The sequence below is a fragment of the Arenibacter arenosicollis genome, from assembly GCF_014397245.1.
In the GTDB taxonomy this organism is placed as follows: Bacteria; Bacteroidota; Bacteroidia; order Flavobacteriales; family Flavobacteriaceae; genus Arenibacter; species Arenibacter arenosicollis.
Genome location: NZ_JACLHY010000013.1, coordinates 1 through 115,343 on the forward strand (window position 1 = coordinate 1; position 115,343 = coordinate 115,343).

The 115,343-nt window shown below is 38.9% G+C and carries 98 protein-coding genes (1 of these 98 running past the window's edge); 55 read left to right on the forward strand and 43 right to left on the reverse strand.

Annotated elements, in window-relative coordinates; translation table 11 throughout:
- The 4 genes from H4O18_RS13145 to H4O18_RS13160 all read right to left on the reverse strand — a co-directional run.
- The coding region (locus H4O18_RS13145) for a GIY-YIG nuclease family protein (protein WP_187585327.1) at positions 1 to 288 on the reverse strand (288 nt) is incomplete at its 3' end.
- A 21-nt stretch (positions 289 to 309) separates the two neighbouring features.
- Positions 310 to 648, reverse strand: coding sequence for a GIY-YIG nuclease family protein (locus tag H4O18_RS13150; protein WP_187585329.1), 339 nt, complete (start codon positions 646 to 648; stop codon positions 310 to 312).
- A gap of 195 nt (positions 649 to 843) precedes the next feature.
- On the reverse strand, positions 844 to 1,026 hold the full coding sequence (locus tag H4O18_RS22595; RefSeq protein WP_222942412.1) for a GIY-YIG nuclease family protein: 183 nt from the start codon (positions 1,024 to 1,026) through the stop codon (positions 844 to 846).
- A 137-nt stretch (positions 1,027 to 1,163) separates the two neighbouring features.
- On the reverse strand, positions 1,164 to 9,602 hold the full coding sequence (locus H4O18_RS13160) for a T9SS type B sorting domain-containing protein (RefSeq protein WP_187585331.1): 8,439 nt from the start codon (positions 9,600 to 9,602) through the stop codon (positions 1,164 to 1,166).
- 135 nt (positions 9,603 to 9,737) lie between these two features.
- On the opposite strand from H4O18_RS13160, the gene H4O18_RS13165 reads away from it, so the two are divergent.
- Positions 9,738 to 10,859, forward strand: coding sequence for a PQQ-dependent sugar dehydrogenase (locus H4O18_RS13165; protein ID WP_187585333.1), 1,122 nt, complete (start codon positions 9,738 to 9,740; stop codon positions 10,857 to 10,859).
- Positions 10,860 to 10,901: 42 nt separating this feature from the next.
- Positions 10,902 to 11,306, forward strand: coding sequence for a c-type cytochrome (locus tag H4O18_RS13170; protein WP_187585335.1), 405 nt, complete (start codon positions 10,902 to 10,904; stop codon positions 11,304 to 11,306).
- Between the two features lie 2 nt (positions 11,307 to 11,308).
- On the opposite strand, the gene H4O18_RS13175 is transcribed toward H4O18_RS13170, so the two are convergent.
- Both H4O18_RS13175 and H4O18_RS13180 read right to left on the reverse strand, forming a co-directional pair.
- Positions 11,309 to 12,124 (reverse strand): N-acetylmuramic acid 6-phosphate etherase, encoded by an 816-nt coding sequence (locus tag H4O18_RS13175; protein ID WP_187585337.1) that lies wholly within the window; start codon positions 12,122 to 12,124, stop codon positions 11,309 to 11,311.
- 284 nt (positions 12,125 to 12,408) lie between these two features.
- Entirely contained in the window at positions 12,409 to 13,158 is a 750-nt protein-coding gene (locus H4O18_RS13180; protein ID WP_187585339.1) for a DeoR/GlpR family DNA-binding transcription regulator, read from the reverse strand.
- 189 nt (positions 13,159 to 13,347) lie between these two features.
- Here H4O18_RS13180 and H4O18_RS13185 point away from each other — a divergent pair, with 189 nt between their 5' ends.
- The 10 genes from H4O18_RS13185 (at position 13,348) to acs (ending at position 28,232) form a co-directional block, all read left to right on the forward strand.
- Entirely contained in the window at positions 13,348 to 16,323 is a 2,976-nt protein-coding gene (locus H4O18_RS13185; protein ID WP_187585341.1) for a SusC/RagA family TonB-linked outer membrane protein, read from the forward strand.
- A 16-nt stretch (positions 16,324 to 16,339) separates the two neighbouring features.
- Entirely contained in the window at positions 16,340 to 17,683 is a 1,344-nt protein-coding gene (locus H4O18_RS13190; RefSeq protein ID WP_187585343.1) for a RagB/SusD family nutrient uptake outer membrane protein, read from the forward strand.
- Positions 17,684 to 17,762: 79 nt separating this feature from the next.
- Positions 17,763 to 19,274, forward strand: a complete 1,512-nt coding sequence (locus H4O18_RS13195) for a glycoside hydrolase family 10-like protein (protein ID WP_187585345.1) — start codon at positions 17,763 to 17,765, stop codon at positions 19,272 to 19,274.
- A 73-nt stretch (positions 19,275 to 19,347) separates the two neighbouring features.
- Positions 19,348 to 20,622, forward strand: a complete 1,275-nt coding sequence (locus H4O18_RS13200) for an MFS transporter (RefSeq protein WP_187585347.1) — start codon at positions 19,348 to 19,350, stop codon at positions 20,620 to 20,622.
- On the forward strand, positions 20,612 to 22,177 hold the full coding sequence (locus tag H4O18_RS13205) for a glycoside hydrolase family 3 protein (RefSeq protein WP_187585349.1): 1,566 nt from the start codon (positions 20,612 to 20,614) through the stop codon (positions 22,175 to 22,177). Before H4O18_RS13200 ends, H4O18_RS13205 begins: the two co-directional genes overlap by 11 nt.
- Positions 22,178 to 22,182: 5 nt before the next feature.
- Complete coding sequence (locus tag H4O18_RS13210) at positions 22,183 to 22,845, forward strand: class I SAM-dependent methyltransferase (RefSeq protein ID WP_246474264.1); 663 nt, start codon at positions 22,183 to 22,185, stop codon at positions 22,843 to 22,845.
- 41 nt (positions 22,846 to 22,886) lie between these two features.
- Positions 22,887 to 23,963: an anhydro-N-acetylmuramic acid kinase gene (locus H4O18_RS13215; RefSeq protein WP_187585353.1), complete on the forward strand. Its 1,077-nt coding sequence runs from the start codon at positions 22,887 to 22,889 to the stop codon at positions 23,961 to 23,963.
- A gap of 81 nt (positions 23,964 to 24,044) precedes the next feature.
- Positions 24,045 to 24,305: a DUF4212 domain-containing protein gene (locus tag H4O18_RS13220; protein WP_187585355.1), complete on the forward strand. Its 261-nt coding sequence runs from the start codon at positions 24,045 to 24,047 to the stop codon at positions 24,303 to 24,305.
- A 106-nt stretch (positions 24,306 to 24,411) separates the two neighbouring features.
- On the forward strand, positions 24,412 to 26,109 hold the full coding sequence (locus H4O18_RS13225; protein WP_187585357.1) for a sodium:solute symporter family protein: 1,698 nt from the start codon (positions 24,412 to 24,414) through the stop codon (positions 26,107 to 26,109).
- 215 nt (positions 26,110 to 26,324) lie between these two features.
- Positions 26,325 to 28,232 carry an acetate--CoA ligase gene (acs, locus tag H4O18_RS13230; RefSeq protein ID WP_187585359.1) on the forward strand — a complete coding sequence of 636 codons (1,908 nt, stop codon included), beginning with the start codon at positions 26,325 to 26,327 and terminating at the stop codon, positions 28,230 to 28,232.
- A gap of 257 nt (positions 28,233 to 28,489) precedes the next feature.
- Here acs and H4O18_RS13235 read toward each other — a convergent pair whose 3' ends face one another.
- Both H4O18_RS13235 and H4O18_RS13240 read right to left on the reverse strand, forming a co-directional pair.
- Entirely contained in the window at positions 28,490 to 28,906 is a 417-nt protein-coding gene (locus tag H4O18_RS13235; RefSeq protein WP_187585361.1) for a response regulator, read from the reverse strand.
- 5 nt (positions 28,907 to 28,911) lie between these two features.
- Complete coding sequence (locus H4O18_RS13240; protein ID WP_187585363.1) at positions 28,912 to 31,572, reverse strand: PAS domain S-box protein; 2,661 nt, start codon at positions 31,570 to 31,572, stop codon at positions 28,912 to 28,914.
- Between the two features lie 555 nt (positions 31,573 to 32,127).
- Here H4O18_RS13240 and H4O18_RS13245 point away from each other — a divergent pair.
- Positions 32,128 to 33,429, forward strand: a complete 1,302-nt coding sequence (locus tag H4O18_RS13245) for an APC family permease (protein WP_187585365.1) — start codon at positions 32,128 to 32,130, stop codon at positions 33,427 to 33,429.
- 59 nt (positions 33,430 to 33,488) lie between these two features.
- On the opposite strand, the gene H4O18_RS13250 is transcribed toward H4O18_RS13245, so the two are convergent.
- Together H4O18_RS13250 and H4O18_RS13255 are read right to left on the reverse strand one after the other, a co-directional pair.
- Entirely contained in the window at positions 33,489 to 33,725 is a 237-nt protein-coding gene (locus H4O18_RS13250) for a hypothetical protein (RefSeq protein WP_187585366.1), read from the reverse strand.
- Positions 33,726 to 34,289: 564 nt separating this feature from the next.
- On the reverse strand, positions 34,290 to 34,526 hold the full coding sequence (locus H4O18_RS13255; RefSeq protein ID WP_187585366.1) for a hypothetical protein: 237 nt from the start codon (positions 34,524 to 34,526) through the stop codon (positions 34,290 to 34,292).
- 740 nt (positions 34,527 to 35,266) lie between these two features.
- Between H4O18_RS13255 and msrA the strand changes: the two genes are divergently transcribed.
- The 3 genes from msrA to H4O18_RS13270 all read left to right on the forward strand — a co-directional run bounded on the left by msrA (position 35,267) and on the right by H4O18_RS13270 (position 38,893).
- Positions 35,267 to 35,932, forward strand: a complete 666-nt coding sequence (msrA, locus tag H4O18_RS13260) for a peptide-methionine (S)-S-oxide reductase MsrA (RefSeq protein WP_187585367.1) — start codon at positions 35,267 to 35,269, stop codon at positions 35,930 to 35,932.
- Between the two features lie 240 nt (positions 35,933 to 36,172).
- Positions 36,173 to 37,564 carry a 3-keto-disaccharide hydrolase gene (locus tag H4O18_RS13265; protein ID WP_187585368.1) on the forward strand — a complete coding sequence of 464 codons (1,392 nt, stop codon included), beginning with the start codon at positions 36,173 to 36,175 and terminating at the stop codon, positions 37,562 to 37,564.
- Entirely contained in the window at positions 37,565 to 38,893 is a 1,329-nt protein-coding gene (locus H4O18_RS13270) for a Gfo/Idh/MocA family oxidoreductase (RefSeq protein ID WP_187585369.1), read from the forward strand.
- 78 nt (positions 38,894 to 38,971) lie between these two features.
- Here the strand turns inward: H4O18_RS13270 and H4O18_RS13275 are convergent, their stop codons facing one another.
- Genes H4O18_RS13275 through H4O18_RS13285 form a run of 3 tightly spaced genes read right to left on the reverse strand, consistent with a single transcriptional unit; the run spans position 38,972 to position 41,649 of the window.
- Positions 38,972 to 40,486, reverse strand: coding sequence for a hypothetical protein (locus H4O18_RS13275; protein WP_187585370.1), 1,515 nt, complete (start codon positions 40,484 to 40,486; stop codon positions 38,972 to 38,974).
- Positions 40,487 to 40,526: 40 nt separating this feature from the next.
- Complete coding sequence (locus H4O18_RS13280; RefSeq protein WP_187585371.1) at positions 40,527 to 41,123, reverse strand: hypothetical protein; 597 nt, start codon at positions 41,121 to 41,123, stop codon at positions 40,527 to 40,529.
- Positions 41,107 to 41,649 carry an RNA polymerase sigma factor gene (locus tag H4O18_RS13285; RefSeq protein ID WP_187585372.1) on the reverse strand — a complete coding sequence of 181 codons (543 nt, stop codon included), beginning with the start codon at positions 41,647 to 41,649 and terminating at the stop codon, positions 41,107 to 41,109. Before H4O18_RS13285 ends, H4O18_RS13280 begins: the two co-directional genes overlap by 17 nt.
- A gap of 143 nt (positions 41,650 to 41,792) precedes the next feature.
- Between H4O18_RS13285 and H4O18_RS13290 the strand changes: the two genes are divergently transcribed.
- The 7 genes from H4O18_RS13290 to H4O18_RS13320 all read left to right on the forward strand — a co-directional run bounded on the left by H4O18_RS13290 (position 41,793) and on the right by H4O18_RS13320 (position 48,183).
- Positions 41,793 to 42,701, forward strand: a complete 909-nt coding sequence (locus H4O18_RS13290) for an aldose epimerase family protein (RefSeq protein ID WP_187585373.1) — start codon at positions 41,793 to 41,795, stop codon at positions 42,699 to 42,701.
- A 29-nt stretch (positions 42,702 to 42,730) separates the two neighbouring features.
- Positions 42,731 to 43,291 carry a DUF2911 domain-containing protein gene (locus tag H4O18_RS13295; RefSeq protein WP_187585374.1) on the forward strand — a complete coding sequence of 187 codons (561 nt, stop codon included), beginning with the start codon at positions 42,731 to 42,733 and terminating at the stop codon, positions 43,289 to 43,291.
- Positions 43,292 to 43,353: 62 nt separating this feature from the next.
- Entirely contained in the window at positions 43,354 to 44,334 is a 981-nt protein-coding gene (meaB, locus tag H4O18_RS13300; RefSeq protein WP_187585375.1) for a methylmalonyl Co-A mutase-associated GTPase MeaB, read from the forward strand.
- 195 nt (positions 44,335 to 44,529) lie between these two features.
- On the forward strand, positions 44,530 to 45,243 hold the full coding sequence (locus H4O18_RS13305; protein WP_187585376.1) for a glycosyltransferase: 714 nt from the start codon (positions 44,530 to 44,532) through the stop codon (positions 45,241 to 45,243).
- Positions 45,244 to 45,882: a lipid-A-disaccharide synthase N-terminal domain-containing protein gene (locus H4O18_RS13310; protein ID WP_187585377.1), complete on the forward strand. Its 639-nt coding sequence runs from the start codon at positions 45,244 to 45,246 to the stop codon at positions 45,880 to 45,882.
- On the forward strand, positions 45,863 to 47,506 hold the full coding sequence (locus tag H4O18_RS13315; protein ID WP_187585378.1) for an ArnT family glycosyltransferase: 1,644 nt from the start codon (positions 45,863 to 45,865) through the stop codon (positions 47,504 to 47,506). The genes H4O18_RS13310 and H4O18_RS13315 overlap by 20 nt, the downstream gene beginning before the upstream one ends.
- Positions 47,503 to 48,183: a hypothetical protein gene (locus tag H4O18_RS13320; RefSeq protein ID WP_246474266.1), complete on the forward strand. Its 681-nt coding sequence runs from the start codon at positions 47,503 to 47,505 to the stop codon at positions 48,181 to 48,183. Before H4O18_RS13315 ends, H4O18_RS13320 begins: the two co-directional genes overlap by 4 nt.
- Positions 48,184 to 48,242: 59 nt before the next feature.
- Here the strand turns inward: H4O18_RS13320 and H4O18_RS13325 are convergent, their stop codons facing one another.
- The 3 genes from H4O18_RS13325 to H4O18_RS13335 form a co-directional block, all read right to left on the reverse strand.
- Complete coding sequence (locus tag H4O18_RS13325; protein WP_187585379.1) at positions 48,243 to 48,812, reverse strand: phosphatase PAP2 family protein; 570 nt, start codon at positions 48,810 to 48,812, stop codon at positions 48,243 to 48,245.
- 3 nt (positions 48,813 to 48,815) lie between these two features.
- Entirely contained in the window at positions 48,816 to 49,043 is a 228-nt protein-coding gene (locus tag H4O18_RS13330; protein WP_187585380.1) for a hypothetical protein, read from the reverse strand.
- Between the two features lie 96 nt (positions 49,044 to 49,139).
- Positions 49,140 to 50,504, reverse strand: coding sequence for an MATE family efflux transporter (locus H4O18_RS13335; protein ID WP_187585381.1), 1,365 nt, complete (start codon positions 50,502 to 50,504; stop codon positions 49,140 to 49,142).
- A 394-nt stretch (positions 50,505 to 50,898) separates the two neighbouring features.
- Between H4O18_RS13335 and H4O18_RS13340 the strand changes: the two genes are divergently transcribed.
- The gene (locus H4O18_RS13340; protein WP_187585383.1) at positions 50,899 to 53,505 is read left to right on the forward strand and encodes a PAS domain S-box protein; all 2,607 of its coding nucleotides are present in this window, start codon (positions 50,899 to 50,901) and stop codon (positions 53,503 to 53,505) included.
- Between the two features lie 94 nt (positions 53,506 to 53,599).
- On the opposite strand, the gene mazG is transcribed toward H4O18_RS13340, so the two are convergent.
- Positions 53,600 to 54,373: a nucleoside triphosphate pyrophosphohydrolase gene (gene mazG, locus H4O18_RS13345; RefSeq protein ID WP_187585385.1), complete on the reverse strand. Its 774-nt coding sequence runs from the start codon at positions 54,371 to 54,373 to the stop codon at positions 53,600 to 53,602.
- A 104-nt stretch (positions 54,374 to 54,477) separates the two neighbouring features.
- On the opposite strand from mazG, the gene H4O18_RS13350 reads away from it, so the two are divergent.
- The 3 genes from H4O18_RS13350 to H4O18_RS13360 are packed head-to-tail and all read left to right on the forward strand — an operon-like array spanning position 54,478 to position 57,986.
- The gene (locus H4O18_RS13350) at positions 54,478 to 55,968 is read left to right on the forward strand and encodes a TolB family protein (protein WP_187585387.1); all 1,491 of its coding nucleotides are present in this window, start codon (positions 54,478 to 54,480) and stop codon (positions 55,966 to 55,968) included.
- A gap of 37 nt (positions 55,969 to 56,005) precedes the next feature.
- Positions 56,006 to 57,046 (forward strand): DUF3500 domain-containing protein, encoded by a 1,041-nt coding sequence (locus H4O18_RS13355; RefSeq protein WP_222942413.1) that lies wholly within the window; start codon positions 56,006 to 56,008, stop codon positions 57,044 to 57,046.
- 43 nt (positions 57,047 to 57,089) lie between these two features.
- Positions 57,090 to 57,986, forward strand: a complete 897-nt coding sequence (locus H4O18_RS13360) for an SMP-30/gluconolactonase/LRE family protein (protein ID WP_187585389.1) — start codon at positions 57,090 to 57,092, stop codon at positions 57,984 to 57,986.
- A gap of 55 nt (positions 57,987 to 58,041) precedes the next feature.
- On the opposite strand, the gene H4O18_RS13365 is transcribed toward H4O18_RS13360, so the two are convergent.
- Positions 58,042 to 60,252, reverse strand: a complete 2,211-nt coding sequence (locus H4O18_RS13365) for a DUF5916 domain-containing protein (protein ID WP_187585391.1) — start codon at positions 60,250 to 60,252, stop codon at positions 58,042 to 58,044.
- A gap of 113 nt (positions 60,253 to 60,365) precedes the next feature.
- On the opposite strand from H4O18_RS13365, the gene H4O18_RS13370 reads away from it, so the two are divergent.
- From H4O18_RS13370 to H4O18_RS13390, 5 genes are all read left to right on the forward strand, one after another.
- On the forward strand, positions 60,366 to 61,616 hold the full coding sequence (locus H4O18_RS13370) for a serine hydrolase domain-containing protein (RefSeq protein ID WP_187585393.1): 1,251 nt from the start codon (positions 60,366 to 60,368) through the stop codon (positions 61,614 to 61,616).
- Positions 61,617 to 61,627: 11 nt separating this feature from the next.
- Entirely contained in the window at positions 61,628 to 62,515 is an 888-nt protein-coding gene (locus tag H4O18_RS13375) for an alpha/beta hydrolase (RefSeq protein ID WP_187585395.1), read from the forward strand.
- 105 nt (positions 62,516 to 62,620) lie between these two features.
- Entirely contained in the window at positions 62,621 to 63,271 is a 651-nt protein-coding gene (locus H4O18_RS13380) for a GDSL-type esterase/lipase family protein (RefSeq protein WP_187585397.1), read from the forward strand.
- A 46-nt stretch (positions 63,272 to 63,317) separates the two neighbouring features.
- A complete protein-coding gene (locus H4O18_RS13385; RefSeq protein WP_187585399.1) occupies positions 63,318 to 64,937 on the forward strand; it encodes a family 20 glycosylhydrolase in 1,620 nt (539 codons plus the stop codon).
- 111 nt (positions 64,938 to 65,048) lie between these two features.
- Positions 65,049 to 66,554 carry a S10 family peptidase gene (locus H4O18_RS13390; RefSeq protein WP_187585401.1) on the forward strand — a complete coding sequence of 502 codons (1,506 nt, stop codon included), beginning with the start codon at positions 65,049 to 65,051 and terminating at the stop codon, positions 66,552 to 66,554.
- A 72-nt stretch (positions 66,555 to 66,626) separates the two neighbouring features.
- On the opposite strand, the gene H4O18_RS13395 is transcribed toward H4O18_RS13390, so the two are convergent.
- From H4O18_RS13395 to ruvX, 4 genes are all read right to left on the reverse strand, one after another.
- Positions 66,627 to 69,206, reverse strand: a complete 2,580-nt coding sequence (locus tag H4O18_RS13395; RefSeq protein ID WP_246474268.1) for a carboxylesterase family protein — start codon at positions 69,204 to 69,206, stop codon at positions 66,627 to 66,629.
- 203 nt (positions 69,207 to 69,409) lie between these two features.
- Positions 69,410 to 69,838 carry a DUF5606 family protein gene (locus H4O18_RS13400; RefSeq protein WP_187585403.1) on the reverse strand — a complete coding sequence of 143 codons (429 nt, stop codon included), beginning with the start codon at positions 69,836 to 69,838 and terminating at the stop codon, positions 69,410 to 69,412.
- A 56-nt stretch (positions 69,839 to 69,894) separates the two neighbouring features.
- Positions 69,895 to 70,485 carry a peptide deformylase gene (gene def / locus H4O18_RS13405; RefSeq protein ID WP_187585405.1) on the reverse strand — a complete coding sequence of 197 codons (591 nt, stop codon included), beginning with the start codon at positions 70,483 to 70,485 and terminating at the stop codon, positions 69,895 to 69,897.
- A gap of 1 nt (position 70,486) precedes the next feature.
- Positions 70,487 to 70,900: a Holliday junction resolvase RuvX gene (gene ruvX / locus H4O18_RS13410; RefSeq protein ID WP_187585515.1), complete on the reverse strand. Its 414-nt coding sequence runs from the start codon at positions 70,898 to 70,900 to the stop codon at positions 70,487 to 70,489.
- 102 nt (positions 70,901 to 71,002) lie between these two features.
- Here ruvX and H4O18_RS13415 point away from each other — a divergent pair, with 102 nt between their 5' ends.
- Genes H4O18_RS13415 through H4O18_RS13425 form a run of 3 tightly spaced genes read left to right on the forward strand, consistent with a single transcriptional unit; the run spans position 71,003 to position 72,802 of the window.
- Positions 71,003 to 71,818, forward strand: coding sequence for a 2,3,4,5-tetrahydropyridine-2,6-dicarboxylate N-succinyltransferase (locus H4O18_RS13415; RefSeq protein WP_187585407.1), 816 nt, complete (start codon positions 71,003 to 71,005; stop codon positions 71,816 to 71,818).
- 11 nt (positions 71,819 to 71,829) lie between these two features.
- A complete protein-coding gene (locus H4O18_RS13420; protein WP_187585408.1) occupies positions 71,830 to 72,210 on the forward strand; it encodes an HAD family hydrolase in 381 nt (126 codons plus the stop codon).
- A gap of 7 nt (positions 72,211 to 72,217) precedes the next feature.
- The gene (locus H4O18_RS13425; protein ID WP_187585410.1) at positions 72,218 to 72,802 is read left to right on the forward strand and encodes a LicD family protein; all 585 of its coding nucleotides are present in this window, start codon (positions 72,218 to 72,220) and stop codon (positions 72,800 to 72,802) included.
- Here H4O18_RS13425 and H4O18_RS21985 read toward each other — a convergent pair.
- Complete coding sequence (locus tag H4O18_RS21985) at positions 72,799 to 73,437, reverse strand: FAD synthase family protein (protein WP_222942415.1); 639 nt, start codon at positions 73,435 to 73,437, stop codon at positions 72,799 to 72,801. The genes H4O18_RS13425 and H4O18_RS21985 overlap by 4 nt on opposite strands.
- Before the next feature lie 395 nt (positions 73,438 to 73,832).
- Between H4O18_RS21985 and H4O18_RS13435 the strand changes: the two genes are divergently transcribed.
- From H4O18_RS13435 to H4O18_RS13470, 8 genes are all read left to right on the forward strand, one after another.
- Positions 73,833 to 74,627, forward strand: a complete 795-nt coding sequence (locus H4O18_RS13435) for a glycosyltransferase family 2 protein (RefSeq protein WP_187585412.1) — start codon at positions 73,833 to 73,835, stop codon at positions 74,625 to 74,627.
- Between the two features lie 322 nt (positions 74,628 to 74,949).
- Positions 74,950 to 75,636 carry a phosphocholine cytidylyltransferase family protein gene (locus H4O18_RS13440; RefSeq protein WP_187585414.1) on the forward strand — a complete coding sequence of 229 codons (687 nt, stop codon included), beginning with the start codon at positions 74,950 to 74,952 and terminating at the stop codon, positions 75,634 to 75,636.
- Positions 75,633 to 77,453, forward strand: coding sequence for a CDP-glycerol glycerophosphotransferase family protein (locus H4O18_RS22490; protein WP_187585416.1), 1,821 nt, complete (start codon positions 75,633 to 75,635; stop codon positions 77,451 to 77,453). Before H4O18_RS13440 ends, H4O18_RS22490 begins: the two co-directional genes overlap by 4 nt.
- Positions 77,454 to 77,462: 9 nt before the next feature.
- Positions 77,463 to 78,032: an L-threonylcarbamoyladenylate synthase gene (locus H4O18_RS13450; RefSeq protein WP_187585418.1), complete on the forward strand. Its 570-nt coding sequence runs from the start codon at positions 77,463 to 77,465 to the stop codon at positions 78,030 to 78,032.
- 2 nt (positions 78,033 to 78,034) lie between these two features.
- The gene (locus tag H4O18_RS13455; RefSeq protein ID WP_187585420.1) at positions 78,035 to 79,459 is read left to right on the forward strand and encodes a CCA tRNA nucleotidyltransferase; all 1,425 of its coding nucleotides are present in this window, start codon (positions 78,035 to 78,037) and stop codon (positions 79,457 to 79,459) included.
- A gap of 119 nt (positions 79,460 to 79,578) precedes the next feature.
- Entirely contained in the window at positions 79,579 to 80,613 is a 1,035-nt protein-coding gene (locus tag H4O18_RS13460) for a COX15/CtaA family protein (protein ID WP_187585422.1), read from the forward strand.
- A gap of 26 nt (positions 80,614 to 80,639) precedes the next feature.
- Positions 80,640 to 81,137: an IS1096 element passenger TnpR family protein gene (locus H4O18_RS13465; protein WP_187585424.1), complete on the forward strand. Its 498-nt coding sequence runs from the start codon at positions 80,640 to 80,642 to the stop codon at positions 81,135 to 81,137.
- Between the two features lie 139 nt (positions 81,138 to 81,276).
- A complete protein-coding gene (locus H4O18_RS13470) occupies positions 81,277 to 82,335 on the forward strand; it encodes a nucleoid-associated protein (protein ID WP_187585425.1) in 1,059 nt (352 codons plus the stop codon).
- A 161-nt stretch (positions 82,336 to 82,496) separates the two neighbouring features.
- Here H4O18_RS13470 and H4O18_RS13475 read toward each other — a convergent pair whose 3' ends face one another.
- Positions 82,497 to 83,576 (reverse strand): hypothetical protein, encoded by a 1,080-nt coding sequence (locus H4O18_RS13475; RefSeq protein WP_187585427.1) that lies wholly within the window; start codon positions 83,574 to 83,576, stop codon positions 82,497 to 82,499.
- Between the two features lie 77 nt (positions 83,577 to 83,653).
- Here H4O18_RS13475 and H4O18_RS13480 point away from each other — a divergent pair, with 77 nt between their 5' ends.
- The 3 genes from H4O18_RS13480 (at position 83,654) to uvrB (ending at position 87,662) form a co-directional block, all read left to right on the forward strand.
- A complete protein-coding gene (locus H4O18_RS13480; protein ID WP_187585429.1) occupies positions 83,654 to 84,553 on the forward strand; it encodes an ABC transporter ATP-binding protein in 900 nt (299 codons plus the stop codon).
- A 28-nt stretch (positions 84,554 to 84,581) separates the two neighbouring features.
- Entirely contained in the window at positions 84,582 to 85,415 is an 834-nt protein-coding gene (locus H4O18_RS13485) for an ABC transporter permease (protein ID WP_187585431.1), read from the forward strand.
- Between the two features lie 258 nt (positions 85,416 to 85,673).
- A complete protein-coding gene (gene uvrB / locus H4O18_RS13490; protein WP_187585433.1) occupies positions 85,674 to 87,662 on the forward strand; it encodes an excinuclease ABC subunit UvrB in 1,989 nt (662 codons plus the stop codon).
- Between the two features lie 133 nt (positions 87,663 to 87,795).
- Here uvrB and H4O18_RS13495 read toward each other — a convergent pair whose 3' ends face one another.
- The gene (locus H4O18_RS13495; RefSeq protein WP_187585435.1) at positions 87,796 to 88,221 is read right to left on the reverse strand and encodes an Hsp20/alpha crystallin family protein; all 426 of its coding nucleotides are present in this window, start codon (positions 88,219 to 88,221) and stop codon (positions 87,796 to 87,798) included.
- Positions 88,222 to 88,348: 127 nt separating this feature from the next.
- Positions 88,349 to 88,750: a TerB family tellurite resistance protein gene (locus tag H4O18_RS13500; protein ID WP_187585437.1), complete on the reverse strand. Its 402-nt coding sequence runs from the start codon at positions 88,748 to 88,750 to the stop codon at positions 88,349 to 88,351.
- A gap of 124 nt (positions 88,751 to 88,874) precedes the next feature.
- On the opposite strand from H4O18_RS13500, the gene H4O18_RS13505 reads away from it, so the two are divergent.
- On the forward strand, positions 88,875 to 89,243 hold the full coding sequence (locus H4O18_RS13505) for a DUF1456 family protein (RefSeq protein WP_187585439.1): 369 nt from the start codon (positions 88,875 to 88,877) through the stop codon (positions 89,241 to 89,243).
- 205 nt (positions 89,244 to 89,448) lie between these two features.
- On the opposite strand, the gene sucC is transcribed toward H4O18_RS13505, so the two are convergent.
- Positions 89,449 to 90,642: an ADP-forming succinate--CoA ligase subunit beta gene (gene sucC / locus H4O18_RS13510; RefSeq protein WP_187585441.1), complete on the reverse strand. Its 1,194-nt coding sequence runs from the start codon at positions 90,640 to 90,642 to the stop codon at positions 89,449 to 89,451.
- 270 nt (positions 90,643 to 90,912) lie between these two features.
- Complete coding sequence (locus H4O18_RS13515) at positions 90,913 to 91,539, reverse strand: LON peptidase substrate-binding domain-containing protein (protein ID WP_246474270.1); 627 nt, start codon at positions 91,537 to 91,539, stop codon at positions 90,913 to 90,915.
- Positions 91,540 to 91,708: 169 nt separating this feature from the next.
- On the opposite strand from H4O18_RS13515, the gene lysA reads away from it, so the two are divergent.
- Both lysA and H4O18_RS13525 read left to right on the forward strand, forming a co-directional pair.
- Complete coding sequence (gene lysA / locus H4O18_RS13520) at positions 91,709 to 92,950, forward strand: diaminopimelate decarboxylase (RefSeq protein WP_187585445.1); 1,242 nt, start codon at positions 91,709 to 91,711, stop codon at positions 92,948 to 92,950.
- A gap of 61 nt (positions 92,951 to 93,011) precedes the next feature.
- Positions 93,012 to 93,545, forward strand: a complete 534-nt coding sequence (locus H4O18_RS13525; protein WP_187585447.1) for a thioredoxin family protein — start codon at positions 93,012 to 93,014, stop codon at positions 93,543 to 93,545.
- Between the two features lie 119 nt (positions 93,546 to 93,664).
- Here the strand turns inward: H4O18_RS13525 and guaB are convergent, their stop codons facing one another.
- The 7 genes from guaB to H4O18_RS13560 all read right to left on the reverse strand — a co-directional run bounded on the left by guaB (position 93,665) and on the right by H4O18_RS13560 (position 101,044).
- The gene (gene guaB, locus H4O18_RS13530; protein WP_187585449.1) at positions 93,665 to 95,137 is read right to left on the reverse strand and encodes an IMP dehydrogenase; all 1,473 of its coding nucleotides are present in this window, start codon (positions 95,135 to 95,137) and stop codon (positions 93,665 to 93,667) included.
- A 65-nt stretch (positions 95,138 to 95,202) separates the two neighbouring features.
- Positions 95,203 to 95,703, reverse strand: coding sequence for a hypothetical protein (locus H4O18_RS13535; RefSeq protein ID WP_187585451.1), 501 nt, complete (start codon positions 95,701 to 95,703; stop codon positions 95,203 to 95,205).
- Positions 95,703 to 96,239, reverse strand: a complete 537-nt coding sequence (locus tag H4O18_RS13540; RefSeq protein ID WP_246474272.1) for an FMN-binding protein — start codon at positions 96,237 to 96,239, stop codon at positions 95,703 to 95,705. Before H4O18_RS13540 ends, H4O18_RS13535 begins: the two co-directional genes overlap by 1 nt.
- A gap of 216 nt (positions 96,240 to 96,455) precedes the next feature.
- The gene (locus H4O18_RS13545) at positions 96,456 to 97,634 is read right to left on the reverse strand and encodes a hypothetical protein (RefSeq protein WP_187585453.1); all 1,179 of its coding nucleotides are present in this window, start codon (positions 97,632 to 97,634) and stop codon (positions 96,456 to 96,458) included.
- Positions 97,635 to 97,809: 175 nt separating this feature from the next.
- Entirely contained in the window at positions 97,810 to 99,390 is a 1,581-nt protein-coding gene (locus H4O18_RS13550; RefSeq protein WP_187585455.1) for an alpha/beta hydrolase-fold protein, read from the reverse strand.
- A gap of 133 nt (positions 99,391 to 99,523) precedes the next feature.
- Positions 99,524 to 100,387: a hydroxymethylglutaryl-CoA lyase gene (locus H4O18_RS13555; protein ID WP_187585457.1), complete on the reverse strand. Its 864-nt coding sequence runs from the start codon at positions 100,385 to 100,387 to the stop codon at positions 99,524 to 99,526.
- A 30-nt stretch (positions 100,388 to 100,417) separates the two neighbouring features.
- Positions 100,418 to 101,044: a LysE family translocator gene (locus H4O18_RS13560; protein WP_187585459.1), complete on the reverse strand. Its 627-nt coding sequence runs from the start codon at positions 101,042 to 101,044 to the stop codon at positions 100,418 to 100,420.
- A gap of 141 nt (positions 101,045 to 101,185) precedes the next feature.
- Between H4O18_RS13560 and H4O18_RS13565 the strand changes: the two genes are divergently transcribed.
- Positions 101,186 to 101,608, forward strand: a complete 423-nt coding sequence (locus tag H4O18_RS13565) for a Dabb family protein (protein WP_187585461.1) — start codon at positions 101,186 to 101,188, stop codon at positions 101,606 to 101,608.
- Positions 101,609 to 101,715: 107 nt separating this feature from the next.
- Here the strand turns inward: H4O18_RS13565 and H4O18_RS13570 are convergent, their stop codons facing one another.
- Both H4O18_RS13570 and H4O18_RS13575 read right to left on the reverse strand, forming a co-directional pair.
- The gene (locus tag H4O18_RS13570) at positions 101,716 to 102,759 is read right to left on the reverse strand and encodes a quinone-dependent dihydroorotate dehydrogenase (RefSeq protein ID WP_187585463.1); all 1,044 of its coding nucleotides are present in this window, start codon (positions 102,757 to 102,759) and stop codon (positions 101,716 to 101,718) included.
- Between the two features lie 82 nt (positions 102,760 to 102,841).
- Positions 102,842 to 103,258: a hypothetical protein gene (locus H4O18_RS13575; RefSeq protein WP_187585465.1), complete on the reverse strand. Its 417-nt coding sequence runs from the start codon at positions 103,256 to 103,258 to the stop codon at positions 102,842 to 102,844.
- A gap of 211 nt (positions 103,259 to 103,469) precedes the next feature.
- Here H4O18_RS13575 and pepT point away from each other — a divergent pair, with 211 nt between their 5' ends.
- Positions 103,470 to 104,693: a peptidase T gene (pepT, locus tag H4O18_RS13580; RefSeq protein WP_187585467.1), complete on the forward strand. Its 1,224-nt coding sequence runs from the start codon at positions 103,470 to 103,472 to the stop codon at positions 104,691 to 104,693.
- A 58-nt stretch (positions 104,694 to 104,751) separates the two neighbouring features.
- Complete coding sequence (locus H4O18_RS13585) at positions 104,752 to 105,348, forward strand: YdeI/OmpD-associated family protein (protein ID WP_187585469.1); 597 nt, start codon at positions 104,752 to 104,754, stop codon at positions 105,346 to 105,348.
- A gap of 117 nt (positions 105,349 to 105,465) precedes the next feature.
- Here H4O18_RS13585 and H4O18_RS13590 read toward each other — a convergent pair whose 3' ends face one another.
- The 4 genes from H4O18_RS13590 to H4O18_RS13600 form a co-directional block, all read right to left on the reverse strand.
- Entirely contained in the window at positions 105,466 to 107,043 is a 1,578-nt protein-coding gene (locus H4O18_RS13590; RefSeq protein WP_187585472.1) for an FG-GAP repeat domain-containing protein, read from the reverse strand.
- 173 nt (positions 107,044 to 107,216) lie between these two features.
- Positions 107,217 to 109,034, reverse strand: coding sequence for an SLC13 family permease (locus tag H4O18_RS13595; RefSeq protein WP_187585473.1), 1,818 nt, complete (start codon positions 109,032 to 109,034; stop codon positions 107,217 to 107,219).
- A gap of 122 nt (positions 109,035 to 109,156) precedes the next feature.
- Entirely contained in the window at positions 109,157 to 109,588 is a 432-nt protein-coding gene (locus H4O18_RS22630) for a four-helix bundle copper-binding protein (RefSeq protein ID WP_484463089.1), read from the reverse strand.
- Positions 109,561 to 109,839, reverse strand: coding sequence for a hypothetical protein (locus H4O18_RS13600; RefSeq protein ID WP_187585475.1), 279 nt, complete (start codon positions 109,837 to 109,839; stop codon positions 109,561 to 109,563). The genes H4O18_RS22630 and H4O18_RS13600 overlap by 28 nt, the downstream gene beginning before the upstream one ends.
- A gap of 137 nt (positions 109,840 to 109,976) precedes the next feature.
- Here H4O18_RS13600 and H4O18_RS13605 point away from each other — a divergent pair, with 137 nt between their 5' ends.
- Both H4O18_RS13605 and H4O18_RS13610 read left to right on the forward strand, forming a co-directional pair.
- Positions 109,977 to 111,899 carry a DUF294 nucleotidyltransferase-like domain-containing protein gene (locus H4O18_RS13605; RefSeq protein WP_187585477.1) on the forward strand — a complete coding sequence of 641 codons (1,923 nt, stop codon included), beginning with the start codon at positions 109,977 to 109,979 and terminating at the stop codon, positions 111,897 to 111,899.
- Positions 111,896 to 112,561 carry a 3'-5' exonuclease gene (locus H4O18_RS13610; RefSeq protein ID WP_187585479.1) on the forward strand — a complete coding sequence of 222 codons (666 nt, stop codon included), beginning with the start codon at positions 111,896 to 111,898 and terminating at the stop codon, positions 112,559 to 112,561. The genes H4O18_RS13605 and H4O18_RS13610 overlap by 4 nt, the downstream gene beginning before the upstream one ends.
- Here H4O18_RS13610 and H4O18_RS13615 read toward each other — a convergent pair whose 3' ends face one another.
- Both H4O18_RS13615 and H4O18_RS13620 read right to left on the reverse strand, forming a co-directional pair.
- On the reverse strand, positions 112,562 to 113,518 hold the full coding sequence (locus H4O18_RS13615) for a phosphoribosylaminoimidazolesuccinocarboxamide synthase (RefSeq protein ID WP_187585481.1): 957 nt from the start codon (positions 113,516 to 113,518) through the stop codon (positions 112,562 to 112,564).
- A gap of 10 nt (positions 113,519 to 113,528) precedes the next feature.
- Positions 113,529 to 114,482 (reverse strand): PhoH family protein, encoded by a 954-nt coding sequence (locus tag H4O18_RS13620; RefSeq protein ID WP_187585482.1) that lies wholly within the window; start codon positions 114,480 to 114,482, stop codon positions 113,529 to 113,531.
- Between the two features lie 129 nt (positions 114,483 to 114,611).
- Between H4O18_RS13620 and H4O18_RS13625 the strand changes: the two genes are divergently transcribed.
- Positions 114,612 to 115,343, forward strand: the 5' portion of a protein-coding gene (locus tag H4O18_RS13625) for an SAM hydrolase/SAM-dependent halogenase family protein (protein ID WP_187585484.1). The gene runs 99 nt beyond the window's last position; only the first 732 of its 831 coding nucleotides appear in the window; the start codon lies at positions 114,612 to 114,614; its stop codon lies off the right edge, out of view.

Sequence of the window (115,343 nt, forward strand, 5' to 3'; positions counted from 1 at the left end):
GGCCTTTGGCTTCGCAAGCCGGGCGAGACCTGCCACGCCATCGGCGTGGTACACCCCGAAATGGTCATCTATAAAACGTTTTGCTCCTCTTTTCTTTATACGTCGCTCCAAAATTAAGGCTTCCGAGCGAGAAAATACTTCCAGTTGCAAAACTAATTTCCAAGGGGCTCCACTCTTGGTAGAAGGAACAATCCCCAGGTTATGTCTCTTCAATCTTTTTATAATATCCGAAGTTTGACCTACGTAATATCTTGAACGTTTCTCGCTATATAAAATATAAACGAACATACACTATCTTTCTTAGGGTGGTCACGCCCAAAGCGTGACGACCTCCGCGTCCCAAACGCGGCGCGATAACAAGGCCTTTGGCTTCGCAAGCCGGGCGAGACCTGCCACGCCATCGGCGTGGTACACCCCGAAATGGTCATCTATAAAACGTTTTGCTCCTCTTTTCTTTATACGTCGCTCCAAAATTAAGGCTTCCGAGAGAGAAAATACTTCCAGTTGCAAAACTAATTTCCAAGGGGCTCCACTCTTGGTAGAAGGAACAATCCCCAGGTTATGTCTCTTCAATCTTTTTATAATATCCGAAGTCTGACCTACGTAATATCTTGAACGTTTCTCGCTATATAAAATATAAACGAACATACACTATCTTTCTTAGGGTGGTCACGCCCAAAGCGTGACGACCTCCGCGTCCCAAACGCGGCGCGATAACAATGCCTTTGGCTTCGCAAGCCGGGCGAGACCTGCCACGACATCGGCGTGGTAAACCCCGAAATGGTCATCTATAAAACGTTTTGCTCCTCTTTTCTTTATACGTCGCTCCAAAATTAAGGCTTCCTAGAGAGAAAATACTTCCAGTTGCAAAACTAATTTCCAAGGGGCTCCACTCTTGGTAGAAGGAACAATCCCCAGGTTATGTCTTTTCAATCTTTTTATAATATCCGAAGTCTGACCTACGTAATATCTTGAACGTTTCTCGCTATATAAAATATAAACGAAAAAGTACTCTCCTAAAAACAACTTAAAATGAAAAATATAGCTGTTTTTTCGGACTGCAAATATAGCATAATCCTTCTAAATAAAAAGTTATAGGGCATAAAAAAGGACACTAAAAATCTCAGTGCCCTTTTCATGGAAAAATACAGGTAATATTACTTCTATCTATAGAGCGTAAAATGCCCAAAAAATTGCTGTTTATCTTGATCATTGGCATTCACCTCATACCAATAGTCCCCTGAAGGAACTGCCTTGCCCTCATAATTACCATCCCATCCGGATACTTGGTTCAGAATCGCCACTACTCTACCATAACGGTCATAGATCTTAACTTCTAAATTCGGAAAATAATCCCTGTTTCCCGGATACCATTCATCATTCATATTATCCCCATTGGGCGTAAAGAAATTAGGAACCTCCAACATACCAGTGAACTTAAACGGTATGGTAATGCTTGCCTCGCACCCCATTTGATCTACCACTCTTACAGTAACATTGGTATCTTGATTGGATAAAAACACATTTACTGTTCCGTAGGAATCCCCTTGGAAAAAATACTCATAACCACCATAGCCTCCTGTGGCTGTGGCCGTTACCTCATTGGGACCAGTTTTTATTGCGGTCAAGGTCAAGGGCTCATAGGCCTCCACTGTGAAGTCAACAGTCGTTGCACATCCATTTTCATGGTAGATATAAACAGTATGGTCGCCTGCGCTCAAATCACCAAAAACAGTTTGTGTATTAGCCATGGTCATATCGTCAACGTCCAATGAAAATAATAATCTTGGCATTAAACTAGCATCCGTCATACGAATGGTGACCGTGCTATTGGGGAATATCCCCTCACAACCGTATTCCACCATCGGCTCAGAACTTAGGTCGACACCGATCATGATCGGAACCACTACGTTTGCCTCACAACCCATGGCATCCTGAATGAACACTACATAGGTCTCACCGCCCATTAAATTATCGAAAAACAAGGAATCATTTCTAACAAAAACTTCATCTCCAACAGAGTTTGGTCCAATAATTTTGGTCTCGTAATACTCTACTCCACTTAAGGTATCCAAAAATGGCGTTCCTCCCATCATGGTTAGCTGTGCCGAACCATCGGAAGCATTAATACAGGTTTCCGGGCTTGTATCCACATTGGCTACAACCAATTCTTCCGGTTCCAATATGGTCACTTCCTGTAATATATTACATCCCAATTCGTCCTGAACTATTATCTCGTAGGTCCCAGGTGGCAAATCTGTAAAGGTGAAAGAATTTGGATTCAATGGATCTTCACCCTCAAAAAATTCACTTAGGGTATCGGAAATAGAGAATCTAATTTTTCCCGTTCCGCCACTGGCTTCAATTATAACCTGACCATTTACATCCCCATAACAACTTACTGGAACCGATTCTAAACGATCCAATACCAATGGGTCTTTTGGTGTAATTAAAATTTCCCCAGAAATAGCTATACACCCTTGACTAGCAGCAAAAACGTAATATGAACCTGGAGGCAAATCCCTAAAAATACCTGAATTTTGAGGCCCTCTAACTATATCCGTGATAAGAGGAAATCTTGGTACGCCAGGTACTCCACTATCCAAAATATTATTTACCAGGGTATATATGTAATTCCCGACCCCTCCAAATGCCTCGGATCGAACAATACCAGTAGGCTGACCCGCACATTTAATATTGGCATCTACCAAATCCAAAGCTATAACCAGCGGTAAAGCTGGGTCGAGGTTAATCTCGTTGGACTTCTGCTCAGGACATCCATTTCCATTCTGTACATCGAACTGATAAGGACCTGGATTAACATTAACATCCGGTATAATGATTTCAACGGTAATAATACCTATCCCGCCGAATGAAACAAAGGGATCAGCGGTACCAGACCTGCGATAAAAATACTCCATTCCCGGTATAGGATTAACAATGGTAAGCTCCATTCTACCTTCGTCCCCACAACCAGGCGCCAATGTTTCCAATAAGTCGGCATCCACCGGAAGTGGGTCTTGGATAAATATAGGAAGCGTGGTAAAACTACATCCCCAACCGTCATAGACCACTATAGTATAATTTCCTGTAGGTAAGTTAGGGAACACCGCAGATTCTTGCAATCCACTTGTATTCAAAATATTACCTAATGTATCCAACCTATTCAATTGGAACAAATATTCCTCTCCATCACCATTGGTATCTTGACCGCCCGTTACATTATAGGCTTCAATTATTCCGTCATTCGATCCTGGACAAAGTAAAGGCTGTACTATTCTAATGTCCGCCGCAATGGGTACTGGTGGACTAATGGTAAAATCTTCCATTACCACACACCCACCGGCATCGCTTATACTTACCTGATAGGTGCCACTTATTAAATCACTGAACACATTATTTGTGGAAAAAGGTGCAATCATAAGGTAGACTCCAGGTGCAGTTTCCAACTCCAATTGGTATTCATAGCCTCCCCAGCCACCATCACCGGAAACCGTAATCTCACCCCTTCCTGGAATAAAACAGGTTACATCCGCAGTTTGAGCTGGTGTTGGATCCAAGGGTCTATCCGGTCCATGCACCGTAGTTGTATTACTAACAGTATCACAAAATGGACTATCCACTGCTTCTACGCGCACCAACAGGTTGCCCGCTGGTACTCCGGTTATTATTTCAGGGCTATTAATAGGGTTGGCCGTATCAAAACTACCGGTTACCCCAGTACTCGTCTCTACTCCGGCGGCATCACGGGAAAATACTTCGTAATTATAGACACCAGTATAATTATTGACTGCTATACTTATCTCGCCATCAGTTCCATTAAAACAGGTTACCGGCTTCACCTCGTTAATAACCGCCTCAATAAGATTATAATCGGGTACATTATAAGTAGGTGTAACATATAAACATCCGCCATTGGCAATATCCCTAACCGCAAAAATATAATCCCCAGGGGTGTCCAAATCCCAAATAAGCCTATCAGATCCACTGGTAAGACGTTCGGGCTGTGTTCCCAAAGGCAATATTTCCACTCCATAATCTCCCGGCCCTTGATTAATAATGATTTCCACTGTACTGGCCATTACACCAGATCCAGAAGCATCGCAAGTAATGGGAGTAAGTTCATTAAAACTAAAGGTTAATCCTGATGGAGGTGTTAAATTGACCGTATCCGTAACTTCACACCCATTATTATCCCGAATGGTGACGATTATAGTCTGTGGGCTACCATTATCTATAACCTCAAAGGTATTACTGCTCTGGAAATTGGTTCCATCAAACACGGCTGTTCCATCATTGATACTATAAGTATAGGGTCCTGTACCTGTCATCGTACCAGTACCATCAAGGTTGGTATCAGCATACGCCGTAATTATTGAAGTATTAAAGGTATTGCTGGCAGGGTTACATGTAAAGGGAGGGGCACTGGCCGCTCCAATTAGTTCCGTAGGTTCGGCTATAGTAGCAGGTACACGAGGTGATACACAGTTTCTGCTAGACACAACCTCAACCTGATAGGTATCGGCAGTTAGATTTTCGAAAATAGCATCGGCCTGACTCACAATCAAATTGTTGCCACTATCATATAAGTTATATACAAATGGTCCGTCAGTAGCGGTAGCATCGATCAAATCCACCGTTATACTGCCATCGACACTTCCAAAACAAGAAATATCTTCCTCAATTACGGTATCTATTATAGGTTGGTCTACCGAAATAATTTCTACTACGGCAGTATCCTCACACAACGGTGTCGTATTCGAGCTTCTATCCGTAACGGTTATGGTGTAATTACCTGGAGGTAAAGCAGTAAAAACTGGATCATCCGATTGACTCACCACGAAACCGGCTCCATCATCCAAAACATAATCAAAATCCCCACTACCTCCAGAAGTTACCACCGAAATGGTACCATCGGAATTGTTACAGGACGGCTCCGCCGTGGCACTGGCAGTTATAGAAAAGAAATCAAACACTTCAAAAGTATTGGTTTCAGTACACCCATTACCATCCCTAACCGTCATGGTATAAGTACCCGGATTGGGAACAGTGAAAAGGGGACTATCCTGAAATCCACTGCCCATATCGTATTGAAAAGTCGTCTCTGGGGCAGGTCCACTGTTTACTGGGCTCGTAACCTCAACATTATAAGAGGCAACCACAAAACATTGATTGGTAACATCAATAGTTGGTACTGCAACTCCTGGATCTTCTGAAATAGTTACTGTACTTAAAGAACTACAACTACTGGCATCCTGTACATAAACATCGTAATCCCCAGGTGCCAAATCATAGTCGGTTGTTGCTGAATAAGCTCCGACTGGAGTTGTGGTAGGAACCACAGAAAATTGGTAAGGTCCTGTGCCACCTACACCACGAACCACTAAATGTCCGTCTGGATCATTACAATTGGCATTGGTATTACTATCAATACTAACACTTGGGATATCCTGGCTAATAATAGCTTGGGCACTTGTAGTACAACCCGTCGGCACATCCTCTATTAAGACACGATAGTTGCCAGGAGGCAAATTTGTTATTTGTCCAGCATATGGTGTAGCCACATAAAGCGGTACCGTAATTGTGGTAGCAGGGGAAACAATGGCTCCTGTAGTCACATTAAATACCGAAATCTCTAACTGCGTACCAGTATATCCTTCAACCTCGTAATCAAATATTCCGTTACCCGCTACGTCACATGATGCTGAAGTCCCAGAAGCTGTTGCCGCCAAAGGATTGCTGGCATCACTAACAGGGGGTATTTCCTGTTGATAAATACAACCAGTTACCCTATCCCTAACTTCAACCGTATAGGCTACTCCGTAAATAATTCCATTTGTCGCATTACTAAAGGTATGGGAAGTTGCCCCAGATGCCATACTAAAATAGCCTGATGGGTCCCCCAACACCCTTATATCATATTCGCCCGAACCACCTGCAATGTTAACGGTATAGGTAAATCCATCCGCACTTGGATCACAGCTTGCCGGTACTGGTGGTGGCACAGGCGCTATAGTCAACCCTGTATGGCTCAAGGTAATCGCATCCCTATCTTCACAACCGGATACATCCCTTGTAATTACCGTGTATTCTCCTTCTGGTAAATTGGTGAAACTATGGGTATCACTAGCAGTATTTACAACCGGACCAACCACGTTTCCGTTTACATCCAATAAAGTATATGTATAAGGAGCAACACCATTGGTATTTCCTGTTACATCAATGCTTCCAGTAACAACGCCCGCGGCACAAGTAGCATCATTTGGTACAACCGTGGCATCCACACCTGCTGCTGGTGGACCTACCGTAAAATCAACATCAACAGAACAACCTCTGCTATCCCTAACATAATAAGTGTAATTCCCAGGAGGAAGATTCCCGTATACGGCTTGACTTGTATAAGTAGAACCATCTATACTATAAGCATAAGGTGCTACTCCTACTGTAGTATCCGGTACCAAGCGCACTACTCCGGTATTGGGGTCTCCACAACGCGGGTCCGTAACATCTGCCGAGGCTACGATGGGGTCGGTCGCACTAATAGTAACCACGTTGGTTTCCACAACACAACCATTTCCGTCCGTAATCTGAAACTGATAAGTACCAGGATTTGGAGTGGTATAGACAAAACTACTACCGGCTATAGGCGTAGTTGGTCCATATCCTCCTCCATTAAAATCAACAGCATAATTGGCGTAAGGTGGGTTCCCATTACCAATATTAACTCGAATATCCGCATCTCCTGCACCCGGCACCAAGCTACAGGTAAGTTCTTTTTGTATACTAACAGTGGAGGTTGTCTGTGCCCTTATGTTCCTAACTATATCATCTATACAGTTATTGCCATCCCTAACCTGAACCGTGTGGTTGCCGGGATTAAGACCACCAAAGGTAGCACTGGCTCCTCCGGCTACCCAAGCACCATTATCTATTCGATATTCATAATTCCCATCTCCCCCACTGGCATTGACTACCATGGTAGTGGCATTGGAACTATCAAAACAGAAATCGGAGGCCGCGGTATCCAATACCAAAGTTGGAGCCGTTAAAGCTGTAAACGTATAACTTGCGGAAGCAGTACAGCCGCCACCGTCTTCTACCATAATAGTGTATGCTCCAGAATCATCTGTTAAACCAGTGAAATTTGGATTGGTCCTTGGTCCTACAGTACTTCCATTGGGTCTGGTTAAGGTATATTTATAACTATCCCATCCACCGGAAGCATTCCCATTTACAGCACCTCTATTGTTATTCTGACAACTCATATCTGTCCAGATAGGAGCTATGGATAATGAAGTTACCGGTTCAGCAATGGTCAAGGTAGCTGTGTCAACACAATTGGTATCTTCATCCGTAACCGTAATGGTATAGGAACCTGCAGCTAATCCAGCTACAGCAACAATATTGGAAGTTTGGCCCGTAACCACTGGATTCGCATCAATCTGATACCTATAAGTACCACTAAATCCGTCAACGATAAAGCGGCCTGCCCCATCGCTATCGCCAAAACAAGTTACATTAGTGAGTAACTGGCTGGTAACTCCAATGGAGCTAATATCGGTTATGGCAAAACTTTCTGTATAGCTACAGCCAGCAGAATCGGTAACCCTAAAGGTATAACTACCAAGACCCAAGCCCGTAAAAGTGTTGGAACCCCCATTATTAACGCTGCTAGGTGCTATTATTTCATAAGTACTTATGGCCGCTCCACCAGTTACCACCAAGGAAACGGAAGCTGTACCGGTTGCACAATCTATACTTGATACCGTAAAATCGATATCTGTTGGTTTGTTCAATGGATTAAACACAATAGCTGGTAAGGTGGTAACACAGCCGTTGGCATCACGTATTTGCGGAGAATAGGTTCCTGCAGAAATACCGTTAAACACGGTATTGTTAAGAATGAAACCGGACCCAATACTATATTCGTATGGACCTACACCACCACTAACTCCTGAAAAGGTAATCTGGCCCCCACTTTCGTTTAAGCAACTTGGGGTCTGAGTAGCGTTGGCATTTCCTAAAATAGTGGATGGGGTACCTATTGATCTACTGACCGCTGGAGTGGTACAAGAAAAGGTGTCCTGTTGATATCTAATTGCCACATCGTAATTACCTGGTGCTAAATTGGAAAAAACATTACTGTTCTGAAAAGTACTACCATTATTAATACTGTATTCCAAGTTGTAACCATTACTATTGGTTACATTAACCGTAATACTTCCGTTATTAGAACCCCCACAATTAGCATCAACCGTGCTAATATTATACACTGGAGGTGGAATATTCTCAACATCTACCGCCGCATTTTTAGTACATCCATTGGCATCCCTTACCACTATATTATAGGTACCAGGACTACTCACCGTATGCGTGGTGGAATTTGCGAAACTCCCCCCGAAGGCCCCTCCATTTACGTTATATTGATATGGACCCGTACCCCCGCTGGCATCTATGGTAATATCCACAGAAGTGGCCCCGCAACCAAAACTATCGGTCGCAAATGCCGTAGCATCTACAGGAACAAGTCCAGCTCCTATAGTAATAGGATTCCCATTAATGGTACTAATAGTTTGTGTACAACTACTACCAGCCTGAACCGATACCGAATAGGTACCAGCTCCAAGATTGTTAAAGGTATGGGTATTTGAACCATTGGGACCATAGGTGTTCATGGTAACTCCATTCCTAATTAACCTATAACTATAAAATCCGGGTACTCCAGAAATGTTAATGCTAATACTACCCTTGTCCCCGCTACAGGTGATATCTACCTTGGAAACCACCACAGTCATATCAACCTCACTTATGGTTACAGTTTGCGATGGAAAAACACAGGCACTAGGGGAGGCATTCTTTAATCTGGTATATACTTGATAATTACCGGGAGTGAATATATCAAAATACGGGTTGTCCTGATAGGGTCCTGCCGCGGAATTAAGACTGTATTCATACCCTGAAGGAACATTGGTAACCTCTACCCTTCCCGGGTTACCACAAATAATATTCTGGGTACTAAGCTGTGGATTCAATGGATTTGAAGAAACCCTAAAATAATAAAAGGCCCCAGACCCTACCCTAACGCGATATTCCCCCGCAACGGAGGGATCACTGGCGTCAAGAAAATAAGTTGCACTTGTTACCGCCGGTCCATAACAACTATTATCCTTCACAGGACATGTGTCTGTCCCCACAAACGGACAGCTTGCAGAAAGCTTCTGCCAAGTTATAGTGCCAGATCCACTAACCGAAATAGTTCTATCATCGCCTGTTCCGCAAAGGAAAAACTTGGCCAAGGTACTACCATCATTGGTACATGTTACCTCTTCATTGGCCCCATTGATGATCGTAGCGAACATCATTGGACTGGAAACGGCATCAACTTTAACCTCTTCTAAAATATTAGTGGGAACGTTATCCAGTAGGTTACTTTCTTTGGCCTGAAGATCAAGTAATTCGGTCGAAGTTATATTTTCAACCGCAGAACCAACATCAGCAATAAACTCGTAAACTATTGGGTTTGCCTTCGATACACTAAACACAATGCTTAGGGCTATCAAAAGTAGGGCATAATATACATGCCTTGGTTTTTTTGGGAGCATAGGTTAAGTAGGTTTTACAAAATATATTCGGACTTGGGGAAATCAAAGTATATTTTTAGTGTAATAGTTTAAACTTATATTTTATATTTATCTTTAGCGTTCTTAGCTACATTATTAATTATTTAACGTTGAATTATGAAAAATAGTATCCCAATTATATTCGTCGCCTTATTGTCGCTAAATTTATCATGCGCACAACAAACTGAAAATGAGGTAAATACATCCGACAATCCGCCTTTTACTGCTGAACTAATAATCGATGAACTGCAAACTCCATGGGGATTTACCTTCCTTCCGGATGGCAGTATGCTCATCACCGAAAAGGCAGGTCAATTAATCCATTTCAAGGATGGCAAAAAAAATATAGTTAATAATTCCCCGGCTGTGTATAACAGAGGCCAAGGTGGACTTCTGGATGTAGTTTTACATCCCGATTACACCACTAATGGATGGATCTATATATCTTATGCTTCTGAGGACGGTGATGATAAGGGCGGAAATACGGCCATTATCAGGGCAAAACTAAACAACAACAGCCTTACGGATATCCAGTTGCTGTATAAAGCGACTCCTAACACTACAGGTGGCAATCACTTTGGTTCTCGGATTGCTTTTGATGACAAGGGCTATTTATTCTTTTCCATAGGGGAACGTGGAGAAAGGGACGTTAACCCGCAAGATATTACCAGGGATGGCGGAAAAATATACCGTATAAATGCAGACGGGAGTATTCCATCAGACAACCCTTTTGTAAACACCGACGGTGCAAAAACTGCCATATATAGTTATGGACATAGAAATCCACAAGGTTTAGTTAAAAACCCTATGACCGGTGAAATTTGGGATAACGAACATGGCCCACAGGGAGGTGATGAAATAAACATTATTGAAAAAGGAAAGAATTATGGTTGGCCAGTAATCACTTATGGTATCAATTATAGTGGTACCCCAATTACGGACAAGACCGAAATGGAAGGTATGGAGCAACCAATACATTACTGGGTACCATCCATAGCACCCAGTGGAATGGCTTTTGTAACTTCTGACAAATATCCGGATTGGAAAGGCAATTTATTGATAGGTTCTTTAAAATTTCAATATTTGGAGCGATTGGAACTCAAGGGCAATAAGGTTGTTTACCGAGAAAAACTGATGCCCGAGATAGGACGTGTTCGCGATGTAAGACAAGCTCCGGACGGTTATATTTATGTGGCGGTGGAAGGTAAAGGAATATATAAATTGATACCTAAAAAATAAATATCCATATTCCTTACCATAAACATCTAAAAAAAGTAAAATATGAAGCTTTTGCTGTTAACTTATATTTCATCCATTCTCTTATTGTCTATATTTATATTCCAAGACAAAGAACTGGAAGAAAGTATTAACCGAGGCAAGGACATCTATACTGACTTTTGCGTTACATGTCATATGACTAATGGAGAGGGTGTTGAAAAAACCTTCCCTCCCTTAGCCAAATCTGATTATTTGTTAAAGAAAAGAGTTGAAAGTATTCGGGGCATAAAATATGGCCAGCAGGGGGAAATCATAGTCAATGGAGTTACCTACAACAACACTATGGCGTCTATGGGACTCTATGACGACGAAATAGCCGATGTAATGAATTATATCCTTAACTCTTGGGGCAATAAAAGTTCAAAAATGGTTACTCCAGATGAAGTTGCTGCCATAACCAAAGAATAACTCTAAGCTTTTCGGGCATCTATTGCATTTTTAACCGAACCGTATTTCTTCAATAATTTTTCTGCCTCGGTATAATCAATTTTCAGTTCTTCTACCAAATATCGGGTTCCGCGATCCACCAATTTTTCATTGGTAAGCTGCATATTCACCATTTTATTACCTTTTACCCTGCCAATTCTTATCATTAGAGCGGTGGATATCATATTAAGGACCAATTTTTGTGAAGTTCCGCTTTTCATCCTCGTGCTTCCCGTAAGAAATTCCGGGCCTACATTTACGGCTATAGGAATCTCCACGGCCTGCGTTAAGGGAGAACCAGGATTGTTGGTAATACATGCCGTTAACAATCCATGTGCGGCAGCTTCTTTTACCCCACCAATTACATAAGGCGTTGTTCCAGATGCAGCTATACCAACTACGGTATCGTTTTTTGTAATATCAAAAGCCTCCAAATCCTTCCAAGCCTGTGCAGTGTCATCCTCGGCATTTTCAACAGCCTTTCTGATTGCTATATCTCCACCAGCGATCAATCCTATGACATGATCGTGAGACAAACCAAAAGTGGGCGGTATTTCTGAAGCATCCAAAATACCTAACCGGCCACTGGTTCCAGCTCCAATATAAAATAGCCTGCCACCCTTATCGAACCTTTCTTTCAAAGCATCCACCAATTTAGTCACCTCTGGAATGACCAGGGCTACTGCATCCGCAATTAATTGATCCTCCTTATTCATATTAGTAAGGATGGTATTGGTATCCATCAATTCCAGGTCTGTATAATTTGATGGCAATTCGGTTATCTTTTTATAATCTTGCATAGTTTATGGATGGTATTTGGTCTTTAAAAGGTTATTAACAGGCTTTAGATTAAAATTGGGTTATTCAACTCAACGTACTCAGTTCTCAATCCCAATTCAGTTTTGCTTTTCTTTAGAAATTTTTAAATCGCAATAAATTCTGTTTCACAAAACAAAGAATACTTTTTAGAATAATGGCAAACTTAGGAAATTTTAATTTTTAACATTCCTTCAACAGTGGTAATACATTTAAGGAAAACGGACAATTCTAACATAGCTGTAGTCTTTTGATATAAAATAGGTTTTTAAAGTAATTTTAAATTTACTTCCCTAAAGGCGCTTAATTTATCATCCTCTGGTTCCAGTTCTGTTATTAAAACATCTATTTTGTCCAGGTCACATATTTTGAAGCGCTGCGTGGAATTCAACTTCTCCGAAATTGAAGGAGCAACTATTTTTTTGGAAGCCTGTATCATAGCCTTTTTTATTTGCACAATGTCCCAATCAAAGTCGGTTAAACCATTATTCACATCGATAGAGTTTATTCCTAAAAAACAGATATCAACCTTAATATCATTCAACATATTAATGGCGCAACCGCCAATGGCGATTTGTGAATCTTTCGACAATTTTCCCCCTATCAATATCACATCCACTTCTGCTTTGGACATTAATTGAACTGCAACAGGTAAGCTGGGAGTAAAACATGTAATTTTCAAATTGGGAGGAATCATTCTTGCAATTTCCATATTGGTAGTTCCTCCACTTATTAGTATAACCTGGCCACTCTTTATTAAAGTTATTGCCTTTCTGGCAATCCGTGACTTATTTTCCAGTGCATAAATCTCTTGATTTTCAAGTTGGTAATTGTTAAACCCCAATGAAATGGCACCTCCGTGTACCTTCTTTAATTTCTTGGCAACACTTAGCTCCGTTATATCCCGGCGTATGGTATCTACAGATACACTTAAAAGCTCGGCAATATCCGTAAACAAAACCCTATTATGGATTCTAACCTCATTCAAGATTACCTGTTGTCTCTCGGCTTTCAACATAAAATTGTCAATATAATATTTACACAATATCAGCAAAATACTGCAAACAAGCCTTATATGGCCAATATTTATTTAAATTACTGCAATATATTGCAAATAATTGCAACTTTTGCAGTTTTTTGCATATTTTTGAAATTATCAATTTTACTATTTCTAATTTACTTTACTAAAAATTAACTCCAAAAGTCGATGAAAAAATTTCAAACAATTAGGGGAAAATTGCCAAGCCAATTATTTTTATGGCTCTTGCTGGTAATGAGTACAAACGTATTTGGGCAGCAATCCCCAATTACAATTAGTGGAAACATTACAGAAAGGGGATCTGGAATACCAATAGCTGGCGCTTCGGTATTTATTGAAAACTCCTCTTTCGGAGCGGTTTCAGATTTTGATGGCAATTACAGCTTTAAGGCGACTCTAGAAAACAAGGATTATGTTTTGATCGCCAGCTATCTTGGGTTTAGCACTCAAAAAACTACTATAAGCGGTTCAGCTGGAGATATTACTAAGGATATTCTTTTAGCGGAAGACCTTCTGAGCTTGGACGAAGTTGTTGTAACAGGTACAGGTTCCGGAGCGAATAAAAGGTCACTGGGAAATGCCATATCCTCTGTAAAATCGGAAGATTTGACCAATAACGGTGCTACGCAGGTAGACCAGGCCATTGCCGGTAAAGTTTCCGGGGCCTTGGTGCAGCAGAATTCAGGTGATCCCGCAGGAGGTATTAGCATTAGACTTAGAGGTCCTAGTACCATTGCCGGTAGTTCTGACCCACTTTACATTGTGGATGGTATTATCATCAGCAACTCTAGTAATGAACTAATAGATTTGGGAGGAAATTCTCAGAATAGATTGGCTGACCTAAACCCTAATGATATCGAAAAAATAGAAATTATCAAGGGTGCAGCTGCAGCAGCGATATACGGGTCAAGGGCCAGCAACGGGGTCGTGCAAATTTTTACTAAAAAAGGAAAGAGCGGAGAACCTAAGTTTACATTTATGACTAACATAAGGCTTAACGAGCTTAGAAAAAAAATCGATTACAATACAGTTCCATTAGCCTGGGAAGTTGCCACCGACAGAAACAATTTGGCGACTGTTGCTGTGGAGCGCTATGATTTACAAGATGTCATATTCGACACCGGTTTTGGATTGGAGAATTACTTTTCTGTAAACGGAGGAACCGAAAAAACTTCCTATTTTCTTTCGGCCTCACATTTGGATAATGAGGGAATTGTAAACAATACGGACTTTAAACGATACGGATTTAAAGCAAACATTACTCAAAAAGCATTTGATTGGTTGGATATCACCGGAGGATTTAACTATGTAAGAAGTATCAGTAACGATGTTCCCAATGGAGGAATCAATTCTGCCTATGGAGCAATTACAGGATTTTTGTTCAGTGATAACTCTATAGACCCAACCCCTGATGCATCAGGAGTTTACCCTGTAACTTCTCCATTAGTGGCCAGAACCAACCCATTGGAAGCTGTGGACAGATTTGATTTTGGACAAAAAACAAATCGCTTCATCACTAGTATTGCCTTGGATAGTAAGTTTAATGAACACCTTTCCGCAAAATACACCTTAGGGATGGATTATTACAACCAATCTGCTTTTGCCTTTATACCCATCAACAACACTTCAACCTTACCTGATGGATTTGCTAGAAGATCGGATTTAAACAGTTTTCAGTATAATAGCGACCTAAATGTTACTTACAGGACCGATATTTCGGAAAGTGTAAACTCAATTACCACTGCCGGAGGTTCGTGGCAATATGAAGAAAGAGACAGAGTTGGCATTAGCGCAACTGGACTTCCACCCGTAGTGCAGACTGCAACAGGAGGTAGTTTATTGGAACAAGGTGAATCAAGGTCTCAGATTTCATACTGGGGCGCATTTCTACAACAGTCTTTTTCCTTCATGGACAAAATTTATATAAACGGGGCTGTAAGAATGGACGGGGCTTCAACCTTTGGTAAGGATGAACGCAATCAGCTTTATTTCAAAGCAAGTGCCTCCTACGTTATGTCAGATGAGGAATTTTGGAAAGAAGCTTTTTCCGACTCCTTTAACTCCTTTAAACTAAGGACTTCATGGGGACAGGCGGGTAACCTTACAGCATTGGGAGCATTTGATAGGTTTTCAGTTTACAACCCATCAGCTATAGGTGGGGCAGTAAGCCTTATACCTTCGACCGCTCAAGGAAATGAAAACTTAAAACCCGAAAGACAGGATGAAATTGAATTAGGTTTTGACGCCGGTTTTCTTAACAATAGATTGGGCTTGGAATTCTCCTATTATCATCAAAAAGTAACGGATCTTTTGCTGCCAAGAGTTCTGGCACCATCAAGTGGGTATAGCTCAAGATTCGAAAACGTTGGTAACCTTGAGAACAAAGGTGTTGAATTTCTACTTAGGGCTGCACCAGTGAAAAATGAAAATTTTACATGGGACGTAACAGCTTCTTTCTCTAAAAATAAAAATGAAGTTACCAATGTAGCTGGAGGAGGACGACTTACCCTTGATGGAAGTTTCTCTACCAATTATGTTATTGAAGGTGAGCCATTAGGTGTTTTTTACAGACAATTTTATGCGAGAAATGAAGATGGTACTATTGCTTTGGATGCAGATGGCTACCCGTTTAGAGGGACTACAGAAGATGGTGAATCTTCAAAAGTACTTGGTGACCCAAATCCAGATTGGTTTGGTTCCCTGATCAACGAAATCTCCTATAAGGATTTTTCTTTAAGAGTTCAATTTGATGCCGTACAAGGCTATGAAGTGTTCAACTGGAACCGTAGATTATTGGATAATGTATTATTTGGCGGTGGTTATAATGTAGGTCAAGAATTGTTGGGCAATCTTCCCAAAGGTTATGGTGGGGCTCAAGCCAATATCTTTGAAGAATTTGTAGAAGACGGATCATTCGTTAAGTTAAGGGAAGTAAGTCTTAGCTATAACCTGACACCAAAATGGGATTTCATAGACAATATAGAACTGAGCTTGGTAGGTAGGAACCTTGTTTCATGGGACAATTACTCAGGATGGGATCCAGAAGTAAGTGCTGCCGGACAGAGCAACGGAGTTAGAGGATTTGATTTCGCCACTGTTCCTATCCCAAAAACCTATCAATTTGGAGTAAATGTTAGTTTCTAAACTTAAAAAAACAACGATGAAAAAATATATAAATTTTAAAACAAAGGCTATTACATTACTGATGACCGTGGTTGCGATATCATCTTGCGAAACCGATTTTGACAACCCTAACGCCGCTACGGACGATCAGGTTTTTTCTTCTAGGGAAGGTATTCTGGCAGCTACCATAGGAATGCAACAATTGTATTCAACAACAGGTTTAAGATGGATTGTGGAAACACCCGCGGTCACTACAAGGGAGGCAGGTATTACCACTACCTTTCAGAATATGATCGATCTTGAAGATGGTGGAGACATTCCTAATTCTACCTCCAACATAGTCGGGCTTTGGTCCACCATGCTTCGGGTTATGTCTATTTCCGAGGATATCGCCAAAAACGCACCTGATTTAAATATAAACGAAGGCACCAAAAGTGGTTTGGTAGCTTACGCCAATTTGTTTAAGGCAATGGCGATTGGTAGTATGGCTCAAAATTACGAGCAAGCCATTGTTAATATTAGTCAAGATGGGGATGCAACATTCGTATCCAGGACAGAAGCATTCAATACTGCAGTTGCCCTTATCAATGAAGCTCAGAACTTAATTTCGTCCAATCCAATATCCGATGAGTTCAGTTCTGAGATATTGAGAGGAAACATAGATTTGGAAAATACCCTACAGGCTATGTCTGCAAGGTATAATCTATTTGCGGGGAATTATGATGCGGCAATAACAGCCGCCACTTCAGTAGATCTAACTGCTACATCGGTCTTTACCTATGATTCGCAAAATCTAAATCCAGTATGGAGCAGAGTTTTTCAAAACGGTGTTCCCAATTTTAAACCAAGGGATAATTTTGGACTGCCCAATTCTTTTACAATTGACCCTGCCGACGGGCGAGTAGATTTCTACTTGGTTCCCTTGGATGAATTGAACATAAATCAATTGCCTATTGAAGACCTTGCTGGATTCTTTGACGAAGAAAGTGGCACAGAATCGATCCCAGTATACCTGACGGACGAGATGAACCTCATTATTGCAGAGGCCAATCTTAGGAAAAATTCAGCTGATATTTCTGCAGCCGTAACAGCTATAAACAATGTTAGAACAGACAATGATGATGTCTTTGGCGTAAATGCCAATATTTCTGCATATTCTGGTGATTTGTCTGTTGATGCACTATTGGACGAGGTATACCTTAACCGCAGGTTGGAGTTGTTCTTAACTGGAACTAGCCTGGAGGACAGTAGAAGGTTTGGACGTCCTGAACCCAGTACTAGTGCCAAGGTATTTACTGATGAAAGGAATAGAAACTTCTATCCTTACCCCAACACAGAAAGGGACAATAACAGCAATACCCCTGCCGACCCATCAATTTAATGGAAATATTGTTATAGTTTACAAAAGGCCTACATTTATGATTAAATGCTAGGCCTTTTGTTTAAATACTCAATTGCATATGCTTAAAAGAATTGCCTTTTTAATCATTTTAACACTTACCTCATGCTCCGTGTTCAAATCGTCCATACCCACACCTAAACATGAGTTTAGAGGGGTTTGGATAGCTACCGTGGTCAATATAGACTGGCCAAAAAATAGTCTTGACAGCATTGAAAAACAAAAACAGGACTATCTCAAAATCCTGGATTTTTACAAGGATTTAAATTTTAACGCAGTAATTGTTCAAATTAGAGCTGCAGGGGATGCCTTTTATCCTTCACAATATGCGCCATGGTCGCGGTTCCTTACAGGCAATGAGGGTGTAGCCCCAAAACCTTATTACGACCCTTTACAATGGATGATAGAGCAAGCGCATTCCAGAGGAATGGAATTCCACGCTTGGCTTAACCCCTACCGAGCCACTTTTGACCAAAAATTGGAAATTTTAAGCAAGGACCATGACTATAATCTACATCCCGACTGGATGTTGAAATATGGAAAAAAATATTACTACAACCCTGGCTTGCCAGAAGTGCAACAGCATTTGACCAATATTATAGGAGAAGTTGTTGACAACTATGATGTAGACGCCATTCATTTTGATGATTATTTTTACCCCTATAAGATTGCTGACGAAATTTTTGAAGATTCCGTTGCCTATTCCAAACATGCCCTACCCCAACAGACATTAGAGGACTGGCGCAGGAGCAATATAGACAGTCTCGTAAAGAATGCACATGAAACCATAAAAAGCAAAAAGCCTTGGGTACAGTTCGGCATTAGTCCCTTTGGAGTGTGGAAAAACAACTCGACCGACCCACGTGGATCGGACACCAAAGCGGGGCAGACCACTTATGAAGATCTATATGCGGACCCATTGTTATGGATGGAAAAAGGTTGGATCGATTATTTGGTTCCCCAAGTTTATTGGAGCATGGATCTTCCCGTGGCATCCCATCGGAAGATAGTGGACTGGTGGTCCAAAAATAGCGGGAACACCAACCTATATATTGGCAATGGACCGTACAAAATAAGAAACAATAGTGACAAAGCTTGGGACAATAAAAAGGAACTTCCTGAACAATTAAAATTCGCAAGGGAAGATAAAGTTGTAATGGGCAATGTATTTTTTAGTGCCAAATCCCTGATGTCCGATAAGGAGGATGTACTGAAAATATTAAGAAAAAAATACTACCACAATTTGGCCTTACCCCCTATTTCACCTCTCCAAAAAAATACATTTGGCAACCTAAAAATACCTACCCGGTTCGAAGAAAAAAATGGGACTTTAAAATTTAAAATCATACCAGATCAGGAAATAAATTTAAGATACGCATTGGTGTATGTCGCCAAAAAAGAATCCAAATTAGACCTGGAAAACACCGATCAATTAGTGGCAAAAATACCACTAACGGACTCTGAAAATTTTAATTTTAACACCTTGCTACTTCAAGGAAAAAAACATATAGCTTTAACATTTATAAATAATTTTGGGCAGGAAAGTAAACCTGAAATCATTAGAATAAATTAGTGGATAAAGACATTTTTCTTTCTCCATTTTTAAGAAAATAAAGATTAATATTTGAACAACAAAATTGAATGAAATGATTCAAAAAGACAAGGGAGCATGGGCATGGGTTCCTGTTTTATACTTTACTCAAGGCATTCCTTACGTACTTGTAGTAACCGTTTCGGTAATAATGTATAAAAAACTGGGTATCAGCAACTCAGATATCGGTTTATATACGAGCTGGTTATACCTTCCATGGGTTCTAAAACCCTTATGGAGCCCGTTTGTGGATTTAAACGGGACCAAAAGAAATTGGTTTTTGTACATGCAATTAATTATTTCGTTGGCCATTTTAGGTGTGGGTTTAACCTTACCCACCACCGTTTTTTTTACCACTACTTTGGCGTGTTTTTGGATGGCGGCATTTGCTTCCGCAACCAACGATATTGCCTCTGATGGATATTATATGCTGGGACTTACCGAGAAGAAACAAGCCTTCTTTGTAGGTATGCGAAGTACCTTTTATAGGCTGGCCATGATTACTGGTCAGGGACTCATTGTTATCCTGGCCGGATTCTTGGAAAACTATTATGGGGACAACACCAAAGCTTGGTCCGTTACCATGATCGCAGCCGCAATTTTAATGTTGACATTGACCATAGCAAACTTTTTTGTTACACCAAAATATGAAACTTCCGAAGCCATTGTTCAAGAAAAGCCAGAGGGATTTTTGGAGGTCTTTATTTCATTTTTTAAGAAACCCAATATTGGAATCGCTTTGGCATTTATTTTGAGTTATCGCTTAGGAGAATCCCAATTGGTGAAAATGTCAGCTCCCTTTTTGTTGGACAAAACCTCAGCTGGTGGATTGGAATATTCCACCGAGGCAGTGGGGACCATTTATGGAACGGTGGGAGTTATTATGTTATCCTTGGGAGGTATCCTAGGAGGTATCTTGATTTCCAAAGATGGACTTAAAAAATGGATGCTACCCATGGTCCTGTCATTGAATGTGCCCAATGCCATGTACGCAATTCTTGCACTGACCAAAACTACCAGTATTGTAGCCGTGGTTGCGACGGTGGTACTGGAACAGTTTGGCTATGGATTTGGATTTGCTGCCTTTTTAATCTTCCTTATCTATATTGCTGAGGGGATTTCAAAAACCTCGCACTACGCCATTGCTACTGGTTTTATGGCCTTGGGTATGATGCTGCCCGGAATGATTAGCGGCTATATTCAAGAATGGCTTGGATATGGAGGTTTTTTTGTTTGGGTGGTTATTGCTGCCCTACCAGCCCTTTTTCTTTTAAGATTTATTAAATACCCAGCCGATTACGGCAAAAAGACGAATACCGATGTCATTTAAAATAGATTCATACAACACAGTTACAAACAATCTATCCCTAAGGGAAAAGCTTGGCCAATTATTTATGCCCGCCGCCTTCATCAATGATACTGAAGAAGAGATTCAGGAATTGGAAAACCTTATTGCCAAACAACATGTGGGCGGACTCTGTTTTTTTCATAGTAGAGCCAGTGCTGCCACTAATTTCGAGGGCAAAAAGAAAATAGTATACAACGAGCAAAGCCTAATAACCCTTAAAACCCTGATACAACGCTATCAAAAAGCAGCAAAAAATCCATTGCTAATAAGTATAGATGCCGAATGGGGATTGGCAATGCGCATAGAAAATACACCACAATATCCTTATGCCATAACGCTAGGGGCCATTCAAGATAATGACGACCTAATTTTTCAGGTGGGCCAACAAATAGCCCGTGACTGCAAGGCAGCTGGTATACATTGGAATTTGGCGCCCGTGGTAGACATCAACAACAATCCCAATAATCCGGTAATTGGATACCGCTCCTTTGGCGAGGATAAATTAAATGTTACAGAAAAAGCCATTGCCTTTATCAAGGGTACTGAAAGTGAAGGTATCTTAAGTTGTATCAAACATTTTCCAGGACACGGGGATACCGCAACTGATTCCCACCTGGGCTTGCCACTAATAGAAAAGTCCAAGGAAGTCTTACTGGACAACGAACTATATCCATTTAGAGAAATCATAAAAAAAGGAGTGGACAGTGTAATGGTAGGACATTTATCCGTTCCCTCTTTGGATAACGGAGAGGGCACTCCGGCCACTATTTCCAAAACGATAATTAAAGGACTGTTGCGCCAGGAGCTAAATTTTGATGGTGTGGTCATCTCCGATGCTTTAAACATGCATAGCGTTAGCAAAATGTTTCCTGCAAAAGGAGAACTCGAATGGCGGGCTTTTGATGCCGGCAACGATATAATTTGTTTTGCAGAACACACGGCAGAAGGCATAGAAACAATCTTGAGTAATGCGAATCCCCTTGACATCGAGGAACGATTTAAACGGATATGGAAGTTAAAGGAACAAGCCTTTGCCTCCCTTCCGCAACAAAGCATAGACCAAGAGGAAGCCTCTATATTAAACAAACAGTTGGCCAAGGAGAGCCTTACTTTATTTACGGGCAACAACGACATCATTAAGGAATTTAAGCAAGAAGGCTTCACTTGTCTTTCTCTAGGGGAGTCGCCCAATAGAACCTTTTTGGAAGCCGCCTCCAAAATCTCCAGTGAAGGATTTCAAAACAATGACAATGTGTTAATAGCCCTGTATCCCCCCAAAGTAAAACCTCAAAATAATTTTGATCTTAAGACCGACGAACTGGAACAGCTTGAGGCCTTACTAGATATCAAGAATGTTATTTTATACGTTTTTGGAAACCCCTATGTTCTTAATCTCATAAATTATAAGGCAGCCAAAGCCATAGTATTGGGTTATCAAAACTTTTCGGCATTTCAGGATAATGCCTTTGAGCATTTCCTAGGGAAACAAAAAGCCAATGGACGCTTAGCAGTTTCCATCAACCTTAAAAAGAATTAATGGATATGGAAAAAAACATAATCGATTCCTGGAATAAAAATGCCCATGAGTGGATAAGGGTAATTGACAATGCCGATATCGAATCTAGAAAATTTACCAATAAGGCCATATTGAATGTTATAGGAAATTCTCCTGCAATCAAAATTTTGGATGTGGGCTGTGGCGAAGGTTGGCTCACCAGAAGCCTGATTGGGATGGGAAAATATGTAGTAGGATTGGATGCCATCCCCCAATTATTGGACAACGCTAAGAATAAAGGCGCCGGCACCTTTTATCAAATGTCCTACAAAGAAATTGAATTGGGAAATCCCGTTCCCGATGCCCCTTATGATGCAGTTGTATTTAACTTTTGCCTTTATCAAAGAGAAGGATTAAGCCAGCTTTTAAAGCAAATAAAAAATGTGCTCTCGGAAAATGGATATATCGCCATACAGACCCTTCATCCTTTTTTCTTGACCCAAAATAACTTGGATTACAAAAGCCAATGGATCAACGATTCTTGGAACGGACTTCCAGGTAATTTTACGGACGGCCATGCCTGGTATGCGCGTACCTTTGAATCATGGATGTCCGTTTTTAAAAAAGCTGGACTTCAATTGCATCATTTTCAGGAAGTCACCAACGATGACAAAAAGCCCGTTTCTGTAATTTTCATACTCTCGGAATAAAAAGCCTCAGCTATGAAGTTCAACAACATTATAAGATAAAGATGAAAATATATAAAGTGATAGGATTAATGTCAGGTACCTCCTTGGACGGATTGGACCTGGCATATTGCCATATATGGGAGACCTCCAAAGCTTGGGGTTTTGAAATTAAACAGACACATAGTATTTCGTATAGCGAAGAGATGCAGGAAAAATTAAAAAAATCCATTTTCTTGCCAGCAGACGAACTACTTCAGTTCCATAATTCCTATGGTACTTGGCTCGGCATACAAGCCAAAGATTTTATTAGTACCTATGGGCTGGATGTCGATCTTATTGCCAGCCATGGTCATACCACCCACCACCAACCACAAAACGGACTTACCTTTCAAATAGGTTCCGGTCAACACCTGGCCAACGAAAGTGCCACTAAGGTAATTTGCGACTTCCGTACGAACGATGTTGCCTTGGGAGGACAGGGAGCGCCTTTGGTGCCAATTGGCGATCAACTCTTTTTTGGGCAGTACGACTTTTGCCTCAATCTTGGCGGAATAAGCAATATATCTTTTGAGGAAAATGGAAAAAGACTGGCTTACGACATAGGGCTGGCCAATATGATTCTCAACCATATCACTCAAAAGATAAAACTCAATTACGATAAGGGAGGTTCCTTGGCACGAACGGGAAAAATAAATCAATTAATGCTGGACCGACTGAACGACTTGGAATTCTATAAATTGCCATTTCCAAAATCTATAGGTTTTGAATGGTTTGTGAAGGAAGTTGTACCTATTGTAGAGACTACTTCAGATACTATTGAGAATTTACTACATACGGCCATTCACCATATTTGCGATCAGATAGCCCTACAAGTAAAAACACAGAAGAATAAAACAAATAGAAGCTTATTTGTTACCGGCGGAGGTGCTTTAAACACTTTCCTAATGGACTGCCTACAAGAAAAACTCGGTACAGAAACAAAAGTTATTTCACCTTCAAAAACCTTGATCGAATTTAAGGAAGCCCTAGTATTTGCCTTAATGGGTGTATTGCGGGAGGAACGGAAAAACAATTGCCTAAGTTCAGTTACAGGGGCCAAACGGGATTCTTATGGCGGCGTTGTTTATTTACCAAGTTAAAAACATATCGTTTGGTATATTAATTCAAATACTTATCTTGGTTACCTAATCAATCTACCACGGTTAAACAAAAGGGTAAAAATGAGTGAAAAACAAAAAAAGGCCACAGCCTATTGGAAGGAAAATGTACGTTATTTATTTATTCTTTTATTCATTTGGTTTGCTGTTTCCTTTGGAGCTGGAATTCTCTTTAAAGATGCTTTGAACACCATTAAAATTGGCGGATTCAAATTGGGATTTTGGTTTGCCCAACAAGGCTCCATATATGTTTTCGTAGTCCTGATTTTTGTTTACGTTCGTCTTATGAACAAGTTGGACAAAAAGTATGGTTACAACGAATAGCTCCGCTGATAGTTCCAAATCTACTACTAATTACAGAAACGTATTTGGGCTCACCACCAAAATACCAAATAATACAATCCATAATATCAACCAAAAACCTTAAAATATGAGTGTTCAAGTCTGGACGTACCTTCTTGTCGGAATTACCTTTTCCCTTTATATCGGAATTGCAATCTGGTCCAGGGCCGGATCAACAAAAGATTTTTATGTTGCCGGTGGAGGCGTGTCGCCCTTGGCCAACGGAATGGCGACGGCAGCCGATTGGATGTCCGCTGCCAGCTTTATTTCCATGGCCGGGATTATTGCCTTTGCAGGATATGACGGGTCCGTTTATCTAATGGGCTGGACCGGAGGATACGTGCTGTTGGCATTGCTCCTTGCCCCCTATTTGCGAAAATTCGGAAAGTTTACCGTACCCGATTTTATTGGGGACCGCTATTATTCCAATACCGCTCGTATCGTGGCAGTCTTTTGTGCTTTAATCGTTTCCTTTACTTATGTGGCCGGACAAATGCGAGGTGTTGGGGTCGTCTTCTCCAGGTTTTTACAGGTTGATATCAATACCGGAGTCATCATAGGAATGGTCATAGTGCTTTTTTATGCCGTTTTAGGTGGTATGAAAGGAATTACCTATACCCAAGTGGCGCAATATTGTGTTCTGATTTTTGCCTTTATGGTCCCGGCCATTTTTATATCGTTTCAAATGACGGGTAACCCCATACCGCAACTTGGAATGGGATCTACCCTAAACGATGGTTCTGGAACATTTTTAATGGACCGATTGAACGGATTGTCCACCGAATTGGGTTTTGCTGAATATACCGATGGCACTAAATCGGTCATAGATGTCTTCGCCATTACCCTGGCATTAATGGTGGGTACAGCAGGCTTGCCCCATGTTATTGTACGGTTCTTTACCGTTAAAAGAGTTAAGGATGCCCGTAAATCTGCAGGACTGGCCTTATTGCTTATAGCCATCCTATACACTACAGCCCCGGCCGTTTCCGTTTTTGCCAAAATTAATTTAATAGATACTGTGAGTAACGAGGAATACAGCCTTATGCCTGCCTGGTTTAAAAACTGGGAGGAAACGGGATTATTGACATTTGACGACAAAAACAAGGATGGCATAATTCAATATGTAGCCGATCAGGATAAAAATGAATTAACGGTAGATAATGACATTATGGTTCTGGCCAATCCAGAGATAGCCAACCTTCCAGCATGGGTAATTGCCTTAGTTGCTGCAGGAGGATTGGCCGCAGCATTAAGTACCGCGGCTGGATTGTTACTGGTTATATCGGCCTCCGTATCCCATGATCTGATCAAGAAAGTGTTTAAACCAAGTATCTCGGAAAAAGGTGAGCTTTGGGCCGCAAGGGGTGCAGCTACCGTGGCAGTAGTTATAGCCGGATATTTTGGCATTCACCCTCCTGGATTTGTGGCTGCTGTGGTTGCCCTCGCCTTTGGACTTGCGGCAGCATCATTCTTCCCTGCCATTGTACTTGGAATATTTTACAAAAAAATGAACAAGGAAGGCGCCATTGGCGGCATGATAGTAGGAATTAGTCTAATGTTATTCTACATGGCCAAATTTAAATTGGGCTGGCTGGGCGAGATTCCCGATAAGTCGGAATGGTGGTTCGGAATATCACCCGAGGGCTTTGGGACCGTTGCCATGATCGTAAACTTTGTAGTGGCCCTGGTCATCAATAGATTTACACCGGAACCTCCAGAGGACGTGCAGGAAATAGTGGAAAACATAAGGATTCCCAGTGGTGCAGGAGAAGCAGTAGATCACTGATCCCTTTGTGGAAAATGTGTAGGCAACCTCAAAAAACAACAGTAACCCTTGGCAAGGTTATTAGGCAGGTTCATAACGGATAAATGAAGCTGTTATCTTGACCTTAACAGTTTTAACAGTTTCTCAAAAAAATAGCCATTCTCTATTAAAATCATTGAATGAAACCATCCTTTTATGGATGATTTATATAAATTTATAGAAATTTTAGAAACACGATGAGCAATTATCACATTAAGCATTTAGAAGAGTACTACCAAGTTTATCGAAAATCGGTTCGCGAACCAGAAAATTTCTGGGGAGAAGTGGCCGAAGAACATTTTTTATGGAGAAAAAAATGGGACAACGTTTTAAGTTGGGATTTTGAAAAGCCAGAGGTAAAATGGTTTGAAGGTGCACAACTTAATATTACTGAAAACTGTATAGATAGGCACCTGCTTACAAGAGGAGAAAAAACGGCCATTATTTTTGAGCCCAACAATCCGGAGGAGGAAGCCCAGCATATAACGTATCATCAATTACACGAACGCGTCTGCCAATTGGCCAATGTTTTAAAGGACCAAGGTGTTAAAAAGGGAGATCGGGTTTGTATTTACCTTCCTATGATTCCGGAATTGTCCATTGCCCTATTGGCTTGTGCCCGAATAGGGGCCGTTCATTCCGTGGTGTTTGCAGGGTTTTCAGCGACCGCATTATCCACACGGATCAATGACAGTGACTGCAAACTGGTCATAACTTCGGATGGATCTTATAGAGGTTCTAAATCCATTGATCTTAAGGGCATTGTAGACGAGGGACTTGAGGATTGCCCAGGAGTTAAAACTGTTTTGGTGGTAAAGCGCACCAATACTGATATAAACATGAAAGAAGGTCGGGATAAATGGCTGCAACCTTTGTTGGAAAATGCTTATTTGGATTGCGTTCCTGAAATCATGGATGCCGAAGACCCTCTATTTATATTGTACACCTCGGGTTCCACCGGTAAACCTAAGGGTATGGTACATACAACAGCTGGTTATTTGGTATATACCGCCTACACCTTCAAAAATGTTTTTCAATACACCGAAAACGATGTTTATTGGTGTACGGCCGATATAGGTTGGATTACCGGGCATAGCTATATTGTCTATGGTCCCTTGGCAAATGGCGCCACTACCCTGATGTTTGAGGGAGTGCCCAGTTATCCAGATTTCGGAAGGTTTTGGGAAATCGTGGAAAAACACAAAGTAAACCAGTTTTACACCGCACCTACCGCTATCCGTGCCCTTGCAAAACAAAATATTGCTTTTGCCGAAAACCACGACCTGTCTTCCTTAAAAGTTTTGGGCTCCGTTGGGGAACCCATCAACGAAGAAGCTTGGCATTGGTACAATGATGTTATTGGAAAAAAGAATAGTCCCATTGTTGATACTTGGTGGCAAACAGAAACAGGAGGAATTATGATAACTCCCATTCCTTATGTTACCCCAACCAAACCCACCTATGCCACCCTACCTTTTATAGGGATACAACCGGCATTGATGGACGAGCAGGGCAAGGAACTAAAGGGCAACCAAGTAGAAGGCCGCCTATGCATAAAATTCCCATGGCCAGGCATGGCAAGGACCATTTGGGGCAATCATGATCGGTATAAGGATACCTATTTCTCGGCCTTTCCCAACAAATACTTTTCCGGGGATGGCGCTTTAAGGGACGAGGTAGGATATTACAGAATTACCGGTCGTGTAGATGACGTAATCATCGTATCTGGCCACAACTTGGGTACGGCCCCAATAGAGGATGCCATAAATGAACACCCAGCAGTAGCAGAATCGGCCATTGTAGGCTTCCCACACGATATTAAGGGCAATGCCCTATATGGCTATGTAATCCTCAAGGAGACAGGGGAATCGCGTAACCATGACAATCTAAGGAATGAAATAAATCAAATCATTACCGAACACATTGGCCCCATAGCCAAACTGGACAAAATACAATTCACTTCTGGCTTGCCAAAGACCCGTTCGGGCAAGATCATGAGACGTATACTGCGCAAAATCGCCAGTAGGGATATGAGTAATCTGGGAGATACCAGCACATTGCTAAATCCTGAAGTGGTAGAAGAAATCAAGGACAACGTACTATAATTAATTGGTGGGGCATTGCCACTTTATGGAAAAACATAAAGTGGCCGTGCTTTCCGCTATATCTTTTTTATGTCCAGGACATCATAACAGTCCTATCTTCCCCCACTAGCATAAAAAAGGATGCCGCTGCAATCACTAATGCGGGTTATATTAAGCTTCTTAACTGTGTAACTCATCAATAATTTAATTACTGGACGATTATGGTCCTGAGAACCCCTTCGAAGTTCTAATTTATTTTCCGCAAATAGTCTAATGCCTTATAACCCTCCGTTACTTTCCAATTCCTGAATAATTGATTTTAGCTGATCATGGGTAATGGGCTTAACGATATAGTCCGTAATTTCACTTATTTTTTTTGCTCTTTCAATATCAGCAGGGTCAACCGATGAGGAGACCATATAAATAGTTATTTTCTTTCCAATATTGGACTTAATCTTAACGTACTCCTCCATGAACTGGAATCCGTCCATTACCGGCATGTCGATATCCAGAAAAATAACGTCGGGTAGTTCGTCATCCTCATTTATGTTATCCAACATAAATTCCAATGCCTCTTCTCCATCCGAAAAAACCATTATTCTATCGGTCAGCTCAAGTGCTTTCAAAGTTTTAACTATTGTAAATTGATAAATATCATCATCATCAACTATACATACATTCAAGGAACTATTCATATAATCTAATTAAAATTAACTTTAAAGGTGCTACCCACATTTACTTCACTTGCAGCCGAAATAGAACCTCCCATGGCTTCTACCTGAATTTTGGTCAAAAACAATCCTACCCCCTTGGCATCAGGATGCCTATGAAAAACCTTGTTCAGTCCAAACAATTTATGTCCATGTCTTTCCAAATTAATCCCCAGACCATTGTCAGAGACCTTAAGAATTTTCTTTCCGTTCTCTATTCCTGTTTCAATATATATTTCAGGTACCCTGTCAGGTGATTTGTATTTTAAGGCATTTCCGATCAAATTAAGAAAAATGCTATCCAAATAAATCCTATTATAGCTGATATTGGACAATTTAGAAAAATCATATCTAATAATAGCACCTGTCTTTAAAATTTCACCCGAAAGTATGTCCTTTGTTTTATTCATAATCTCGTCAAAAACCACTTCTTCCATGACCTCCTTAGAGTTCTCGTTCTTAGTTTTGAGGGCCTCCACTAAGGTATTTAAGGTTAAAGTTAGATGATGAATAACTTTTTCAAATTTTTGAAAAAGAAATACACGCTCCTCTTCATTGATAGCTTGATTATAAAAACCTAAAAGCGAATTTAGATTGGCTACCGGAGCTCTTAAATTATGTGATGTAATTTGATTAAAATCAGCAAGTTGTACATTCTGCACAACCAATTTATTAGAAAATATCTCCAACTTCTCCTTTGCTTCCAAGATTTTTCGCTCCGCCATTTTCTGACTGGTTATGTCTCGAATTGCCGATGATACCAATATCCCTTCCTCAGTTTTCAAAGGACTTAAGCTTATTTGTATAGGAATGAGGTCCCCCGTTTTGTTAACTCCAAATAATTCCTTGCCATCACCCATTTCCCTAGTTTTAGGATTGGCAAAATAACCAGTACGATGTGCACGGTGTTTTGCAGCAAAACCATCCGGTATAAGTATTTCTACTGATTTCCCCATTAATTCCATTGCTTTATAACCGAATAATTTTTCCGCCTGCTTGTTGATTAGGTGTATTTTCCCCTGTTCATTCACAATCACCATAGCATCCGGGGCCGACTCCAATAATCCCCTGAATTTTAATTCTGCCATTCGCTGTTCGGATACATCCTGACAAGCGCCTACCAACTCAATCACTTCCCCAACATCATTGGTCATAACTTCAGCTACGAGCTGAATCGTTTTTACACTACCATCCCTCAATTGAATGCGATGCAGTAGATCTGGAAAGTTTTTATTCTGAAAACCCAGTTGTACATGTTCGGTTACCATATTTTTATCATCAGGGTGGACGAAAGAAAAATAAGTTTCATAAGTTAAGCCCGCGACATTCTCATCAAGACCAAATATTTTATATAAATTGGCAGACCATTTCACATCATTCGTAAGCGTATTCCATTGCCAATTGCCAATCATTGTTAAGTTCTCAGCGAAATTCAGAACCTGGTTTTTCCGCAAAAGCTCAATCTCAACTTGTTTACGCTCGGAGATATCAGAAGACACATTTAAATATCCAATTAACTCCCCTTGTTTATTTTTTATGGCGGAAAGAGTGGCCTGAACTGGGAAAGTTGACCCATCCTTTCTTCTGTAAACCCATTCCCTGACATCGTATTCGTTTCTTTGGGCCAATTCCAAAAGTGGATTAAAATCTAAGGGATCCTTATCGTATTTTTTAGCTATATCTTTGGTAAACCTAAGAAATTCATCTTTACTTGTATATATGTCGGGCTTATTTACACCAACCATTTCAGATGCCGAATAGCCCAATAAGATCTCGGCGCCATGATTGAAATGATTTATAGTTCCCTTATCATTTGTGGTAATAATGGCTACAGTTTTGGAATTGAATATTGCCTCTAATTCAGCATTGGCCTTACTTAGCGTATGTTCTGAAAGTTTCTTTTCGTTAATATCCTGAAATATCCCAATTAAACTAACACATTTACCATCTACAAATTCTCCGTTTCCAACGGTCCGGACCCATAGAGAATCTCCTCTGGCGGTTTCCAGCTCTACTTCCAGGTTATACGGCGTCCCATACAAAATAGCATTTTCCACGGCCACCCGTATTGTTTCACGGCTCTCCCCTTCCTTATAAAAATTCATGGCGGTCTCCAAGTTAGGCTTATAGTTTTTAGGGACCCCGTGTATTTCACTAACTATATCGCTCCATATAACCTCATTGGTTAGTAAATTTACTTCCCAAGTACCTATGCGTGCCTCCTTATAGGTCTTATCCAATATTTCCAACATTCTAGTCCTTTCCCTTTCCTTTTCCTTTAAAGGGGTAATGTCACCAGTGTGCATTAACAAACCTCCTACTTCACCTTCAGCAATATACCAAGGACGTACATCCCAATAAATCCATTGTATTGATCCATCTGCACGCTTAAACGGGGCCTCCTCACAAATATCAATGGCCCCCTCGAGACATTTGAGATGATTTGCTTTCCATTCTTCACCTATTTCCGGGAAAATATCATAATGCGAGCGTCCTATGATTTCCTTGCCTTCCATCTTGTAATCCGCGACCCAGCGCTTCGAAACTGCAATATAGCGCATATTTTTATCCAACATGGCAATTGCCGTCGGCGCCTGTTCTATAAGGATTTTATTGTTCTGTATACTTTGTTCATATTTGTTTTTGTCCATACTCAATTCCTTATTATTATAGAACAATCTCTAAGGTTGATATCATGATTTATTACCAGAAATTCCAGTTTTAACCGAAAACTCATTTGAATAGGGATTACATAAGAATTGGTAGCGGCCATAACTTTTTGTAATAAATAGCTAATAAGCTAACAAATTGGCCGTAAGTTACAAGGACTAGACTCTCAAATTTCCTCTACGTGTTAAATTTAGTATATTTTTCCTACATGAAACCACCTCTGCCGACCAACAGCAAAATTCCTATTCATTAATATAAATGATTAGCACATAAAAAAGCCATGTCCAATTATTGGCCAATAACAAAGCTGCAATGTATGTTTGGAGGCAATAATCGGATTAAATATAATGAATGGACAGGGAGGCTTTGAATTACAACTTTAGGCCTTTACAAACTATAGGAAATAAATAAAGTAGTAAAATAATACTAAAAAAACCTTAAATCCTTGACACACAATTTATTAATATAAAAGTGCTAAATTACATCCTCCTCCTTTATCAACGTTGAATATTAAAAATCTTTAAACCAACCGACCAATGCAAGAAACGAATGAACATTTAAAAAGGGAGGTAGGTGTTTGGGGACTAAGTGCCAACTTAGTCAATATTATGATCGGCGCCGGTATCTTTGCCTTACCTGCCATTGTTGCCGCCGGATTAGGTACTTCCAGTATTTACGCCTATTTATTCTGTGGCCTGTTAATTACCCTGGTAATGCTTTGCTTTGCCGAAATAGGCAGTAAAGTAACTACTTCAGGAGGAGCCTACACTTATATTGAATCTTCTTTTGGACCCTATTTTGGTTTTCTGACAGTAATTCTTTTTGTACTTTCCGCCTTATCGGCAGACGGGGCTGTTGCCAATGCATTGGTAGATGTATTGGGTTCTATTTTTCCTTTTTTTAAAACCGATTATGTTAGGACGTTAATTTTCATTATACTGTTCGCCGGACTGGGCTATATTAACGTTAAAGGTATCAAGGAAGGAATGGTTTTGGTAAAAACAATTACCCTCACCAAACTTATTCCTCTTCTATTACTGGTATTTTTTTCTTGGGGACATGTTTCATTTGACAACCTTATAATCGATTCCACCCCATCAATTTCGAAAGTTGGCGCTATATCCCTTATTCTGTTTTTCGCATTTCAGGGCGCCGAGACCGGATTATCTATAAGTGGCGAGGTTAAAAAACCAAATAGGACTATTCCAAGGGCAATATTTATAAGTATCATTGGTGTTTTAATACTTTATATCCTTATTCAAACAGTATCACAGGGCGTGCTAGGGGCTTCCTTATCCACTTACACCGAAAATCCCTTAAGTATGGTAGCCCAACAGGTTTTTGGCCCCATTGGTTTTACCATAATCACTATAGGTGCCGCTATTTCTATGCTAGGAAATTTAAGCAGTGAAATATTGAGTATGCCACGTGTACTTTTTAGGGCCTCAAAAGATAACGTACTTCCCCTTAGACCACTCTCAAAAATCCATAAAAGATTCTCAACTCCATATATCGCAATAATTACATATGCCACAACGGGATTTTTACTAGCTTCCCTAGGCGGATTTGAACAGTTGGCCGTTATTTCAAGTGCATCAATACTACTGGTATATCTGGGTGTATCCCTTTCAGTAATAAGATCAAGAAGAAAATCGGGCAAAACTACCAAACACGAATTTAGGATACCTGGAGGTTACTTGGTGCCCATATTGTCGGTAATTATTATAGTTTGGTTACTTTCCAACCTTGAACGCAAAGAGGTTATTGGATTTGGGGTTTATATTGCGATACTTACTTTGATCTATTTCCTTAAGGACAAATTTTGGAAGAGAAAGTAGGAGTGTCAACAAACCTAAAAATTAATAATCAAAATTTTAGATTTAAAAGTACAATGTGATTAAGCCAATTTAGCTTTGTTCAATTTAGTAGAAAAAGACAATTCTTTTTTAACCCTAGAATTTTTGAACATGTACAAACGAGCTACTTTGTTTTCGTTTTTAACAGAAACTTCCTTTTGAGTAGAAGTAACAATACTCATGGTAACCGTTTCAACTTTTACTTCTTGCTCAACATTGTTGGCTTGTGCAGCTACTCCGATAAAAAGAACAAAAATTAAAGTTAAAAGCGTTTTCATGTTGCGTTGTTTTGTTATGTAAATTTAACGCCACATGCACCTTGGCATAGGTCACAAATCGTTTAAACCCCCTTATTTTTCGGTATCTGACAAATCTCTCGTTAAAGTGCAGAAAATGCTCGGTGAATGAAAAGTGGGTCATGAATCGCTAATCGATGATATCGGTATTTAATCGGTAATTCTTACGGGATTACAGGTCTAAAAACCAACAACCATTCAAACTTTGTAGTAAAAAACTTATAATTAGTAGTTGCTTTGAGGTATGTTCTTCCCTTATTCCACATACTCATCATTCCTAGGACTCCCCTCTTCAATATCCAATACAACTATTAGGTCTAAATGAGTTGCGGAATTAAATATCCCAACTACTAAAGTATTTGTGAATCCATGATAAAATAGAAAGGAACCGTATTAAGCAAAAGGTAGCAATTCAAATCAAACTAAGATTTCCATTGGTTACACATGAAAGGGTTTTCACACTTACTATGTAATTCCCAAATTCAAGCAGATATAATATCAGACCTTTTTGATGAATTAATTGTTCTTAAAAAGAAAACGATTTGATTAAGCCAATTTAGCTTTGTTCAATTTAGTAGAAAAAGACAATTCTTTTTTAACCCTAGAATTTTTGAACATGTACAAACGAGCTACTTTGTTTTCGTTTTTAACAGAAACTTCCTTTTGAGTAGAAGTTACAATACTCATGGTAACCGTTTCAACTTTTACTTCTTGCTCAACATTGTTGGCTTGTGCAGCTACTCCGATAAAAAGAACAAAAATTAAAGTTAAAAGCGTTTTCATGTTGCGTTGTTTTGTTATGTAAATTTAACGCCACATGCACCTTGGCATATGTCACAAATCGTTTAAATTCCCTTATTTTTCGGTATCTGACAAATCTCTCGTTAAAGTGCAGAAAATGCTCGGTGAATGAAAATTGGGTCGCGAATCGCTAATCGATGATATCGGTATTTAATCGGTAATTCTTACAGGATTGCAGGTCTAAAAACCAATAACCCATCAAATTTTGTAGTAAAAAACTTATAAATAGTAGTTGCTTAGAGGTATGTTATACCGTTAATCTACATAGTCCTCATTTCCAAGACTCCCCTCTTCAATTTCAAAGGGCATTAATTATGCCTTAGTAAATTCGTTTACGTCTTTCAAAACATACTAAATGGCACTAAACCCAAGGGCAAGCCCTGGCCCGCGTTAAGGTACCTCCCAAGGGCAAGTGTGAATTAAACCAGAAACCGCGCCAAAATGCCAGGATTCGTTCGACAAACACCTTTCAACTTGCCTGAGACTTTTGAAATGTGCGTCTCTCGAATAAAAATGATATTTTAAAACTTTTAAAGAAGAATTCCGTAAGTATTTTTGAATTACAAACACTAAAGGTTAAAACAAAGTGCAACTATAAAGGTAGGCTTGAACTATATTATGAATAAAAAGGCAAGATTTTTGCTGCTTTATATTAAATGAAGAGAGGAGCATTATAGATTAACTAAGAAAATAGAACATAACAACATCAAGTAATTAACAACATGAAACTATTACAGATCATACTACTAGGGGTTTTAGGATTTACCACGATTAGCTGTCAATCCAAAACCAAATCCCAACAAAAGAGTGAAACCATAGCCGAGTTAACAACGAGCGAACTTCAACAGTATGAAACCGCCTATTTTGCCAGTGGCTGTTTTTGGTGCGTAGAGGCGGTGTTTGAGAGTGTAAAGGGCGTTAAGGAAGTTGTCTCCGGTTACTCCGGTGGCAAGGAAAAAAATCCCACCTATGAGCAAGTTGGTTATGGGCGAACCACCCATGCCGAAGCGGTAGAGGTCTATTACGATCCAAAAGTGATTTCTTTTGAAACCCTGGTAAAAGTATTTTTTGGCTCCCATGACCCTACTACTTTAAATAGGCAGGGACCCGACAAAGGTGCCCAATATAGATCCATCGCCTTCTATAAAAATGACTCCGAAAAGAAGATCATAAACGACTATATTTCCAAATTGGAGAAGGAAAAGGTTTATTCCGCTCCCATAACTACAGAGGTAAAACCCTTTACTGTGTTTTATGATGCGGAGGACTATCACCAAGATTATGAAAAAAACAATCCGAATAATTCCTATATCCGAAACGTTTCGGTACCAAGATTAAAACGTTTTCAGGCAAAATTTCCGGATCTATTAAAGGATAAGGCGCATTGATTTCGATAGGAAATCAACCCCATATGCACATTGTAAGGTGTATATGTAAATAACATCCCAGGGGAATCCGTAATTCCTTATTAATAAAGTCTTTCTATAAAATAGGCCGTCAGCTGCAAGTTAGGCGGTCTTTTTTTGTTGCTTTTAACTTAAAATTAAGTGTCTTTTTGATGTTCGGGGCTATAATTAATCACTTTTTTATACCTTTCATGCCCACATAATAAAAATATTATATCAAAAATGAAATTAAGATCAAAAATCCAATCCATCTTATTTGCCTCCATACTATTGGCTTCCCTAATAATAGGTTGTGCAGGGACTGAAAAAGATAACACTCCATGGATAAATTTATTCGACGGTAAAACCTTGAACGGCTGGAACCAAAAAGGGGGAAATGCAAAATATGAAGTCGTTGATGGTACCATTGTAGGAACTACTGTTCACAACACTCCCAATTCCTTTATGACCACCGACAAAATGTACGGGGATTTTATCTTGGAATTGGATTATAAAGTAGACCCATCCATGAATTCGGGCATCCAGATTAGAAGTAATAGCCTTCCTTCCTATAGGAACGGACGGGTACATGGATATCAGATCGAAATAGATCCTTCTGAAAGAGCTTGGAGTGCCGGTATTTATGATGAGGCCAGAAGAGGGTGGTTAAATCCGTTGGGAGATAATCCACTGGCACAAAAGGCCTTTAAACAAAATGATTGGAACCATTACAGAATTGAAGCTATAGGGGATACCATAAAGACTTGGATCAACGACGTACCTGCCTCCTATTTAATCGATGATAAAACAGCAAGTGGCTTTATTGCCCTTCAGGTACATGGTATTGGAAAAGACAAAACCGAAGGAACCCAAATTGTTTGGAAGAATATCAAAATACTTACAGACAACTTGGAAACCTATTCCAGAAAATCGCCCTTGACCCCTATTACTACTAAGAACAAGCTTACAGTTGGTGAAGAAAAAGACAATTGGAAATTGTTATGGGACGGGGAAACTACCAATGGATGGAGAGGTGCCCGTTTGGACGGATTTCCAGAATCGGGATGGGAAATAAAGGACGGTATACTTACCGTATTGCCTTCCGGTGGTGAAGAATCCGCAGCAGGAGGGGATATTGTAACCACGGAACTCTATGGCGATTTTGAACTAAAGGCTGATTTTAAACTAACTGAAGGTGCCAACAGCGGAATTAAATATTATGTCAACACCGACCTTAATAAAGGACCAGGTTCTTCTATTGGACTGGAATATCAAATTTTGGATGATGCGCGTCATCCAGATGCCAAGTTGGGCAATCACGATGGCAGCAGAACGGTAGCTTCACTTTATGATCTTATACAAGCAGACCCCAACAAGCCGATCAATCCAATTGGGGAATGGAATACAGCCCATATCATATCCGTCAACAATCACGTGGAACATTGGTTAAACGGGACCAAAGTTTTGGAGTATGAAAGAAAAAGCGATGACTATCGCAAATTGGTATCTGAAAGCAAATATGTTAAATGGCCTAATTTTGGTGAAGGTGAGAAAGGACACATTCTTCTTCAAGATCACGGGGATAGGGTATCGTTCAAAAACATCAAAATTAAAAGCATAAACAAAAGCGAATAAATGAAAACGAGAAGAGATTTTATTAAAAAAACAGCAGCCGGCAGTGCTGCCCTTAGCTTGGGCGGATTGGTAATACCGAGTATGGGCTACGGTAATATTTTAGGGGCCAACGACAGAATAAACGTGGCGGTTATTGGGGTGAGAAGCAGGGCCAAGGCCCACTTTGTTGCCATTAATCAAGATCCCAATGCCAAAATACTTTATAGTTGCGATGTGGACGACAAAATACTGGAGGAACACAATGTTTGGTGTAAAAAGAACATAGGTTATGTCCCTAAAGTGGAAAAGGACTTTAGGAAAGTCCTAGAGGATAAGAAAGTAGATGCCGTATTTATAGCCACTCCGGAACATTGGCATGCTCCTATGGCCATAATGGCCTTACAGGCGGGAAAACACGTTTATGTGGAAAAACCATGTAGCCATAATCCACATGAAAATGAGCTTTTGGTAGCCGCACAAAAAAAATATGGTAAAAAAGTTCAAATGGGAAACCAACAGCGTTCCGCTCAAAGTTCCGCATTGGCAGTTAAAGAGATCCGAGAAGGAATTATTGGAGACGTATATAAAGGCGAAGCTTATTATTCCAGCAATAGGGGTTCTATAGGGATAGGCAATAAAATTGAGGTTCCAAATACCTTGGACTGGGATTTATGGCAGGGACCAGCACCTAGGGAATCTTACAGGGACAATGTACACCCATACAATTGGCATTGGTTCCGTACCTGGGGTACAGGAGAAATTCATAATAATGGCACCCATGAAATTGATATTTGCCGTTGGGCACTTGGAGTAGACCTTCCCACAAGTGTAACCTCATTTGGCGGAAAGTACACCTTTAAGGATGATTGGGAATTTGTAGACAACCAACAGGTTACCTATAAATACGATGATGACAAGTTTATTACCTGGACAGGTCATAGTAGAGGCTTGATCAAACCAGAGCAACCTGGAAGGGGAGCAACCATTTACGGAAGCAAGGGAACAATTACACTGAGTAGAAATGAGTACAACCTTTATAATCTGGATGGCAGTTTAATAAAGAAAGTAGAAGAAGGGGTTGAAAGTGCCACCACCAATACCATGGGTATGGGCGGACTGGATGTAAATCACATTCATAATTTCTTCAGTGCCATACGTAAGGACACTTCCCTGAATTCAGATATCAATGATGCCAGTATTTCCACCATGCTTTGTCATTTAGGAAATATCGCCCAGGATGTTGGAAGAACCATACATATCAACCCAACCACAGGTAGGGTTAAAAATGATGATGAGGCCATGTCCCATTGGAAAAGGGAATACCAAAATGGATGGGAGCCCAAATTATAATTCTTAGATTTCAATTTTATAAAACGGGGGATTTTCAAATAGAAAATCCCCCGTTTATTTTTATATTAATACTTCACATCACTGCAAAACAACTTCCGTAAATTTGGAATTAATAATAATGGACTTACCACTACTCTTATTTATATGATACCCCTTGTTTAAGGTATTATAACCATTTTTTGTTTTAACCATCTGCAGTTCCTTAGGGTAAACCAATTCCGAATTGCTACCGTTTACAGCTATATTAAATGCAGTCTTAGGCAATACACAGCGCAATTCCGCATTCTGCAAATTGATATCCAAATCGGTAAAATCCTTGGAAATAGAATTGATGGTCAATGGGCCGAAATTATTTTTAATAAAGGCCTTATTCAATAGGTTCCCAATATTTACGTCGGAAAAAGTTGCACTAAGGGTCAGATTTTCAACTTCTTTGATATTTACCTTCTCCGAATAATCCGCCTTTAATTGACCATAGTTCCATTTTTGTACACTAACCGGTGAGTAAGAGGCATCTATATAGGTTTTATCCCCATCAATGGTAGTCGCCAACAATGTGGAATAGGATAAAGTGGCGCTTAGATTCTTTGTGTTTTCGGCCAAAATAACTTCACCATGTCTTACGTTCATCTTTATTTTGGTAGATTTTGGCAATTTAATCTTAATGGTTTTCTTGATCTTAAAATTTTTATCCCCTCCCTTTTTTATCGAATAAAAAACATTGGGTGCAGTAGAATGACTTTCTTCCAAAAAGATAAATTCTCTTTTCATCCCGTCTACTGTGTCGATCTCTATAGTAATGGTCTTGTTATCATTTCCTGATTCCCGTGAGTGTTGTCTCAACTCCATGGCTTTCTCCCTATGTTCTAGATTTTTTTCCTGTATTTCCACTCTTTGTTTTTGCAGATTTTGCAATTTCTCCAATCGCTCTATTTGGGCATGTTCCCTATTCTTCTCCATTTCACTTCTTCTTATATCGATCTCTGCCCGTTTTAATTCCATACGCCTGCCCCACTCTTCCATTTTTTCCTGATATTCCTTATCAAAACCCTTATCGAATTCCTTTTTCCACTTTTTCATATAAGCTTCCCCATCCTTTTTATAAGCCTCATAATCAAAAGGTTGCATATTCATTGGAGGAAGTGGTGGCATCTCCAGCATTTCAGGTAATTCTGGCAATTCCACCAAAGGTGAAATAGTATGTGTTCCCCCTACTTCATTAAACTGATCAAGAAAATCGATATTAAAATCTTCCGTACTATAATGGATAAATTCTTGGCGCTCCAATGCTGTGCTGACACTTATACCCTTACTATTTCCTATAATTTTAATGGGTTCATTTTTGAAGTAATTGTTGGCCTCTTCCTCGGAGACATCTTGCAGCTCCACTACTGCCACAACATCTATCTGATTCTTGTTCCAAGTTTCAAATTCTATATCCGCATAACTGGTGTTTATTTCCAAAACCACATCATTGGTTACATTAAAGTTCTCATGAAACGTTTTGGATTTTTTTTGTGCATAGACACCACTTGTGCCAGCTACCAAAACTATGGCAGCAACCATTCCTATTTTATTAAATATATTTTTCATCTGTACTATTTTATTATCCTTATTTTGACCTTCTTTTTTTTTAAATACTGGTTATCAAATCATTTTTACCCTCCTCATTACTTATCTTTTTTAGTTCCTGCAACTTGTCCCTTAGTTTATGCAATAACAGTAATCTCAGTTGTAAATTTTTGATCAAGGCAGTTATTGTTTGGTCATTGGGACCAATTTCATTTAATTCGGTATTCAACTTTTTATACTCAACATTTAATGCCTCCAACTGCTCCATAAAACTATCGATCAAGGCTTTGTTGCGATCGGATATTTTTAATTGGGAGAGCTCTAAGTTTATATTTACCATGTAATAATCCTCTACCTTTTTTAAATCGGGAGAAAGGTCACCGAGGGATATACCTTTTTCCTCCGGAAATGCGATTCCCTTTTCAACTACCGTTGCATCTATAGGTTCAGGAACACTTATTTTTATAAAAATTAAAGCACCCAAACCAAAGAGAATTATTAGGGAAGCCGCAATTTTATATAGTGGGAACGATGCCCTTTTGGCCATGGGAAGTTCCTCTTCCATTCTTTTCAAAAAACGCTCTTCATGACCATCCTTCATAGATTCCTTTGAAACCGAATCTATACGCTTGAACATTTCCCTAAGATCTTGTGACATACTTATTCGTTTTTAATAATTCCTTTAATTGCCCTTTACCCCTTAATAATCTTGTTCTACAAGTGGAATAGCTTATATCCAGGATTTCGGATATTTCACTGTGATCATAACCCTCCACCAAAAATAACTGCACCACATATCTATATTTCTCCGGTAATGCTGTTATAGCCTGCATTACCACTTTTATGGTAACCGTATCATCTACAGACCAATCTTCACCCTCTACCACCTTCATATACCCTTCATTTAGTTCTACGGTCTTAAGCTGCCTCGATTTTAAAAAATCAATACTCTTATTTACTACAATTTTCTTTAACCATGCTCCAAACGTTACTTCACCCTTGTATTGATTTATTTTTTGAAAAGCCCTTATAAAGGACTCCTGCACAATATCTTCGGCATCATCAGGATTTTTTAAAAAACGCATGGCAACATAAAACATACCCTGACAATACTGATTGTACAGTGATAACTGTGCTTTGCGATCGTTGCGTTTACATTGTTCTACAATATCAATCTGAAACATTTTGGCCAGTTTCTTTATTTTATTGAGGGGGTATAATTAATCATAAAATGCTCCCTACAAATCCTTATTACCTAAAGGACGAAGGAATATTTGTAATGTTGCAAAAAAGAGTATTTTTATCTTAAATCTTAAAAAGAAATACATTGAATCAAGTTACAATAAAAAACAATTTCATCACGCTGACCGTACTGGACTATGGGGCTATAATCCAAAAGTTGATATTAAAAAATAAAGATGGCCTGGACACCAATGTAGTGGTTGGTTTAGAGGAGCCTGAAAAATATTTAACCGATAACAAATCACTGGGAGCGTGTATTGGTAGATATGCCGGTAGAATTTCGAACAGCGGTTTTAAAATTAACAATACAAACTATCCGATCTTTTCTAAGGATGGCGTGCATTTACACGGAGGTAAGCAGGGATTTGGGAAAAGGTATTGGACCATAGACCAAGTTCACGATGGGGAGAATCCATTTGTAAAGCTGAGCTATCTGAGCAAGGATATGGAAGAAGGTTATCCAGGAAACTTAAAAACCATTGTGACCTATAAGTTGGTAGGTTCCTCACTATTTATTATCCACGAAGCTACAGCGGACAAAGCAACACCTGTAAACTTAACCAACCACTCCTATTTTAATTTGGATGGTGGGGACAAAATAGACCATTATCATTTAAGACTGTCTTGTCCGGAATACCTGGAAACAGATGCCAAGCTTCTTCCCACGGGAAATATCGTTTCTGTTAAAAATTCCAAATATGACTTTTTGAGCATGAAAAAGATAGGTGAAGTCCGTTTGGATACTCCATTTGTTATGGACTCCAGTTTAGAGGATGGTACGGTACTGGCTTCTGATATTTCGGGTTTATCCATGGAAGTCATCACCAATCAACCTGGCGTTGTTGTTTATACACCGGCGGCTTTTGCTGCAATATGTTTTGAAACACAAAATTTTCCTGATGCTCCCAACCAACCCAACTTTCCAAATAGCATTCTAAAACCGGGAGAAACCTATCATAATGAAACCGAGTTTAGATTTAGTTTCGTAATTTAGAACAATATAGATTAGCAAAATCCAAGGATATGAAATTTCTAAAATGGTTAGTAATAGTTGTAGTGGTATTGGTTTTGGCCTTCTTTTTATTCGGAAAATCCTATTTAACGGAACAGACTAAAAAGAACAGTCCTGAGAAAACAGCTACTTACGATAAAAATGGAATGGACCTAAGCGTAAAATACAGCAGTCCATTCAAAAAAGACCGTGTTATTTTCGGCGAATTGGTGCCTTATGATCTAGTCTGGAGAACAGGGGCAAATGAACCTACCACTTTTACCACGGCTACCAACATCAGTGTTGGTGGTAAAAGCTTGCCCGCCGGAAGTTATTCCTTGTGGACCATTCCTGGCAAAGAGACCTGGAGCTTTATTTTCAATAGTGAAATTCCGGAATGGGGAGTTACCATTTTAAGTGGCGGAAAAGAAACCACTAGAAACCCTGAAACGGATGTGGTAGAAATAAGCGTCCCCGTACAGCAATTGTCACAGACAATAGAAAGTCTTTCCATTGATTTTGATGAAGCGCAACAGCTTTACCTAAGTCTTGCCTGGGATAAAACAAAAGTTAGCGTTCCCATTAATAAATAAGTTTGGCCAACAAAAAAAATACTGAGGGGAAAAGCATTTCTATAGTTAAATCTTTTAGAAAAATGAGTCCGTCCGTAGCTGAATTGACCCAAGGTATTTTAAAAGGGGATATAGCCGCTTTGGCTAGGGCCATAACATTGGTGGAAAGCACCAACAGTTCGCATTTTCAAAAATCAAATGCAATCATAGACCAGTGCCTCCCGCATAGCGGCAATAGTATACGCATTGGAATTACGGGGGTTCCTGGAGTAGGGAAAAGTACCTTTATAGAGACCTTTGGATCTTACCTTACAGGCAATGGCAAAAAAGTTGCGGTACTGGCAGTAGATCCTTCCAGCTCAATAAGTAAAGGCAGCATTTTGGGAGACAAGACCCGTATGCAAGAATTGGTCAAGGATAAGAATGCTTTTATACGACCCTCCCCTACCGGTCATTCCTTGGGGGGTGTTGCCCGAAAAACCCGTGAAACCATAACTCTTTGTGAAGCAGCAGGATTCGATACCATTTTAGTGGAAACTGTCGGGGTAGGCCAAAGTGAAACCGCCGTACATGGAATGGTGGATTTCTTTTTACTTTTGAAATTGGCCGGTGCGGGAGATGAACTTCAAGGTATCAAAAGAGGCATCATGGAAATGGCAGATGCCATTGTTATCAATAAAGCCGATGGCAGCAACATTGAACAGGCCAATTTGGCCAAAGCTGAATTTACCAAGGCCTTACATCTATATCCTCCCAAGGAAAACGGATGGACCACAGAGGTACTTAGTTGTTCTGCCATTCAAAAAACAGGAATATCAGAAATATGGAAGCTTATCCAGACCTATATTGATTCTACCACCGCTAAGGACCATATTACCGCAAAAAGAAGAAATCAAAATAAATACTGGTTACTACAGACCATTGAGGACCAGCTTAAACAACAGTTTTACGGAAATAAAAACATAAAACTACATTTAGATATAATGGTCAGGAAAGTAATTGATGGAGAAATATCCCCTTTCACTGCGGCCCAGGAACTGTTGAACCTTGCTAAAAAACCCTAAAGAAACCTTTTAACATAGAGGCTGTAACAATATTTCAACAATAGAATAAGGTGATACGGGCGCATAAATAATATTGAAGCAACGCCCATTATTTCTTAATAATAAGATGAACATTCCAATGAGGCATAGGTTAACAAAGTTGATTATCTTTGGACCTTTAAAATTTAGATATAAAAGCACTTATCCTTGTACAAAATGAATTACGAATTCACCATAATTATTCCTGTCTATAATGAAGAAGATAATTTGGAACGTGTTGAAAAGGAGCTAAAGGAGTACTTGGCAATTTGCACTAAGAAAGCCAAAGTGTTGTTTGTAAACGATGGTTCAAAGGATAAGAGTCAACAATTGATAGAGGCTATTTGCCAAAGAAACGAAGCCTTTGGTTTTGTGAAATTTACCAAAAACAAAGGATTGAGTGCCGCTATAAAAGCAGGTTTCGACCACGTAGACACACCCTTAGTGGGATACATTGACTCCGATCTACAAACCTCACCCGAAGATTTCAACCTGCTGCTGGAACATATTGATCAATATGATCTTGTGACCGGTGTAAGGGCAGATAGAAAGGATTCCTTTGTTAAGAATGCCTCATCTACCATTGCCAATAATATACGTAGAGCATTTACAAATGACGGAATGGACGATACGGGATGTCCCTTAAAGGTTATAAAAACAGATTTTGCCAAAAGGATCCCGATGTTCAAAGGTTTACATCGTTTTTTACCCGCCATGATCTTGTTGCAAAATGGTACCATAGTACAAATTCCTATTCGCCATTTTCCACGTATGGCCGGAACGGCAAAGTTTGGCTTATGGAACAGGCTACTAGGTCCGCTAATGGATTGCTTTGCCTACCTATGGATGAAGAAAAAATATATTAACTACGAGGTAGAGAAAATAGGATAAATGGCAAATTGGATGGTTTATGCTATAGGCTTTATTGCCCAAATACTATTTTCCAGTAGAATGGTGGTTCAGTGGTTAATATCGGAAAAAAATCAAAAAGTACTTACCCCTAGACTATTTTGGCAGCTTAGTTTATTGGCCTCCTTTTTATTATTTGTATACGGATGGCTCCGTGATGATTTTGCCATCATGCTAGGACAGGCGATTACTTATTTCATTTATATCCGAAACATTCAATTACAGGGTGAATGGACTAAATTACCAAGAGCATTAAGGATTTTCTTATGGGTTTTCCCGATAATTATTATCATCTATGGGTATAATAACAAACTGTACGAACTAAGAGCAATTTTCCAAAATGAAGACATCCCTACATGGTTACTAATTTTGGGAAGTGTAGCGCAAGTAATATTCACATTGCGATTTGTTTACCAATGGATATATTCCGAAAAAAAGAAAACCTCTAGCCTTCCTTTTGGTTTTTGGCTGTTGAGTCTGGTGGGGGCTTCTTTAATTCTTACTTATGCCATTTTCAGAAGAGACCCAGTTTTATTTATAGGCCATACCTTAGGTATGATCGTTTATATAAGAAATTTATTTATCCTTAAAAATGAAGAGCATGACGTGGTTGAAAAATAATCCTATTGCGCTGATCTTCATAGCGGGTATCTCAATTTTCCTATTTCAACTTAATGTGATTCCCGTCACGATCATGGAGGCCAGAAATTTCATTACCGCACGGGAAATGATTACCGAGGGCAATTGGTTATTAACAACCATGAACGAACTGCCAAGATATGAGAAACCCCCCTTACCCAGTTGGATCACCGCCATTTTTGGATTGATATTTGGTTTTGATAACATAGCCGGACTACGGCTACCAACCATGTTGATGGCTATCTTTCTGGGATATATAGGGTATATATTTTCATTACGATTACTGAACAATAAAAGGCATGCACTCATAAATGCCCTTATTCTATTAAGTTCATTTTATATAATCGTCATTACGATTGAGGCACCTTGGGATATTTACACCCATGGATTTATGCTGACAGGTATCTATTTCTTATATCATTTTTTTAAACTGGCCGAAAACAAATGGAAGAACAGCCTTCTTGCTGCAATTTTCATAGGCCTATCCTTCATGAGTAAAGGACCTGTTTCACTATATGCACTCCTCTTGCCTTTTCTCTTGGCCTACGGCTTCGTATATAAATATAAGGACTTTTCAGTTTACAGGAAATATATCCCCTTGGTTGCCATGGTCGTCGTGGCCAGTATTATTGGCATTTGGTGGTTCTTGTATGTTCGCCTTGCCGATCCCGATGCCTTCTTGGCCATAACAAAAAAGGAAACTGCCAATTGGTCCAGTTATAATGTTCGTCCCTTCTACTATTATTGGAGCTTTTTTATACAGAGCGGCATTTGGACCATACCAGCCTTGATCAGTCTTATGTATCCTTATCTTAAGGATAGGGTAAGCGACAAAAAATCATACCTGTTCACCTTTTTATGGACCATTTTTTCAGTAATTCTACTTTCAATCATCCCGGAAAAAAAGGCTAGATACCTTGTTCCTGTATTGATCCCCTTGGCACTGAATACGGGGTTTTATATGGAATATGTCATCAGTAATTTTCAAAGCTCCTTTGTCCGGAAAGAAAAGATACCAGTGTATTTCCATTTTGGACTAATAGGGCTTATATGTATTGCTTTTCCCTTTGTGGCCTACTTTATATTGAAAGATGGTTTAGGTGCATTTTGGGGTTATTATGCCCTATCATCCGTGGTACTTTTTACCATAGGAATTTTACTTTTTGTCCAATTAAGAAAAAAACAGCTATTTCTCTGCTTTTTGCTGACCATTGCCTTAGTGGGCGCCATAAAATCATTGGCATTACCACTCTCTGGAGCTATGGACAAAAATTCTCATTATAAAAGTATATCACACCTAAATTCAACTTTGCTGCAAGAGGGTATTGCCACCTATTGTTTTGGTGAAATTGCACCAGAAATGATATGGGATTACGGTACCACAATCCCCGTACTCAAAGGGGATGAGGAAATTACAATTCCCGACGGTGAAAAGTTTGCCGTTCTGGTTATTCCAGTCGAAGAAAATGAATTTAAACGTATCTTTGACCCAGAATATAGGCTTACGCTAAAGACCGTGTACGACCTAAATTACAATGCCGACCCAGGAACCAAAGGGCATAAAAACCGTTTGATAAGTAATTTATATATAGTTGAAAAACGATGATGAACATCTTTACAAAATTTGAAAAAATAGGATACGGTATTTTAGCCGTAATAGTCCTTATAGGTCTGTACTTAGGACTTAGTGACGACATTTATTTTGACGTTAATTATGCCCAAGAAGACGGGCCTGTTGAGTGGGGAACAGCCATAATGCTATTTGCCATATTTGTACTTTCCCTGTACCACCTAATAAGATTGTGGACCACAAAAAAAATATTTTGGAAACTGGGGACATTCCTTTTTGTGGTTTTATTCCTTTTTGCTGCAGGTGAGGAAATATCATGGGGACAACGAATTTTTGGTGTTGAATCGAGCGAGTTTTTTATAGAGAATAACGCCCAGGGCGAAACCAACTTGCATAACCTGGTTGTCGGTGAAAAGAAAATAAACAAAATTATCTTCAGCCAGTTATTGTTTCTGGTTATGTTTCTTTACCTCATAATAACTCCTATACTTTTCAGAAAATTTAATTGGTTTAAGGATTTGGCCAATACATTTGCAGTGCCCATCGTAAAGTGGCACCACACCATAGCCTTTTTAGTGACAACCATTTTTGTTGCCCTTAATCCGGCAAGTCGAAAATGGGAAGTGTATGAACTAGCCTTTGGGGCTATCTTTTTCTTAATTTTTCTTGGCCCTTTAAACAAAGAAATCTTTGAAAAGAAACAGCCAGAGTAGAGAGGTCATGGAATCAATATTCATTTAGGGCACCAACTAACCCAATTCAGAATAATAGTTCAACGATCGTATTTGGCTGCGAACTTTAGAAATAGGTGAAGAAACAATCCAGCTAAAAAAGTTCCAATAATTATTCCCGTTAACACATCCAACGGAAAATGCACCCCTATATAAATACGGCTATAGGCAACAACAAGGGCCCAAACTACTAGGAATATTCCAATAAATTTATATTTGGGACGTAATAGGGAAGTAAAGAAAACAGCAACTGCAAAAGAATTAGCGGCATGGGCAGAGAAATATCCGAATTTTCCGCCACAGGAACTTTTTACCAAACGCATCAACCCATTTATTGCGGGATCATGACAGGGTCTTAACCGCTGTACTCCATACTTGAAAAAATTAGCCAATTGATCCGTTACCAAAATGAGCAAGGCAATGGCAACTATGGTCATTAAAAGACGCTTTAGCCCATAGGCTCTGTAGGTAAAAAATGCTAATAGGCCATAAAGTGGAATAGAACTGAATTTATTGGTCATAAAAAGCCAAAAACTGTCCCACGGGGAAGTGCCCAAGTTATTAAGGAACAGAAACAACTCCTTGTCGTAATGCACCAATTGGTCTATCATAGCCTACTCTTCGTATCGAGAAATTTCCCGGTCATAGAAAGCCGTAGCTTGTTCAATTAAATTTTCGGCCTCCTCTTCCAATTCCTTTTCATCGTCTTGGGTAAAATCTTCCAACCATTCTACCTCGTCATTTTCCAGATTGATGATGAATCTTGGGTACTCCGTGTGTACCACAAAAATGGCGGTTGGATAATCTGTATTATCTCCTAATAAAAATTTTGGGAATTCCATAGTACAACTCTTTATCTAAATATCGCTATCCAAAAATTTTGCCTTCCTGGCAGATACCGATCTTTTAACTTTTCTAATTAAATTTTAAATATATAGTTAACCAATCATTTTTTTGGTCAAATAATTAAATCGAATATACAACATAATTGCCGACGCTGTAAGTCCGGCCAATAAGCCTATCCAAATCCCTATACTCTCCAATGGAGTGTATAATCCAAGATAAAAACTAATGGGAAAACCGATCATCCAATAGGCAACAAAGGTAATCATGGTAGGTATCCTAACATCTTGCATACCCCTAAGGGCACCCAGCACCACCACTTGCAAACCATCGGAAATTTGAAATACCGCGGCTACTAAAATTAATTGTGCAGCAATAAGTACTACCTCGGTATTATCTGCCATATTGGTAGCATCTCCAAGATCTAAATATATGGTAGGCAACCAGTCCTTGAATAATACAAAGGCAATGGCAAATACAATTTCCAAAATTAGGGTAAGCAGAAAAATAGACTGTGCAATGCGCCTTAAATCTTTAAAACTCCCCAATCCCTTTTGATTTCCTACACGTATCATGGCAGCGACACCTAGTCCCATTCCCACCATAAATGTCATACTACTTAGGTTTAGGGCAATTTGGTTGGCCGCCTGTGAATTCTTGCCCAGAACACCACTTAGCCAAATAGCTGCAGTAAATATGGCCACTTCAAAGAACATCTGTAAGGCCGAGGGAAACCCAAGGTCTATAATTTTCTTCATTACCTTTTTCTCTATTGCTCTAAAATTAAAACCGGTAACGTAAGCGTGGAATTTCTTTTTGTTTTTCAGCAACACCCAAAGAAAAATGACCATAATGACTCGGGAAATCAAAGTACCCCAAGCAGCCCCTACAATACCCATTTTAGGGAATCCCCAGGAACCAAATATCAGTAGGTAATTCAAGATGACATTTACAAAGTTGGCAATTACTGTGGCGTACATTGGATACTTGGTCTGTGACAAACCCTCGGAGAATTGTTTAAAGGCCTGAAATATAATTAAGGGAACCAAAGAAAACGCCACTAAATCCAAATAGGGCATGGCCAGTTCCACAACCTCTGCAGGTTGCTTCATAAGAAACATCACGGGCTTGGCCAAAAGTATAATTCCAAAAAGTGAAAACCCCAGTATAGTACATAACAACAAACCGTGTTTTAATGCACTCTTTCCATCGGCAACATTACCTGCCCCATCAGCCTCTGCTACCAAAGGCGTAATAGCCGTAGAAAACCCTATGCCCAAGGACATGGCTATGAACACAAAACTGTTTCCCAGGGAGACCGCTGCCAATTCCGCCGTCCCCAATTGCCCAACCATAATATTATCGGCAAATTGTACAAACGAATGCCCCAACATTCCCAAAATGACGGGAAATGAAAGGGATAAATTATAACGAAACTCCTTTGTATATTTCTGCAACAAGACGCTTTAATTTGAAGGGGCAAATATAAGGGTTAGCTTTGGTTTAAGAACAATGGATTTTTTCATTTAATGCCATTAATTTCATAATGAACACGGTTCGGATTCCGGGGAATTAGTTACTTAACCAAAAATAAAATAAGTATACATGACCAATATCACCAAAATTCCTGTTTTATATTTTTAAATTTCTTTTCAAAATTTTTACCACTGGTCTAAAGTGCAAGAAAAGTATTTTAGAATGCAAAAAAAATACCCTATATTGAAAATATATCAACCAATATGGGGGCCAGAGGGCATATTGTTAGGTTATTAATACGAGGTTTGAAAGAGAAATACTACCCGCCTTATAGATTTAACATGTCCACATTTATACAAGTAAAAAAATTCCCCCAAAATGGATAAACTTGAAAAATCCACCAAAAAGAGATATCTCTTTTTTATTGCCACCATTGTTCTAAGTATCATTTTAGCGGTACTATTTTTCCAAAATCGGATTGACATTCTAACATCGGATGTAGGTCTAATTAACATCGCAGGAAGACAACGCATGCTTAGTCAGCGTATCTCGAAACATGTGTTTGCTTTAAACTTGGACAAAGGCGTTATAACCAATAAAGTTTATCTCGATAGTCTAAAGGCTTTAACCACGGAATGGCGAAATAATCAGAATTACCTTATTGCGGCCAATGAAGACCTTCCCAATTCTGAGAAAATTGACGCCTTATTTGCTGCCTCCCGACCAAGTACCACTAAATTATTGGATGCTGCCCTAAATATTCTCGATAATCCCAATAGTACTGATGTCCTGGGTTTCAGTATAAACGTCATAAGACAGGAGGAATCACCGGTTTTGACAAGTATGAACAATATTGTGTTGGAATATCAAAACACAGCAGAGAAGAATCTTACCTATCTTTACAGAATCACCTATTTTATTGCTCTTATCGTTGCAATGATAATCATTGGTCAATTTATCCTTGTCTTTTTACCGCTGATAAAAAAGCTAAAAGAAAAGTCCAAATCCCATCAGCTTGCCAATATAGCTTTGGAAACTTCCAATAAGGAGATACAAGAAAAAATGGATCAGGTAACTGCCCTGCAGGCCGATCTAAAGATAAGGGAGGAATACAATAAGACTTTTATTGATAAGGCACCCAACGCCATGGCCATGTTCGACAATGATATGAAGTTCCTTGCAGCATCAGATCGTTGGAGGAGGGACTATAATATAAGCGACACAGAAATTACAGGTAAATCCCTTTACGAGATTTTTCCGGAAATTGAAGAAGAATGGAAAAAGATTCACCGAGATTGTCTTGCAGGGGCTATACATCACGAGGATGAAACCGCCTATAAATGGCCAGATGGTCGCGTGCAGTGGCTTTCCTGGGACATAAGGCCTTGGTATGTTTCCGCAGATAAAATTGGGGGATTATTAATATACACTTTGGACATAACCACTATAAAGGAAAAGGAAAAGGAAAAACTCCGCATCGAAGAAATCCTGAACAAAACCAACCAAGTGGCAAGAATTGGTACTTGGGAAGTTGATACCATTAGTGGCAATATCCATTGGAGTACAGTAACCTGTGAAATACATGAAGTGCCCTATGATTATGTTCCAAAACTTGATACGGCCATTAACTTTTTCAAAGAGGGTGAAAGTAGGGAGCTGATTCAAAAAGTAGTTGAAAACGCCATTGAAAAAGGTATCCCATATGATGTGGAAGTAGAATTGATAACCGCTAAAGGGAATAGCCGTTGGGCACGTGCCATTGGTCAGCCTGAAATGGTAAATGGCCAATGTGTAAGGCTGTACGGGGTATTCCATAACATCAATGATATTAAAGTTGCGGAAAATGCCCTAAACAAGGCCAATGGGGAACTTACTGCCATTTTTAATGTAAGCCCTATTTCCATTATCGGAACCGATATGAATGGATTGATTACCCATTTTAATCAAGGTGCCGAAAACCTAGTACAATATTCGGCTTCCGAAATGATCGGGAAAAAGACCCCTGAAATCATACATCTGCGCGAAGAGGTGGAAAAACATGGCAAGAAGTTGTCAGATATCTTTGGTAAAACTATTAGAGGCTTCGATGTTTTTGTTGAACATGCAAGGCGCGATAGTTTTGAATCCATGGAATGGACCTATGTGCGTAAAGATGGTGCATCTTTCCCTGTACAATTAATTACAACTGCTATTAAGGGCCCAAATGGAGAAATAAACGGATTTTTAGGGGTTGCAACAGATATTTCTGAAACGATCAATAACCGTATAAAGTTAATTGAAGCGAAAGAAGACCTTGAAGTACTCACTAAAAAACTTACAAACCAAAATCGCCAATTGGCAGATTTCGCACATATAACCTCGCATAATTTACGATCACCTGTAGCCAACCTACAAACACTTTCCAGTTTCTATAAAGATTCTGAAAGCGAGGAAGAACGAAGCGAATTATTTGAGAAATTTGAAATTGTAATAGACCACCTCTCCTCTACCTTGAATACCATGGTTGAAGTAATCCAGACTACGGACGACAGTACCAAGGCCTCCAAGGAATTATCCTTTGAAAAAACACTAAACAAGACTCAGGAAATCATCTCTAGTCAGATAACCCAATCCGGTGCCATAATAAAAAGTGATTTCTCAAAAGCACCTTTGGTGGTTTACAATGACATATATCTCGACAGTATTTTTCTAAATTTAATTTCCAATGCCATAAAATACAAATCCGAGGATCGAATCCCGGAAATTAGTGTAGAATCCAAGATTGAAGGTGGCAAAACAATATTGAGCATAAGAGATAATGGATTGGGCATAAATATGGAAAAACACGGTCATAAATTATTTGGTTTGAACAAGGTATTCCATAGCCATCCAGAAGCAAAGGGGGTTGGACTTTATATGACCAAAATACAGGTCGAAGCTATGGGAGGATCCATTTCGGCATCCAGTAAAGTGGGGGAAGGATCTACATTTACCGTGATGTTTTAATGTATCGGAGTCCCCAAATACAAATTCATTCAATTATAAATAGTATTGGAGGGGATGTTGATCCTATTCGGTAGCATACTGAATCTGATTAAAATTAAATGGTCTTGGCCTCCTCCCAAAAAACATCCATTTCCCCAAGGGTCATGTCTTTTAAGGCCTTGCCTTTTTCCTTGGCTTTGTTTTCCAAATATTGGAATCTTTTTATAAATTTCTTATTGGTGCGTTCAAGGGCATTTTCAGGATTAATATTCAAAAAACGCGCATAATTTACCATAGAAAATAGCACATCCCCAAACTCAGCCTCCATGGCATCCAAATTTCCATCCTTAACCTCTTCTTGGAATTCCTCCAGTTCTTCCTTTACTTTCTCCCATACCTGTTCCGGTTTTTCCCAATCGAATCCAACTCCGGCCACCTTATCCTGAATACGATTAGCCTTGACAAGGGCCGGAAGACCTTTTGGAACTCCTTCCAAAACACTTTTTTTGCCTTCTTTTAACTTGATTTTTTCCCAATTCTGCTTAACTTCTTCTTCATCTTTCACCACAACATCTCCATAAATATGTGGATGCCTATTGATCAGTTTGTCACAGATATCATTGGCAACATCGGCCATATCAAAGTGATTGGTTTCACTTCCAATTTTAGCGTAAAATACAATATGCAAAAGAACATCGCCCAATTCCTTTTTTATTTCCTCCAAATCATTGTCCAAAATAGCATCGCCCAATTCATAGGTTTCTTCAATGGTTAAATGACGTAGGGTTTGCATTGTTTGCTTTTTGTCCCACGGACATTGAGCTCGCAATTCATCCATAATTGTGAGTAGACGATCAAAGGCTTGTAATTGGGATTCCCGAGAATTCATAAGGTTGACTTTTGAACAAAAATACAAAGTCTGTATGGTTCCAACTATCGTATGTTCCGAGTTTTTTAGCTAACTTTAGTTCCTTACTTTCGGACCAAACCAATATGACCCATAAAAAAATAATTTTATCACTAGCCATTATTGGCTCCATACTTATCTCATGGGCATTTCAGTTGGATATGGGAATATTCCAAGGCCATGGGGATATTGGCGAAGTAAATCATAAGGGGTCACTGGAATTTAATCCCATCGACAGTACTTATACCATTTCAGCTAGTGGGACCAATATGTGGTTCAATAACGATCAGCTACATTATGTTTGGAAAAAAATGTCGGGGGACGTTGCCCTGACTGCCGATATTGAGTTGTTGGGCAAAGGTATTGACCCACATAGAAAAGCTTGTTTAATTATCCGCCAAAACCTGGAGCCGGGCTCGGCCTATGCCGATGTGGCCGTTCATGGCGATGGTATGACCGCCATTCAATATAGAGAAGAGGATGGAGATATCACCCGAGAACTTCAGTCCAACATCAAATCTCCTAAACGTGTCAGAATTGAAAAGGTGGGTGACTATCTCTATATGTCCCTCGGCAAAGCGGATGGAGAATTAGAATCATCTGGAGGTGCCATAAAAGTCCAGTTTAAAGCTCCTTTCTATATAGGACTTGGCGTTTGTTCCCATAACAACGATGTAGTGGAAACTGCAAAATTCTCCAAAGTTGTATTGGAAAAATTGGAAGCAAAGCCAGACTCGCTTAAAAAATTGGAAAGCACTTTGGAAATTATTCCGATAGCCACTTGGGATAGAAAAGTAATTCTCCAATCCGATAAACGCTTGGATGCACCAAATTGGACACCGGATGGAAAGGATTTGATATATAACAGTATGGGACTACTATATCAAATTCCAATTGAAGGAGGTGATCCCAAACCAATCCCCACAGATTTCGCAAAAAGAATCAACAATGACCACGGCGTTTCGCAAGATGGTAAGATGTTGGTGATAAGTGATCAGACAGAAACCGGAAAATCATTGATCTATACACTTCCTATTGAAGGTGGTGTGCCGAAAAAAATAACTCCCAAAGGTCCTTCCTATTGGCATGGATGGTCTCCAGATGGCCAAACATTAGCCTATTGCGCAGAGCGAAATGGCAACTATGACATTTATACCATTCCCGTTACTGGAGGTGAGGAAACAAGATTGACCACTACAGAAGGACTTGACGACGGACCAGATTTCTCACCTGATGGAAAATATATCTACTTTAATTCTGCCCGAAGCGGAACTATGCAGATATGGCGTATGAAGCCTAACGGAAGTGAACAGGAACAACTCACCACAGATGAGTACCATGATTGGTTTGCCCACCCGTCCCCGGATGGAAAATGGTTGGTATATATTTCCTTTGAACCAGATATTCCAGCAAATTTACATCCCTCAAACAAAGATGTAATGCTTCGATTAATGAATCTTGAGACCAGGGAAATTAAAACTATCGTCAAATTGTTCGGTGGACAGGGCACCATAAATGTCCCCTCTTGGTCACCTGACAGCAGCCGTTTGGCATTCGTCAGTTATCGATTAAAATAAAATCAAACCATAGATAATTATAAACCAAATTAGACAAATGAAACCTAAAATGACCCTAAAAAAAATAATATCCACATCTTTGATTCTATTATTTTTTGGAGTGCTACCCGCTCAGAACGTGTTGCAAAAGGCCAATACATTTATTAACAGTTTATCCGAGGAAATAAAATCCAAAACCCTATTTAACTTGGAGGATTCCGAACGTTTTAATATGAATTATGTCCCCATTCCCAGAGCCGGAGCAACTTTCCATGATTTTAATGAGACTCAAAAAACAGCGGCACTGGACCTGCTAAGGGCCTCCTTGAGTGAAGAGGGTTTTCGAAAGTCCCAAGAAATTATGGAACTGGAAAAAGTCCTTAGGATAATAGAAAACAATGATGCCGACAAAATGCCCGATGGCAGGCCAAGACGTGATCCGCTAAATTATCACTTTTGCATTTTTGGCAATCCATCCAAGGACAAACCATGGGGATGGCGCTTTGAAGGCCACCATCTTTCCTTAAATTTTACTTCCACCGATGGTATCATTAGCTCCTCTACCCCTACCTTTTTTGGAACTAACCCTGGCATAGTACGCAGCACTGAATACAAGGGTAAAGAAGTACTGAAAAAAGAGGCAGAACTAGGTTTTTCCCTTTTACACTCCATGACACCGGAACAATTAAAAACTGTGGTATTTACTGATGTTGCCCCACACGATATCGTTACTACAACCGATAGAAAGGTAAAACAAGTGGAGCAATTAGGAATCTCTTATAAAGCCCTGTCCAAGGCCCAAAAGAAGACTTTCATGGAACTTCTAGACCTGTACATGAATAATTACGAGCATGAATTTGCTACCGGATTTAGGGATAAAATAAACAAGGCGGGAATAGAAAATTTAACTTTTGCCTGGGCCGGAAGCCTTAAGCCCGGTAAGGGACATTACTTCCGGATTCAGGGTCCTACCCTACTTATCGAATACGATAACACCCAGAACGATGCCAATCACGTACACACTGTAGTTCGTGATCTCACCAATGATTACGGGGAAGATTTATTAAAGGCCCACTATGCAAAAGACCACAAACATTAATGTAAAAAAATAAACCTTAAGTTTTACGCCTTAAAATAAGTAGATGAAAAAAGTTATAAAATTATTTTTAGTACTACCTATTCTCTTTTCCATATCCTGCAAATCGTTACAAACATCCTTAATTGCCAAGGATGCCAAAGTACAATTGGTAGCCACCGATTATACTTTTACAGAAGGGCCGGCAGTAGCTCCCAACGGAGATGTGTTTTTTACGGACCAGCCCAATGACCGAATCATTAAGTGGACTGCAAAGGATAATTCCGTATCCGTATATATGGAACCATCAGGTAGATCCAACGGACTCTATTTTGACCACCAAGGAAATCTGCTGGCCTGTGCGGATGATAAAAATCAACTTTGGCGAATAGATTCCCAAAAAAATGTCACGGTCTTAATAGATGATTTTGAAGGCAAAAAATTAAACGGTCCCAATGATCTATGGATGGACCCCAAGGGGGGTATTTATTTTACGGACCCTTTTTATAAACGTCCGTATTGGACGCGAACTGGACAGGAGATAGAAGAACAGCGTGTTTACTACCTTACTCCCGATCAAAAGGATATTATTATTGTGGCCGAGGACTACGTAAGGCCCAATGGCATAATTGGCAGTAAAGATGGCAATCTATTATATATTGCCGATATAGGTGATAAAAAAACCTATTCCTATACCATAAATCCCGATGCCAGCCTAAGCAACAAAACCCTATTTGCCAATATGGGCTCGGATGGAATGACGATGGACAACCAAGGCAATGTATACCTTACAGGGGACGGGGTTACCGTGTTTAATCCAAAAGGGAAACAAATATTACATATTCCCATAGATCAGAAGTGGACGGCCAATGTAACCTTTGGAGGGAAAAACCAAAAAACCTTATTTATTACCGCCATGACCTCATTGTATACCTTGGAGATGAATGTAAAAGGAATTAGGTAATATTATAAGTAACCCAGGTTGTTTTTATAGCTAAAGCTTAGGTTTTAAACTCGACCTAATTGATCAAATCGAACATTCGGCTATATTTAATAATAATACTATTATTTAAGGGGTCGCCTTCGCGAACATTGTAATTGTAAACCACGAAAAGACCAGTATTGGCACGTTGCAGCCAGCCCAATCGCAAATTTACCGCCCATAGTTCATTGGCCGAATTGTTTTGCACCAAACTCTGAACATACAGATTTGGCCTAAAGGAATAGGTTATTTGGCTTCGGAAAATATTCGCGGTAAAATCACCGACCGGCAATTGATAATTGTTGTAGAGATAAATGAAATCGGAATTAAATTTGTCCCCCAATCGTATGCTCAAGGTTCCACTTTGTTGATAACGTTTTCCCCCAAAAGAGCCACCAATTACGGAACGTACATTTACAGATACGGGATTGCTCTTATTGGTAAAGAAAACCAATTGGGATTCCGAATGCCTATAGGTTCCGGGCAGCACGGTAACCCCTTCCGAAATTTCAAAAGGATCTAAAACCCCTTCCGTGGTAAGGTTTAGGCCGGTATGGATTTCCATCCCACTTTTAAATTCCCAATGGTTGTCAATATGTGTATAGCTTGTTTCCTGAAAGCCCTCAAAATTCCAAAAACTGTTGTAGGAAATATGGGGCCTTAATTCCAATATTACCGAGTTTTCGTTTTTGGGCCTATAGTGATACAATACGCGGGCCTCAGGTTTTCTAAAAGCGGAACGTTGCAAAAACCCAACTTCAGGATTAAAGCCTTCTCCAACCTCGGTATACCCTGCCCCTACTTCCCAACTATTCCAGACATAATCTGTTTTCACCCTGAAGGAATGTTCATTGATGGTATCCATTGGTCCATTGGTTTGGGCATAAAAACCGGTCATCCTCGCTTTACGTCCCAGACCCAGTTTGCCATCAACAGCAATGGTACTGTTAAAATCATCTTCAATACCAATCCCTGTACGATTTATAAATGCTGCACCCAAGGCGGAACGCCCCTTGAATTCATGGTTTACCCTTGCCACAGTAAAATTATTCTTATTAATTCCGGCATCTTCAACCTCATCAGTGAACATTGTCAAAAGCCCTACATTGGTACGGTCCAATTTACCGGATAATCTAGCCCCACCAATAATAGGCACTATATTTCCATCGTCACCAATACCAATTCGCCTGCTAAAAAAAAGGTCTACTTCCCCTGGACTCCCTACACTGAACAAGCCCGCATTTTCCAGAAAAAATGGTCGCTTTTCTGGGAAGAACAAATTAAAACGATCTAGGTTTACCTGCTGCTCATCCACCTCAACCTGGGCAAAATCGGTATTATAGGTAAGATCTAATGTAAGGCTTGGCGTAATACTAAATTTTATATCCCCGCCCACCTCCGGCGTAAATTTCGCTTTGGGATCATTGGCTTCAAAATCTTTTGCCAACTGACCCAAAACATAGGGAATAACCTTTAAATTTCTTGGTGTTTTTAAATCCAGCCCAGTAAGTGTGCCTGCCAAGGAAAGCCTATTTAAATTAAATCCAATAGGCATAGGCGACCAGTAGACAATTTCATTGGTCTTTCTAATATTCCTCCGAAAATTTATACCCCAATCCTTCCCTGCTTGAAATCGTAAGGTGCGCAACGGTATGGCAAATTCAGCGCTCCAGCCTTCGGCATGAACCGAGGTCCTAACCTTCCACGACCCATCCCAGTTAAGGTTAAACCCACCAATGGTACCTCCTTGTTGTCTGTTTGTATTCTGATTGCCCTGCCCCTCATTATCTACCTGGGCATCATATTCCACCCCCAAGGAATTGGTACCAAAAATAAAACCGTTCTGATTATCCTTATAAGTGTCCACAATAAAAAGAAATGCATCCGTATTGTCCAAGGAAGCATCCCTCCTAGCATCTGATACCACCAAACCATCTGGGTCCGAATCATAGCAGACTACTGCCACATAAAAAGTATGCTCCGTGTAAGCTATCCTTATCTCTGTCCGTTCACTAGCGGCCTGCCCGAAATTAGGTTGACTTTGCAATAAATCACCGAACGGCTTGATCTTTTGCCACACTTCATCCTTTAATACATTACCATCGATCAAAGGTTCAGTTTCTATGGGAATTGCCATAGCCGTGGTCCGGGCAGAGGTATCATTGTCAAAATCCGTGGTTTGGGAATACCCCTCGACCCAAAAGAAAACAAATGAGATTAAAACAAAAAGGAATTTAGGTTTGGACATGGCATTTTGGTTTGTTGGTATTGGTTTGGATAACTACACTAATATAATAACAATTAAGGAGTTAAAAGGAAACTTATAAAATCTTATCTTTAATACATCAATCAATATCCAACATGAAAAATATATACCGTTTACCTACGTTTTTAATCCTACTCTTATTTCTAGCTGGGCCTGTCCATGGGCAATCAGCTTCCAAAGCGCTCCCCAACGTCACAATATCTGGTGTTGATAAAGAAAGATTAAGTAGATATGATGACTTTTTAAAGAACGAAATAGATGAAGGAAGAATTCCTGGAGCTGTTTCCTACATTATGCGGAGGGGTGAAATTGTACACGAGGTGGCTTATGGATACCGTAGTTATAATGACAAAACCCCAATTCAACAAAATCAATTGTTCCATATAATGTCCATGACCAAGCCCATCGTAACCGCCGCGTTTATGATGTTGTATGAAGAGGGATATTTTTCACTAACAGATCCTGTCTCCAAATATTTGCCCCAGTTAAAGAATCTAAAGGTGGCCATGGATGTTAACCAAGGTGCAAATGGAGAAACCGAACCGGCCAATAAGGAAATTACCATTTCCCATCTTTTGACCCATACGGCCGGATTTTCACATGGTCTTGGAGGTACAAAGTTAGACAACGAGATTGCAAAAGCACTTTACTCCCAACCACATAAGGATATAGAAGGTAGGGTAAATGCCATGATGAAATTGCCCTTGATAGGACACCCTGGAGAACAATGGTACTACAGTGCATCCCCGGATGTCCTGGCTTTGCTTATTGAACATTTCACCGGTTCTACAACTGCCGAATTTTTAAAAGAAAGGATATTTGACCCCTTGGAAATGAACGATACCGGTTATAATATTTCCAAAAAAAATAAGGATAGGTGGATGCCCGTCCACAATTTGGATAAGGAAGGGAATCTAGTAAATTCCGCAGCCCAATTGCCCATTGAAGGCAATACTATATACGGCGGTACCCATGGCCTTTTTTCCAGTGCCTTGGACTATATGAAATTTTGCCAGATGTTACTGAACAAAGGTGAATTTAAAGGAAAACATTTACTAAGTCCCAAAACCGTAGATATTATGACCATGAACCAAATTGGGGACCTATACGAGGCCCCAGGACAAGGTTTTGGACTTGGCTTTGGCGTAACTACCGATGTAGCTGCAAGCAAATCCTTGGGGTCCATAGGTCAATATTATTGGAGCGGTGCCTATTGTACCTATTTCTTTATAGACCCTAAGGAAGAACTCATTGTAATCCTAATGAGTCAACTTCAACCTTACAGCAATTATTATGGAGAAAAAATGAGACAGATGGTTTACCAATCCCTCATAACAGAATACTAAGCCACTTTTAAATGAAAAATATTACCCTATTCCTTATTGCCCTTCAAATATCCCAAATTATATTTTCGCAGGAAATTATTAAACTACCACATGAGAACAAAACCGAATTAGTATGGCAGGGGGGTGAAAAATCAACTTATTCCGAACAATGGCAAACCGAATTGATTTCCAATGTATCTACACCAACCCTTCAAATATTTAGACCAGCGCCCTCACTGAATACTGGTGCCTCTGTTGTTATTGCACCTGGCGGTGGACTTCGGGTATTGAGCATCAACAGTGAAGGTGTAGACGTAGCAAAGTGGTTGAACACCAAAGGAATTACGGCCTTTGTCCTTAAATACAGATTACTGCCAGAGAGTGACAGTGCACTCCCCAATGAAACCGAGGATCATCAGAATACTTCCTCGAATATGACAAAAAAAGTGGCCAAGGTCCTTGAACTGGCAACATCCGATGGTTTAAATGCAATGTCCTATGTTAAGAACAATGCAAAGGCATTGGGAATCGATCGCAACAAAATAGGATTTATGGGTTTTTCTGCTGGTGGTGCCGTGACCATGGGCGTTACTTTTAATTACACTAAAACCAATAGGCCAGATTTTATAGTTCCTGTTTATCCATGGATGACAGTTTTGGGCACCTACAGTGTACCTCAGGACGCCCCACCAATGTTGATCATCTGCGCTTCGGACGACCAATATGACCTTGCTCATGAGAGTGTAGATCTGTACTCGGCCTGGTCAAAGTTGGGAAAGAGTGCAGCATTGCACATGTACTCCAAGGGAGGACATGGTTTCGGAATGAAAACCCAAGATTTACCCTCGGACAATTGGATATCACGTTTTTACGAATGGACCTTGGCCGAAAAAATTGTGGTACCCGCCCAACAACCTTAATGGGAGACCAACAAGGCTGTAGTTACCAACAGCGCGCTTACTATGTTTCCTGTCGAAAATTATTTGACGGGAGTGATAATTATTATAACTTAACCTCTAATTTAAATGACTTTGAAAAAACTAATAATCTTATTCATATTATTTACAGCCTTTACTTACGGTCAGAAAGTCCCGGCCTTTCAAAATGAAGTGGTGGCCTTGCAGCAAAAGTATGACACCCTTTGGGATTCTTCAAAACAGACCATTGTGTTCGCGGGAAGTTCCACTATTCGGATGTGGAAAAATTTGGAATCCATGTTCCCGGAACATCAAATCGTCAACTCAGGCTTTGGCGGCTCACAGTCGTCCGATTTATTTCATTATTATAATGAGCTTATTTTGAGATACAACCCTAGAAAGGTTTTTATCTACGAGGGCGATAATGATATTGCTTCCAAAAAAAAGACAAGGGAGATAATAGAAAACACCCGTAAAATTATTGACAAAGTAAGGGAAAGGGATAGCATGACCCAAATTGTCATCATTGCGGCCAAACCCAGTATTTCCAGGTGGCATTTAAAAAGAAAATATAAAAAATTGAACAGGCACTTTAAAAAGCTATGTAAAAAAGAAAGTACCCTGGAATATGCCAATGTATGGGATGTGATGATGGACGACAAGAAAGTAAGACAGGATATATTTCTAGGTGATGGACTTCATATGAACAGTAAAGGCTATGATTTGTGGTTTTCCGTCATCCAACCCTTTATGAATTAATACTAATCAAACGTACGCCCATATAACACTAACACATTCAATTTCAATGAAAAAATCCATTCTTATCAAATCATTAGTTGTTCTAGCTGTATTTTCTGCTTTTGTTGCCTGTCAACAGGAAAAAAAGAAAGTGATAAATTTCCCAACAACGGATTTATCCTTAGAAAATTTAATTCCCAGACCCTTAAAGATAGTGGCCACCAATAGCGCCTTTGGTTTGGATAAAAATACCATCATCTATACCTCTCAAAATTCCATAGGTTTTCCAGAGGTTGGTGAGTTCTTATCGGAAAAGATAAAATGGCAGACCGATCTGGATTTACCCGTAAACTCAACAACTAATCCCTCGACAGAGCGTATAATCTTTATCAATCAGTCAGACAGTACCACTATTTCTACAAAGGAGGGTTACGATTTATATATTACCCAAGATTCCATTATCCTTAACGCCAAGACAGCTGAAGGAGCTTTTAGGGGTGTTCAGACCTTAAGACAGATCATTCCTGAAACCAGTAATGATACCCTGTCAGAAAATAAAATGTGGTTGATTCCAACGGGTAAAATTACCGACAATCCCAATTTTGAATATAGGGGATCTATGTTGGATGTGGCAAGACACTTTTTTAGCGTAGAGGATGTAAAAAAGTATATCGATATATTGGCCTATTACAAAATTAATACACTGCATTTGCATCTTACAGATGATCAGGGCTGGCGTATAGAAATTAAATCTTGGCCAAAACTTACAGAGATTGGAGGCAGTACTGAAGTAGGTGGTGGCCCCGGTGGATTTTACACCCAGGAAGACTACAAGGATATTGTGGCCTATGCGGCCAAACATTTTATAACCATTGTCCCCGAGGTAGATATGCCAGGGCATACCAATGCAGCATCAGTGGCCTATCCCATTCTAAATGGAAATGGCAAAACACCCAAACTTTATACCGGAACCGAAGTGGGGTTCAGTACTTTTGATGCCAATAAAGACACCGTTTATGCCTTTATTGATGACGTAGTGCGTGAGATATCGGCGATTACACCTGGCCCCTATTTTCATGCAGGTGGTGATGAAAGCCATGTTACCAAGAAAAAAGATTTTATTCATTTTGTTTCCAAAGTGGACAAAATTGTAAAGAAATACGGTAAAAGAATGATAGGTTGGGATGAAATTGTACACGCTGATGTAGATACTACTGCCATTGCACAATTTTGGGCCAACGAAGAAAATGCCAAATTAGCCGTTGAAAAAGGCTTAAAAGTTATTTTGTCCCCAGGAAAAAAAGCCTATCTGGATATGCAATATGACACCCTTTCCAAGTACGGGCTTCATTGGGCAGGATATATCCCTGTGGATACCGGCTATGTTTGGACGCCTGAAAGATATGTGCAAGGCATTAATAAAAAAAACATATTGGGCGTTGAAGCTCCTTTATGGTCCGAGACAGTTAGCAATATGGATGAAGTGGAGTATTTGGCCTTTCCGAGGATGATCGGTTATTCGGAACTTAGTTGGAGTACTGAAGAAAACAGAAATTGGGAAAATTATAAAGTAAGGTTGGGCAATCAGGCCCCTTATTTGGATAAAATGAATGTAAAATATTATCCTTCCGAACTAATAGAATGGAAAAAAAGCAAGTACACCTATAAAACCATTGACAAAGACTAATATTCATTTAATAATACTATAGCCTAAAAGCCTAATATTTAATATATTGTAATCCCCTAATTATCAGATTTTACCTGTTTAGCTATTTGACCAAATTTAAATACTAAACAAATGAAAGCTCTTATTCTAGTTCTTACCCTATTATTGGGGCAATTGTGCTATCCCAATAAGGAAAACGATTCTATACCCAAAGCTGAAGTAGCCACTACCATGCAAAGTGTTACCATAAACGGAAACACCATCTATTTAACCGCAAAGGCTGGAACTTTTGAGGTAAAGGACGAAACCAACAAACCCATTGCATTAATGGGCTTTACCTATTACACTAGGGATTCCAAAAGAGGATTGGCCACACAAAGACGGCCAATAGTCTTTGCTTTTAACGGTGGTCCAGGATCATCTTCTTTTTGGCTTCACATGGGCATTTTAGGACCCAAGAGAATTGTTGTGGACGACCCAAAATCAACACCGGCTGCTCCTTATAAAATTGTGAACAACAACTACTCTATCCTTGATGTCGCCGATCTTGTGATGGTAGACCCCGTAGGTACCGGTCTAAGTATACCTATTGGAAAAGCCAAGTATAAGGACTTTTGGGGGGTAGACCAGGATATCAGAAGCCTATCCTTATTCATAACACAATTTCTGATACACAATGACCGCATGAACAGTCCCAAATTCCTATTGGGAGAAAGTTACGGGACCTTTAGGAACGCGGGATTAATGAATACCCTACTGAACCAGGGAGTTGCCATGAACGGAGTTATAATGGTATCTGCGGTATTTGACCTTCGGACCCTACTTTTCCCTCCAAATGACGACTTACCATATATAGTTCATTTTCCCACCTATGCCGCCACGGCATGGTACCATAATAAAATAACCGACAAACCGGAAAATGTATTTGAGTTCCTAAAGACCGTCAGATCTTTTACCGAAAATGAGTACACCCCGGCCCTATTCAAAGGAGATCAAATATCCGAAAATGAAAAAGCCAACATTGCCTCGAAATTGGCATACTACACCGGCACAGATACCAATTATTGGCTAAAAGCAGATCTAAAGGTAACTGCGTCTGAATTTTTTGCTGAATTTTTAAGGGACCAAGGTGAAATAGTAGGAAGATTGGATTCTCGATTTACGGGAATCAATGAAGATCCATTATCGCAAGAAGGGAGCCATGACCCCCAAAGTTTGGCCATTTCCCCTGCCTACATTAGTGGGTTTCTAGATTATTTTTACGGCGATCTAAAAGTAAACAAAAATTTATTGTATTCCATCACGGCAGGGAGAAGGGATGGATTTAAATGGGATTGGACCCATAAAGGAAATACGAGATGGGGCACCTCGGCGGCAATTAATACCGGGATTGATATGGCCACGGCCCTCTCCAGAGACCCTAACATGAAGGTTCTTGTCCTAAACGGTATTTACGACCTAGCTACGGTTTTCTATGGAGTGGAACATAGCATCAATCATTTAGGCCTAAAAAAGGAAATCAAGGATAATATTACGATGGAATATTATGAGGCGGGACATATGATGTATACCCACAAACCTTCCATGGAAAAATTCAAGAAAGACGTCTCCCAATTTATACTAAACGCATCAAAATAAAAGGCAAAAGGTCGACCAAATAATGAAAGCCAAATAAAAATTTAATGGGCTTATTATTTGGACGACCATGTCCTATTTCCATTCAAAATCACCGGATTCAATGGACCAATCGTTCCCAAAAAATCCGGCACATTTAACTGCAGAAGTTCCTTGGTCCAAAACAGTCTCGTCAAAAAGCATCAAATCTGGAAAAGTAGTTCCATTCACCAAATAATGGTTGGCATAGGCCGCTTTCATTCCCAGAAGCCCCGTAGCAGTTACCACCCCTACACTGGCCACATCGCTATCCGCTCTCGGAACGATAAAATACAGGCCCCAGTTGCTTCCACTGATACTTCTACTTCCAAAATTTAATTTATTATTGAATACTTGGACCGGACTATCCTTTAATAATTTATCCCAGGCAGCATTATTGTTTTTATTACCATAAACCACAACATTTCGATTTGGATAGTCCTTAAGGGAAAAGTCGGTATCCGCAACCAATTCTATATTACCATTGGCCTTGTACCAGAAGGTATCCGCATCAAATCTGGCCTTATTATAGTACCAGTCATTCTCGGCTTGCGACCCTTTGGTAGCATAAACAAATACCACGTCGTTTCTAAAGGCATCCTTAAAGCCTCCATTCCTATGGGGCCCTTTTTCTTCCAAAGGAGGATTGACCACGATTTCCCATTCCCCATCCAATTCCTTAAAGAACGTTTTCTCTTTGGATGGAATTTTTACTTCCGTTCCGTTAAGTTCAATACTATTGATCTCCCCTGGCAACTTGGTGAAATCTATTGCCAACATGGACACATTTTTTGTGTCCACTTTAAAAATGTTATCCCAAGAAAAATTAAATGAACTAACCTCGAAAGGTATCTGTTGCTGATGGATGGCAATGAAGTGGGAGGAAGAAGAAACCCCCGGAGAACCCGTACTGAACTCCAATTTTTTAATGTCCTTGGCCTCAGGAATAGTTCGTTGTTTAAATAGGTTAAAAATTGGTTCCCAATCCACACTGTGGTCCCCATACCAATGAGTACCACCCGGATATTCATAATAGGTGAAATCTGGATGAAATTGCCCCAAACGCTCTCTCATATCACGGGCAATATAAGTAGGAACTACATTATCCTTTTCTCCATGCAGCACATAAACCCCGTGATGTAGGTAGTTCCGAATTAATTTTAAAGTTCTGCTAGGCGTTCCTGCTCTTTCCACAATGTTTTCGACTGCAGTAGGAACATACTCTGCCGTCATACGTTCGAACATTTTAGGGGTAATTCCATATTGGGCTCTTTGATCCTCGGTAAGTTCCGCAATTCTCTCGGACCGCCCTCCTCTATACAACAACAAATCCGGATATCCGGCACATGGTGCTATAGCAGCAAATTGGTCGGGGTAGGTCGCTCCCAAATACCATGTTCCATGACCACCCATAGAATGTCCGGTTAGGTAAATCTTACTATTGTCCGGTTTAAAAAGTCTTTTGCTATCTGCCAACACTTCCATGGCATCCAATCGTCCCCAATCTTCCCAAGCAAATCCGAATGGCCGTCTGTTGGTAGGGGCAATCAAGTTTCCCCAATCTTTTTGTTTATAGGCATTTGCCTGATTCACAGCTTCCACTGATGCCCCGTGCACCGAAAGAAAAAGCGCTGCTCCCTCCGCGTTTCTACTTTTGTCTGGGGCTACACTGTAATACTGTACACTTTTATCAATATCGCTTATAAAGGTTCTCTTATGATGTTTATATTTGGATTTCACATTTAGAGTTAGGTTTTCGGTGGATACCAAATGTCCGTTGTTATGTTTAAACTGCAGATCTACGTTCACTTGCGCAACAGTGGTATCCAAAGTTGATGAAGGAATTGAAAAGGGAATTTTATAAACTGTGAAGGGTGGAATGTCGGGAACCTGGGTTGTAAGTGACCTATCGTTTACATTTGCTACAATAGTGTAATTCTTGACCCATTTTTCAGTGGCATTTATAACCCTTATGGCGGCCTCATATTCTAGGTCTTCTTCCAACAAAAGATCGGGAACCGTTAAATCGCGGGTAGTAAATTGCACAAGGGCTTTAGGTTCCAATAATCGCGCCCTTATCCTAGGAAAACGGCCTACCTTCAACACAAAAACATTATCACCTTTCTTTAATTTTAAAGGGATAAGGTTCCATCCAAAATCATAGTGATCGCCTTCATAAGGATAGCCATTTATGGACGCCAATGTATGTCCGGAAGCTTCGAACAAAACCGTTTTTTCAGACCCTGATCTATAGGTAAGATATACATAACCCGACCTAAGTTCCCTGCCGGAAAAGCTGTTGGTACTATCGACCTTTATTTCACTCCATTTTAATTCCCGTCCCATATAGTCAATATCAAAAGCTTCACCAACTGATACTTTCTTGGATGGATTCATTAGGAATTGGTCAAATACCGGGTCTACAGGAAATGTTGGCGACTCAAAACCGAAACTCGGAATGGTCAAGGCCAGTGCTTTGTTAAACACATGAATCACTTTTCCTTCATGAATATCCTCAACCTTTTCCTTGCCAAAATATTCAACAATATTTCCGGTACGTTGTTGTCCTATAAGGCAAGAAGGGATAACAAGAAGCATCACTACAACTAAAGCGCTTTTCTTACATAAATTCATCATGAAAAAATTGATTAAGGAATTAAAATATTAATTTCCATAATTAGTTTTCCCTAACACAAGAATTTAGACCAACAACCTGCCACCGAAGCTAAATGAAGAATTATTTTCACATGCAACACCTCGATTCTTGAGCCATGAACCTAAAATATAAGGCAAAAAAAAACCTTCGTAAACGAAGGTCCATTATTCTAGTTCATAGGAACCTATTCCTTTTCCTTGGAAGCTTCTTCAGTTTCTTCCACATCGGCATACTCTGTAATACCGTGTTCGTGTAGCAAATTGTACCACTGAACAATCTTTTTTATATCACTGGCATATACCCTATCCTCATCATAGTTGGGAAGCACCTCGAACAAGTATTCTTCAAGTTTTATTTTATCATCCTTATGACTAACCGCTGTTTTTCCACCCTCTTCCTTTTCCTTGATCTTTTCAAATACGTCTTTTAAAGGAACTTCCTCTTCCAAAGTATAAATCGCAATCTCAGATAAGACACTTACATTGTTCTTAAAACTAACGGTAACTTTCTTACCATCCAGCAGGGATTCGGCCACAAAACCCGAACGTGTCTGAGTTAACAATTTAAAAAGACCTGGTTTACCTGCAATTGATAATATTTTATTTAAACTCATCTGTTATTTTGTTTCAGCGGCAAATATGCTACTTTTTGTTTATAATAGAAATTGTTTTAACGTGCTTTTTTCATGTTGGGAAAGCGCATTCTATATTCCACCTTAATCTTTCCCTTGGAAATATTGGCTAACCTGCCTTTTAAAAGTCTCTTTTTTAAGGTGGATAATTTATCGATAAACAAAATACCCTCTATATGGTCATATTCATGTTGAATAACCCTGGCCAAAAGACCATCATAAGTTTCCTTATAGGCCTTAAAATTTTCGTCCATATAAGAAATGGTAATGGTATCCTTTCTGGAAACGTCTTCCCTTACATCGGGAATGCTAAGACATCCTTCATTAAAAGCCCATTCCGTACCTGTTTCTTCCTCTATTTGGGCGTTAATAAAAACTTTCCTGAACCCTTTAAGTGCATTTTGTTCTTCCTCAGTAAGGTCTTCGTCATCGGCAAATGGAGTGGTATCCACTAGGAACAGCCTAATGGGCAGCCCAATTTGGGGTGCGGCCAAACCTACACCATTGGAATTGTACATAGTTTCCCACATATTGGCCACCAATTCTTCCAATTTTGGATAATCCTTATCTATATTATCCCCTACTTTCCTAAGTACCGGGTCTCCATAAGCAACTATAGGTAATATCATACTATTTTTTTCTATTTAAAAATGCCTGAAGGATTATGGTGGCACTTATTTCATCAACTAAAGCCTTATCCCTTCTTTGTTTTTTATTAAGGCCACTATCTATCATGGTCTGAAACGCCATTTTAGAGGTAAATCGCTCGTCCTGTCGCTCTACCGGTATCTTCGGAAAAACACCTTGTAAAGTTCTCAAAAAGGGCTTAATTAGTTCCTCGGATTCGGAAGGAAGATTATTCATTTGCTTTGGCTCGCCAATCACAAATCTTTCAACTTTCTCCTCCTCAACATACTTCCTAAGGAAATTCAAAAGTTGCTTTGTCTCAACTGTGGTTAGGCCAGAGGCTATTAATTGCAACTCGTCTGTTACAGCTATTCCCGTTCTCACCTTCCCATAATCCAATGCTACAATCCTTCCCACATAAATTTTTTGCAAAAATAAGAGATAAATTGTTATATGTGCAAAAACAAAAGGTTAATTACCTACTAGCACTTATATTTGCTAAAATTTGAATTATTAAAGATGAAAGAACTGAGAAAAACAATAGAAACCGCTTGGGAAAATCGTGAACTACTAAAAGAAACTCCAACCCAAAATGCAATTCGTGAAGTCATAGATCTTTTGGATAACGGAAAATTGCGCTGTGCAGAACCTACCAATGACGGTTGGCAGATAAATGAATGGGTAAAAAAGGCGGTAGTACTATATTTTCCAATACAAAAAATGGAAACCCTTGAAGCGGGAATCTTTGAATACCACGATAAAATGCCATTAAAGAGAGGTTATGCAGAAAAAGGCATTCGTGTTGTTCCCAATGCAGTTGCAAGACATGGATCATATATTTCCGCAGGAACTATTTTAATGCCTAGTTATGTAAACATTGGTGCCTATGTAGACGAGGGGACAATGGTGGATACTTGGGCAACCGTTGGTAGTTGTGCACAAATTGGTAAAAATGTTCATCTTAGTGGTGGTGTTGGAATCGGTGGAGTGTTGGAACCATTACAAGCAGCTCCGGTAATAATAGAGGACAATGCCTTTATAGGTTCAAGATGTATTGTTGTTGAAGGTGTACGCGTAGAAAAAGAGGCGGTTTTAGGAGCCAATGTGGTACTTACAGCCTCAACAAAAATTATAGATGTTACAGGCGATAAACCTGTAGAAAGAAAAGGTTTGGTACCTGCCAGATCGGTTGTTATTCCAGGTAGTTATACCAAAAAGTTTCCTGCTGGGGAATATCAAGTACCCTGCGCCTTGATTATTGGAACCAGAAAAGAGAGCACCAATAAAAAAACTTCCCTAAATGATGCCTTAAGGGAATATGATGTTGCTGTTTAATTTTTAAAAAAATGAGATCGATTCTTGTAGACGCTTGGAACACATTTGTTACTGAAAATGGAATGGATCAGGATTTGAAAAAATTATTGGATTCTTTTCCTAATCCAAAAATCATTTTAACAAATGCCAATCAACAAGAACGTATTGCCTATGGAATTGTAAATATGCCTTATGAGGTTTTTAGTTTGGAACATAAACCCAACAAAACTGATAAGGCATATTACATTAGAATGTTGGAGTTTTATAAATTGGAGCCAAGTGATGTTATCTATTTTGAACATAACGTTGAAGCCGTAAATTCTGCATTATCCGCAGGCATAAAAACACATCACTACAAAAAAGAGGACGATTTAGTAGAGCTGCAGTCATTCCTAAAAAATAATCTAGTATAACACCATCATGGCCTATAACATTACACTTGAAGGAAAAAACAAAGTTTTGGCCGAAAGAATGCTTCAAAGTGTAGCCACTATTTTCAACAATTGTAATATTGATTATTGGATTGAAGGAGGTACGTTACTGGGTATAAGAAGAGAGAACCGACTTTTGCCTTGGGATAATGACATTGATGTTTCTATTAATCATGATCAGATAGAAAAGCTTGACGATTTTTATTCCGAACTGAAGAAAGCCGGATACAGAGTAAGAACTAGACACTTTGATAGTACCAATGAGTTTTTCTCGAAGAATGCCATTAGAATGATAAAAATAAGGGAAAAACGATTTTTCGGTCTATTGAAAGGCGCGGTTTGTTTGGATGTTTTTATAAAATATCCCAAAAACGGGAATAGCTACTGGCAAATTGACAATAAAACTAAATTTGTACCCAGCAAGTTCTACCAAACTTTTGGAAATATAGAATTTAAAGGTTTTGAATACAGCATTCCTGCACTAACTGATGAGTATCTCACTTATAGGTATGGAGATTGGCAAACACCGGTGAAAGATTGGGACACCTCCAAGGACGATAATGCAATTGCCTAAGACTCTACCGCCTGCAATTGCAATGTTTCTCTTAAAATGGTACTGCTAACATTGGCAGTATAAGTAACATATTCTACAGGGCAAGTGGTTTTTGGAAATCTACCTTTCCAATCATCACCAACAGAAATGGCATCTATATTATATTCATCCACAATACGTTGCTTATTTTTATCTACCTGCGGAATAACTTCATCAACATAACTAATAGCCTTGACCAATTTTATTCTTTCTTCGAATGGAATTACAGGCAACCTGCCTTTTGCCTTTAATATAAGTTCATCTGTGGAAACACCTACGATCAAATGGTCGCACATGCCTTTAGATTTTTTCAGAATGTTGAGATGCCCATAATGAAATATATCAAAACAACCCGAAGTATACATTTTTTTATACTTTTTGGCACTTTTGCTACGCTTCACTTTAATACCAAGAGTATTTCCTTTTTTTAGTTTAATGACATGCTCTTTATTGTCATAAAAAACACTGATGTTTTTAACGATCTCCAACATCTCCATCAAAGCACCCTCAAATTCGGACTTGCAGCTTATGGACAATTTTACGTTTTCATCCAGAAAGCTTTTGAAATTCCAATTTGGATATTTTGAAGATAAAATATTTAGATATGACTCAGTCATTTATTTATAAACCAATTGATTAGTACAAAAAGGGTCAAAGGTAGTAAACGTTTACAGTTAAAATTTATTATCTCCATATTTTTATTCGTTGCCCAAATCAACACTACTATTTATGACGTTATGGTAATAAATAGCCTAATAAATTATGAACACATCCAGATTATATACTTCAAATTATGAATTCATTTCTCAAAAAAAAACCAAAACCCTTATATAATTCCCGATGTAGCTTTTATACTGTAAATGAACAACTTTAGTACAACTACTAATATTTTTGACATACTATAACCGCTTTTTATATGTTATATTATAGGTAACCTCCTTATAGATTTTCGTGATTTCAACGCAACTATTTCTATTAACACTATCTATTTAGTGGTAAAAATTTCGATTACATGCTAGATCAAAGAGAAAAAATATCAGCCCTAATCATCACTTATAATGAAATGGGTTATATAGAAAAATGTATAGACTCCATTGAATTTGTAAATGAAATTATAGTTGTAGACTCGTATAGTACGGATGGTACATACCAATATCTGAACAATCATCCAAAGGTTAAGGTTATACAACATGAATTTGAAAATTATACGGCACAAAAATCCTACGCGCTAAAACAAGCTACTCATGACTGGGTTCTTTTCTTGGATGCCGATGAAGTAGTTACAGCCAAATTAAGGAAAGAAATTAAGTGTAAGGCGAGGAAAGAGTCTGAACATTGTGCTTACTGGTTTTATAGAAAATTTATGTTCCAAAATAGGCCTCTACGATTTAGTGGATGGCAAACCGATAAAAACTACCGGCTTTTCAGAAAAAGTAAGGCCCAATTTGCCAAAGAGAAAATAGTTCATGAAACCCTTATTGTCAATGGCACTTCCGGGATATTACAGCAAAAACTAGTACACTTTTGCTATAAAAACTATGAAGATTATAAGTATAAAATGTTAAAATATGGGCGTTTAAAGGCCAAGGAAGCCCATAAAAAAGATAAAAAATTCAATTATCTACTTCTAGTTTTCAAACCTTTTTGGAAGTTTTTCAATCATTACATTATTAGATTGGGAATACTTGATGGGAAAAAGGGAATTACCATATGTTATTTGAATGCCTTGGGCGATTTTGAAAGATACAAGGAACTACAGCGTTTGGGTAAAAAAGAAAAAATGGCTTATTTTTTGGTCAAATCATAATTGTATTGGATTTACCTCCGGATACTATTTTCCTAGGCCCAAATTAACCTTCCTCACTATTATTTATATTTCATTGCGGCATTGGCTTCTTATTAAATATTTTGAATTTTTGAAATCTTGTTTGTACCTAAGTCTCCCGATCTTTTAAAGAATGAGTACTAAAAATTAGGGTTATTTTAGACTTCCTGCTCTTCACCCTAAAAAATTATAAACCATTATTTATATATCTTTGCCCCCTCCCTTAACTTTGCATTAGGTTATGGTTAAAAAAATATAGGACCTGTCTAGTTCTGGACTAGTCATTAAATAAATTATAAAACTCATGAAAATTGTCATTTTAGCAGCGGGTATTGGATCAAGACTTGGAAACCCATTTCCTAAACCTCTAACACCTTTAAAAAATGGAAAATGTATCATGGAGATGCAGGTAAACAATCTGGATGAAACCTTTAATATTCATGATATAAATGTGGTTGTTGGTTTTAAAAAGGATTTGATAATGGAACGCTTTCCGGAACTCACTTATATTTACAACCCATTTTTTGATCAGACCAATACTTCCAAAAGTCTTTTAAAAGCCCTTAAAAAAAACAGGGATAAATCTGTGCTTTGGCTAAATGGCGATGTTGTTTTTGACGTGAGATTATTATCTGTTTTAAAGCCATACATTGACAAGAATCAATCGTTTGTAGCCGTAAACACTAGTAAAGTGGCGGATGAAGAAGTGAAGTACACCCTAAAGGATAATTATATAGACAAATTATCCAAGACCGTTAAAAATGGGCTTGGAGAGGCCGTAGGTATTAATTTCATTGCTGCCAAGGATATAAATAGTTTTATAGATAGACTGGAAGAATGTGATGACAATGATTATTTTGAAAGAGGCTTGGAAATAGCTATAGAAAAAGACGGCTTAAAAATTAGTGCGGTCGACATTTCGGCTTTCGATTGTATGGAAGTGGACTTTAAAGAGGATTTGGAAAATGCCAATACCCTATTCCAGAAATGAAGATAATTTTATTTTGCCAAAATGCATATGCCTTTGGTATCCTTGCCCCTATTCGGGATGTGCTTCTAGAACAGGAACATGACTTTCTTTGGTACATATCCGGGAAACTTCTGGATAATTTCCCTTATAAAAATGAGAATTACACGGTAAGCACTTTAGATTTACAGCTCTATAAGAGCGATGCCATCTTTGTTCCGGGAAATGAAGTGCCCTACTATATTCGTGGACTCAAAGTCCAGGTCTTTCACGGACTGGCCGGTGAAAAGAAAGGGCATTTCAGGATAAGACATTATTTTGATCTTTATCTTACCCAAGGACCGTATTTCACGGACAAATTCAATGAACTAAAAAAAATACACAAAAATTTTGATGTCATAGAAACCGGCTGGCCAAAATTGGATGTATACAGCTCAGAAAAAAATAGGTACGATTTTGAAAAAAAGGCCATATTACAGCAATACAATACGGACAAAATTGTGCTCTACGCCCCTACCTTCTCCCCTAGCCTTACTTCGGCTCCTTTTTTATTAAAGGAAATCAAAGATCTTGCAGAGCAAACTGGCTACGTAATCTTTATTAAGTTCCATGATCTTATGGATCATAAGTGGATTAGGGCATACAGAACATTGGCCAATGAAATCCCGAACGTACTTTTCAAGGATGATAAAAACATTATTAAATCGCTCCTCCAAGCTGACATATTGATAAGTGACACCTCATCCGTCATTTACGAATTCATTCTTTTGAACAAGCCCGTAATTTCTTTTAAGAATATAGCCGAAAAGGTACTTTGGGACAACTCAAATTCCTATACAGGACTTACCAAGAAAGTTTTGGATAATTTTCATATAGATCCCCATGCTGCGGAAAGAGCCTATATAAATATGCAATTTCATCCCTACCAGGACGGAAAGTCGGCCCTACGTATGGTCAATGCCGTAAAAAACCATATAGAAACCAATGGGGTGCCCGAAAAAAGAGAACTATCCCTGGCGCGAAGATTCAAAATAAATTCCATGTTTGGGAAGCCTATATTGAATCCCTTTAATGGTGAAAAAATCAATAAGATTTCTGCAATACTTATTACCTACAATGAAGATATCCATATTAATGCAGTTTTGGAGAATGTAAAGTTTGCAGATGAGATTATCGTTGTCGACTCCTTTAGCACGGATGGCACAATCGAAAAGATTAAGGAACGTCCCGAGGTAAAATTGATCCAGCGCCCCTTTGTTAATTATACCGATCAAAAATCATATGCCCTGGAACAGGCCACCAATGATTGGGTACTTTTTTTGGATGCAGACGAGCGTGTCCCTGATCGCTTAAGAAATGAAATCTTGGAAACCGTGAATTCCAAAGAACCCACAGCGGACGCCTACTATTTTTATAGGATTTTTATGTTCAAAAATAAAGTTCTACGCTTTAGTGGCTGGCAAAGGGATAAAAATTATAGGCTCTTTAAAAAGAGTAAAGTTCATTTTACCCAAGATAGAATAGTGCACGAAACCTTAATCGTGAACGGACAGTCTGGTATACTCAAAAACAAACTGATACATTACTCCTATAAAAATTACGAAGATTACAAGGGAAAGATGATAAAATATGGGCAAATGAAGGCTGTTGAGGAATTTAAAAAGGATTATTCCCCAAATCTGTACCATTTTACATTTAGACCATTTTATAAATTCTTCAATCATTATATCTTACGGTTCGGTGTGCTAGATGGCAAAAAAGGTGTGATCATATGCTATCTAAATGCATTGGGAGTATATTCCCGTTATAAGGAATTAAAACGATTGCGAAATTTAAGGTAAAAGACAATTATGAAAGATATTCTTTCCGAGGTTAACAAATGTTATGAAATTCTTACTGAAGGAGGCCTTATTCTATACCCCACGGATACTGTTTGGGGTATTGGTTGTGATGCTACAAATGAAGAGGCGGTGGAAAAAATTTACGCCCTAAAAAAAAGATCAAATACAAAAACTATGATCTGTTTGGTGGCTAACGATTTTATGTTGGAACAACATGTTAACAAAGTACCGGAACTGGCCTATGACATTATTGACCTATCCACCAAACCAACCACCATTGTCTATGAGTCCCCTAAGGGAATTGCCAAAAATTTAATTGCACAGGACAATACTTTGGCCATTAGGGTGGCTACTGATCAATTCTGCCAGTATCTTATAAAGAAATTCAAGAAACCTATCGTTTCCACTTCCGCCAATATAGCCGGACAACCAACTCCCAATAGTTTCAAAGAAATACACGGCGAGATTTTAAAAGGTGTTGACTATATAGTAAATTTGGACCGCGATAAAATTAAAAGTACCCCATCCTCCATTATTATGCTCGGTAATGATGGTACTGTAAAAGTGATCCGAGAATAAGAATGACGAACAGAACCCACGAAGAAGCCTTAAAGAACCCAGTATTTTCTACAATTTCGGATGCAGCGAAGGAACTTTCCTTAGATTCCTATGTAATCGGAGGTTTTGTACGGGACCACCTGTTACAAAGGGGAACCCCAAAAGATATCGACATTGTTGCCATTGGTAGTGGTATAGAATTGGCCAAATTGGTTGCCAAAAAATTACCAGGAAGCTCGGAGGTGAGCGTATTTAAGAATTTTGGAACGGCAATGATCAAATTTCAGGACATTGAAATTGAGTTTGTTGGGGCTAGAAAGGAAAGTTACCACCGTGACAGTAGAAAACCTGTTGTTGAGAACGGCAGCTTGGAAGACGATCAAAAACGAAGGGATTTCACTATTAACGCTCTGGCCATTTCCCTCAATTCAAGAGACTACGGACAGCTCCTAGATCCTTTCGACGGTATTGGGGATTTAAAAAGACAGCTGATTAGAACTCCATTAGACCCTGATATTACGTATTCCGATGACCCTTTGCGTATGATGCGCGCCATAAGGTTTGCCACTCAATTAAACTTTATAATCCATCCTGAATCTTTACAAGCTATTGCGGATAATAAGGAGAGAATTAAAATTATTTCCAATGAACGCATCGTGGACGAATTACATAAAATTTTGGCCAGTGCCAAACCGTCTCTCGGGTTTTCCCTGCTGCACGAAACTGGTCTCTTGCCCTTTGTAATGCCCGAATTGGTGGCTTTGGAAGGTATAGAGGAAATTGAAGGACAACGGCACAAGGATAATTTTTGGCACACTTTGGAGGTCGTGGATAATATTTCCCAAAACACAGACAATGTTTGGCTACGTTGGGCTGCGCTTTTACATGATATTGGCAAGGCACCTACCAAAAAATTCGACAAAAAAATAGGTTGGACATTCCATGGCCACGAATTTATAGGGTCAAAAATGGTCTACAAACTTTTTAAACGCCTTAGGTTGCCTCTAAACGAAAAAATGAAATTCGTTCAAAAGATGGTATTAATGAGTTCCAGGCCCATAGTCCTCTCCGAGGATTTTGTAACCGACTCTGCAGTAAGAAGGCTTATTTTTGACGCAGGAGAGCACGTGGAAGACTTAATGACTCTTTGTGAAGCGGATATTACTACCAAGAATCCCAAAAAGCAAAAGAGGTATAGGAATAATTTCAAAATTGTCCGTCAAAAAATCGAAGAGGTTGAAGAACGTGACCATATAAGAAATTTTCAGCCCCCTATTAGTGGAGAAGAAATTATGAAAACTTTCAACCTTAAACCTTCCAAGGAAATAGGTATGATAAAGGAAGCCATAAAAGAAGCCATATTGGACGGGGAAATCCCCAATGAGTACAAAGCGGCTTACACATTGATGCTGCGAAAAGGAGAAGAAATGGGACTTGAGGGGAATTAAATTTCACTAGGTATGGGCAGTTTTATAAATGACCTTATTTATGCCATAAATTTAGACTTATCCAGACCATATTTTTGATAAAAGAGTGGTAATTTTGCACTATTCTTTCAAATATCCAAATGCAAAATAAATTTACAAAAATCGCCAAAATCGCTTTGGTTTTGGTCTACTTGGTAATTGTGGCCGGAGCTGTGGTAAGAATGACGGGCAGCGGTATGGGATGCCCGGATTGGCCCAAATGTTTCGGATATTATATCCCCCCCACGGATATTTCAGAATTGGAATGGCAGCCCGAAAAGGAATTCAAAAAAGGTCAGGTAATTATTGTTGACGAATCCTTATGGGTAGCCAGGGAGGATTTTAGCACAACTACAAAATACAATGCCAATAATTGGGTGCCGTATACGAAACACGACTACGCAATTTTTAATCCTTTCCATACCTGGACCGAATTCATTAATAGGTTATTTGGAGCACTTGCAGGGCTGGGAACTCTAATAATGGCCTTTGCCTCATTTACCTATTGGAAAAAACGAAGAACCATCACTATACTTTCATGGCTAGTTGTATTTGCAATGGGTTTCCAAGCATGGCTTGGCGCCACGGTAGTATATTCTGTTTTGGCTCCTGCCAAAATAACTATCCATATGGTAATGGCTTTGATTATAGTTGCGATGATCTTATACTTAATACACGCTACCAACAATAAGATCAAGTCTTTAAAACCTGATAAAATTACGAGGAACTTTATGATATTGGTTCTCTCAACCACCTTGGTTCAAATAGTTTTAGGAACCCAGGTAAGACAATTTGTAGATCTGCAAACCGACCTTTATGGTGAAAATGCACCCGGTCTATGGTTAAATAATGCAACGCTATCCTTTTATTTACATCGTTCGTTTTCCATAATCGTAGTCCTGTTAAACTTATTTCTTGCCATTAGGATCTATAAACTAAACCTGGGTTATTCTAAAATAAATTGGGTTTTGGCACTATTACTTTTTGAAATTATTTCCGGAATGGCCATGTATTATCTAGATTTCCCTTTCACTACCCAACCCTTACATCTTGTATTGGCATCCGTTTTATTCGGTTTTCAGTTCTATTTGGTTTTGGAAGCTTTAAATGCTTTTAAAACCATCAAAACTTTGTAACTTTGCCACCACAAAAAAAGGACCCAATGATATACAAAATAAGGATCATTCTAGATGCAGAAGAAGATATTTTTAGGGATATAGAAATAGAGGAAAGCAATTCCATGGAAGACCTTCACAATGCCATTACCCAGGCTTTTGGCTTTTTGGGAAATGAAATGGCTTCCTTCTATACCTGTGATGAAGAATGGAAACAAGACGAGGAAATTGCTTTGTTCGATATGAGCGAAAGTGGCTCTGATGTCCGCCTAATGAACGAGATTCTTTTGCAGGAGATTATCACCGAACATTCGCCCAAACTCATTTACGTTTATGACTTTTTAAGTATGTGGACCTTCTTTGTGGAATTGGCCGATATTGTTGAAAAAGAAGATGGTCAGTCCTATCCCAATACACTTTTCAGTTTTGGTGAAGTACCTGATTCCCCGCCAGAAAAAAAGTTTGAAGCAGATGAAAATGAATTCGATTTTGACAACACTTTGGACAATTACGAAGATTTGGATTTTGATGAAAATTGGAACTAATAATTCCAGTTACTTCGGTTGGAAATGGTAAAATAAATTTGATTGACCCTTTACCATGTCTACTGAGAAAAAACAATTAACTTGAACCTCTAATTAAGGTTTAAGTGCAAAATAACCTTTAAAATTATTTCCTGAATCTATGATCAATTTATATCCTACCCAAATTGAAACCATATCCATACATCGTGTGGGCAACAAAAATAAGAGCGAAGGTATTTTTCTCTCCGAAGAACCATTTTCCCTGAACGATGAAACTACGGGGCTTTTAAAAGAGTATTTTTTTAAACCATTTAGAGAGAAGGAAGAAAATTATTATTACTTCTCAAATGAGGCAGATGTTGAATTTAATGAAGTATTCAAAATTGTTAGCGATATTTTTGATGAGCCAAGCAGTCTTCATGCCAATTCTAAAAAAATAGCTACCCAATTATTCGACCAATCCAATCACCCACATATTAAAAGCGGGGAAGTTTACGTTGCCTATCTTACCGATCTAATGTTGGACAACGTAAAGGTGAGTGCCGTGGGCATATTTAAAAGTGAGCTTAAGCACGATTTCCTTCAATTTCAGGAAAAGGGAAATAGTTTGGATATATTGGTTCAACAAGGTATCAATATCAATAAATTGGATAAGGGGTGTTTAATTTTCAACACCAATAAGGAAGAAGGTTATAAGGTGCTTTCTGTAGATAGCAATCGTTACGACACCAAATATTGGTTGGAAAATTTCCTAGGAGTAGAAGCCTTGTCCGATGATAATTTTAAAACCAAAAACTATTTAAAATTCTGTCAGAACTTTGCCAAGGATGTGGTTTTGCCTGCCGAGGACAAACAGCAGGAAGTTTTGTTTATGAACAGGGCAGTAAATCATTTTGCTAAAAATGACGCCTTTGAAGAAACCAATTTCTTGAACGAGGTTATGGAGAATCCAGATCTGATACCGGAATTTAAGCACTATAAAGTTGAAAAAGGGCCTAAATACAGTATAGAGGACGTTTCTACATTTGACATTGCAAACAAAGCCGTTTCCGACGCCCGAAAAAAGATAAAGAACGTTATTAATTTGGATACCAATATTCAGATCAAACTGGACTTTATCAACCCGGAATCTGCCCAAAAATTTGTAGAAAAAGGTTGGGACGAAGAACGCCAAATGTACTACTACCTGGTTTATTTCAACAAAGAACAGAAAAGTTAGATATTTTAATCGGACTTTAGCCTTAATAACTTAATTAGGCCTTGGATTATTATTCATCCAAGGCCTAATTTGATTTTAATAAACAAGGAATATGGCAGTCGATATTTATCCACAGGTCAGTACGGATTTGGGAATAAAAATCAAACGAAAAATACCGGATATCAAATATTTATCCTATTCTCAATAATCTGCTTCATACTAACATCCTGATAGTTTCTTTTTACGAAATCCAACGCAAGTGCCAATACCTCTCCCATGGTCTTACAGGTTTTAAAATCGATATCTCCGGTTAGGTCTTGAATATGTAAGGCCAAGGCGGCAATATTCTGCTCATTGGATATTTTATCCATCTTAACAATAGAAATCAATCGCTTGATGCGATTCCCGGAACTCAATATTCTTTTGGCTACTATGGAACGTTCTTCAATCTTGTATTGATCCACAGAGTTACGCTGCAACTTTTCCTTTACCAACATGACCATTTCATAATTTTCTTTAAAAAATTGAGGTCTGTACACCTTCAATTTTCCCTCATAACACTGTTGGTCAAAATCTATGGCCCTTATTTTGTATACTACATGGTCAAAATCATGGGTGGGAACAATAACGTAATTATAAGATCGCATATCACCTAATAGTCGGATCATGCAACGTTCATTAAACTTCACAAATTCCTTCGCCAACTGCGATTTTTCCGATTCGTTACATTTTGGCAAAAATTCCTTTATAAAGACATCACCTGGAATACCGGCTATATGTTCCTCTATCAAAGTATCGCCATACACCAAGAAGTTTAGGTTATATGGAGACAACATATGTTCCAGTTCCAATCCGTAAATCCTGGAGGCATCTGTCCTTTTTACATAAAAATAGGTGAAATTGTCATTTAGTATATTCCTTACCTTGATTCTAAAGGGTTTGGAATTCCCAAAGGTGCAATAATCAACGGCATCAACATTTAAAAATGGAAATATGCTATCACTTCCATCGGAATGAAGAATGGAGTATACTTTTTTAAGACTAATATCTATCTCTACCCTATCGAACTCACTATAATAAACACGTACCCAAAGCGTATCCTCATCATTGGAGTCGTATACTACTATAGACCCGGAAAAACGCAAAAGGTCCTCGTAGAAAATTGGGATTTCAATTTTTCTACTGTAGTGCTCTAGATAGGCATCCAGTTTTTTGTTAACCGGAAATGCGGGCTTTTTCTTGGACATTAATCTTTCGGACATGGAAAAAACTTTAATTTGTAACAAAATAACGATTTCTTCGTCAAGTAAGTACTAACAATCAAAAAAACTATCCCAATTTGGAAACTATACTCACCGTAAACCATCTTACCAAAAAGTTTGGATACTTGACAGCAGTAAAAGATCTTTCCTTCAATATTGAAAAAGGCAATGTTTATGGTATTTTAGGACCTAATGGTAGTGGAAAATCGACCACCTTGGGCATAGTGTTGAATGTAGTTAATAAAACAGCAGGTGATTTTTCTTGGTTTGGAGGAACCATTTCCACCCATGTCGCCTTAAAAAAAGTAGGTGCCATTATTGAACGCCCCAACTTCTACCCCTATATGACGGCGATTCAAAATCTTAAATTGGTCTGCAAGATCAAGGAAGTGCCAGAGGATAAAATTGAGGAAAAATTGGAAATGGTAGGACTTCTGGATCGCAAGAACAGCAAATTCCGTACCTACTCCCTTGGAATGAAGCAGAGATTGGCCATAGCCTCGGCACTTCTGAATGATCCTGAAATATTGATCCTGGACGAACCAACCAATGGTTTAGATCCCCAAGGAATACATCAGATAAGGGAAATCATAAAAAAAATTGCTGCACAGGGCACTACTATTCTTTTAGCCTCACATTTACTGGACGAGGTGGAAAAAGTCTGCAGCCATGTAGTCATCCTAAGAAAAGGAGAGAAACTCTATTCCGGACCTGTAGATGAAATGTTGACCAGCTATGGCTTCTTTGAATTAAGGGCTACCGATGAACCTGCATTGATGACCTTCCTTGGAAACCATGCCAGTTTTGGCTCCATAAAGCATGAAAATGGCTTGATTACCGCAATTTTGAAGGAAGAAATGGACGCTAGCAGCCTAAATAATGACCTTTTTAAAAACGGCATAACGCTCTCCCATTTGGTAAAACGCAAAGCTAGCCTTGAGGAACAATTCCTTAGTTTGACCAATCATAACAAATAACTACCAATGCCTTTAACCAAATAAAACTATGCTACGTTTATTACAGATAGAATTTATAAAATTATGGAACAATAATGCGAGTAGGGTCCTGATCATTTCCTACTTCGTCCTTATCCTTTGCATGGCATTAATTGCCGCCATTAAGTTTGATATAGGTCCCATTCAATTCAATGTAGCCGATCAGGGCATTTTTAATTTTCCATACATCTGGCATTTGAACACATGGATAGCCAGTGGATTAAAGCTCTTTTTCGCGATTATTATCGTCTCCATGATGGCCAACGAATACAGTAACAAGACCTTAAAACAAAATTTGATAGACGGCCTTAGCAAAAAGGAATTTATTGCCTCTAAATTTCTTACGGTTTTTGCCTTTTCCGTTATTTCCACAATTTTTGTTTTTCTTGTTTCGCTAGTTTTGGGCCTCTTTTATTCTGATTTCACTGAGTTATCGATAATATTCTCAGAATTGGGGTACTTATTGGCCTATTTCATTAAGTTGGTTGGTTTCTTTTCCTTCTGCCTATTCCTGGGAATATTGGTGAAACGGTCTGCCTTTGCCTTAGGTTTTTTAATTATATGGTTTGCCATTGAGAATTTAGGAATTCGATTTTTGGTTTGGTGGTTGGCCGGTAAGGAAGCCTCTGTAACCGTTATGAAATACTTGCCTCTGGAATCCATGGGCAACTTGATCAAAGAACCGATCTCCAGATTTAAAGCGGTACAAAGTATGGTTGAACAAGTAGGGGAAGAATTCAATAAAGATTATGCCGTCCATTTTTCTGAGATTTTAATAGTTGGTTGTTGGACGGCAATTTTCATTTATCTTTCCTATGCCCTGCTCAAAAAACGCGATTTATAGTCCTCATTCGGAAAAGCACTATGGACTTTCCTTTACCGCCCCTTTTGCCCATATCCCTCAAAGTAGAACTATTTGGGTCATAAATAGTTCCCAAAGAACCTTGGTATTGATCTCTATTTATTAATTTTAGGTCTTGAAGCGAATATGTATCTATTTGATATCGAATTCGCCTTATAGGAATGCTCGTAATGGACCTCTGTGAGTTCCTTAATGCAAAACAAGATTATTGTAGCATTTATCACAAGAAATTTTTAGTAGATGAAATTTAAAGTTGTTTCCGAATTTAAGCCAACAGGTGATCAGCCCCAAGCCATAAAGCAATTGAAAGAGGGCCTTGAAGCCGATGAGCGTTACCAAACACTTTTGGGGGTAACCGGGTCCGGAAAAACATTTACCGTTGCCAATGTCATTGAACAAGTTCAACGGCCTACCTTGGTATTGGCGCATAATAAAACCTTGGCAGCACAATTATACTCCGAATTTAAACAGTTTTTTCCCGAAAATGCGGTTGAATATTTTGTCTCTTACTATGATTACTATCAACCTGAAGCCTATATACCTTCCAGCGGAACCTATATTGAAAAAGATCTATCCATAAATGAGGATATTGAAAAACTGCGCTTGAGTGCTACTTCATCCCTTTTATCAGGTAGGAGGGATATTTTAGTAGTGGCATCGGTATCCTGTTTATACGGTATTGGGAATCCAGTGGAATTTCAAAAAAATGTCATTGGAATACAAAAAGACCAAGTGATACCTAGGACCAAATTTCTTCATCAATTGGTACAAAGCCTTTATTCTAGGACCACTGCCGATTTTAGAAATGGTAATTTTAGGGTAAAAGGAGATGTAGTGGATGTTTTTCCAAGCTATGCCGACCATGCCTTTAGAATTCATTTTTTCGGGGACGAAATCGAGGAAATAGAGGCCTTTGACCCCTATAAAAACAAAATCCTTGAAAAGTATCAACAGCTGAATATTTACCCGGCCAATATGTTTGTTACCTCCCCAGATGTGCTCCAAAATGCCATTCATCTTATACAGGAGGATATGGTGCATCAGGTAGCATATTTCAAGGAAATAGGGAAACATCTGGAAGCCAAGCGCTTGGAGGAACGAACGAACTTTGATCTTGAAATGATTCGTGAATTGGGATATTGTTCGGGCATTGAAAACTATTCCAGGTATTTGGATGGTCGAGAACCGGGAACACGTCCGTTTTGTTTGTTGGATTATTTCCCAAATGACTATTTAATGGTGGTCGATGAAAGTCACGTAACCATTCCACAGGTACACGCCATGTATGGCGGTGACCGTTCCAGAAAGGAGAATTTAGTGGAGTATGGATTTAGATTGCCTGCAGCCATGGATAACCGGCCTTTAAAATTTGAGGAGTTTGAAGCCCTCCAAAATCAAGTAATATATGTAAGTGCAACTCCAGCCGATTACGAACTGCAGTTGAGCCAGGGTGTTTATGTAGAGCAAGTGATCAGGCCTACTGGGCTATTGGACCCCATCATTGAGGTACGTCCCAGCCTGAACCAAATTGATGATCTTATCGAGGAAATTCACCTAAGGGTGGAAAAAGATGAAAGAACCTTGGTAACGACCTTGACCAAACGAATGGCGGAGGAATTGGCCAAATATTTGACCAGAATAAATGTACGTTGCCGATATATACATAGCGATGTAGATACGTTGGAGCGTGTGGAAATAATGCAGGACCTGCGCAAAGGTGTTTTTGATGTACTTATAGGGGTAAACTTACTAAGGGAAGGTCTGGATTTGCCAGAAGTCTCTTTAGTGGCAATATTGGATGCCGACAAGGAAGGCTTTCTCAGAAGTGCCAGATCCTTGACCCAAACCGTGGGTCGTGCAGCCAGAAATCTGAATGGCAAGGCCATAATGTATGCGGACAAAATTACTAACAGCATGCAAAAAACTATAGACGAAACGAACTATAGACGTGAAAAACAAACCACCTACAATCTTGAAAATAATATTACTCCAACTGCACTGAATAAAAGTTTGGATAGTGTATTGGCCAAAAATTCAGTTTCCACCTATCATTTCGAAAAAGAAGAAATGAAAGCTGCAGAACCAGATTTAATGTACCTTACCATTGAACAAAAAGATAAAATGATACGGGCTAAAAGAAAAGCCATGGAAAAGGCGGCCAAGGACTTGGATTTTATGCAGGCAGCGAAATTAAGGGATGAAATTAAATCATTACAGGAGCAGGAATAATATATTTTATGGCCGTCAGGTATAGTTTAAAATTTAATTGGAACAAAAAAAGCGCTTCGAAATCTCGAAGCGCTTTCACAACCAACTAACCAAACCATCATGAATCACTACGGATTCACAACTACTTTTAAACTTATGCTATTTCAATTAATCTTTTAGGCTTTGGTAAGGCCTCCTCTTTTTTAGGCATAACAAACTTTAGGATTCCATCTTCATAGGACGCATTAATTTTATCCAACGAAATTGTTTCAGGTAAACTAAAAACTCTTTTGAAGGAAGAAAAAGCAAATTCCCTTCTGGTATACCCATCATCTTCCTTATTTTCTTCACTTTTAACTTCAGAAGAAATGGTTAGGATGTCGTTGTCAATTTCAACATTAAAATCTTCTTTTTTTCTTCCAGGTATTGCCAATTCCAATACATATTCGCTTTCAGTTTCCTTGACATTGGCGGCTGGTACGTTTTGTTTAAAGTTATCTACTCCACCAAACCAATCTGGCCTTAAAAATTCGCTCATTAATGTTGGAAACAGCACATTATTTCTTTTTACTATACTCATGACTTTTATGTTTTAAATTAAACTTTGATTTCTCATGAGCTAAAAGGCAAATCTTGTACCGAGCCAGTTTTAATGCCAATATGTCGTATATTACAGTTAAAAAACAGACATTATGTCGTTTATTACCCTAATTATTGTACGCTTTAAATATATTGATCAAGACAGCAGGGGGAACCACCTTGTCCGGATAATGATGCATTACGGTAAGAACTTGCTCAATAGCGGCCTGGGGAAGGCCAAATTTAAGACCAATATTATGCAACTGTTCAATTTCCACTAACCGTTGTTCGTGATCCACATTCATTAGGAGCACCAACCTATGAAACTGAAGAATTCTCTCCGCTTCGGATTTAAGCACAACCTTTTCTACTTTCTTATCAAAAAGGGAATCAAATGTTTCCTTATCCACCTCCAGTTGATTTGCAACGCCCAGCAAAAATTGGTACTCTGAATCCTTGATTTCCTTGTCTACTTTTGCAAAAGAAATCATTTGGGAAAGAATGCCCAACTTCTCCAAATATGTGCTCATAAATTTCAGTTTAACACTAAGTTACACTAATTAACGTTGATTTATTGCCTTACATACCAGGAAAGTATTCCCAAACTAGTATCACATCCTATTTTTTGTAATATCTTGCCAAAAAATTTATCCTATGACCAATAATGATGTTCTAAAAAAATTGAGGGTTGCCTTGAAATTACGTGATGATGAGATTGTTGAAATTCTAAAACTGGTCGATTTTAAGATTACCAAAAGCGAGTTGGGAGCGTTTTTTAGAAAGGAAGACCATCCTAATTATGTAGAATGCGGAGACCAAATACTGCGGAATTTTTTAAACGGATTGGTAATCCACTACCGAGGGACCAGGGATAACCCTAAGGACCCAAAAACATCTTTACCGAGGCCAAAAAAGGAATCCATTGCCAAAACACATCAAAAACCTAGATTTAAGGATCAACAAAAGAAGAATATAGATCACGACATTAGTCCTGTGAAATACAAAAACAAAAAAAGGTCTTGATCTTTTCAGGGCAATGAACAATAACATATTAAATCTTCTTCCAATTACCCAGAAATTATATTCATTGGCCGGAACGTATTCCCGGTTTCCCTTTTAAGTCAACCAAAGCCTTTTTGATTACAATCCCGAATATATAATTATCGCCAAACAAAAAAAAGGCAGCACTGTAACAGTACTGCCTTTTAAAAGTTTATAATTTATTGGGTTATGCCAATACTTCCTTCACCTTATCTGCAGCTTCTTGAAACTGAACTGCGGAATGTACCGCCAGACCAGAATTATCAATAATCTCTTTGGCCAATTCAGCATTGGTACCCTGTAATCTTACTATAATAGGTACTTTTATAGAATCTCCCATATTCTTATAGGCATCCACAACGCCTTGCGCTACACGATCGCAACGAACTATCCCACCAAAAATATTTATCAGGATACATTTAACAGCAGGGTCTTTCAATATAATTCTAAAGGCTTCTTCCACCCTTTTGGCATCTGCAGTTCCACCAACATCCAGGAAGTTGGCAGGTTCACCACCGGCCATTTTAATAAGATCCATAGTAGCCATTGCCAATCCGGCACCATTTACCATACATCCAACATTACCATCCAAATCTACATAATTAAGTCCTACGGCCCTTGCCTCTACCTCAATTGGATTCTCCTCAAGCAAATCGCGCATTTCAGCATATTGCTTTCTTCTATAAAGTGCATTGTCATCAATTGAAACTTTGGCATCAACAGCCATAATCTTATCATCGGAAGTCTTAAGAACTGGGTTTATCTCGAATAAACTCGCATCGCTCTCCACATATGCCTTATACAAATTAGTAACAAACTTGGTCATTTCCTTAAAAGCCGTCCCAGACAAGCCTAAGTTAAAAGCTATTTTTCTAGCCTGAAAAGGCAATAAACCAGTTGCAGGATTTATTTCTTCTGTAAAAATAAGGTGTGGTGTTTTCTCTGCCACTTCCTCAATATCCATTCCACCTTCGGTAGAATACATAATCATATTTCTTCCAGCTGCCCTGTTTAATAAAACGGACATATAAAATTCACTGGTTTCACTATCCCCTGGATAATAAACATCCTCTGCAACCAAAACTTTATGGACTTTTTTTCCTTCTGCCGAGGTTTGCGGAGTAACTAAATTCATACCAATGATAGATCCTGCAATTTCTTCTACTTCACGCAAGTTCTTGGCCAATTTAACGCCTCCTCCTTTTCCTCGTCCACCTGCATGAACCTGGGCCTTTATAACATGCCACCCTGTTCCGGTTTCCTGAGTCAATTGTTTGGCAGCATCTACTGCTTCCTTGGCATTATATGCCACTAAACCGCGTTGAATGCGTACTCCAAAGCTCGCTAAAATCTCTTTTCCTTGATATTCGTGAAGGTTCATAAATTGAAGGTTCTATATGTTGAGTTGCAAAAATAGGAAACACAGCGGATTTACCCTAATTAAATAAAACAGAAAAATTTAGAGGACTGACAATATAGATAAGAGGGAATAACAAATTGAAATTAATAATTTTCAAACCAATATTATAGGTGAAATCATTTCATTTTCCCGTGATGCTATTGGAATATAAATTCAGTTGGATATCATAACTTGAAATCAACTTAAAACGAATCTTTTACTTCTTGGGACAGTAAACATTACCGCCTAGTATCAAAGCTTAAAATCCTTAAAATCTATGGGGTCAAAATTCTTGAAATGCCCGTTCATCCCAATCATTTCCTTAGATTGGTTAACCTGCTTTAAAACTTGAATGGTATTGGTTAAATGTGCTTTTAAAAACAGTAATCGCTCACTTTCGTAGGTCATTTTTAGGAGTTTATATTCTTGCGCAAGTGAAAGTCCTATTTTATGTATTAATTGATAAATATCAAAATTACCTGCCGTAATACCAATAAAGGATACATCCATTAGGGCATAAAGTTCAATGATGAGGCTTAGTACATTACTCCTCAAAGACGCCACACTGTCATCAAAGTATGGCAAAAACTCAACCTCCCCAGCTGGATACAATTTTCCATCCATCACTTGTTGAAATGTATTTACCTTAAAGGAGCGTAGACCAACGCATATTATATCCATCTCCCCCGTATCGTAGGTTTTAATTGTTTCCTTTAACTGCATCTCGGTTCCATACGCAATCTCCCCTTCGATATATACCGGCACACCAAAGTTTATAGGCACATTCTTAACTTCTCCAATCAATTGTTTGTAACGCTCCTCAAAAACATGAAGGGCAACCATCTCACCTGGAAAAAAAACGGATGGCAAAGGAAACATAGGCAACAACATAAGTTTTTGTTTAAAGTTACGACGGTCTTACCGAAAAACAAACTAGACTAAAAAGGTATTTGTTATAAAAATAACAATATGTTACATTATTCAACTATTGCTATATATTTTTGCTCAAAAACAATAAGTAGTCTAGATTTGCATAAAATTTTATAAAATGCGAAACACTGATTTATTAAATATAGCAAAAACTTATGGTGACCCTGTCTATGTATATGATTCTGAAAAAATAATTTCCCAGTTTCATAGATTGACCAATGCATTTAAAGACGTAAAGAAATTACAATTAAATTACGCCACAAAGGCACTTTCTAATATTACCATTTTAAGATTAATGAACAGTTTGGGAAGCGGCTTGGATACGGTTTCCATTCAAGAAGTACAATTGGGACTAATGGCAGGTTTTGAGCCTAGTTCCATTATATTCACCCCAAACGGCGTTTCCTTGGAGGAAATTGAAGAGGCAGCTAAACTGGGAGTTCGAATCAATATAGACAACTTATCCATCTTGGAGCAATTTGGCAGCAAGCATCCGGATATTCCTGTATGTATTAGAATTAACCCACATGTAATGGCAGGTGGAAATTCCAAGATATCTGTAGGGCATATAGATTCCAAGTTTGGAATCAGCATCCATCAAATACCTCATTTATTGCGTATTGTAAACCTTACGAATATGAACGTAAATGGGATACATATGCACACCGGAAGTGACATTTTGGATATTGACGTATTCCTTTACGCCTCAGAAATTCTTTTTGAAACGGCAAAGAATTTTCCCGACCTTGAGTTTATCGATTTCGGAAGTGGATTTAAAGTTCCTTACAAAGAAGGGGATATTGAAACCAATATTGAAGAATTGGGCAAAAAACTAAGTAAGCGTTTCAATACCTTTTGCAAAGAATACGGCAGGGAGTTGACCTTGGCTTTTGAACCCGGCAAATTTTTGGTAAGTGAAGCAGGTTTCTTCTTGGCAAAAGTAAATGTGGTAAAACAAACCACTTCAACAGTTTTTGCAAGTATCGACTCAGGATTCAATCATCTAATTCGCCCAATGTTTTATGGCGCCATCCATAGTATAGAAAATATTTCCAATCCCGAGGGACGTGAACGCTATTACTCCGTTGTGGGCTATATTTGTGAGACTGATACTTTTGCCAGTAACAAACGTATCAACGAAATAACCGAAGGCGACATTCTATGCTTTAAAAATGCCGGTGCCTACTGCTTTACAATGGCCAGTAATTACAACTCAAGATTTAGGCCGCCGGAAGTTTTATGGCATAAGGGAAAAGCAATATTGATCAGGGAAAGGGAAACTTTTGATGACCTTGTCAAGAATCAAATTGATGCCAAAGATTTATTTGCTCCTGTTAAAGAAAATGCAATAGCAAAATAAAATTTACGGAATTTCGTTAGTTTTGTTAGAATTACTTGACTAAGTCATAAAAACGTAAAGCATGAAATTAGCGGCCACATCATTTAATAAATTAGCTATTCTTTTTGTATTGGCCATTCTTCCCTTGGGTAGTATAGCACAGGAAGTAAAATGGCTTAGTTGGAATGAAGCGGCAAAACTGGCTGAAACGGAGAAAAATCCAAAGAAAATATTTATAGATGTTTACACTGATTGGTGTGGATGGTGTAAAAAAATGGACAAGGATACATTTCAGAATCCAGAAGTTGCAGAATACATGGCCAAAAACTATTATATGGTGAAGTTGGACGGTGAAGGCAAGGAACCTATTGAATTTAGAGGTAAGACCTTTAAATTTGTTCCCTCTGGCAGAAATGGCTACCACGAATTTGCGGCAGCGCTGATGCAAGGTAAAATGAGTTATCCTACCACTATATTTTTGGACGAGAAAATGAATATGCTTTCTCCCGTTCCAGGTTATCAAAAACCAATACCTTTCCTAAAAATAGCTAAATATTTTGGTGAAGACATACACAAAGAGAAAGACTGGAATACGTATGACAGCGAAAGTAAGTAGGACAAGTTGATATAATTTTCTGTACATAAAATAAAAAAAAGACGGCTAGCCGTCTTTTTTTTATTCATTTAGATCCTATTATACTTCAGACCCAATATCAGTAAACTATGATATTTTAATTATCTGCTATAGTTCGGAGATTCCTTGGTGATGGTTACATCATGAGGATGACTCTCATTAATTCCACTTGCGGTAATCTTGACAAATCTACCTGTTTCCTTTAAGGTTTCAATGTCCTTTGCACCGCAATACCCCATTCCTGCTCTTAAACCACCGATAAACTGGTGAATACTCTCATAGAGATCGCCTTTATAAGGAACACGTCCTACAATTCCTTCCGGTACCAATTTTTTAATATCGTCCTCTACATCTTGGAAATATCGGTCCTTACTACCTTGTTTCATAGCTTCCACAGAACCCATTCCGCGATAGGATTTGAACTTACGTCCCTCGTATATGATAGTCTCACCTGGAGATTCCATTGTACCTGCCAACAAAGAACCCAACATTACCGTATCTGCACCTGCAGCAATCGCCTTAGGTATGTCTCCGGTATACCTAATTCCACCATCTGCTATAACTGGCACTCCACTACCTTTAATAGCGGCAGCAACCTCCAATACAGCCGAAAATTGAGGAAAACCAACCCCTGCGACTACCCTAGTAGTACAAATTGAGCCTGGACCTATTCCTACTTTTACCGCATCGGCTCCAGCCTCTACCAAATACTTGGCGGCTTCTGCAGTAGCTATGTTGCCGACAATAACTTCCAAGTCAGGAAATCTCTTTTTAACTTCCTTTAAAACAGTGACGACACCTTTGGTGTGTCCATGTGCTGTATCTATTACAACAGCGTCTACCCCTGCATTTACCAAAGCTTCAGCCCTATCAACGGCATCACCTGTAACCCCTAAGGCGGCAGCAACGCGCAATCTGCCATATTGATCCTTGTTAGCCATCGGCTTTTGGGTAAGTTTTGTAATATCCCTAAAGGTAATTAAGCCAACAAGTTTATAATCCTTATCAACTACCGGTAATTTTTCAATTTTATTTTCCTGTAAAATATCCTCTGCCTGTTCCAAGGAAGTCCCCTCGGATACAGTAACAAGGTTTTTGTAGGTCATCACCTCCGAAATGGGGCGGTCATTATTTTTTTCGAACCGAAGATCCCTATTGGTAACTATTCCTATAAGTTTACCCTTGTCATCCACGATAGGTATTCCTCCAATGCTGAATTCCTTCATATTTGCCTTGGCATCCCTTACCTTGGAATTTAAAGGTAAAGTAACCGGATCAATGATCATCCCACTTTCAGCACGTTTTACCTTTCGCACCTTCAGCGCCTGCTGTTCTATGGTCATGTTCTTATGCAACACACCTATACCACCTTCCTGTGCAATGGCAATGGCCATTCTGGATTCCGTTACGGTATCCATGGCAGCGGAAACAATGGGAACATTGATAGTAATGTTTCTAGTAAATTTTGTTTGAATATTGACTTCCCTAGGAAGTACTTCTGAAAAAGCTGGAACCAAAAGTACGTCATCGTACGTAAGTCCTTCTCCAACAATTTTGTTTAGGTGAGCTTGCATAGCAATTAAAGATTAATTGCGTGCAAATATACTACATTTAAAGGAATTGGGTAAAACTTATTATGTTAATTGACTGTTACCGATTTTCGGCACAATTGATAAACCACCAATAGTGCAGAAATAGTGAAGGTAAGCGTCATTAAAAATCCTGAAAAAATAACCACATATTTCATCCACAATATTCCGGACCACATTAAATAGATACCTCCAAAAGTTAAAATAACAGAAAGAAAAGGCTCAATCGTTAGAAACATTTTTAATTTTTGAGGTAATTTGGTAAGCCATACCAAGCCCCCTAAAAGAAAAAATATAAGCGACATGGAAAGTATGTGGGTATGGATAATGGTAAGCATTTCCCGTTCTCCCTTTTTAAACTTCATGACCTCGGCATCTTCATCCTCCTCATTTCCCAAATAATTTTCCTCAATACCCATTGGAGAGGAGGTACTGGTTTCAGAAACAAATAAAAGACCGGTATAAAAGCCTATACTCAGCACTAGCACAAAAGTTGCGACAAACCATTTTACACCCCTGGGCAACTTCATTAAAAGACCATCATAACCCATTAAAGCAACTTTTTTTCTTGAAGAATTCCGACGGTTTGCAATAAGTTATCCATTGAGGTGGTCATTGAACGTACCGAAATGGTTGCTCCTGAAATACCATCAATATTGGTTTCATGATCTACCCTATCCTGACCGGTTTTTCCCGTAAATTGCTGCAACCATCTTTTGCTGCCAATTTCTCCGCCATACTCTTCGCGATAAATTAGTATTTTGGAATGTACAACACTTAGGTTATCATTGAAGACTACCAAATAATCAAATTTTGCAGTCTTACTAGGGGCATTGTCTACGAAGATATAACCAGCTACCTCTGAGCCCTTTGTCAATTTAAAGAAATTATGAGCTGTTATCTTGGCCGGTAATTGGGCATTTAAGGAAGCAGGAACATTTATAGGTTCCAAAGTAAAATCATTGGCCCCAAAAACCTTCTCTATTTCCTTGTCTACCTTCTTTTGTAACTTTTCAGGTATTCCAAAGCCAAATAACATAACAGCCAAAACAAGCACAAAACCCGTAATTTTCTTTCCTTGCATCATAGGACAAAAGTACTAATTTAGAATCATTTTTAATAATAATTTAAACATGGAAGCTATAATTTCTCCACAAAGTAGCATTAACAACTAATAGGCAACAAACAATTAGCCCCAATAAAACAGAAAAACTCCAATAACAAACCTAAAATAGGTCCTTACTGGAGTTTATTTCCTATGGTACTTTCAATATTTTGGGACTTCTTTTAAATGGAAACGGTATTAGAACCAAACACCAATTCCAAAATTTAATCTGTCCTTAACTCCATCACCTTGTAATGCATTGTCCCTAAATTGGTAATCACCTTTTAAAACCACTCCAGGAGCTATATGATAACTTAAACCTGTTGTAACATCAGTTCTATCATAGGCTTCGTTCTGTAATAAACTACCGGCCGTATCTGCATGGGTATTATAATTTTCATAGCGTACAAAGGCAAACAATTTTTGCTCATTTCTACTGGGCAATAGGTTGTAAGCGCCCTCAACATAATAACCTTGCATAGCACTTCCCAAATCCTTATTGGCCAAAGCATTATACTTATCCGTATCGGAAAGGGATGCATATATAAACTGACCACGTGCCGTAAAACGCTCATAGGCATACCGTGCATCCAAGCCTAACATGGAAATACCTATGTTGGCCCCATCTAAATTCTCAATATCATCTGCAGCTTGTGTTTTACCAAAATAAGTTGAAAACCCTAGACGCAATCCCGGGATACCGTAATAATCCAGTTTGGTTGCCAGGTTAGGGCTATCCACGGTAGACTTAATTCCTTTTTGTCTTCCTCCACGTAAACCGTTTGATCCTTGTAAAAATCCAGAAATCCCTCCTTCGCCATCTGATTGGGTCGATTTAAAACCATTAAAAACATAGGCTTGGTAACCCAAAGAAAGGTTATTGAACTTTCCACTTACCCCTACACCCAATTCTCTCCATGTGGTAGGTACAATAACATTGTCCATTTCCGGCCTCTCCGTACCATTAAAGGTAGTTGGCTCATGAAATTCATTAACAATACCCATTGGCACCAACATCAATCCACCTCTAAGGTTTAAGTTATTGGCAACATTATAGTTAACAAAGGCCTGCTCAACATATATTTCCTCTACGTGCTCCACTTCCAATTCAGTAATAAATTGGGCTTTATCATTAAATCTATAACCCAGTAGCAACACTAAACGTTGCACATCCAATTCCCCATTATCGCCCTCTGGCTGGTTGTACAACATTTCGCCATATGCCCCAATGGTCACAGCCGAACCGTAATTCCCCGACAATAGTCTCTGGGCCGCATTCAGTTGATTTTGTGGATCAAGGGTGATACTATCGGTGGCTGTCTGAGCCATTAGAAAAGTTGAAAAAAAGAATGCAAATAAGTAAAAATAATGTTTCATTAGTATGGTATTTTTATTTAGACTGATTGTAAATAATTAAAAATCGAGTGCAAATATAATAGCCCAAACCAAACTGACAAACTTTATTTAAACTAAATCTAAATAAACTTTAAATTTTAACATTTTGGGGAAGTAACCTAATAAGAAGGGCATGCCTTAAAACCAATAATGCCCCTTAATTCCATTGGAATGCGAAGTATTCGCATTGATCGGACCCTATATTTCTTATGGCATGCGGCACATTGGATGGCAAGAAGTAGAAGTCCCCTTTTTGTGCACTAATAACCTGATTACCTATCTCCATTTCGGTCTGCCCATTAATTACAAGAACAATTTCTGTGGCGTAATGGGTATGTGGTTCATGGCTTTTGATATCAGGATTTAATGTTGTTACATGCATTTCATAATATGGGCACATGGCCGTGGATCGGTGAAAATAATTCCGAACGCCGCCCTTATCGTGTTCTTTAAAATTCAAATCCTTGAAATCAATTATGGTAGATGCCCCGCTTTTTTTAGCTCTTTTGAAGTCCAATTTCGATTTGGATTTATAGATCATGGTATAATATGTACTTCTAGGTGTAATACTTTTTATAAAACCTTTGTCACCCGGTATTAAAACCATTACACTGTTTTTGCCTATGATTTTATCCTTATTATTAACCTTAATTTGAACCTCCCCGTCCTTTATAATTAAAATTTGCTCCATATCCTTACTGTACAACCTACGTGCAGCCCCATCCGGAAGTTGCACAGTTTTGAATTCCATTTCGGAAAAATGCATGGTCTCCCCACTTGCCATTATCGAATCGGAAAGTTTTAGTGGAAATTGGTATACACCAGCCTCAATTCTTTTGGGAACAACATCACTCCAAAGCCAAGCTAAGGACTCGGGCAGAATAGCCCCTCCATGTTCTCCATTGTGCCCACCTGTCCCCTTTTCAGACTTGATATCGTACCCTTTATACTTTAAAGCCGACTCCATTTGCAAATTTCCTAACCACCAATCTCCATATTGATTATTTAGATCCTTTGTCCCATCCTGCAAAAAAACCTTAATATTCCTGTAGTCTTGCCTGCGTATCATTGAAGGATAATTGTGTCCCTGCCTAATGTCCGTAAAACTTCCAATATGGCTCATTACCCTATGGAACTCGTTCGGATAAAACCAAGCCGCTGAAAATGCGCAGATCCCCCCAGAGGACATACCTGCAATACCCCTAAGCCTCGGATCTTTGGAAATATTATAATCCTTTTCCAATTCGGGTATTATCTCTTGCAATAGAAATTTTCCATAAGTATCAGAAACCGTATCATATTCCAAGCTTCTGTTCGAGGCTTTCCATGGACTATCAACTTGGATAGAATCCATGGAATGACCAGGGTTGATAAACAAGCCTATGGTAACTGGCATTTTTCCCTGAGCAATCAGATTATCAAAAACTATTGGAACTCTAAATTGACCTTCGACATCCGAATAGGCATGACCGTCCTGGAATATCATGAGTGCAGTGGGAATGGCTGGATCGTACTGGCTAGGGACATAAAGATAATAGTCCCGAATAGTATTGGAATAAATATTGCTTCTCCATTGATGCTTACTCAACTTTCCTTGTGGAATTCCCTCATATACATCAGAATTAGGTCCTTTTTCATAAGAATCTTGAGCGTAAATCAATGCCGAACATAGCATCATTAAACATACAAGTAGGTAAAAAGAAATAGAACTTTTTAGACCGGTTCGGAAATTTTCCATTTTTGGTAGGTTAGATATTTGATAAGTAACAATATAAGCATTAATTGCCATTAGGGACATACCCCAATCCATTACTTAAAAGTACTGGTCATTTAATTTTAGAATAGCCGAATTACATCAAAAGTCCGATGCATCAATACTTGCTGAACAGGTCGGTTGCCTTGTTAAATGCAGCTTCAAAAGCCATCCAATTAACATTGGTTTCCGCTTTGGCTGATGTAAAATAGGACAGCATTTTTTCCGTTGGCATATTTCCGGTAAGTTCATCCTTAGCCATAGGACACCCGCCAAAACCTTGTACCGCCCCATCAAATCTGCGACACCCGGCTTTATAGGCTGCGTCTACCTTTTCATGCCATTTCGACGGAGTGGTATGTAAATGGGCACCGAATTCTATTTCTGGAAATTTAGGAATCAGATTAGAAAACAAATAGTTTATAACATCAGGAGTTGAAGAACCCACTGTATCCGAAAGCGACAATATTTTCACTCCCATTCCTGCCAATTTTGTTGTCCATTCCCCCACTACCTCAACACTCCACGGGTCCCCATAAGGGTTACCAAACCCCATTGATATATAGGTAACCACTTCTTTACCTGAGGCTTTGGCTATACATAAAATCTCTTCCAAGGTATCTACGGATTGAGCAATAGTTTTATGGGTGTTCCGCATTTGAAAGTTCTCCGATATAGAAAAAGGATAACCCAAATAATCTATGGATTTATGTTCTGAGGCATCCATTGCCCCCCTTACATTGGCCACAATAGCCAAGAGTTTACTAGACGTCTTGGTCAGGTCCAATTGAGAAAGTACCTCAGCTGTATCCACCATTTGTGGAATGGCCCGAGGCGAAACAAAACTCCCAAAGTCTATGGTGTCGAACCCGCAATTCAGTAAGGATTGAATATATCTTACTTTTTTTTCAGTAGGAATAAAAGTCTTAATGCCCTGCATGGCATCTCTTGGACATTCTATTATTTTTATGGTATTGGACATTCCCTGGCTAAAGCTTTTTCAAAATTACTATTATTTATCAGATAATAACAGATAAACACCAATACCCACAAAAACAATAATCTGCAGCCATTTTAGGATTTTACCCAATTGTCTATTCTCCCTGATATATTTGGAAATGGTACCTGAAAGCATTGCAATGGCACTAAAAATTGTAAAGGAGACCACTATAAATATGGCTGCCAGAACATAGAATTGAATTACAATATTTATAGCATCACTAAATAAAAATCCTGGAAAGAAAGCCAAGAAAAAAATGGTGACTTTAGGGTTGAGCACATTCATTATAAAACCTTGCTTATAAAGAGCACCCAATGATTTTTTAGCTACGCTATCATTGGATATTTCCAGATCATCACTACTCTTAAAAACTTTGAAAGCCAAATAAAACAGATAGATGGCACCGAATAATTTAATTACAAAAAACAAATTCGGGTTTTGCCTTATTACAGCCGAAACACCAAATGCCAGTAAAGTTGCATGTACCAAACAGCCTGTCATTAGGCCAGCCACTGTGGCAACGCCATATTTTTTCCCATTGGTCATACTCTGTATCAACACAAAAATATTATCGGGTCCCGGAGATATAGCCAGAGCGGCTGTGGCCAATACAAATGTCAATAATATGTCGTAATTCAAATCCAGGTATTTTATATTTTACCAACAAAGGTTGGAAAATACCAATTATTTATCATCTTTTGATTAAATATTATGGGATAAATATGTCCACTATAAATAATCGTTATCCAAGTTTTTTATATCTTCCACAAAAAATAATATATGAAACCAGTTTTTTACACCATCAGTCTATTGGCTGCCATACTACTAATGAGCTCCAACATCCCTAACACCAATAATTTTAAAGAGGATTTAAGTATGCACGATTCAAAAAAACAGGACAGCGTACTGCGACACGTTGTGCTATTTAAATTTAAGGAAAATACGTCCAAAGCGGATATTACAAAAGTAGAGAAAGCCTTTAGTGCACTACCTTCCAAAATACCACAAATAGCAGGTTATGAATGGGGAATTAATAATAGTCCGGAGGGATTGAACAAAGGTTTGACACATTGTTTTTTCGTTACATTCCAAAGTGAGGAAGATCGCGCTATCTACCTTCCACACCCAGCCCACAAGGCTTTTGTTGAAGTACTTTCACCACATTTGGACGATGTAACTGTGGTGGATTATTGGACTAAATAATAATCGTACCGAAGGGAAATAAAAAAAACAGGCTTATCCAGTATTTGGATAAGCCTGTTTTTTTTATGATCACTCTGAAAACTAATACTTGATACAGCCTATCTTTTTCAACTATGCGCCTTATTAATAATGGCTTTGTTGATTTTTTTGATAAGCGCAGGGCCTTCATAAATAAAACCCGTCCATAACTGGATTAGATCGGCCCCAGCTTCCAATTTTTCGAGCGCATCCTCTGCGGAATGAATTCCCCCAACACCAATAATTGGAAACGCCTTATTGCTTTTTTGGGACAAAAACCGGATTACTTCCGTACTTCTTTTGGTAAGAGGTCTACCGCTTAAACCTCCAGCTTCCTGCTTTAAAACTACGCTGGATTTCAAATTGTCGCGGGCAATAGTTGTATTGGATGCTATAACTCCGTCTATTTCCGTATCCTTAACAATACCAATAATATCCATTAACTGATCATCTGTTAAATCCGGGGCAATTTTTAATAATATAGGCCTTTCCTTATTATGTTTGGCATTGGCCAATTTGGTATTTTCATTTTTCAGCTCTTTTAATAAGGCCGTCAAAGGCTTCCTATCCTGAAGTTCCCTTAAGCCCGGGGTGTTTGGTGAGCTTACGTTTACCACAAAATAATCCACATGGTCAAAAAGGGCATCAAAACAGATTAAATAATCATTTGCCGCCATGTCGTTAGGAGTCACTTTGTTCTTCCCAATATTACCCCCGACCAACACTCTATGAGTTTTCTTTAAATTTTCAACGGCTTCTAAAACCCCTTTATTATTAAATCCCATTCTGTTAATTATGGCCTGATCTTCCTTAAGGCGAAACAAGCGTTTTTTAGGATTTCCATCTTGAGGTTTGGGCGTCAACGTTCCAATTTCAATAAATCCAAATCCAAAATCGGATAGTTCATTATACAACTTGGCATCCTTGTCGAAACCCGCTGCCAAACCGACTGGATTTTTAAATCTCAACCCAAACAATTCACGTTCCAAACGAGGGTCGTTGACCGAATATATGGACCTAAATATTCCAGATAAGCCTATTCTGGAAAAAAAACGAAGGGCATTAAAAATTAAATGATGGACTTTTTCGGGATCAAATTGAAAAAGTATGGGGCGGATAACCAGCTTGTACATGAAAATTATTTTCCACAAAAATACAAACTACCTCCGCTAAACTATCCTATAAACACGCTTTTTATTAACATTTAAATTGGACTTATTCCGGTATTATCTCCAAAGGTCGTCTAGAAACTTCCTGGCAAAGTGAAACATACCTCTGGTACTGCTTTTCATTAAAAATCGCCAAAAGTTTATAGTCGTATTTTCCGAAAACTTGCTTCATTTTCTCCTCAATAACCTTATACTTGGCCCCCAATGCTGTTAAATCTTCAGGAGTACTTTGAGGGTGATTTTCAAAAAGATTTTTTCGCTCTTCATCCAATAATCTTGTTTCAATTTCCAGAGCGGCCTTAAACTCTTCCAATTTTGTTATTTGCTCCTCTTTAAGCTGAAAAATCTGAATGATCGTATCCGAATCAGTAGCTCCGATTCCCAAACTGCAATCCTTTTGAGCATGTCCGGATATCCAAAATCCGACTGAGAGTAATAATGATAAATAAGCTTTTATGTTCATAAGTCTTATTGCCTAATTAGAATACAAATATAAGTTAATAATCCAACCACTTATACTGCCCTTAAAACGTAACTCTGCTTTACCAAATACTGAGTGAAATCCTATTTATTACGCCTACATCATTTATGATGGAACAAGTAATATAAGACTGTTGCTATAACAGTGCTTAATAAAAAATAATAAGCTGTATTTTTGATTAAAATTTTGTTTTATGCAACATATTATAGACCGATTTATAAGTTATATTACCATAGACACACAAAGCGATCCCAACTCCACCAATACTCCTAGTACGGAAAAACAATGGACGCTTGCCCGTAAATTAGTTGAAGAACTAGAACAAATAGGGATGCAGGATGTAGTCATAGATGACAAGGCCTACATTATGGCAACTTTGCCAAGCAATATAGAAAAAGAAGTACCTACTATTGGCTTTATATCCCATTTTGATACTTCCCCTGATTTTACGGCAACCAACGTAAAACCACAAATAATAAAAAATTATGATGGTGGTGAAATTGTTCTGAATAAAGCGGAAAATATAATACTCTCACCCAGTTATTTTGATGACCTGTTGCAATACAAGGGCAATACCCTTATCACCACAGATGGCAAAACTTTGTTGGGCGCAGACGATAAGGCCGGAATTACAGAAATAGTTACGGCCATGGAGCATTTAATAAATCATCCGGAAATTAAACATGGTAAGATTCGAGTGGGTTTTACACCCGATGAAGAAATTGGCCGCGGGGCACATCATTTTGATGTTGCAGCATTTGGGGCTGATTGGGCCTACACCATGGATGGAAGCCAAATTGGGGAGTTGGAATACGAAAATTTTAATGCCGCTGGCGCCAAAGTAACCATTACGGGAAAAAGTGTGCATCCCGGTTATGCCAAAGGAAAAATGGTCAATGCCATACTTATTGCCAACGATTTTATTTCTCAACTCCCCGGACATGAAGTCCCGCAAAAAACTATGGGAAGGGAAGGCTTTTTTCATGTCCACCATGTAAAAGGGGAAATTGAGCTAGCCGAAATTGAACTGATTATTCGGGACCACGACCTAAAAAAATTCCAACAACGAAAGGAGTTATTACAACACATTACGGAGAAATTAAATGCGGAATACGGGGATTTCGTCAAGATTGATATCAAAGACCAATATTTTAATATGCGCGAAAAAATTGAACCCGTAATGCATATTGTTGATATCGCCAAACAGGCCATGGAAAGCTTAAATATTAAACCCATAATTAAACCCATACGTGGTGGCACAGACGGTTCTCAATTGAGTTATATGGGCTTACCTTGTCCCAACATTTTTGCAGGTGGACATAATTTTCATGGTAAATATGAATATGTTCCTGTTGAAAGCATGCAAAAAGCAGTTGATGTTATCGTAAAAATTTGCGAACTTACAGCTGATAGATAGCGACATACCTATGCACCGCTCCGATCTCTATGTTTTAAATATCTACTGACATAAAAGCATGAAAAATCAGGAAAAGATAGAAGCCTATTATGCAAAAGAACAACCCTTCAAGGAAGGCATTGGTCTTTTAAGGGAATTGGCGCTTAAAACCGAACTTAATGAAACTTACAAATGGGGCATACCCGTCTATACTATAGATAATAAAAATGTATTGGGCATACTGGCCTTTAAACATCATTTCGGCATATGGTTCTATAATGGCGTCTTTTTAAAGGACCCAAAAAAAGTACTCGAAAATGCCCAAGAGGGTAAAACCAAAGCCATGAGACATTGGAAATTCACCTCAATAGCCGATATAAACAATGCTGCCGTGTTATCCTATTTTCAAGAGGCTATTGACAATCAAAAAAAAGGATTGGTGCTGATTCCCGAAAAGAACAAGCCGATTTCAATACCGTCCTTGCTTAAAAAGGCTATGGATAACAACGAAGCCTTGAAAATGAATTATGAAGGCTTAACGGCCTATAAACAAAGGGAATATTGTGAATATATTTCTGAGGCCAAACAAGAAAAAACAAAACTGTCCCGCTTGGAAAAAAGTGTCGCGCTTCTACTCGAAGGCCTTGGGCTACACGATAAATATAGGAAAGGATAATCAGTGGTCAGTTCTCAGTAGGCAGTAGGCAGTAGGCAGTAGGCAGTAGGCAGTAGGCAGTAGGCAAAAAAAGAATATTCTGCTGAACTTTCCAATTATGTCTAAATGTATGATGATTTATTTGGTAGTATTTTCCAGCACTACAATGGATGGTCCATTGGCTAGCCACTTTTGCCCCAAACCTGTTGTATCACCTAGGGGCAGAAAATAAACAAAAGACCCCAAGGCCAGATCAATATCACCATCCCCATCCATGTCCTCGGCATCCATCACTATCCATCGTCCTCTGGTCGACTCTGGAAAGGAGTAGTCCTCGAAACTAAGATTTCCTTTATTTTCAAGATAAACAAAACTCTCTTCAGGGGAACTGGCATAGTCAGGAAAAAATGAGATTGCTGCAATATCCACATCCCCGTCCAAATCATAATCCGTTGGAATAGCTTTATAGGCCCCGTTTAATTGATAAAAATAAGATTGTTTAAAATTTAAATTCCCATCATTTAAAAATATGTAAACACCATGATAATCCTTTAATATGGGAGTTTTGTCGGCGTTATCCCCACATACATAAAGGATATCATCAAAACCATCATTATTAAAATCTACCAACTCCATATATTGGGAACCATTGAGTGGTAAAAAAGAAAGCAGTCGTCTAGTTGAAAACGATCCATTACCTTGATTTTGATAATAGAAAATACCTTCATCGCCCTGGGCCATTAACACAAAAATATCAGAAAATCCGTCCCCATTGATATCCTTTATTACAGCCTTGATGGCTCCCGGTCTGTTATCCAGTGGCCTCATGGTGTATTTATCACCCCCTAGGTTCTGGTACCAAACCAATTTTCCAGTCTCATTACCGTACTCACAGGCAACAATGTCCTCGCGTCCATCGTTATTTAAATCTCCGTAGGCCATATTCACCGGCCTTTGTAAATTTGGAATGACTTCCTTGGAAGTGTATGGTTCGCCAATTCCTTTGGTAAATATTTTTAACAAAGATCCATCCGAAACGTCGTTAGGAAAAATATTTTTACCTGCAGTCGTCAAATAAATGGTATCCGACTTTTCATAATAGTGGGTGGGCGCTGTCTTGAGACCCAGAACAAAATCCTTTTCAAGATTTGGGGTCAGAAACGTTAGGCTATTTATATTTCGTTTACTATCTGCAAATACCACTCCCCTATTTTCCGGAAGGATTTTAACCATGGAAGTAAGCGCTGGAATATGGGAATAAGCGGACTCCCTATATGTAAAATGCTTCAGACTCATTTTAATTTTGTTGGCCCGTTTTGGAGGCAAAATGGTATCAGGTGAGTTGCTTAGGTAATAATCTACTATTTTAACCCAATCTTCTTTTGCCAAAAGAGGTTTTTCAGGAAAAATATTCGCTTGTTTTACTACTTCCCCACTTCTACCATTATCAAACAGACTATCGGGTCGTACATTTCCCTTATAAATCCCCAATCGATGCCCCATTGAGGGTAGCACATCGTTTTTCCAACTGGACTTTGGTAACAATTCCGGTTTAACAAAAAGATGACAACTGGCGCAATGAATTTCGGCCAAACGGCTCCCCTTAAGGTCGGTGGTCTGTATTTCCTTGTATTCTAGGGTTTGCGAATCCTTCTTTTTTCCGGTACAGGAAAGTACTAGGCCAACAAGTAGACACAAGGCAATAAATTGTTTCATAAAATTTTCAATTATTATGGCAAATCACGAAATATCAACATAAAGGAAACCTAATTTACGAAGATACCACAGTATCCTGAAGTTTAAGGAAAACTTCAATCACGCCATTAAAATATGAAAACTTAGTGGTTCCAACCTTATTGCATGTAATTCTTTATTACACCTAATAACTTCTATATCATTTTAGCCAAAAGTAAGGTAGCCAAAATCCATAAAATAAGACTCAATACTCCTCCTATCAGCAAGAAATGTTTGAATTTATAATTCCCTATACCGTATATCAGGGTATTGGTCTGATAACCGACAGGTGTGAAAAAACTAAAATTCGCAGCGAACATAACTGCCAAAATAAAAGGTTTGAAATCAAGATTCAGACCATTGGCAACCGCAATCGCAATTGGGGTCATAATAATGGCCGTAGCATTATTGCTAACTACACCGCTCATTATCATGGTTACCAGAAATAAAGTCCCGATAATTATTATTTCAGATTGCCCAACCAAATAATCCAATAAATGTTCGGAAATCCAAATATCGGCTCCACTGTTATGCATGGCAATCCCCAAGGGAAGCATACCCGCCAGTAAAAAGAAAATTTGCCAATTTACTTTTTTGTAAACACTATCCAAATTTAAATTATTGGTAACCAACAGCAAACAAACTCCTGTAAGTGCACTTACCATAATGGACAACACACCCAGGGCAGCCAAAATAACCACCAAAAAAAGCACTGCCAAGGAGAAATATTTTCCAAAAGGCGAATGGACTTTTGTGGAATCAAACTCCTGTAAAAGCACCACATTTTCCATCTGTTCCAAAGATTTTAAGTTTTGCTTACCCACGTCCACTAACAACCTATCTCCCGCCTTAAGGGCCAATTTCTCGGCACTGCTCCTCACTAAACGTTCTCGCATATTAGTAAGTTTCTTGCGTTTCTTAATGGCAATTGGCAATATATCCTGTTGCATATAACCCCTTAGGTTACCTAAGGTCTTGCCTACAAGTACAGCTCCCGGTAGCATTAAAAGTTCAACAAATACCCTTTCTTCCAACTTCGAAACCTTCTCACCTTGTTCCTCATCATGGCCAATGTTCATCCAATAATTTTGTTCGTTGATACCCAAATTTTCAGATTCCTTTAGTTTGGACAAATTCTCTATATCGCACATTAATAGCAACTCATCATTTTCTTTGAGGGTAACATATTTTCCAGGTGAATTGTGAATCCTGTTGCCCCTTGTTAGTTTCAAAATGGAAATCTCAGGATTACTGAATAAAAACGTATCCTCAATTTTTTTATTCACCAACTGTGATTCTCCTTTAATACGAATGTTGGTAATATAATTGCCAACACTATAGTCGTCCCCCAAATCCCGGTTTTTACTCCATGGCAACCACCTAAGTGTTAAGGTGAGATATACAATGGCTACAGCTAAAAAAATGATGCCAATACCACTGAATTCAAAAAATCCAAGAGCCGGTGCCCCTAAATTCTTGGCAACGGAATTTACGATCAGGTTTGTTGATGTTCCCATTAAGGTACAGGAACCTCCCAAAATTCCCGCAAAGGAAATGGGCAGTAATAATTTTGATTTTGAGATATTAAATCGCTCGGAAAGTTGATTTACTATTTTGATAAAAACGATGACCACTGCCGTAGTACTAATAAAAGCAGAAATACTAGCTGTAACGATCATAAAAATAGGGGCCATAAAGAACATGGGGAGCGATTTAATTTTACCCAATCCTGAAGTAATCCATACAATAACCCCATTCTCCTCCATGGCAACGGCCAAAATCATTAATGCCAACACGGCAATAGTAGCACTATTGGAAAATCCACTTATGGCTTCTTCAGGGGTCACCAGCCCCAATAATGTTAAGGAAACAATTATAAAAAAGGCAATCTTATCTACCGGAAAAATTTCCAGAGCAAATAAGATTATGGTTATAAACAAAACCAAAAATACGAGACCCATATCCAGTGTCATCCCATGGCAGTTAAGTTATTAATCGGAATCAAAAAACTAGGTCCCATCAGTTTCCCAACACAAAAAAAATCATGTTAGCAAGGCCCGAACTATAAGAATAAGGAGTAAAAAAGTCTGCTGTTTTATGAAAGAATTTCTACTATCTTCCGGCATTCTTCCATACATTTCACACAAGAATTTGCGCAATCCTCACAATGCTTATGGTCGTACTGTCCACATTGTTCGGCACACCACTGGCATACATCAGCACACAGAGCACAATAACCTTTGGAAAAGTTACTCTCGGTCATTAAAAATTTTAAAGTGGCAGAACAAGATTCAATACATAGAATACAACACAAGGGACAGTCATTTTTACTCTCCATCCCAGCCATTTGTATCAGGCAATATTCACAATCTTGAATACATTTCCGACAGGCTTCAATTCCCTCCAAATAAACAGATTCCATAGTAGAACATTTAGAATTCCAATTAAAATTAGTCTTTTCCCATTTCAAATAATTGCTCGAACCGACAATTAATGAACTCAAATGAATACAAAAAATACCTCCCATAAATAATACCTCCCATAAAAAATAACCCAATTCGAATAATAGCTATTGAGGATACAAGATTGGACAGGTATTTTCTTTAGGTCCTTGATGGTGTAGGCGGTTAGAGCAATCACTATTCCCTTTCCATCTGGCTCTGAACCTATTGGGCTATGGCCCATTAATCTTCCCCTTTCCGATATCTTGTTGAAGAATTTGTTCTTGCCGATTTCCTTTTTGTATTCAGAATAGACCGTATGATCAATTTCTATCATATCTTTGTCCAGTGCCCCGACCACAAAGGGTTGTTCTAAGGTTTTTACAATTTAAAAATTCAGATATCCACACCCCTTTCTTTTGATTTAAAAAGTTTAAATTACCCCATAAAGGAATTTTAGTCCATAAAAGAATAATGAAGAATACCATTTCGCATAGAGTTGCCGATTTTTTAAAAAACTTCCCTCCTTTCAATGTCTTGGATCAAAAAGATCTTGAAACCCTTTCAGAGGAAATCACCATCATCTACAAGGAAAAGGATAATATTATATTTGCTGAGAACGACGAACCCCATCCATATTTCTATGTAGTAAACAAGGGGGCTGTTGCCCTTAAAAAGGGAACGGACAAGAGCATCATGGATATGTGCGATGAAGGGGATATTTTTGGTCTTAGACCATTAATGGCTCAGGAGAATTACAAAATGACCGCAAAAGCGCATGAAGAAAGTATTTTATATGCCATTCCTATCAACATATTTAAACCATACGCCCAAAAAAATACGGCTGTGGGTAATTTTCTAATTGAAAGTTTTGCCTCCAACACCAGAAATCCATATTCACAAAGTCATCGAGGTAAGTTGTATGATGAAGTACTGGACATAAATCCTGTTGGACCCAACTCCCAGATATTGGATTTACAGTCTGTTCAGTATTCCAGAAAATTGGTAACCTGTTCCGCAAGTACTTCGGTAAAAACGATAGCGCGTAAAATGACCGAAAAAAATGTAGGCGCTATGCTGGTGGTAAAAGATAAGCTACCAATCGGCATCATAACGGACAAAGACCTGCGAAACAATATTGTTACCGGCAAATATCCCATAACCACTAAAGCTTCTGCAATAATGGTTTCGCCGGTAATCACCTATAGCAAAAACTTGACCATAACCCAGGCACAGATGGCAATGATGAAAAGTAACTTCAGTCATTTATGTATCACCAAGGATGGCACCCCCAACTCAAAGGCCATTGGAATACTATCCAAGCATGACGTTATGGTGGCCTTAGGAAACAATCCGGCAGTACTGATCAAGGCCATAAAAAGATCTAAGAAAATAAAATCAATTAAGCAGATTAGAAAAAGTATTACCCATCTCCTGCAGGACTATTTGGATCAAAATATTCCAATTAAACTGACTACCAAAATAATTTCGGAACTGAATGATGCCTGCGTTAAACAAATAATTAAAATTTCTTTGGAAGAAATGCCCACAAAACCTCCTGTAAAATTTGCGTGGCTTGCGCTCGGTAGCCAAGGACGGAGTGAGCAACTCTTACAGACCGATCAGGACAACGCCCTGGTCTTTGAAAATGTTCCAGAAGACAAGCTTATAAAAACAACGGCGTATTTTTTAGAATTGTCCAAACTCATAAATAAAGGCCTGTTTGATATAGGCTACGAATATTGTCCTGCTGAAATGATGGCCTCCAACCCAAATTGGTGCCTAAGCTTGGATGAATGGAAAAAAACCATCTCCCAATGGATAATTAATCCAGGGACGGATGAGGTGTTGCTGTCCTCCATATTTTTTGACTACAACATTACCTATGGCGATGTAAATTTAGTAAACGAATTATCGGAGCACATTTTTGAAGCCACCAAAAAATATCCTATTTTCTATTTACACTTGGCCAGTGGGGCCTTGCAAAATCCTTCTCCAACAGGTTTCTTCAGACAACTACTGGTAGAGGAAGACGGGGAGCACAAAGATTCCTTCGATGTAAAAAGAAGAGCCCTAATGCCTTTGACCGATGCGGCGAGAGTATTGATTTTATCCCATTCGGTTAAATCCATTAATAGTACCGCGGAACGATTTGAAAAATTGGCGGAATTGGAACCTAACAACGAGGAAATCTTTATGGCCTGCTCCTATGCTACCAGAGCCTTGTTGAAATTTAGGACCAAACAAGGATTGCTCCATAATGATTCGGGAAGATATATTGCCATAGATAAATTAACCAAGGAAGAAAAAATTAAACTAAAAAGGACTTTTAAAACCATAAAGGAAATACAAGAATTGGTAAGTATTAGATTCAAAGTTTCAAACCTATTGCGATGATAGATTTTTTTAAAAAAAAAGTACCCGACTATCCTGATTTTTGGTGGGAATATGAGAATAGTTTTAATGAAAAGCTAACAGATGATCTTAGCGCGGTAAGATTCGTGGTCCTGGATACGGAAACAACGGGCTTCGATTATTTAAACGATAGGATACTTTGTATTGGTGCCCTCAGTTTGATCGACAAGAACATCGCCTTGAACCAAAGTCTGGAACTGTTTTTAAAACAGGAACACTACAATGCAGAAACCGCCAAAATCCATGGTATACTCAAAGATGGTGGCGACTCTTGTATCAGTGAAATTGAAGCCATGGAAAAACTTTTGAGGTACTTAAAAAATGCCGTAATCGTTGCCCATCACGCCATTTTTGATATAACTATGATCAACAGGGCTTTGGAAAGAAATGGCCTTCCCAAATTAAGGAACAAGGTACTTGACACTTCAAACCTCTATAAAAAAACCCTCCTTACCTCCAATGTGTTTAAAAAGAAAGAACACTATTCCCTGGATGAACTGGCCGAAAAGTTTGATATCTCCAAAAAGGATAGGCATACAGCCATAGGTGATGCCTACATCACCGCCATAGCCTTTTTAAAAATAAAGAGTCGATTAAAAGGCAAAGGTCAATTAAGATTAAAAGACCTATTGAAAATGGGATAATTATTTTAAGGACGATAGGTATCCCAAAACATTTTTCTCAATTCTGGACTGTATATCCGAAATGTCCGCTTTGATAAATTTTTCCCCTGTAATATTTTCATAGAGCTCTATATACCTTTCCGATACAGTTTGAATATAGTCATCCGTCATTTCAGGAACGACCTGTCCTTTTAAACCTTGAAAATTATTACTTATCAGCCATTGACGAACAAATTCCTTGGACAATTGCTTTTGGGCCTCTCCCCTATTCTGGCGCTCCCCATAGCCTTCGGCATAGAAATAACGGGAAGAATCCGGAGTATGGATTTCATCAATTAGTACAATCTTCCCATCTTTGGTCTTCCCAAATTCATATTTAGTATCCACTAAGATCAGTCCCCTTTTAGCAGCTATTTCGGTTCCCCTTTGGAAGAGTGCTTTGGTATAGGCTTCAAGGATTAGGTAATCTTCCTCACTAACAATCCCTTTTTCCAAAATGTCTTCCCTGGAAATATCCTCATCATGGTCTCCCATTTCGGCCTTTGTAGCAGGGGTAATGATTGGAGAAGGAAACTTGTCATTCTCCTGCATCCCATGGGGCATGGCAACGCCACACAGCATTCTTTTTCCAAGTTTGTATTCCCTTGCGGCGTGTCCTGATAGGTAACCTCTAATTACCATTTCTACCTTGAAGGGCTCACAAGCGAAACCAACGGCAACATTGGGGTCAGGGGTAGCCATTAACCAGTTGGGGACTATATCGGCAGTATCCGCCATCATCTTGGTGGCAATTTGGTTAAGAATTTGCCCCTTGTAAGGAATCCCTTTTGGCATGACCACATCAAAAGCCGATAGCCTATCTGTAGCTACCATTACCAAAATATTATTTTCAAGATGATATACTTCCCTAACCTTTCCTTTATATAGGCTCTTTTGACCTGGAAAATGAAAATTTGTGTCAATTATCGTATTACTCATTCCGCAACTATCAATTATTATGCTCAATTCCTTTATAGGCCTCTATAACCTTTTTAACCAGTTTATGTCTAATTACATCCTTATCGTCCAAATATATAATCTCTATACCTTCAACATTTTGCAGAACCAAAAGGGCTTCTTTTAATCCAGAAATCAGACGTCTGGGTAAATCAATTTGTCCAGGATCTCCGTTGATTAAAAATTTTGCATTTTTTCCCATTCTCGTCAGGAACATCTTCATCTGGGCATGGGTAGTGTTCTGGGCTTCATCCAAAATTACAAATGCATTGTCCAACGTTCTTCCTCTCATAAAGGCCATAGGAGCAATCTGTATGGTACCATTTTCCAAATAATGGACCAGTTTCTCTGGCGCGATCATATCCCTTAAAGCATCGTATAAGGGTTGCATATAGGGGTCGAGCTTTTCCTTAAGGTCGCCAGGTAGAAAGCCTAAATTTTCACCTGCCTCAACGGCCGGTCTTGTCAAAATAATGCGTTTTACCTGCTTTTCCTTCAAAGCCTTTACAGCCAATGCTACCCCTGTATAAGTTTTTCCCGTACCTGCAGGTCCAACGGCAAAAACCATATCACTATTCCTAGCTGCATCTACAAGTCTTCGCTGGTTTACTGTTTGGGCCTTTATTAACCTTCCACTTACACCATGGACCAAAACTTCCCCGCTAATTTCGGAGGATTGAATCTCTTCCTGTCCATTGCTGGCCAAAAGTCGCTCAATACTATTTTCATCCAATTTATTATACTTGGCGTAGTGGGAGGTTAGAAGATCAAACCTTCGGTCGAATTCGTCCAGTAGGTCTTCATCCCCATAAACCTTTATTTTGTTTCCACGGGCAACAATTTTAAGCTTGGGAAAGTGCTTTTTTAATAAATCTATATTCTCATTATTCTGTCCAAAAAATTCCCTTGGGCTAATGTCTGTAAGTTCTATTATAAGTTCGTTCAAAGAAGAGAGGTGTTAATAGGTTTAGATATGAAATATATATTTTGCTTCGCTGATTTTTTGTGTAATTTTGTTTAACAAACTTAAGTAAAAAAACAACTTACCAACTCAAAAACATATCAACAGTCCTCTATGGCTATAATTACATTAACTACAGATTTTGGATATAAAGATCATTTTGTAGGCGCCATAAAAGGTACAATTTACAAAGAATTGTCGGACGCAAAAATTGTTGATATTTCACATTCCATAGCGCCGTTCAACATTCAGGAATGCGCATATATATTAAAAAACTCCTATAAAAATTTCCCAGATGGCAGTATTCATATTGTAGGGGTAGATTCTGAATTGTCCCCTGAAAACCAACATATAGCAGTTTTGGTGGACAACCACTATTTTATAATGGCCAACAATGGGGTAATAGGGCTCATAATATCTGAAATAGTTCCAGAAAAAGTGGTGGAAATTCAATTGCCTAACAGTGTAGATAGTTCTTTTCCCGAAATGGATGTTTTTGTTAAGGCAGCAAGCCATATAGCACGGGGCGGGAAATTGGAAGTAATAGGCAGGCCTTTTAAGGACCTAAAAGACCTAAGGGAATTCAATCCTAGAATTTCCGATAACAAGACAACCATTTCGGGCAGTGTCATATATATCGACAACTACGGCAATGTGGTGACCAACATTCAACAGAGCATTTTCAAGACCATTGGCAAGGGTAGAACCTTTGAATTGCAGGCACGAAACAAAAAAATACGGGAAATCCATAATAAATACGGTGACATTATAAATTACAATCTGGAAAAAAGTCAACGCAAATCTCCTGGGGAGTTGTTGGCCCTCTTTAATTCATCCGGATATTTG

Bases quoted from the DNA above. Each gene is read 5' to 3' on its own strand.
- H4O18_RS13210 (WP_246474264.1), top strand. From the start codon at position 22,183: ATGGAAAAAAACATAATCGATTCCTGGAATAAAAATGCCCATGAGTGG.
- H4O18_RS22490 (WP_187585416.1), top strand. From the start codon at position 75,633: ATGAAGATAATTTTATTTTGCCAAAATGCATATGCCTTTGGTATCCTT.
- H4O18_RS13175 (WP_187585337.1), bottom strand. From the start codon at position 12,124: ATGCAAGATTATAAAAAGATAACCGAATTGCCATCAAATTATACAGAC.
- H4O18_RS13455 (WP_187585420.1), top strand. From the start codon at position 78,035: ATGACGAACAGAACCCACGAAGAAGCCTTAAAGAACCCAGTATTTTCT.
- H4O18_RS13185 (WP_187585341.1), top strand. From the start codon at position 13,348: ATGAAAAAATTTCAAACAATTAGGGGAAAATTGCCAAGCCAATTATTT.
- H4O18_RS13255 (WP_187585366.1), bottom strand. From the start codon at position 34,526: ATGAAAACGCTTTTAACTTTAATTTTTGTTCTTTTTATCGGAGTAGCT.
- H4O18_RS13400 (WP_187585403.1), bottom strand. From the start codon at position 69,838: ATGAGTTTAAATAAAATATTATCAATTGCAGGTAAACCAGGTCTTTTT.
- H4O18_RS13610 (WP_187585479.1), top strand. From the start codon at position 111,896: ATGATAGATTTTTTTAAAAAAAAAGTACCCGACTATCCTGATTTTTGG.
- H4O18_RS21985 (WP_222942415.1), bottom strand. From the start codon at position 73,437: ATGACTGAGTCATATCTAAATATTTTATCTTCAAAATATCCAAATTGG.
- H4O18_RS13350 (WP_187585387.1), top strand. From the start codon at position 54,478: ATGACCCATAAAAAAATAATTTTATCACTAGCCATTATTGGCTCCATA.
- H4O18_RS13495 (WP_187585435.1), bottom strand. From the start codon at position 88,221: ATGAGTATAGTAAAAAGAAATAATGTGCTGTTTCCAACATTAATGAGC.
- H4O18_RS13390 (WP_187585401.1), top strand. From the start codon at position 65,049: ATGAAAGCTCTTATTCTAGTTCTTACCCTATTATTGGGGCAATTGTGC.
- H4O18_RS13485 (WP_187585431.1), top strand. From the start codon at position 84,582: ATGCTACGTTTATTACAGATAGAATTTATAAAATTATGGAACAATAAT.
- H4O18_RS13570 (WP_187585463.1), bottom strand. From the start codon at position 102,759: ATGTACAAGCTGGTTATCCGCCCCATACTTTTTCAATTTGATCCCGAA.
- H4O18_RS13370 (WP_187585393.1), top strand. From the start codon at position 60,366: ATGAAAAATATATACCGTTTACCTACGTTTTTAATCCTACTCTTATTT.
- lysA (WP_187585445.1), top strand. From the start codon at position 91,709: ATGCGAAACACTGATTTATTAAATATAGCAAAAACTTATGGTGACCCT.
- sucC (WP_187585441.1), bottom strand. From the start codon at position 90,642: ATGAACCTTCACGAATATCAAGGAAAAGAGATTTTAGCGAGCTTTGGA.
- H4O18_RS13195 (WP_187585345.1), top strand. From the start codon at position 17,763: ATGCTTAAAAGAATTGCCTTTTTAATCATTTTAACACTTACCTCATGC.
- H4O18_RS13275 (WP_187585370.1), bottom strand. From the start codon at position 40,486: ATGAAAAATATATTTAATAAAATAGGAATGGTTGCTGCCATAGTTTTG.
- H4O18_RS13475 (WP_187585427.1), bottom strand. From the start codon at position 83,576: ATGTCCGAAAGATTAATGTCCAAGAAAAAGCCCGCATTTCCGGTTAAC.
- H4O18_RS13540 (WP_246474272.1), bottom strand. From the start codon at position 96,239: ATGATGCAAGGAAAGAAAATTACGGGTTTTGTGCTTGTTTTGGCTGTT.
- meaB (WP_187585375.1), top strand. From the start codon at position 43,354: ATGAGTCCGTCCGTAGCTGAATTGACCCAAGGTATTTTAAAAGGGGAT.
- H4O18_RS13340 (WP_187585383.1), top strand. From the start codon at position 50,899: ATGGATAAACTTGAAAAATCCACCAAAAAGAGATATCTCTTTTTTATT.
- H4O18_RS13435 (WP_187585412.1), top strand. From the start codon at position 73,833: ATGCTAGATCAAAGAGAAAAAATATCAGCCCTAATCATCACTTATAAT.
- H4O18_RS13500 (WP_187585437.1), bottom strand. From the start codon at position 88,750: ATGAGCACATATTTGGAGAAGTTGGGCATTCTTTCCCAAATGATTTCT.
- H4O18_RS13545 (WP_187585453.1), bottom strand. From the start codon at position 97,634: ATGAAACATTATTTTTACTTATTTGCATTCTTTTTTTCAACTTTTCTA.
- H4O18_RS13165 (WP_187585333.1), top strand. From the start codon at position 9,738: ATGAAAAATAGTATCCCAATTATATTCGTCGCCTTATTGTCGCTAAAT.
- msrA (WP_187585367.1), top strand. From the start codon at position 35,267: ATGAAACTATTACAGATCATACTACTAGGGGTTTTAGGATTTACCACG.
- H4O18_RS13225 (WP_187585357.1), top strand. From the start codon at position 24,412: ATGAGTGTTCAAGTCTGGACGTACCTTCTTGTCGGAATTACCTTTTCC.
- H4O18_RS13470 (WP_187585425.1), top strand. From the start codon at position 81,277: ATGATCAATTTATATCCTACCCAAATTGAAACCATATCCATACATCGT.
- H4O18_RS13385 (WP_187585399.1), top strand. From the start codon at position 63,318: ATGAAAAAATCCATTCTTATCAAATCATTAGTTGTTCTAGCTGTATTT.
- H4O18_RS13330 (WP_187585380.1), bottom strand. From the start codon at position 49,043: ATGGAATTCCCAAAATTTTTATTAGGAGATAATACAGATTATCCAACC.
- H4O18_RS13575 (WP_187585465.1), bottom strand. From the start codon at position 103,258: ATGAACATAAAAGCTTATTTATCATTATTACTCTCAGTCGGATTTTGG.
- pepT (WP_187585467.1), top strand. From the start codon at position 103,470: ATGCAACATATTATAGACCGATTTATAAGTTATATTACCATAGACACA.
- H4O18_RS13565 (WP_187585461.1), top strand. From the start codon at position 101,186: ATGAAACCAGTTTTTTACACCATCAGTCTATTGGCTGCCATACTACTA.
- H4O18_RS13305 (WP_187585376.1), top strand. From the start codon at position 44,530: ATGAATTACGAATTCACCATAATTATTCCTGTCTATAATGAAGAAGAT.
- H4O18_RS13240 (WP_187585363.1), bottom strand. From the start codon at position 31,572: ATGGACAAAAACAAATATGAACAAAGTATACAGAACAATAAAATCCTT.
- H4O18_RS13415 (WP_187585407.1), top strand. From the start codon at position 71,003: ATGAAAGAACTGAGAAAAACAATAGAAACCGCTTGGGAAAATCGTGAA.
- H4O18_RS13600 (WP_187585475.1), bottom strand. From the start codon at position 109,839: ATGATAGAAATTGATCATACGGTCTATTCTGAATACAAAAAGGAAATC.
- H4O18_RS13270 (WP_187585369.1), top strand. From the start codon at position 37,565: ATGAAAACGAGAAGAGATTTTATTAAAAAAACAGCAGCCGGCAGTGCT.
- H4O18_RS13245 (WP_187585365.1), top strand. From the start codon at position 32,128: ATGCAAGAAACGAATGAACATTTAAAAAGGGAGGTAGGTGTTTGGGGA.
- H4O18_RS13380 (WP_187585397.1), top strand. From the start codon at position 62,621: ATGACTTTGAAAAAACTAATAATCTTATTCATATTATTTACAGCCTTT.
- H4O18_RS13365 (WP_187585391.1), bottom strand. From the start codon at position 60,252: ATGTCCAAACCTAAATTCCTTTTTGTTTTAATCTCATTTGTTTTCTTT.
- H4O18_RS13615 (WP_187585481.1), bottom strand. From the start codon at position 113,518: ATGAGTAATACGATAATTGACACAAATTTTCATTTTCCAGGTCAAAAG.
- H4O18_RS13250 (WP_187585366.1), bottom strand. From the start codon at position 33,725: ATGAAAACGCTTTTAACTTTAATTTTTGTTCTTTTTATCGGAGTAGCT.
- H4O18_RS13150 (WP_187585329.1), bottom strand. From the start codon at position 648: ATGTTCGTTTATATTTTATATAGCGAGAAACGTTCAAGATATTACGTA.
- H4O18_RS13550 (WP_187585455.1), bottom strand. From the start codon at position 99,390: ATGGAAAATTTCCGAACCGGTCTAAAAAGTTCTATTTCTTTTTACCTA.
- H4O18_RS13295 (WP_187585374.1), top strand. From the start codon at position 42,731: ATGAAATTTCTAAAATGGTTAGTAATAGTTGTAGTGGTATTGGTTTTG.
- H4O18_RS13590 (WP_187585472.1), bottom strand. From the start codon at position 107,043: ATGAAACAATTTATTGCCTTGTGTCTACTTGTTGGCCTAGTACTTTCC.
- H4O18_RS13425 (WP_187585410.1), top strand. From the start codon at position 72,218: ATGGCCTATAACATTACACTTGAAGGAAAAAACAAAGTTTTGGCCGAA.
- H4O18_RS13555 (WP_187585457.1), bottom strand. From the start codon at position 100,387: ATGTCCAATACCATAAAAATAATAGAATGTCCAAGAGATGCCATGCAG.
- H4O18_RS22630 (WP_484463089.1), bottom strand. From the start codon at position 109,588: ATGGGAGGTATTTTTTGTATTCATTTGAGTTCATTAATTGTCGGTTCG.
- mazG (WP_187585385.1), bottom strand. From the start codon at position 54,373: ATGAATTCTCGGGAATCCCAATTACAAGCCTTTGATCGTCTACTCACA.
- H4O18_RS13310 (WP_187585377.1), top strand. From the start codon at position 45,244: ATGGCAAATTGGATGGTTTATGCTATAGGCTTTATTGCCCAAATACTA.
- H4O18_RS13450 (WP_187585418.1), top strand. From the start codon at position 77,463: ATGAAAGATATTCTTTCCGAGGTTAACAAATGTTATGAAATTCTTACT.
- H4O18_RS13235 (WP_187585361.1), bottom strand. From the start codon at position 28,906: ATGAATAGTTCCTTGAATGTATGTATAGTTGATGATGATGATATTTAT.
- H4O18_RS13465 (WP_187585424.1), top strand. From the start codon at position 80,640: ATGATATACAAAATAAGGATCATTCTAGATGCAGAAGAAGATATTTTT.
- H4O18_RS13535 (WP_187585451.1), bottom strand. From the start codon at position 95,703: ATGGGTTATGATGGTCTTTTAATGAAGTTGCCCAGGGGTGTAAAATGG.
- H4O18_RS13440 (WP_187585414.1), top strand. From the start codon at position 74,950: ATGAAAATTGTCATTTTAGCAGCGGGTATTGGATCAAGACTTGGAAAC.
- H4O18_RS13285 (WP_187585372.1), bottom strand. From the start codon at position 41,649: ATGTTTCAGATTGATATTGTAGAACAATGTAAACGCAACGATCGCAAA.
- H4O18_RS13190 (WP_187585343.1), top strand. From the start codon at position 16,340: ATGAAAAAATATATAAATTTTAAAACAAAGGCTATTACATTACTGATG.
- H4O18_RS13420 (WP_187585408.1), top strand. From the start codon at position 71,830: ATGAGATCGATTCTTGTAGACGCTTGGAACACATTTGTTACTGAAAAT.
- H4O18_RS13355 (WP_222942413.1), top strand. From the start codon at position 56,006: ATGAAACCTAAAATGACCCTAAAAAAAATAATATCCACATCTTTGATT.
- H4O18_RS13325 (WP_187585379.1), bottom strand. From the start codon at position 48,812: ATGATAGACCAATTGGTGCATTACGACAAGGAGTTGTTTCTGTTCCTT.
- H4O18_RS13200 (WP_187585347.1), top strand. From the start codon at position 19,348: ATGATTCAAAAAGACAAGGGAGCATGGGCATGGGTTCCTGTTTTATAC.
- guaB (WP_187585449.1), bottom strand. From the start codon at position 95,137: ATGCAAGCTCACCTAAACAAAATTGTTGGAGAAGGACTTACGTACGAT.
- acs (WP_187585359.1), top strand. From the start codon at position 26,325: ATGAGCAATTATCACATTAAGCATTTAGAAGAGTACTACCAAGTTTAT.
- H4O18_RS13180 (WP_187585339.1), bottom strand. From the start codon at position 13,158: ATGTTGAAAGCCGAGAGACAACAGGTAATCTTGAATGAGGTTAGAATC.
- H4O18_RS13585 (WP_187585469.1), top strand. From the start codon at position 104,752: ATGAAAAATCAGGAAAAGATAGAAGCCTATTATGCAAAAGAACAACCC.
- H4O18_RS13220 (WP_187585355.1), top strand. From the start codon at position 24,045: ATGAGTGAAAAACAAAAAAAGGCCACAGCCTATTGGAAGGAAAATGTA.
- H4O18_RS13515 (WP_246474270.1), bottom strand. From the start codon at position 91,539: ATGTTTCCTTTGCCATCCGTTTTTTTTCCAGGTGAGATGGTTGCCCTT.
- H4O18_RS13375 (WP_187585395.1), top strand. From the start codon at position 61,628: ATGAAAAATATTACCCTATTCCTTATTGCCCTTCAAATATCCCAAATT.
- H4O18_RS13160 (WP_187585331.1), bottom strand. From the start codon at position 9,602: ATGCTCCCAAAAAAACCAAGGCATGTATATTATGCCCTACTTTTGATA.
- H4O18_RS13170 (WP_187585335.1), top strand. From the start codon at position 10,902: ATGAAGCTTTTGCTGTTAACTTATATTTCATCCATTCTCTTATTGTCT.
- H4O18_RS13215 (WP_187585353.1), top strand. From the start codon at position 22,887: ATGAAAATATATAAAGTGATAGGATTAATGTCAGGTACCTCCTTGGAC.
- H4O18_RS13280 (WP_187585371.1), bottom strand. From the start codon at position 41,123: ATGTCACAAGATCTTAGGGAAATGTTCAAGCGTATAGATTCGGTTTCA.
- uvrB (WP_187585433.1), top strand. From the start codon at position 85,674: ATGAAATTTAAAGTTGTTTCCGAATTTAAGCCAACAGGTGATCAGCCC.
- H4O18_RS13205 (WP_187585349.1), top strand. From the start codon at position 20,612: ATGTCATTTAAAATAGATTCATACAACACAGTTACAAACAATCTATCC.
- H4O18_RS13525 (WP_187585447.1), top strand. From the start codon at position 93,012: ATGAAATTAGCGGCCACATCATTTAATAAATTAGCTATTCTTTTTGTA.
- H4O18_RS13505 (WP_187585439.1), top strand. From the start codon at position 88,875: ATGACCAATAATGATGTTCTAAAAAAATTGAGGGTTGCCTTGAAATTA.
- H4O18_RS13265 (WP_187585368.1), top strand. From the start codon at position 36,173: ATGAAATTAAGATCAAAAATCCAATCCATCTTATTTGCCTCCATACTA.
- H4O18_RS13360 (WP_187585389.1), top strand. From the start codon at position 57,090: ATGAAAAAAGTTATAAAATTATTTTTAGTACTACCTATTCTCTTTTCC.
- H4O18_RS13315 (WP_187585378.1), top strand. From the start codon at position 45,863: ATGACGTGGTTGAAAAATAATCCTATTGCGCTGATCTTCATAGCGGGT.
- H4O18_RS13605 (WP_187585477.1), top strand. From the start codon at position 109,977: ATGAAGAATACCATTTCGCATAGAGTTGCCGATTTTTTAAAAAACTTC.
- H4O18_RS13395 (WP_246474268.1), bottom strand. From the start codon at position 69,206: ATGATGAATTTATGTAAGAAAAGCGCTTTAGTTGTAGTGATGCTTCTT.
- H4O18_RS13595 (WP_187585473.1), bottom strand. From the start codon at position 109,034: ATGACACTGGATATGGGTCTCGTATTTTTGGTTTTGTTTATAACCATA.
- H4O18_RS13460 (WP_187585422.1), top strand. From the start codon at position 79,579: ATGCAAAATAAATTTACAAAAATCGCCAAAATCGCTTTGGTTTTGGTC.
- H4O18_RS13320 (WP_246474266.1), top strand. From the start codon at position 47,503: ATGATGAACATCTTTACAAAATTTGAAAAAATAGGATACGGTATTTTA.
- def (WP_187585405.1), bottom strand. From the start codon at position 70,485: ATGATATTACCTATAGTTGCTTATGGAGACCCGGTACTTAGGAAAGTA.